Origin of the sequence: Halomonas saccharevitans (assembly GCF_032333995.1) — a bacterium.
Classification (GTDB): Bacteria; Pseudomonadota; Gammaproteobacteria; order Pseudomonadales; family Halomonadaceae; genus Halomonas; species Halomonas saccharevitans.
The window spans coordinates 581,074-694,524 of record NZ_JAVXUR010000001.1 but is presented as its reverse complement, the minus strand read 5'-3'; the positions used below and the strand labels follow the sequence as shown (position 1 = coordinate 694,524).

The window sequence follows — 113,451 nt, the reverse complement described above, 5'->3', positions numbered from 1 at the left end:
CAGTGCGACTCGGCGCACACAGTGCTGAGCCGGTGGGTGGCCACGTTCTTCTTGACCGCCTCGAAGCGTTCGCCGCCGGGGATCTGCGCGCGCAGCCAGCTCGGCTTGCGTCCGCTGACGCCGCCGTCTTCGACTTCACGACGCATTTTCATGCCGTCCTTGATGGCGGCCGTGCCATGGTCGTTGCGATACTTTTCGCCGCTGGAGACGCGTGGGGAGGGGGTGTCGCTCATAGTCGTGAGCCTCTCTGCTCGCCGGCTGTCTCACCGGAACGGCGCTTGGGTGCGCGTCGATCGGCGTTTCCAGTCAGCCTGGCACGTCGAATGATACGGGGATTAAAGGCCCATAACCTACCACAGCCGTCACCTTTCTGGACAGCGGGTGGGCCGTGCGGTGACGCCCGCGAGAGGCGGGTCAAGGGGTGGCGATCAAGCGCGGGCGCTCAATAGGTGGTCATCGGCAGGCAGTCGACGCCGTGGCTCGGCAGCGGGGTCGGAGGCGTGGCGAAGTGCTCGTGGAGCTCGGCGAGGTGTTCGCGCACGAAGCGCAGGAACAGTTCGGTGACCGGGGTCGGGAAGTGATCGCGGGGATGTACCGTGCACCAGGAGTGGCGCAGCGGGAAGCCGGGCAGGGCGAGAGGCGAGAGCAATCCCGCCTCGATCTCCAGGCGCACGGCCAGGCGGGGCAGTACGGCCACCCCCAGCTGCTCCATCACGCCCTGCTTGACCGCCTCGTTGGAGCCCAGCTCGATGGCGTGGGGCAGCCACACGTCCTGCTCGGCGGCCAGCTCCTCGAAGGCGCTCCGCACTCCGGAGCCGGGCTCGCGCATCAGCACGTAGTGGCGCGCGAAGTCCTCCAGGGTGGGGCACTCGGCATCGAGCAGGGGGTGTCCCGGCCAGACCACGGGGATCAGCTCGCTGTCGAGGATCGGCATGAAGGTCAGCTCGTCGCCCTCGGGGACCCGTGCCATGATCACCAGGTCGTCGCGGCGCTCGGCGAGTCGCTCCAGCGCCTGGCGCCGGCTGCAGACGCGCAGACGCACCACGATGTCGGGATAGTGGGCACGAAAGCGAGCCAGCAGGTGAGGCACCACGTACTGGGCGGTGGAGACCGCGGCGAGGTTTAGCTCGCCGTTCAGCGTCCCGGCCATGTCGGAGAGCGTCATCTGCAGGCGCGAGACCTGCCCGAAGATCGAACGGGTCGAGGCGGCCAGCGCGTCGGCGGCGGGCAGCAGGTGCAGAGTGCGACCGGCATACTTGAACAGCGGCTGGCCCAGCGCCTGCTCGAGCTGGCGGATCTGGGCGCTCACGGCAGGCTGGGTCAGCCCCAGCGCCTCGGCCGCACGAGAATAGGAGTGCTGGTCATAGACGGCACGAAACACCTGAAGCTGGCGAAAGGTCAGGCGGTTGAGCAGCTTGGGTGTGGTCATGTCGGTCTGTCCGCCGGCGCCATGCCGTGGGTCTCTGGGAGTCTGGCGCCATGCTAGCACCGCTCGATCGCCGCCGGCCATGCCGGAAGCTGGTCCGACGAATGCCCCGGGTGTGGCCCTGTTCAACCACGAGCCCCTCGCAGCGGCTGGCTTCATGCGCTATATTGCATTGCAGCAAAGCCCGTTTTCATGCATCGGTGCCACGAGCCTCCTGAGGATGTGGCTTGAGTACCGAGCAACCCTGGAGCTGATAATGAACCCCCTGATACCGACTCCGGCAGCCGACGCGCTGCCCTTCATGGATCCGTTCGGTTTCGGACGCGCGGCCTGCGACTATTGGCGCGACACGATGGAGCGCAGCGTGCTCTTCATGGACGTCATGCGCCAGCGGGGCAACCAGTACCTCGAGCACATCGAGAAGACCAAGCCCAACGTGCTGGGCTTCGACGCCGAGGTGCTGATGGACGGTCGCGAGCTGGCTCGTCCGGTCAACTACGAGCTGCTGCGCATCCAGCCGCCCGAGGGCGTGGAGACCGATCTGCAGATGCGACCCTTCGTCGTGGTAGACCCCCGCGCAGGCCACGGTCCGGGCATCGGCGGCTTCAAGCCTGACAGCGAGATCGGCGTCGCCCTGCGCGCCGGGCACCCCTGCTATTTCATCGGCTTTCTGCCCTACCCCGTGCCGGGGCAGACCGTCGAGGACGTGGTCGAGGCCGAGGTCGAGTTCCTGCGTCACATCATCTCGCGCCATCCCGATACCTCCGAGAAGCCCATGGTGGTCGGCAACTGCCAGGCCGGCTGGCAGATCATGATGGCCGCGGCCCTGGAGCCCGAGCTGTTCGGTCCGCTGCTGATCGCCGGCTCGCCGCTCTCCTACTGGGGCGGCGAGCGGGGCGGTGCTCCGATGCGCTACACCGGCGGCCTGAGCGGGGGCAGCTGGATGACGTCGCTGTTCAGCGACCTGGGAGCCGGGCTCTTCGACGGCGCCTGGCTGGTGCAGAACTTCGAGCGCCTCAATCCGGCCAATACCTGGTGGAGCAAGCAGTACCGGCTCTACGCCCACGTCGACACCGAGGCCGAACGCTACCTCGAGTTCGAGCGCTGGTGGGGCGGCCACGTGGTGCTCGGCGGCGACGAGATCCAGTACATCGTCGATAACCTCTTCGTCGGCAACCGCCTCTCCACCGCCCAGCTGGTAACCTCTGACGGGCGGCGCATCGACCTGCGCAACGTGCGCTCGCCGGTGGTGGTGTTCTGCTCGCGCGGCGACGACATCACGCCGCCGCCCCAGGCACTCGGCTGGGTGCGCGACCTCTACGAAGGGGTCGATGACGTGATCGCCAACGAGCAGACCATCGTCTACTGCGTGCATGACACCACCGGGCACCTGGGCATCTTCGTGTCCGGCAGCGTGTCCCGCAAGGAGCATACCGAGTTCACCGCCAACATGGACTATATCGATGTGCTGCCGCCCGGCCTCTACGAGACCACGGTCTCGTCCGCCGCCGAGCGTGAGGATGCCGAGCTGATCGAGCGCGACTACCTGCTCGAGTTCACGCCGCGCACCATCGATGAGCTCGATCGTGAGGTCCAGCACCGCCCCGAGGACGACACTCGCTTCGCCACCGTGGCGCGCGTCTCCGAGATCAATCTGGGCTTCTATCGGCTCTTCGTGCAGCCCTGGGTGCAGGCGGTGGCCACGCCGGAGTCGGCCAAGTGGATGCGGCGCATGCATCCCAACCGCCTGGGCTATCGCCTGCTCTCCGATCGCAACCCGCTGATGAATGCCGTGCCGGTGCTCGCCGATCAGGTGCGTGCCGATCGCCACCCGGTGCACGAGGACAATGTCTTCCGGGCCGTGGAGGGCATCGTCTCCGACCAGGTCACGCGCAGCCTGAATGCCTGGCGCGACCTGCGCGACAGCGCCAGCGAACGCTTCTTCCTGGATGTTTACGGCCAGCCGATCCTGCAGGCCATGGTGGGGCTGGGCGGTGACGCCCACGTGCACCGCCGTCGCCCGGGCGCCGAGCCGGAGCATCGCCGCTTCATCGAGCGCCGCCGCGAGGAAGTCCATCGCGCAATCACCGAAGGCGGCAGCCACGAGGCTGTCATGCGCTCGGTGATCCATGTGCTGGGGGGGGCTCCGGCCACCGACGAGCGCAACTTCAAGCGGCTGCGCGCCTCGCGGGCCGAGCTCGAGCCCGGCTCTGAGCTGGCCGACTTCAAGCACCTGGTGCGCGAGCAGTTTTTTACGCTCCAGCAGGATCATGAGGCGGCACTGGAGGCGATTCCGACCCTGCTCAAGGGGCAGACGGCCCAGCAGATCGACGCCCATCTCGCGCATATCGAGCACGTGCTGGCCGCCAGCGGCGAGCTCAGCGAGCATGCGGCAGAGCGGTTCGAGCGCATCAAGGCGCTGTTTCATCAGGCCATCGACCACGCCCCCGAGGAAGAGCAGGCGGCTCGGCGCGACGCCGAGGCCAGCATTGCCCGTGAGGCCGCGGCCGGTGAGCTCGCCCGCCGCGAGGTGGAGCGTCTGATGGAGACGATGCCCGTCGCCGCGGCTAGCGCAGCGGCCGAGGCGCACAGTGCCGAGAGAAAGCCAGCCGAGGCACAGGACGTCGAGGCGCAGGCCGTCGGAGCAAAGGAGGTCGAATCACGAGGCGTTGATGCACAGGACGTCGATGCAGCGGAGTCGGCCGCTCAGGTCGCTGACCCGGCCAACGCCAACGTCGGCGTCAAGCGCAAGCCGACGAGTCGCTCGGCGCCGCGTCGCCGCACGTCACGCAACTCTGGCAAGAAGTGATCGGCTAGAAGTGCTCGGCAGGAGCGACCGCCGAGACGCGAACGGCGTCGCTGGCTAAGCCCTGCGTGCCAGTGACGTGAAACGCACGCCCCCGCCCCTCGGCGGGGGCGTTGTCGTTGGCACCCGGACGTTCCGGGCTTGTCGTCTCGTGACTCGGCGGTCTAGGTTCAAGGAGCCGCCCGCCGGGGGCGACTGGCGTGAAGCCGATCGCTGGGGTAGGGTAAGCGCATTTTTCACCCGTCGCAGAGGACGGGTCGATACCGTCTGGCGCGAGCCGTCACGCTGGCGCCATCAGCACAGTGGAGCACTATGGGCAAGTCACTGGTCATCGTCGAGTCGCCGGCCAAGGCGAAGACGATCAACAAGTATCTCGGCAACGACTACATCGTAAAGTCGAGCGTGGGGCACATCCGTGACCTGCCGACCAGCGGCTCGGGCAAGACGGCGTCGGACCCCAAGGAGCGCGCTCGGCAGGCGGCGGCAACCCGCAAGATGTCGCCGGAGGAGAAGGCGGAGCATCGCAAGCGCAAGGCCCACGACCAGCTGATCCGGCGCATGGGCCTCGACCCCGAACACGGCTGGAAGGCGCACTACGAGATCCTGCCGGGCAAGGAGAAGGTGGTGGCCGAGCTTCAGAAGCTCGCCGAGAAGGCCGATGCGGTCTATCTCGCCACCGACCTGGACCGCGAGGGGGAGGCCATCGCCTGGCACCTGCGCGAGACCATCGGCGGCGACGAAACCCGCTATCGGCGCGTGGTGTTCAATGAGATCACCAAGAACGCCATCCAGGAGGCCTTCCAGGATCCCGGTGAGCTGAACATCCCGCGCGTCGAGGCCCAACAGGCGCGTCGCTTCCTCGATCGGGTGGTGGGCTTCATGCTCTCGCCGCTGCTGTGGGCCAAGATCGCCCGCGGCCTCTCCGCCGGGCGGGTGCAGTCGGTCGCGACGAGGCTGATCGCCGAGCGCGAACGCGAGATCCACGCCTTCATTCCCGAGGAGTTCTGGGACGTTCACGCCGACCTGGTCCCTCGCGTCGACGGCGACGACGCGACGCCGGTGCGCTTCGAGCTCGTGCGCCAGGACGGCAAGGCCTTCCGGCCCACCTCTGAGGCCGAGACCCTCGAGCGTATCGCGGCGCTGCGCAAGGCGAGCCTTGCGATCACCGCCCGCGAAGACAAGCCCACCCGGTCCAAGCCCAACGCGCCCTTCATCACCTCGACGCTGCAGCAGGCCGCTAGCGGCCGGCTGGGCTTCTCGGTCAAGAAGACCATGACCCTGGCTCAGCGCCTCTACGAGGCTGGCTACATCACCTACATGCGGACCGACTCCACCAACCTCTCTCGGGACGCGGTAGAGGGCGTGCGCGAGTTCATCAATGAGGAGTTCGGCGCGCGCTATCTGCCCGAGGCGCCCAACCGCTACTCCAGCAAGGAGGGCGCCCAGGAGGCTCACGAGGCGATCCGGCCTTCCGAGGTTACCCGTCGGGCCACCGATCTCGCCGGCATGGAGCGCGACGCCGAGCGGCTCTATGAGCTGATCTGGCGTCAGTTCGTGGCCTGTCAGATGACGCCCGCCGAGTACCTCTCCAGCACCCTGACCGTGGAGGTCGAGGGTTTCGAGCTGCGCGCCAAGGGCCGGGTGCTGAAGTTCGACGGCTACACCCGGGTGATGAAGCCGATGGGTCGCAAGGACGAGGACCAGTCCCTGCCGGACCTCGCCGAGGGAACGCCCATGACCCTCGAGCATCTCGACCCCCAGCAGCACTTCACCAAGCCGCCGGCCCGCTATACCGAGGCCAGCCTGGTCAAGGAGCTGGAGAAGAAGGGCATCGGCCGGCCCTCAACCTATGCCGCGATCATCTCCACCATCCAGGACCGCGGTTACGTCAAGCTGGAGAACCGGCGCTTCTATGCCGAGAAGCTCGGCGATATCGTCACCGAGCGGCTCAAGGAGTCGTTCCCCGACCTGATGGATTACTCCTTCACCGCCCGCATGGAGGACAGCCTCGACGAGGTGGCCGAGGGCGAGCGCAACTGGCAGGAGCTGCTCGATGCCTTCTATGCCGAGTTCCACAAGGAGCTCGCCGTGGCCGAGAGCGAGGAGGGCATGCGCCCCAACCAGCCGGTGCCCACCGACATCGACTGCCCGAGCTGCGGGCGCAAGATGCAGATCCGCACCGCCTCTACCGGGGTCTTCCTTGGCTGCTCGGGCTATAATCTGCCGCCCAAGGAGCGCTGCAAGACCACCATCGACCTGCTGCCGGGCGACGAGGCGGTGGCGGCCGATGCCGGCGAGGACGCCGAGACCGACGCGCTGCGCGCCAAGCACCGCTGCCCGAAGTGCGGCACCGCCATGGATAGCTACCTGATCGACGAGGCGCGCAAGTTGCACATTTGCGGCAACAGCCCGGACTGCGACGGCTACGACATCGAGCAGGGAAAGTTCCGCATCAAGGGCTATGACGGGCCGACCATCGAATGCGACAAGTGCGGCAGCGAGATGCAGCTCAAGACCGGACGCTTCGGCAAGTACTTCGGCTGTACCAATAGCGAGTGCAAGAACACCCGCAAGCTGCTCAGAAGCGGCGAGGTGGCGCCGCCCAAGATGGATCCCATTCCCATGCCGGAACTCGCCTGCCAGAAGGTCGAGGATCACTACGTGTTGCGCGACGGTGCCAGCGGGCTGTTCCTGGCGGCCAGCAAGTTCCCCAAGAACCGCGAGACCCGACCGCCGCTGGTCATCGAGCTCAAGGCTCACGCCGAGGAGCTGCCCGAGAAGTATCGCTACCTGCTCGAGGCGCCCGACGCGGATCCGGACGGCCGCCCGGCGCAGATTCGCTTCTCGCGCAAGGCGAAGGAGCAGTTCGTGATGACCGACGATGACGGCAAGGCCACCGGTTGGAAGGCCACCTTCCAGGGCGGCAAATGGCACGTGGAGGACAAGCGCAAGTGACCCCGCGAGCCCGCACCAATCAGTTGCTCTACCAGGCCGAGCTGCTGCTCGACATGCCCGCAGGCGATGACGAGCACGCCGAGGCGCGCCGCATGGCGGCGGAGGAGGGCGGCCTCGCTCTGCTCGAGCTGGCGCTGGAGTCGCTGCTGCGCGAGGTCACCGAGCATGCGCACCTCGAGCGCCACGACTGGCGCGAATTGCTCGGCCCCGAGGGGGCCGGCATCGCCGAGCTGCATCGCCTGCGGGAGCTGGCCGCTCGGCCCGATAGCTGGCTCTCCGGGCTGCTCGCTCGATTCGAGGCGCTGCACGGCAGCGACGGCGTGGCTCGGCGCAGGCCCAGCAACCCCGGGCTGATCGCCGTGGGTGGTGCCGCCTCCCTGAACGAGGAGCTCAGCGACTGCGTGCGCGAGGCCAAACGCGAGACCGCCGCGCTGCGCGAGACCAGCGAAGAGTGGTAGCCGCGCCGCCAGCCTCTAAGGAGCGCGTGGCGCTGCTGGTCGACGTGCAGAACGTCTACTACACCACCCGCCAGGCCTTCGGTCGGCACTTCAACTACCACGCCTTCTGGCGTCGCTTCGCCGCCGATCGAGAGGTGGTGGTGGCCAACGCCTACGCGATCGATCGCGGCGATCCCAAGCAGCGCCAGTTCCAGGACATCCTGCGCGGCATCGGCTTCGCGGTGCAGCTCAAGCCCTATATCCAGCGCAGCGACGGCTCCGCCAAGGGTGACTGGGACGTGGGCATCGCCCTGGACGCCATGGAGGCCGCGCCGCGCGTCGATCGGGTCGTGCTGGTCTCCGGCGACGGCGACTTCGACCTGCTGGTCGAGCGGATGCGCGAGCGCCATGGCGTGACGGTGGAGGTGGTTGGCGTGGAGAGGCTAAGTGCCGATTCGCTGATTCGCGCGGCGAGTCGCTTCGTGCCCATCGAGGGCGGGCTTCTGCTGTAAACGAGCGCGATCAGGATGTGAGCGGCGGCGATAACCGGTACAATCTCGCCCCCTTCACGCACAGACCTGGACCCTTCATTGATCTCCACCGCCAATATCACCATGCAGTTCGGCGCCCGGCCGCTGTTCGAGAATGTCTCCATCAAGTTCGGTAACGGCCACCGCTACGGCCTGATCGGCGCCAACGGCTGCGGCAAGTCCACCTTCATGAAGATCCTCGGCGGAGATCTGGAACCGTCTTCAGGTCAGGTGATGGTCGAATCCGGCGCCCGGCTCGGCAAGCTGCGCCAGGATCAGTTCGCCTTCGAGGACGAGCGGGTCATCGACACCGTGATCATGGGCAACGACGAGCTGTGGCAGGTCGCGGCCGAACGCGAGCGCATCTACTCGCTGCCGGAGATGAGCGAGGACGACGGCATGGCCGTGGCCGACCTGGAGGTGCGCTTCGCCGAGCTCGACGGCTACACCGCCGAGTCCCGCGCCGGCGAGCTGCTGCTGGGCCTGGGTATTCCCCTGCACCAGCACACGGGCCCCATGAGCGAGATCGCCCCGGGCTGGAAGCTGCGCGTGCTGCTGGCCCAGGCGCTGTTCGCCGATCCCGACGTGCTGCTGCTCGACGAGCCCACCAACCACCTGGACATCAATACGATCCGCTGGCTGGAGGGCATGCTGACCGCCCGGGACAGCACCATGATCATCATCTCCCACGACCGCCACTTCCTGAACAGCGTCTGCACGCACATGGCCGACCTGGACTATGGCGAGATCACGCTGTTCCCCGGCACCTACGACGACTACATGACGGCCGCCACGGCGGCCCGCGAGCGACAGCACGCCGACAACGCCAAGAAGAAGGCACAGATCGCCGAGCTGCAGGCCTTCGTCAGCCGCTTCTCGGCCAACGCCTCCAAGGCCAAGCAGGCCACCTCGCGTGCGCGCCAGATCGACAAGATCAAGCTCGAGGACATCAAGCCTTCCAGCCGGGTCAGCCCCTTCATTCGCTTCGAGCAGGGCAAGAAGATCCACCGCAATGCCGTCAACGTCGAGGCGATCACCAAGGGCTTCGACGCCGATGCGCCGCTCTTCGAGCGCCTCTCCATGACCGTGGAGGCCGGCGAGCGCATCGCTATCATCGGCCCCAACGGCATCGGCAAGACCACCCTGCTCAGGACCCTGGCGGGTGAGCTGCACCCCGATGCCGGCGCGGTGCGCTGGACCGACAGCGCCGAGGTCGGCGTCTTCGCCCAGGACCACGCCGACGACTTCGCCAATGATGCCAATCTGTTCGAGTGGATGGCGCAGTGGACCACCGGCGGGGAGCAGGAGGTTCGCGGCGCCCTGGGACGGATGCTGTTCTCCAGCGACGACATAGCCAAGTCGGTCAAGGTGATCTCCGGCGGCGAGCAGGGGCGCATGCTGTTCGGCAAGCTGGCCCTGACCAAGCCCAACGTGCTGCTGATGGACGAGCCGACCAACCACCTCGACATGGAGTCCATCGAGGCGCTCAACCTGGCGCTCGAGAACTATCCGGGCACGCTGATTTTCGTCAGCCACGACCGTGAGTTCGTCTCATCGCTGGCGACCCGTATCCTCGACATGAGCGGCACCGGGATCACCGACTTCAGCGGCAGCTACGACGACTACCTGCGCAGCCAGGGTCTCTACGGCTGATCCCGCGGCTCGACGACCCGGCGTTCCGGCGTTCCGGCGTTCCGAGATGGCAGCGCCTGTCCCCGATGGCGCTGCGCGCATATCGGATGATCTGCATCAAGCGTAATGCCGGCGGCTTGGCTAGGCTTGAAGCATGATCCATTCGCCCGCGTCGGGGCATTACCGGGAGGAGCCTCTCATGCGCTTTCATCGGGTCAAGGAGCTGGTCGCCTGGGCGGCCGACTATCATCGGGGGCTGGCCGAGCGTTATGACCGGCTTGCTGCCGGCGACGTCAGCGATCGGGTACGCATGGCCCTGGAGTATCTGGCCGAGCATGAGCGCAAGATGCAGACCGAGCTGACTCGCTATCTCGATGAGGGCGGTGACCATCGCAAGGTCCTTGAGACCTGGTTCGACGATCCCGCCGATTTTCCCCATGCGCCCACCCTCGATCGCCTTACCGAGTGCATGGCCTGCGACAGCGTTCAGGATGTACTGGCCACGGCCCTGACCATGCATCGCACCCTGCAGGACCTCTATGCGCACCGCATCGAGCAGGCCTCGATCGAGGCGGAGCGTGAGTTCTTCGCTGCGCTCGCCAGCGGCCATGAGGCCGAGGTGCGACGCCTGGCCCGCGACATGCAGCGGCTCGAGGACTACTGAAAAGCCGCTTGTGCCCTCGTGGAGCCGCTTGATGGCGGTTGCCACATCACGAGCTCTGTCGCTTTTCGGCTACGGCCAAGCGTGAGAGGGCTCCGGTTCTCTGGGCCCTGCCACTGGCGGTGTGGGCATGCGTGCCGGGCACCGCTGGCGCCATTCTGCGACAGCTTGCTCGGGGCCGCGCCTGACAGCACCGCTGCAATGCGGTATAACGCCGAATGTATCGATGCTCTTCATTTCCCTAATGACCCAGAGATGCTCCCGATGACTCACTTGTCTCGCCGCCGCTTCGGCCTGCTGGCGCTGGGGTCGCCGCTGCTGCTGCTCGGCACCCCCGCGTCCGCCAGCCTGATGGATGATCTACTCGCCCGGGCCATCGTGCCCCGCCACGATGGTGAGCGCTGGGTGCTGGTCGAAGACGCCGAGGCGAGCCTCAAGGTCTACGACGGGAATCGGCTCCTGGAGCGCTTCGAGCCGATCTCCCTGGGCCGAGGAGGGGCAAAGCCGCAGCGTCAGCGAGGCGATCGGGCCACGCCGCTGGGCGAGTTCCGCGTCAATCGCTTCAACCGGCAGAGCAAGTTTCACATCTTCATTGGCCTGGACTATCCCACCCCGACTCATGCCCGCATGGCATTGAATGCCGGCGTCTATAGCCAGCAGGATTACGACGACTACTTTTCCTACTACCGTCGTCACGGTTATCCGCCCCAGGATACGGTCCTGGGCGGGTTCATCGGGGTTCACGGCCTCGGCGAGGGAGATCCCGCGATCCACCAGCGCTTCCACTGGACCGATGGCTGCGTGGCGGTGACGGACCCACAGGTCGAGCGCCTGTCGTCATTGATCGACATTGGCACACGCGTCGTGATCCGCTAGGCTTTACATGCGCAAGGGGCGTTCTAAGCTAGGGATAAGCGCCGTGACGCATTTCCGTGACGTACTTTAGAACAGCGTTTGACTCCCCGTGCTTCGCAGCATATGTTGCTGTGCGAAGTCCTGCATCTGCAGGAAGCCTGATTCTCAGGCAACATCAACGCAGTACCAAGGAAGACTCAAGGAGAACACCATGACTCTGAAGACTACCCTGAAGATGACCGCCGCAGCTGCCTCTCTGGCCGTGCTGGCCGGCTGTGCGTCCTCCGGCGCCCTGGAAGAAGTTCGCATGACCGCCGAGTCTGCACAGGCCGACGCTGCAGAAGCTCGCAGCATCGCTACCCAGGCGCAGAACACTGCCAACCAGGCTCAGCGCGACGCTCAGGCGGCTCTGCAGATGTCTCAGCAGAACCGTGAAGAGATGAACCGCATGTTTGAGCGTTCCATGCGCAAGTGATCGTTCTTCACCGCCCGGTAGGGCGGTAGCGGAACCATCAGGCAAGGGCCTCGCCATCACGGCGAGGCCCTTGTCGTTGTGGGGCGGCCATCGGCCAGATACGCCTTCGTGAGACACGAGCGCATCGGCTCGCAGAGTGATCGGCAGGTCAGGGGGAAGAGCTGTCAGGGGGGCTGGTCGACCCTTGGGCGATGACGCAGAGAGGCGCTGGGGCGTGTGGGTCAAGGCCTCTTCTTCGGTGGGCGTCCGACAGGACCTCGCCTGCCGGACGTTCTTGCTGGTCGCTGAGGTCAGCTCTCTTGTGTCGCCTCGTCGTTCAGGCTGGGCTCGGTGGCAATCAGCTCCAGGCGGTCATAGAGCGTCTCGGGCACCGGTTCCGGCTCGTTGACTTCCAGGGGGGTAGGCATGCCACGGGGCACTTCCACGACCTCGCGCAGACGGGCGTAGTCCACCGGGTACTCCAGGCCACTGGTCGCCGTATCGACCTGGGAGAGCGCCTCGGTGATGCGCTGGATGGAGGTGCCGTCCTCCTCATCGAGGTAGGGGTAGGCCTGAACATGCAGGACGCCGTCGGACCAGCCGAGCTTGAGGGTCTCGTTGATCAGCTTGACCTGAGTGCCGACCGGCAGACGCGGGAAGAGGGTCTCGATGTCCTCAGGGAGCATGCGAATGCAGCCGTGGGTGACGCGCATGCCGACGCCTTCAGGCCGATTGGTGCCATGGATCAGATAGCCGGGAATGCCCAGGCGCATCTTGAACCGGCCCATCGGATTGTCCGGCCCTGGCGGTACCACGCTTGGCAGCGTGCGGCCCTCGGCGGCGTGCTCCTGGATGATCGACTTCGGCGGGTACCAGGCGGGATCCTTGACCTTCTCGGTGATCCGGGTCTCGCCCAGCGGCGTCTTCCAGTCCATCCGGCCCACGGCGATGGGGTAGGTCTCGACGCGGGGCGTTTCGCCCTCTTCGGTGGGCGGATAGTAGTAGAGGCGCATCTCGGCCACGTTGACCACCAGGCCGTCGCGGGGGCCTTCGGGGAGGATAAAGCGGCCCGGAATCACCACCTCGGTGCCCTCGAAGGGCGCCCAGATGCTGATGTCGGGGTTGGCGCGGATCATCTCCTCGTAGCCGATGCCGTGTTCGTGACCGATGTCGATCAGGGTGTCTTCTTCTTCGGTAACGATGGTGTACACCTCGCCGACGAGGTCACCCTCCTCGGGAAGGGGGTAGTGGCCGCGCGGCCAGTCGTCGGTGCTGGCCTGCAGGGGTGCGGTCAGGGCGGCGAAGAGGCCCAGTGCGGTGGCAAATCGGGCAGTGAGCCCGAGCGGGGGAAAGTGCGTCATCGAGTCATGTCTCGTGGTTACCGGTCGTCGGGGGCGGCGATGGGCCCGTCCTGGGCGCCTTGACCCTATAGTATCGCCCGCGACGACCGGTTTCTGCCAGATGGGGCGAGTGGATCGGCATTGGCCGATCCACCGCGGTGTGCTTGATCAGGCCGCCTCGGCCTTGCGGTTGAGGGTCTCGAGGAGCTCTTCCACCGCCGTGAAGCGGGCGTCTTCCTGCTCCATGCTCGCTTCGAAGCGCAGGGTGTCGGCGCCGTCGAGGCGGTAGCGGTCGGGCGCCTGCTGGATCAGCTGTACCAGCACCAGCGGATCGACGGCGGTCTGGCCGGAGAAGATCACCCGGCCTTTCTCGGGACCGGCCTCCAGGCGAGCGATGCCCAGGCGCTCGGCGCGCTGACGCAGCCGCGTCTGGCGCAGCAGGGTCTTGACCGGCGCCGGCAGCAGGCCGAAGCGGTCGATCATCTCTACCTGCAGCTCCTTGAGTTCCGCCTCGTCGGCGGCGCTGGCGATGCGCTTGTACATCACCAGGCGCTGCTGCACGTCGTGGAGGTAGTCGTCGGGGATCAGTGCCGGCAGGTTGAGGCTGACCTCGACGCCCTGATCCAGCGGCGCCTCGATATTGGGGGTGCGCCCCTCGCGGATCGCCGTCACCGCGCGGTCGAGCATCTGCATGTAGAGACCGTAGCCGACGGCCTCCATCTGTCCGCTCTGCTCCTCACCGAGCAGCTCGCCGGCCCCGCGGATCTCCATATCGTGGCTGGCCAGGGTGAAGCCGGCCCCCAGGTCCTCGGCACCGGCGATGGCCTCCAGCCGCTTGGCAGCGTCCTTGCTCATGACCCTTGGTGGCGGGGCGAGCAGGTAGGCATAGGCCTGGTGGTGGCTGCGTCCGACCCGGCCTCGCAGCTGGTGGAGCTGGGCCAGGCCGAACTTGTCCGCGCGCTCGATGACGATGGTGTTGGCGCTGGGCACGTCGATGCCGGTCTCGATGATGGTCGAGCAGACCAGCACGTTGAAGCGCTTGTGGTAGAAGTCGGACATGATCCGCTCGAGCGAGCGTTCCGGCAGCTTGCCATGGGCGACGCCGACTCGGGCCTCGGGCACCAGCTCGCGGACCTTCTCGGCGGCGGTCTCGATGGTCTTGACTTCGTTGTGCAGGAAGTAGACCTGGCCGCCGCGCAGGATCTCGCGCAGGATCGCTTCCTTGATCATCGCTTCGTCGCGCTGCTGGACGAAGGTCTTCACCGACAGGCGCCGGGCCGGCGGGGTGGCGATGATCGAGAGATCGCGGATGCCGCTCATGGCCATGTTCAGCGTCCGCGGGATCGGGGTGGCGGTCATGGTCAGGATGTCCACCTCGGCGCGCAGGCTCTTGAGACGCTCCTTCTGGGCCACCCCGAAGCGGTGCTCCTCGTCGATGATCAAAAGGCCCATCTTGGGCAGCTTGGTGCTCTTGGAGAGCAGCTTGTGGGTGCCGATGACGATATCCGCCTGGCCCTCCTCGATGCGCTTCAGGACGGCGGCCTGCCCCTTGCCGGCGGTGAAGCGCGAGATCAGCTCGATATTCACCGCGGTATCGGCGAAGCGGTCGCGGAAGTTCTCGAAGTGCTGACGGGCGAGCAGGGTGGTGGGCACCAGCACCACCACCTGGCGGCCGGCGTGGACCGACAGGAAGGCGGCGCGCATGGCGACCTCGGTCTTGCCGAAGCCGACATCGCCGCAGACCACCCGGTCCATGGGGCGCGGAGCGGTCAAGTCGCCGATCACGGCCTGGATGGCGGCGCGCTGGTCGGGGGTCTCCTCGAAGGGGAAGCTGGCGGCGAAGCGGGCGTACTCCTCGTCGGGCGGCGGGCAGGCGAAGCCCTCCCGCGCCTCGCGGCGGGCGTAGATGTCTAGCAGTTCGGCGGCGGTGTCGCGAATCTTCTCGGCGGCGCGGCGGCGCGCCTTCTCCCACTGGTCGGAGCCCAGCCGGTGCAGCGGGGCGAGTTCGTCGTCGGCGCCGGCATAGCGCGAGATCAGGTGCAGGCTGTCCACCGGCACGTAGAGGCGCGCGCCCTCTGCATACTCCAGGGTCACGAACTCGGCGGCCTGGCCGCCGGCCTCGATCGTCTCGAGCCCCTTGTAGCGGCCCACGCCATGGGCCTGATGAACGACCGGCACCCCGGGGCGCAGTTCCGAAAGATGGCGGATCGCCAGCTCGCCGTCGTCGGTGGCCTTCTCGCGGCGCCGACTCTGAAGCACCACCTCGCCGAAGAGTTCGGTCTCGCTGATCACCGCGAGGTCGGGGTCGGTCAGCCACAGGCCGGCATCGATCTCGCCCTCGGTGATGGCCAGGCGCGCGTCGCTCGCGAGGAAACCGGCGAAGTCGTCGACGTGGGGCAGGGTGAGCCCCAGCGGTGCCAGGGTCTCCTCCAGGGCCTCGCGGCGGCCCCGCGATTCGGCGACGAACAGCACGCGAGTGGCGGGGTGGTCGTCGAGGAAGGTCGAAAGATTGGCCAGCGGCTGCTTGGCGCGGGCGTTGACCGTGACCGTCGGCGGCGCCTGGCTGGCGGGCGCCACGGCGTGCCGGTGCTCAGGATCTTCGGTCAGGGCCACCCGGGGATGGCGCTTGATGCCACCGAAGACCTCAGCGACGGGCACGAATGCCCGATGGGGTGGCAGCAGCGGGCGGGTCGGGTCGACGCCGAGATTCTCGAAGCGACTCTCGATGGCCGCCCAGTGGTGCTCGGCCGCCTCGAAGATATCGGGCAGCATGGCCACGCGGGTGCCCTCGGCCAGGTGTTCGAACAGCGTCGCCGTCTCGTCGAAGAACAGCGGCAGGTACTGCTCGAGGCCGGGGGAGGGGATGCCTTTGAGGGCGTCCACGTAGAGCGGGCACTGGCGCGGGTCGACGTCGAACAGCGTCTCGAACCCCTCGCGGAAGCAGGCGATGGCCGAGCGCGACAGCGAGTACTCGTGGGCCGGCAGCAGCTCAACGCGCTCCACCCGGTCGGCGCTGCGCTGGGTGTCGGGATCGAAGTGGCGCAGGGTGTCGATCTCGTCATCGAACAGGTCGATGCGCAGCGGCGACTCGGCGCCCATGGGGAACAGGTCGATCAGCGCGCCGCGCAGGGCGTACTCGCCGGGTTCGAAGACCGTCTCCACGGCGCGGTAGCCGGCGCGCGAAAGGGCGCTGCGAAAGCCTTCGCGATCCAGCGTCTGGCCCGCCTCCAGCGTCATGACGCGCCCGGCGATGTAGTCCACCGGGGGCAGGCGCTGCATCAGGGTGTTGATGGCCACCAGCACGATCCCGTGTTCGCCGTCCTGCAGGCGGCGCAGGGTGCGCAGCCTTGAGGAGACGATATCCTGGTGCGGCGAGAAGCTGTCGTAGGGCAGGGTCTCCCAGTCGGGGAAGGGCATCACCGGCATTCGGCCATAGAAGCCCAGGTTGCCCTCCAGGCGCTGGGCCGAGGCGGTGTCGGGGGTGATCACCAGCAGCGGCGCGTCTTCGGCCAGGTGCGCCAGGGCCAGCGCCGTGGCGCTGCCCGCTGGGGTCTGCCAGTAGAGGATGTCGCGCAGCCCCTGGGGGCGCGGCGGGTCGAGCGGCGAGAAGTTCGGCATGCGATTCGGTTACCCAACCGTGTTCGTGAGCGGCGTATGTCAAGTGGCCTTATCATACCAGCCCCGGCCTGGCGCTGTAGTCGAGCCAACGTTTGTGTAATACCCCTACAGCGGCTGCGACCATCCTGCGATTGCCCCGGGGAGCGTCCCCCCGGATAATACCTCCGACCCTACCTCACTATTCTCACCCAGGAGAGGCCAGCCGTGAGCCAGCAGTCCCCCGATACCGTCTTCCAGGAATGGCACGACAACCAGGCGATCGCCGAACAGATGATCCCGATGATCGGCAGCCTCTATCGCCACAACAACGTGGTCGTGACCATGTTCGGGCGCTCGCTGTTCAACCGCAGCGTGATCCGCATCCTCAAGGATCATCGCTTCGTGCGTAAGGTCGAGGGCACCGAACTCTCTGTGCAGGATACCTTCCCGCTGGTCAAGGCGATGATGGACCTGAACCTGGGGCCGGCTCACGTCGACGTGGGCAAGCTGGGCGTGGCCTTCAAGCGCCAGGGCGGCGGCGACGCCGAGGCCTTCCTGCGCGATCAGCTGGGCGAGATCGTCGACGCCCACGACCCGGACGCCGGCAACGGCGAGCCCAAGGACGTGGTGCTCTACGGCTTCGGCCGCATCGGCCGCATCCTCGCGCGGGTGCTGGTCGAGAAGGCCGGCGGCGGTAACCTGCTGCGCCTGCGCGCCATCGTGGTGCGCGGCCGCGGCGACATCGCCAAGGATCTCGAGAAGCGGGCAAGCCTGCTGCGTCGCGACTCGGTTCACGGCCCGTTCGATGGCACCATCAGCGTCGACGTCGAGTCGCGGACCCTGATCGCCAACGGCAACGCCATCAAGGTGATCTACGCTGACTCGCCGGCCGAGGTCGACTACACCGCCCACGGTATCGACAATGCCGTGGTGGTCGACAACACCGGTATCTGGCGCGATGCCGAGGGCCTGGGCCAGCACCTCGCGTGCAAGGGCGTGGCCAAGGCGCTGTTGACCGCCCCGGGCAAGGGCGACGTCAAGAACATCGTCTACGGTATCAACCATCAGGACATCAGCGACGAGGATCGCATCATCTCCGCGGCTTCCTGCACCACCAACGCCATCGTGCCGGTGCTCAAGGTGCTCAACGATGAGTTTGGCGTCGAGCACGGCCACGTGGAGACCGTGCACTCCTACACCAACGACCAGAACCTGATCGACAACTACCACAAGGGCGATCGTCGCGGTCGCAGCGCCCCGCTCAACATGGTGCTCACCGAGACCGGTGCCGCCAAGGCCGTGGCCAAGGCGCTGCCCGAGTTCGACGGCAAGTTGACCGGCAACGCCATCCGCGTGCCGACCCCCAACGTCTCCATGGCGATCCTCAACCTGCGCCTGGACAAGGAGACTGACGCCGAGACGCTGAATAACTTCCTGCGCCGCATGTCGCTCGATTCGCCCTACCAGAAGCAGATCGACTTCGTCGACTCGCCGGAGGTGGTCTCCACCGACTTCGTGGGCAACCGTCACGCCGGCATCGTCGATGCCAAGGCGACCATCGCCAACGGCAAGAATGCCGTGCTCTATGTCTGGTACGACAACGAGTTCGGCTACAGCTGCCAGGTGATCCGCATCCTGCAGCAGGTCTCCAACGTGCACTTCCTCAAGCTGCCCCGCGCCCAGGCCTGATACCCTTCGGGCAGCGCAAGGCATCCAAGCACCGAGCCGCCAAGCTGACTCGGGACGGGCGGCAGGTGCTGAGCTGGAATGAGCCCCCGCTGGATCAAGCATCCAGCGGGGGCTTTGCGTTGACGGCAGCGGCGGCGGACATGAGGCGCCGCGCGGCCTGCAACACCGCCGCTCCGTGCGTTGCAGCGCGCCTTGCGACCTAAGGGCAGGTGGTCATCCCTGGCGCTTGTCTTTATAATACGGTGGATTTTTCGGGGTGGTTCGAGCGACCCTCGAGCCTGTCTGGTAACGTACTGAAAACAGAAGAATTCGAATCCATTCGAACCCCCTTTCTTCATCTATCCGATCCATCAACTGGGCGAGACTATGATCGAAGTCAAGAAAGGCCTGGATCTCCCCATCGCGGGGACACCGGAGGAGCGTATCGAGGATGCGCGGCCGGTGCGCCATGTGGCCGTCCTGGGCACCGACTACGTCGGCATGAAGCCGACCATGGAGGTCCGTGAGGGAGACAGGGTCAAGCTTGGCCAGCTGCTCTTCACCGACAAGAAGATCGATGGCGTCCGCTTCACGGCCCCCGCGGCCGGTGAAGTCGTCGCCATCAACCGCGGCGAGAAGCGCAAGCTGCTGTCGGTCGTGATCAAGGTCGACGAGACCGAGGAAGCGGTCGAGTTCACCGCCCACGGCCGCGACAAGCTGGAGAGCCTGGAGCGTCAAGCCGTGGTCGACCAGCTGGTCGAGTCTGGGCTGTGGACGGCGCTGCGCACGCGTCCCTTCTCGCGCACGCCGGCCATCGACGGCACGCCGACTGATATCTTCGTCACCGCCATCGATACTCATCCGCTGTCCACCGATCCTGCCGCCATCATCAATGAACAGGCCGAGGCCTTCGAGGATGGCCTGAAGGTGCTGGCCCACCTCACCGAGGGGCAGGTCTATCTGTGCACGGCGCCCGAAGCGCGTGTGCCGGGTGGCGATCTCAAGGGCGTGCAGCAGGAGACCTTCGCCGGCCCGCACCCGGCCGGTCTCGTCGGGACGCACATCCACCATCTCTCGCCCGTTGCTCTGCACAAGCGTGTCTGGCACATCGGCTATCAGGACGTCATCGCCTTCGGCAAGCTGTTCGCCGAGGGTAAGCTCGACGTCAAGCGCGTGATCGCCGTGGGTGGCCCGCGCGCCGAGAATCCTCGCCTGCTGCGCACCCGCCTCGGGGCAAGCACCGAGGAACTGCTGGACGGTGAAGTCGTCGAACCTAACGGAACCCGCGTGATTTCCGGTTCGGTGTTCTCAGGATTCACCGCCGAGGGAAGCCTCTGCTATCTGGGACGCTTCCACCATCAGATCAGCCTGCTCGAGGAAGGCAACAAGCGCATCTTCATGGGCTGGATGTCGCCTGGCGCTAACCGCCACTCGGTACTGGGCATCTACATCTCGAAGATCAAGGGTCTGAGCAGCTACGCGCCGACCACCTCGACCAACGGCTCCGAGCGCGCCATGGTGCCGGTGGGGGCGTATGAAAAGGTAATGCCGCTGGACATCCTGCCCACCCAGCTGCTGCGCACGCTGATCGTCGGCGATATCGAGACGGGAATGTCACTGGGCTGCCTGGAGCTGGATGAAGAGGACCTGGCGCTGTGCACCTATGTGTGCCCCGGCAAGTATGAGTACGGTCCCATCCTGCGTGACAATCTCACCATGATCGAGAAAGAGGCCTGATGATGGCTATCCGACAGACACTCGATAATCTCGAGCCGCACTTCCACAAGGGTGGCAAGTACGAGAAGTTCTATCCCCTCTACGAGGCGGTGGACACTATCTTCTACACGCCGCCGAGCGTGGCCAAGACCACCTCGCACGTGCGCGACGGGATCGATCTCAAGCGCATCATGATCACCGTCTGGCTGTGCACCTTCCCGGCGATGTTCTTCGGTATGTGGAACGCCGGCTGGCAGGCCAACCTGGCCATCGCCGACGGCTTCGGAGCCCCGACGGGCCTGCGCGAGGCGATCGTCACGACGCTGACTACGGGTCACGATCCCGGCAGCCTGTGGGCCAACCTGGTGCTCGGCGCCACCTACTTCCTGCCCATCTACCTGGTGACCTTCGTGGTCGGCGGTTTCTGGGAGGTGTTGTTCGCCATCAAGCGTGGCCACGAGGTCAACGAGGGCTTCTTCGTCACCTCCGTGCTCTTTGCTCTGATCCTGCCGGCCACCATCCCGCTATGGCAGGTGGCGCTCGGCATCACCTTCGGCGTGGTGATCGGCAAGGAGATCTTCGGCGGCACCGGCAAGAACTTCCTCAACCCGGCGCTGACCGGTCGTGCCTTCCTCTACTTCGCCTATCCGGCACAGATCTCCGGTGATTCGGTATGGGTGGCGGCCGATGGCTACACCGGCGCCACGGCGCTTTCCATTGCCTTCCAGGATGGCATGTCGGCGCTCTCCAGCCAGTTCAGCTGGGCGGACGCCTTCCTGGGCTTCGTTCCGGGCTCGGTGGGTGAGGTCTCGACCCTGGCCATCCTGATCGGCGCCGCGGTGCTGCTGTGGACCCGGATCGCCTCCTGGCGGATCATGCTCGGCGTGTTCCTGGGCATGGTGGCGACCAGTGCGCTGTTTAATCTGATCGGCTCCGACACCAACGCGATGTTCGCCATGCCCTGGTACTGGCACCTGGTGGTCGGCGGTTTCGCCTTCGGCATGGTCTTCATGGCCACCGATCCGGTCTCCGCCTCGATGACCAACCAGGGGCGCCTGATCTTCGGTGCCCTGATCGGTGTCATGACCGTGCTGATTCGCGTCGTCAACCCGGCGTTCCCCGAAGGCATCATGCTGGCGATCCTGTTCGCCAACCTGTTCGCCCCGCTGATCGACCACTTCTTTGTACAGGCCAACATCAAGCGCCGCCTGCAGCGCACCGGTGTGCCGGCCGAGGAGACTGCCTGATGGCACAGAGCAACAACTCCATCAAGAAGATCCTGACGGTGGCGTTCGCACTTTGTATCGTGTGTTCGATCATCGTCTCCACCGCCGCTGTGGCGCTGCGCTCCAAGCAGCAGCTCAACCAGGAGCTCGACCGCAAGTCGAACATCCTGGCCGTGGCCGACCTCTATGAGCCGGGCATGGACATCGAGGAAGCCTACAGCGAGCAGATCACGCCGCGGGTCGTCGACCTGAACAGCGGCGAGTATTCCGACGAGTATGATCCGCAGAGCTACGACAGCTTCCAGGCAGCCAAGGATCCGGCCCAGTCCCGCACGCTGTCCGGCGAGAAGGACATCGCCGGCCTGTCGCGGCTGGAGAACCAGAGCACCGTCTACCTGGTGGGCGATCCGGACGACCCCCAGCAGCTGATCCTGCCGATTCGCGGCCAGGGGCTGTGGGGCCTGATGCGCGGGTACCTCTCCGTGCAGGGTGATGGCAACACCATCAACGGGATCACCTACTACTCGCACTCCGAGACGCCCGGTCTGGGCGGCGAGGTGGATAACCCGCGCTGGAAGGCCCAGTGGGAAGGCAAGGAGATCTTTGCCGAAGACGATAGCGTGCAGCCGGACATTCTGCTCGTGAAGGGTAATGCCAGCGGCGAGACCGAAGTCGATGCGCTGTCCGGGGCGACCCTGACCAGCAAGGGCGTCACTAACATGCTGCATTTCTGGCTCAGCCCGCAGGGCTTCGGCGAGTACCTGGCCAAGTTCCGCAAGGACATCTCCCCGTCCGAGGTTCAGGGAATGGCCACCGCGTCCGACGACACTGAAGGAGCCTGATCATGTCTGCCCCGACTCCCAAGGGCGTCCTGACGACGCCCATCTTCAAGAACAACCCCATCGCCCTGCAGATCCTGGGGATCTGCTCGGCGCTGGCGGTAACCAGCAGCATGAGCGTGTCGCTGGTCATGGCCATGGCGGTGATCTTCGTCACGGCGCTGTCGAACCTGTTCGTCTCGCTGCTGCGCCATCAGATCCCGTCGGCCATCCGCATCATCGTGCAGATGACCATCATCGCCTCGCTGGTCATCGTGGTGGATCAGATTCTCAAGGCCTACGCCTATGAGATGTCCAAGCAGCTCTCGGTCTTCGTCGGCCTGATCATCACCAACTGCATCGTGATGGGGCGTGCCGAAGGCTTCGCCATGCAGAATCCGCCGATGCTGAGCTTCCTCGACGGCATCGGCAACGGCCTGGGTTACGGCTTCATCCTGATGGTGGTGAGCTTCTTCCGCGAGCTGCTCGGCTCAGGCAGCGTCTTCGGCTTCACCGTGCTGCAGCCCGTTCAGGATGGCGGCTGGTACGTGCCCAACGGCCTGCTGCTGCTGCCGCCCTCGGCGTTCTTCATCATCGGCCTGATCATCTGGGTGCTGCGCGCCCTCAATCCGGAGCAGGTCGAGGAGAACGAGTTCACCATGAAGGCCAACACTCAGCCGAAGGAGGCCGTGTAACATGGAACATTATCTTAGCCTGTTCGTCGCCTCGGTCTTCGTCGAGAACATGGCCCTGGCCTTCTTCCTGGGCATGTGTACCTTCCTGGCGGTGTCCAAGAAGGTCTCCTCGGCGATTGGCCTGGGCATCGCGGTCATCGTGGTGCTGACCGTCACCGTGCCGGTGAACAACCTGGTCTATACCTTCCTGCTCAAGGAAGGGGCCCTGACCTGGACCGGCATCAGCGGCGCCGAGAACATCGATCTCTCCTTCCTGGGTCTGCTCTCCTACATCGGCGTCATCGCCGCGCTGGTGCAGATCATGGAGATGTTCCTCGACAAGTACGTGCCGGCGCTCTATAACGCCCTGGGCGTCTTCCTGCCGCTGATCACCGTGAACTGCGCGATCCTCGGCGGCGTGCTGTTCATGGTCGAGCGCAGCTACAACTTCGGCGAATCCGTGGTCTACGGCCTGGGTGCGGGTACCGGCTGGGCACTGGCGATCACGGCCCTGGCCGGGATCCGCGAGAAGCTCAAGTACAGCGACGTGCCGGCCTCGCTTCAGGGGCTGGGCATCACCTTCATAACGGTGGGCCTGATGTCGCTGGGCTTCATGTCCTTCTCCGGCATCCAGCTCTGAGACGGCTCGTTCCTGCCGGCGGCGGCGTCGCCGCCGGTGACCAGGCAACGCAAGCAATAGGAAACCGACATGGTTGATACATCAGTCATCTTGTTGGGTGTGGTCATGTTCACCGTGATCATCATCGGTCTGACCGGGGTGATCCTGGCCGCACGCAGCAGGCTCGTCAGCACCGGGGACGTGACCATTGAGGTCAACGGCGACCCCCAGCACACCCTGACCACCCAGGCCGGCGGCAAGCTGCTCAACACCCTGGCGGCCAACGGCATCTTTCTCTCCTCCGCCTGCGGCGGCGGCGGCTCCTGCGCCCAGTGCAAGTGTCGCGTCGAAGAGGGCGGTGGTTCCATCCTGCCCACCGAGGAGTCGCACTTCACCCTGCGCGAGAAGAAGGAAGGCTGGCGCCTCTCCTGCCAGGTGCCCGTGAAGCAGGACATGAAGATCGAGGTACCGGAAGAGGTCTTCGGCGTCCAGAAGTGGGAATGCGAGGTCATCGAGAACCCCAACGTGGCGACCTTCATCAAGGAGCTCAACTTGAAGCTCCCCGAGGGTGAGGAAGTGGGCTTTCGTGCCGGCGGCTATGTGCAGCTGGTGGCGCCGCCCTACGATGTCAAGTTCTCCGACTTCGATATCGAGGAAGAGTACCGGGGCGATTGGGAGAAGTTTGGCCTGTTCAACATCTCCCACAAGAACAACGAGGAAATCATCCGCGCCTACTCCATGGCGAACTATCCGGAAGAGAAGGGCATCCTCAAGTTCAACATCCGTATCGCCACGCCGCCACCCAATACCGATCACCCGCCGGGCCTGATGTCCACCTACGTCTTCGCACTGAAGCCGGGTGACAAGGTCACCGTGATGGGGCCGTTCGGCGAGTTCTTCGCCAAGGACACCGATGCCGAGATGATCTTCATCGGCGGCGGTGCGGGCATGGCGCCGATGCGCAGTCACATCTTCGACCAGCTCAAGCGTCTCCAGAGCGATCGCAAGATCAGCTTCTGGTACGGCGCTCGCTCCTGGCGCGAGACCTTCTACAACGAAGAGTACGACCAGCTCGCCGAGGAGTTCCCGAACTTCGAGTGGCACCTGGCACTCTCCGATCCGCAGCCGGAGGACAACTGGGAAGGGCCGACCGGCTTCATCCACAACGTCCTCTACGAGAACTACCTCAAGGACCACCCGGCCCCAGAGGACTGCGAGTACTACATGTGCGGACCGCCCATGATGAACGCCTCAGTGATCAAACTGCTGGTGGACATGGGCGTCGAGCCAGAGAACATCCTGCTGGACGATTTCGGCGGCTGATCTCGCTCGCCATGCGGCACTTCGCTAAGCAGCACCCCGGGCCGGCCGAGAGGCCGGCCCTTTGCATCGGGGCCTTGCGGCGATCACTAGTCTCCGTTCCCCGCTTCTGCCGCCCGACATGACGATCGCCTGCGATCGTCATTTCAGGCACCAGAAGGCGACATCATGGACCTCATGCGGTCTCATGCTGTCACACTGCAATACGCCAAGCCCGTTTCGCTCTTAAGGAGACACGACATGACCCTTTTCCTGGTGGTATTCGCCTTCATGCTGTTGATCGTCGCCGCCATGGCCATCGGCGTGATCATGGGGCGCAAGCCCATCGCCGGCACCTGCGGCGGCCTCAACCAGCTCGGACTCAAGGAAGGGTGCGATGTCTGCGGTGGCAAGGACGAGGTCTGCGAGGAGGAGAATCGCAAGCGCAGCAGTGCCCGTCGCCGCAGCGACGAAAGCCGCGGGGCCGACCTGGGGTACGATGCGACCCGGCGCTAATCGCGTTACAAAAGCGCATCATGCAAAAAAGGATCGAGGGCAGAGCCCTCGATCCTTTTTTATGGGCGGCCGATGGGGCCAAGGCCTTGGCATGGCGGTGCCGCGGCCCGGCGATGCGTGCTAGGTTTCGGGTGTCGAGGGACTGTCTACGTGCGGGGCGAAGCAGGGCGACGATGTCGGTTCTCTATCCTCGACGTCTTCGTCATACAGCGCCTGCAGTATCGCCTCGCGCAAGACCGGCAGGTGAGAGCTCGCAAGATCCCTTGCCGCCGAGAGCAGGGTCAGGCGTCCCTGCCGGACATGGAGCATCAGCGGAACCAGGCACTCCGGGGCGTCACGCAGCTCTCCGCGATAGCGGGCGGCGAAGACCTCCGGGCTGATCTCCTGCTGGTGATACTGCCGGCGCAAGGCCGGTGAAGGAGAGGCATCCCGGTACCAGTCGGTGAGGGCGAGCCCCTCGCGGCGCTTGCCGCGAGGCCAGAGGCGGTCGACCAGTACCCGGGCGCCGTCCTCGGCGTCGACCGCCTGATAGATGCGCTTGAGCGCGATGTCGTAGGTCATGGCTAGCCTCTGTCATCAAGTCTGCGTCATCAGGTCCGCGTCGTCAGGTCCGTGAGGGCCTTCTGGGCCTGGTCCTGCCAGGGGCCGGGGAGGGCGGCGGCCCGCTCGAATGCCTCTCGCGCTTCGTCGATTTCCCCTCTCTCACGATGCAGTAGCCCCAAGTTGAGCCAGGCGGCGGCGAGGTCTGGGGCCGCCTGCACGGCGTCCGTGAAGGCGTCCAGGGCGCCTGCGTCGTCGCCGGCCGCATGGCGGGCGTTGCCCAGGGCGAAATGGCCCATGGCAAGGCCCGGATGGCGCTTCACAAGTGCCTCCCAGGCGGGCAGGGACGCCTGGGCGCCCTGTACACGCTCGAAGTCGGCGATGGCGTCCAGGGCGCCCTGACCATCGCCGGTGGCCGGCAGCTTGCCCGGCGGCAGGGCGACGAAGGCCCAGCGCTCGCTGCGCGCCCAAGTGGCATCGAAGCGCTTGAAGGACTCGAGACGCGCCGGCTCCATGCCGCTGTGCAGGGTCAGCGTTTTCTCGCCACGGTCGAAGCCGATGGCCACGGCGTAGTGCCAAACCGGCCATGCCGGCAGCGAGAGGTTCTGCATCACCACCACCGGATGGCCGGCATCGATCTCAGTCAGCAGGGCGTCGAGCGTGCCGGCGATCCGGAAGGGGATACGGCCCTGGCGGCGCACGGTGCCCAGCATCTCGGGCTGGACGCTGCCCTCCCGTCCGGGCAGGAAGACCTGCGGAATCAGGGTGTCGACCTCCACCGGCACGCCGGAGGCGTTAAGCACCATGGCCAGCGAGGCGGGGCCGCACTGGTAGTCGCGCTGCCCGTGGAAGGGAACGTCCTCGAGCAGGGTCTGCCGGGGCAGGTCGCGCTGGGTGGATTCGGCCAGGCGAGGCGTACTGGCGCAGCCGGTCATCATGAGCATCATCAGTACCAACGTGAGAACGCCCGCGAGGCGGGCGTTCTGGAGGGGGGCACTGACACGATGCCTTTCAAGGCATGCCATCATGCAGGGCTCTCACTCAGCGCGTGAAGGGGAAGACGTTGGTCAGGCCGAGGATATCGGTGACCAGCAGGATCACGAAGACGGCGAACAGGGCGCCTACCACGCTGGCCCCGGCGGGGAGTTGCTCGAGCTGATCGGCCATCTGGGCGGCTTCCGCATCGGAGAGGGCGGCCACGCGAGCCTCCACCTCGGCGGGATCGACGCCCTGGGCGACCAGCTGCTCCTGGACATCATCGCGGGCGAGGACGGCGCTGATGCGTTCGCGATCGCCCTGCGACCGCTCGGCGGTCAGCACATCCTGGGTGGTGATCAGGTCGCTGCCCGGGCTCGCCGGGGCCGCAGCCACTGGCAGGCTGCCCAGCACCAGGGCGGCGATCAGCAGCGGGCTCAGGTAACGGCAGATCTTCTTCATCATGTCGGTGTTCCTTCTTCTTGGGTTGGGCTTCCGGCTCCAGGCTCCGCCGCGGCTGCCTCCCTGCAGTCGGCGGAATGCGATGTTCTTCCAGTATAGGACGAAATGATGTGAAATTTCATGCCCTTGTAGAGGCCCCAGCAGGCGCGGCGGGCCTCAGCCGATCCGATAGCTGGAGGGAAGCTCGGCCAGCAGGCCTCGTCCGCCGGCCAGCGTCAGCGCCAGGTCGTGGAGGCCATCCCAGAGGGGCACGCTGCTGCCGCCCTTGATGGCCAGGTCCAGGCGCTGGGCGAAGAGAAGCAGCTTGTGCAGCCGTTTCAGCGGCAGCCGCGCGATGGCCTGCTGATAGGCCGGGCGCCGCTTCTCGAAGATCGGCGGCTTCTGGGCCTTGCAGGCATGCTCGAGGCTCTGGCCCTGATCCAGGTGCTGGTGCAGGGAGAGCAGGATGCGCAGCTCCCGGGCCAGGGCCCACAGCACGATGGGCGCCTCGACCCCTTCGCCGCGCAGGCCGGCCATGATGCGGGAGACGCGGACGCGCTCGCCCTTGAGGCAGGCATCCATCAGCGTGAAGACATCGTAGCGGGCGCTGTCTTCGACGCCGCCGGCGACCTCGCTGGGGCCGACCCGCGCCCCCGCGGGCAGCATCAGGGCCAGCTTCTGCAGTTCCTGGTCGGCGGCCAGCAGGTTGCCCTCGGTGCGCTCGCCCAGCAGTCGGGCGGCGTCGAGATCCAGTGTGAGGCCGTGGCGACCGGCACGGTCGCGCAGCCAGTAGCCCAGGCGGGAGGCGTCCACCGGCCAGACCGGCACGAACAGCCCGACCTTGTCCAGCGCCTTGAACCAGGCGCTCTTCTGCTCGCGATAGTCGAGCTTGCCGGTGGAGAGCAGCAGGATATCCTCGCCGCTCTGCAGGGTCTCGGCGTACTCGCGCAGCGCCTTGCCCCCCTCCTGGCCCGGCTTGCTGCTGCCCAGGCGTACCTCGATCAGGCGGCGCGTGGCGAACAGCGACAGGCTGGCGGCCGCCTCGGTCAGGCGGCCCCAGGCGAAATTGGCCTCGACGTGCAGGACCTCTCGCTCCTCGACGCCTCCCTGGCGGGCCGCGCGGCGCACGGCGTCGCAGGCCTCCATGTGCTGCAGCGGCTCTTCGCCGGCGACGATCACCACCGGGGGGAGCTTCTTGGCCAGCGCATCCTCGAGCTTGTCGGCAAATACTTTCAAGAGAGTACCTTCAAGACAGTACCTTCACGTTAGCCCCATCACGTTAGTCCCTTCACGACAGCCCCTTCACTCGTGGGCCCTCATTGATCGTTCAAGGCGCGCAGGCGGTCCAGCAGCTGCCGGGTCGCCTCGCTGCGCAGACGCTCGCGGGCGGTCTCGCGCTCGGCGTCCTGGGACAGCAGTTCGTCGTCGTTGACCGTCAGGCGCTCGCGGACTTCCAGGCGCTGCTGGTCGAGGAGGTAGGCGCCGTCGGAGCGCCGCTGGACCGAGAACGGTACCTCGAGCGTCAGCTCGAGCTCGCGAGGCCCGCTGTCGAGACCGCCCAGGCGTCGCTCGCGAAACGCCTCACTGCCCAGGTTGAGCACTCGTGTTGCTCCATCGTGCACCCGGGTGCCGGCGCCCTCGAGTCGTCGCGTGACCAGGCGGCGAAGGTCGGTCTCCGGCCCCGCCAGGGCCAGGGCGTCGAGGCTCACCAGCGGCTGGTCGTAGCCGCGCAGGCGAAAGCCGCAGCCGGCCAGTGCCAGGGTGGCGCCGGCGGCGAGGCCGAGGCGCAGAAGGTGTCGGCGCTGCATGGGTCAGTCTCCCGTCGGGCGCGATGAAGGGGGCGTGGCGATCAGCCCACCACGATATTGACGAGCTTGCCCGGCACGACGATCACCTTGCGCACGCTCTTGCCCTCGAGGTGGCGCTGGACGTTCTCGGCGGCGAGTGCCTGGGCCTCGACGGCGGCCTTGTCCGCGGCGGCGTCGACATCGATGCGCGCGCGCAGCTTGCCGTTCACCTGCACCACCAGCTCGATGCTGTCGCGCGCCAGGGCAGCTTCATCCACCCGCGGCCATTCGGCGTCGATCGCCGGCTCGCTGTGGCCGAGCTCCGCCCACAGGGCGTGGCAGGCGTGGGGTGTGATCGGGGCGAGCAGGAGCACGCAGGCCTCCACCGCCTCGCGCGATACGGCGAGTCCCTGGGGCGAGGCGTCGTCGAATTTCGAGAGCGCGTTGGTCAGCTCCATCACGGCGGCGATGGCGGTGTTGAAGGTCGTGCGGCGACCGATATCGTCGCCGGCCTTCTTGATGGTTTCATGGGTCTTGCGGCGCAGGTCGCGCTGGTCGTCGCTCAGGCCCTCGCGGAGGGTCTGGGCATCGAGGGTAGCCGGCGAGCCGGCCGCGAGGTGCTCGCTGACCAGGCGCCACAGGCGCTTGAGGAAGCGGCTAGCCCCCTCGACGCCGGAGTCTGACCACTCCAGGGACTGCTCGGGCGGGGCGGCGAACATCATGAACAGGCGCACGGTGTCGGCGCCAAAGCGGTCGATCATCGATTGCGGGTCGACACCGTTGTTCTTGGACTTGGACATCTTCTCGATGCCGCCCATCTCCACCGGCTCACCGTCCTTGACCAGCACGGCGCTGACCGGACGGCCCTTTTCGTCACGCTTGACCTCGACGTCGGCCGGGTTGAACCACTCCTTGCCGCCGTTGTCTGCGGGGCGGTAGAAGGTCTCGGCGATGACCATGCCCTGGGTGAGCAGGCGCTGGAAGGGCTCGTCGGTCTCCACCATGCCGAAGTCGCGCATCAGCTTGTTGAAGAAGCGCGCATAGAGCAGGTGCAGGATGGCGTGCTCGATGCCGCCGATGTAGAGATCCACCGGCAGCCAGTAGTTGGCCCGCTCGTCGAGCATCGCCTCCTGGTTATCGGCGCAGCAGAAGCGGGCGAAGTACCAGGACGACTCCATGAAGGTGTCGAAAGTGTCGGTCTCGCGGGTCCAGCCGTCGCCCAGATCGGAGAACGCCGGCATGCGCTTGAGCGGCGAGCCGGTGGCATCGACGGTAACCTCCATGGGCAGGGCGACCGGCAGCTCCTCGTCGGAGAGCGGCACGGTCTGGCCCTCGGGGCCGTACTTGACCGGGATCGGCGCGCCCCAGTACCGCTGGCGGGCCACGCCCCAGTCGCGCAGGCGGAAGTTGGTCTTCACCTCGCCGCGGCCGAGCTCGGCGAGGCGGGCGGCGATGGCGTCAAACGCCGCCTCGAAGTCCAGGCCGTCGAACTCGCCAGAGTGGATCAGGATGCCGGTGTCGTCGTGGGCGCCCTCGGAGAGATCCGGGGCCTCGCCGTTCGCGTCGGCGATCACTGCCTCGATGGGCAGGCCGTACTTGGTGGCGAATTCCCAGTCGCGCTGGTCGTGGCCGGGCACCGCCATCACCGCCCCGGTGCCGTACTCCATCAATACGAAGTTGGCCACATAGACCGGCACCTGGCGGCCGGTGAGGGGATGCACGGCGCGATGGCCGGTCGGCATGCCCTTCTTCTCCATGGTGGCAAGCTCGGCCTCGGAGGTGCCGCCGTGGGCGCACTCCTCGACGAAGGCGGCGAGCTCACTATTCCCCTCGGCGGCCTGCTTGGCCAGCGGGTGGCCGGCGGCCACGGCGACGTAGGTCACGCCCATCAGGGTGTCGGGGCGGGTGGTGTAGACCGAGAGCGGCTCGGCAGCGCCGCCGTCAGACGCCTGGATGTCGAACGTCAGTTCCACCCCGCGCGACTTGCCGATCCAGTTGCGCTGCATGGTCTTGACCTGCTCTGGCCAGTCGATCTTGTCCAGGTCGGCCAGCAGCTCCTCGGCGTAGTCGGTGATCTTGAGGAACCACAGCGGGATCTCCTTGCGCTCGACCAGGGCGCCGGAACGCCAGCCGCGGCCCTCGATCACCTGCTCGTTGGCGAGCACCGTCTTGTCGACCGGGTCCCAGTTGACCGTGGACATTTTCTTGTAGACCAGGCCCTTCTCGACGAGCTTGGTGAAGAACCACTGTTCCCAGCGGTAGTAGTCGACATCGCAGGTCGCGAACTCACGGCTCCAGTCGTAGGCGAAGCCCAACGCCTTGAGCTGGCGACGCATGTAGTCAATGTTGTCGTAGGTCCACTGGCCCGGCGGTACCCGGTTCTGGATGGCAGCGTTCTCCGCCGGCATGCCGAAGGCGTCCCAGCCCATGGGCTGCATGACGTTCTTGCCCTGCATTCGCTGGTAGCGGGAGACGACGTCGCCGATGGTGTAGTTGCGCACATGCCCCATGTGTAGCTTGCCGCTGGGGTAGGGGAACATCGACAGGCAGTAGAACTTCTCGAGGCTTTCGTCTTCCACCGCCTTGAAGCACTGGTTGTTGTCCCAGAACTGCTGGGCGTCGCGTTCGGTCTCGTGGGGCTTGTACTGTGCGTCCATCGCTCTCTTCGGGTACCTTGCAAGTCGAGCGCAGCGCCTCGGCGCCGCGGGTGTCAGCGGCCCTTGCCCGGGCTCAAGGTCGAGCGCCTGCGCGGCGCGAAACCATTGAATTACCGGCGGGATGTCGTCTAAATGGAATAACTGGCTAACCGTTAGGATACCCCAGCACGGCGCCCGGCGGCTACGGGCAGCGCCGCCGCCGCACGCCTCGTCGCGACACAAGGAGAGCACCATGAGCGAGCAACAGGATTCGCACCACGATCACCGCCTGCGCGAGGGCTACGAGCGCATGCTCGAGCGGCTGCGCGAAGGCGCCGATGAACTGACCTGGGAGAACCTGCAGCAGGACCTAGATGACGCGGTGGAGTTCGAGGCCGAACTGGAGGAGTTTACCAAGGACGAACTGTCGCTGCTGCGCGCCTGGGTCGAGCGCGACCTCAAGGAGATGCGCCGCTACCTGGGGGCCGGTGGCGAGGGTGTGGCCGCCTGGCTGGGCATCGATCTCGCCATGCTGTCACGCAAGGTGGTCGACTCGCTGCTCTCCATCGCCGATCGCAGCGTGATCGAGCGCGAGCGGCTCGAAGAGGACCTGGAGGCATCTCGCGCCGACTATGTGGTCGGCGAAATGGCGGCGCCGGGGCGCATGGCCTGCGTGCACTGCGACGCCATCGTCGAGCTCGAGGGCATCACCCGGATCGAGCCCTGCCACCAGTGCGGCCACCGCTACTTCGTACGCGCGCCGAAGTAATCATCCGAATCGACGCCGCGCCGCGGCGACGTCAGATCGCGATGGCGCCGCGGCGCCATCGCCCTATGACAGGCGCTCCATCAGCAGGATCGCGATCAGGACCAGCCCGGTCATGGCCGTGGCATAGCCGAGGTTCTGGCGCATCATCCCGGTGGCGCTGACCCCGTAGCGCCCCTGCAGCGAGAGATTGATGCCCGACAGCGGCCCGACGCTGGTACCCACGGCCCAGGAGGCGAGGGCCACGAAGGCGAACAGGGTCTGGCCCTGGTCGTCGAGGTCGAGCATCGAGGCGAGCACCGAGACGCCGATGATCGGGTGCAGGCCGGCTACGGCGCTGGCCACGATGGCCAGGAAGCTGGCCATGGCCTGCGCCGGGCCGAAGCGGGCGAAGAGCGTCCAGTCGCTGTCGGTGGCGGCGTTGATGAAGGTCGAGAGCCCCACGGTCAGGAGGCCCGCACACAGAAACAGCGAGATCTCGCCGCGCATCGCCGGCAGCCGGGTGATGGCGTGCTGGTGAACGCGTCGGCGCGTCCAGTGAAGCCCCTTGGGCAAGTTGGCGAGTAGCGCCATCCCGGGCATCAAGAAGGTGATGATGCTGACGATGGAAAGCTCCGGCGTCAGGCCAAAGTGGAACACCATTACCGTGGCCGCCATGCTCACCGGCATCAGCAGGCTGCGCGGCGACAGCGAGAAGCCGGCGGTGTCGGCCAGATCGAAGCGCTGCGAGAGCTCGCCGACCGTCAGCATTCCCGCGGCCAGGGCCAGCGGCAGCCCGAAGGCCAGGATGGTGGCGTAGTGCATCTCGGGGGCCAGGGTCATGACCACCCCCATGGAGGCGAAGAAGGGCGACCAGAGCGCTGCGCTTGAGAGGCCGCGATTGAGGCCGAGCAGCTGCGGCGTGGTCAGCGGGCCGCGCCGCTCCAGGCGATCGCCGACCATGAAGACCGTGGAGAGATTGAGGATCGAGCCGAGCAGGTGCACGCCGAGCCAGGTGCCGAGCACACCCTGGGCACCGGTCAGGGCCTTGCCGGGCGGGCGTGGTCGCCCGCGCAGGTTGCCGATCAGGCCGATGAAGCTGACGCCCACGAGCATCGCGACCACGAAGGTGTTGCCGTCGAGGATGCCCGGCCAGTCAACCTCGGCGCCCTGCCAGACCTCCGCCAGTACCAGTAGCACCAGGCCGATCGCGGCCAGCAGGCCCGCCTGGCGGCGAGTGCGACTGGGCAGGTCCTTCCACAGCAGCGCCGTCGCCAGCCACAGGCAGTAGCCCACCAGGTGATCCAGCGGCACGAATCCTGTGAATTTCAGGATCTGCGCCAGCAGGCCGGCAAGGATCAGGCCGCCGGCCAGGGCCTGGCGCGGCACCAAGGGTGGGGGAGTGTGGGCAGGCACAGCAAGAATCCGTCGTAAATGCTGAGCAGTCTAAACAATTCGCCGTGAGGTTGTCTTGGGCGCCTGGCGGCGCCATCGTCCGGGCGCTGAACCGTCGCTCCCACGGGGCGTGGCGATGGCTGATCCATCAGCCCCACTCCCGGGCGGCCGGCTCCCGAGCGTCGTCGAGCTGCGCGAGCATCGCCTGGGCGGCGTTGGAGCGAGTGCGGCTGCGGTGGACGAGATAACCCAGCGGACGATGGATCGGCGGGTGATCCACCTCGAGTACGTGCAGCTCGCCCGCCACCAGGCGCTCTGGCAGCAGGCTCCAGCCCAGGCCGATGGCGGTCATCATCTTAAGGGTCTCCAGGTAGTTGGTGGAGATCGCCACCGGCAGCTCGAGCCCGGCCGAAGCGAAGCGCGACTCAATCAGACCGCGGGTGAAGGTCAGCGGCCCCGGCAAGACCGCATCGAAGGCGCAGAGTTCGCGTAGCTCCAGTCGGCCGCGCCCGGCAAGGGGGTGATCCGGGCCGCAGACGAAGCACAGCCGATCGATCCAAACCGGTACCGCCTCGAGCTGCGGGTCCGGGCGGGGGGCGAGGGTCACCACCGCGAGCTCCAGCTCGCCGTCCAGCACCCCCTGGTAGGCCTGCTCGGAGTCCAGGAAGTGTAGATCGAGGCGCACGTCCGGGTGCTGGCCGGTGTAGGCCTTGAGCAGCGGCGGCAGCCGGTGCAGGCCGATGTGGTGGCTGGTGGCCAGCGTCAGGCTGCCGGCTACGCTGTCTTCGAGGTTGCCCAGCGCCCGACGGCTGTCGTCCACCATCACGAGGATCTGGCGAGCCCGGGGCAGCAGCACCCGTCCGGCCTCGGTGAGGCTGACCCGCCGACCGATGCGATCGAAGAGCCGGGCGTCGATCTGCCCCTCCAGCACCGCGATGCGCTTGCTCACCGCCGGCTGGGTGAGGTGCAGCTGCTCGGCGGCACGGGAGAAGCTGCCGCTGTCCGCCACGGCCAGGAAGGCCTGCAGGCTCTGGGTATCCATGGGAAGGGCTCCGTGGCAATCAAAAAGATTCCTTTCTGGAATCCAATCCATAAATAACATGAATTGCTTTTATGGGCGACGGGCGGGAAACTGCAGGCATAGCGCCAAGAGTCAAAGGCTAAGGGCCAAGCGCCAAAGAATCACAACGAGACGCCACGCGAGCGGCGCCGGGGACAGGTCTCAGCGGAGGTCATTTGCCATGAATGGCAAATGTAGCGCCCAGGGAAGGGTTTACAGCGCCTCCGCATGCATCTGTCGCCGGGTAAGCCGCGAAACGCGGTTAACGACCGGATTTCAGTAAGAGGGCCCACGCGCCCGGGAGAATGACATGGCAGGCCAGACACTTTACGACAAGCTGTGGTCGCAGCACCTCGTCAAGGAGCGCGGCGATGGCACCGCGCTGATCTACATTGATCGCCAGCTGCTCCACGAGGTGACTTCGCCCCAGGCCTTCGAGGGCCTGCGCCTGGCCGGTCGCGCGCCGTGGCGCCTCGATGCCAACCTGGCGACTCCGGACCATAACGTGCCCACTACCCTCAAGGAGCGGGCCGAAGGGAACGCCGGCATCAAGGATCCGGTGTCGCTGATCCAGGTGCAGACCCTCGACGACAACTGCGTCGAGTTCGGCATCGAGGAGTTCAAGATCAACGACCCGCGCCAGGGCATCGTCCACGTGGTGGGCCCGGAGCAGGGCGCGACCCTGCCGGGCATGACCGTGGTCTGCGGCGATTCCCATACCGCGACCCACGGCGCCTTCGCGGCGCTGGCCCACGGCATCGGCACCTCCGAGGTGGAGCACGTGCTCGCCACCCAGTGCCTGCTGGCGCAGAAGATGAAGAACATGCAGGTGCGCGTCGAGGGCAGCCTCGGCACCGGCGTGACCGCCAAGGACGTCGTGCTGGCGATCATCGGCCGCATCGGCACCGCGGGCGGCACCGGCTACGCCATCGAGTTTGCCGGTAGCGCCATCCGCGAGCTCTCCATGGAAGGGCGCATGACGGTGTGTAACATGGCCATCGAGGCGGGCGCGCGGGTCGGCCTGATCGCCGTGGACGACACCACCATCGATTACCTGCGTGATCGTCACTATGCTCCGACGGCCGAGCAGTGGGACGCCGCCGTGGCCGACTGGCGCAACCTGGTCTCCGACGCCGATGCCGCCTTCGACACCGTGGTGACCCTGGACGCCGCCGAGATCGAGCCGCAGGTCTCCTGGGGCACCAGCCCCGAGATGGTCACCGGCATCTCCGGCGAGGTTCCCGATCCCGCCGAGGCCGCCGATGAGACCATGCAGCGCGGCTACACCCGGGCGCTGGAGTACATGGGGCTCGCGCCGAAGCAGAAGATCACCGATATCCGCCTCGACAAGGTGTTCATCGGCTCCTGTACCAACTCCCGCATCGAGGACCTGCGCGAGGCGGCTAAGGTGGCCCGCGGCAAGAAGGTGGCCGACTCCATCAAGCTTGCCATGATCGTGCCGGGCTCGGGCCTGGTGAAGCGCCAGGCCGAGGCCGAGGGACTCGACCGCGTGTTCACCGAGGCGGGCTTCGAGTGGCGAGAGCCCGGCTGTTCCATGTGCCTGGCCATGAACGCCGACAAGCTCGGCGCCGGCGAGCACTGCGCCTCCACCTCGAACCGCAACTTCGAGGGGCGCCAGGGGTTCGGCGGGCGCACCCACCTCGTCAGTCCGGCCATGGCGGCGGCCGCGGCGATCGCCGGCCACTTCGTTGATGTAAGGAGTGTCGACGTCCGCCGGGTCGACGCCTCATCCGATGCCCAGGAGGCCTGAGCCATGAACAAGTTTGTACGCGCCGAGGGCCTCGTGGCCCCGCTCGATCGGGCCAACGTCGACACCGACCTGATCATCCCCAAGCAGTTCCTGAAGTCGATCAAACGCACCGGCTTCGGCGTCAACCTCTTTGACGAGCTGCGCTATCTCGACGAGGGCCAGCCGGGCCAGGACGTCACCCATCGCCCGATCAACCCGGATTTCTTTCTCAACCAGCCCCGCTACCAGGGCGCCAGCGTGCTGCTGGCGCGGCGTAACTTCGGCTGCGGCAGCTCCCGTGAACACGCGCCCTGGGCGCTGGAGGATTTCGGCTTTCGGGTGGTGATCGCCCCGAGCTTCGCCGACATCTTCTACAACAACGCCTTCAAGAACGGCCTGCTGCTGGTACCGCTCCCCGAGGAGACCGTTGAGCGCCTGTTCGCCGAAGTCGAGGCCAGCGAGGGCTACCGGCTCGACGTGGACCTCGAGCACCAGCGGGTGATCACGCCCTCTGGCGAGATCCTCGAGTTCGAGGTCGACGCGTTTCGCAAGCACTGCCTGCTGGAGGGGCTCGACGACATCGGTATCACCCTGAAGGACGAGGACGCCATTCGCGCCTTCGAGGAGAAGCATCGCGTCGCGCGGCCCTGGCTGTTCCGCGATTCCGCTCAGGCCTGATGGCGTAATCAGGCTGCTCTTGCCGGGGCCTGAGCGCCGGGGACAAGCCGCAGAGGAGGTCCGATGCCAGGGATGGCATCGGTAGCGCCCAGGGATGGGTTCACAGCGCCTCCTCGCAGGCTTGTCGCCGGTTAAGCCCCGCTCCGGCGCTGACCCCACAAGGAAGCAATGATGACGCAGAAGATTCTGGTACTGCCGGGTGACGGCATCGGCCCCGAGATCACCGCCCAGGCCAGCCGTATCCTGGCCGCTTGTCAGGCCCGCGGCCTCGACGTCGAGGTCGAGGAGGGGCTCCTGGGTGGCGCCGCCTATGACGCCCACGGCGAGCCGCTGCCCGCCGAGACCCTGGAGAAGGCCCAGGCGGCCCGGGCCATCCTGCTCGGCGCCGTGGGCGGCCCCAAGTGGGACAAGCTCGAGGACCTCAGCAAGCGTCCCGAGAAGGGCCTGCTCGGCGTGCGCAAGCAGCTCGGCCTGTTCGGCAACCTGCGCCCGGCCATCACCTATCCCCAGCTGGCCGCCGCCTCCAGTCTCAAGCCCGAGCTGGTCGCCGGGCTCGACATCATGATCGTGCGCGAGCTCACCGGCGGCATCTACTTCGGCCAGCCCCGCGGCATCGAGGAGCGCAGCGGCGAGCGGGTGGGCTTCAACACCTACGTCTACAGCGAGAGCGAGATCGAGCGCATCGGCCGGGTGGCCTTCGAGATGGCCCAGAAGCGTGGCAAGCGGCTGTGCAGCGTCGACAAGGCCAACGTGCTGGAGGCCACCATCCTGTGGCGTGAGGTGATGGAGCGCCTGGCGCCGGAGTATCCGGACGTCGAGCTTTCCCACATGTACGTCGATAACGCCGCCATGCAGCTGGTGCGCGCCCCCAAGCAGTTCGACGTCGTGGTCACCGGCAATATGTTTGGCGACATCCTCTCCGACGCCGCCGCCATGCTCACCGGCTCCATCGGCATGCTGCCCTCCGCCTCGCTCAACGAGAGCGGACAGGGCATGTACGAGCCCTGCCACGGCAGTGCGCCGGACATCGCCGGCCAGGGCATCGCCAATCCGCTGGCGACCATCCTCTCGGTCGCCATGATGCTGCGCTACTCGCTCGACGCGCCGGTGCTTGCCGAACGCATCGAGAGGGCGGTGGGCAAGGTGCTGGACGAGGGCTTGCGCACCGCCGACATCGCCGCCGAGGATACCCGCACCGTCTCGACCGCCGAGATGGGCGACGCCGTGCTGGCCGCCTTCGAGGCCCTCTAGCGCGCCCGGGGCTCCGCGGCATCGATCGTGTCGCGGTGGCCCCCATCCCTCATGACTCCTTGCCGGCCCGCCTGCCAGGCGTGGCCGGCTCGTGTATAGTATTTCGCACATTTAATTTCTGGAGGACTTCACATGTTGAAAGTCGGTTTTGTCGGTTGGCGTGGCATGGTCGGTTCCGTGCTGATGCAGCGGATGCTCGATGACGGCGACTTCAAGGGCATCGAGCCGATCTTCTTCACCACCTCCCAGGTCGGCCAGGCCGGCCCCGACGTCGGCGTCGACGTTCCACCGCTCAAGGACGCCTTCGACCTCGAGGCCCTCAAGGCGCTGGACGTGGTCGTGACCTGCCAGGGCGGCGAGTACACCGAGAAGGTCTATGCCGACCTGCGCCAGGGCGGCTGGAAGGGCTACTGGATCGATGCCGCCAGCACCCTGCGCATGGCTGACGAGGCGACCATCGTTCTCGATCCGGTCAACCGCGGCGTCATCGACGCTCAGCTGGCGCGTGGCGCCCGGACCTTCGTCGGCGGCAACTGCACCGTCAGCCTGATGCTGATGGGGCTCGGCGGGCTCTTCGAGGCCGACCTGATCGAGTGGATGACCTCCATGACCTATCAGGCCGCCTCCGGCTCCGGCGCCAAGCACATGCGCGAACTGCTCAATCAGATGGGCGGCCTGCGCGACAGCGTGGCCGGCGAGCTTGCCGACCCGGCCAGCGCCATCCTCGACATCGATCGCAAGGTCACCGCGGCCATGCGTGGCGGCGACTTCCCCACCGACAACTTCGGTGCGCCACTGGCCGGCAGCCTGTTGCCCTGGATCGACAAGCCCATGGAGAACGGCCAGAGCAAGGAAGAGTGGAAGGGCTCCGTGGAGACCAACAAGATCCTCGGCCTCCAGGATAATCCGATCCCCATCGACGGGCTCTGCGTGCGCATCGGCGCCATGCGCTCCCACAGCCAGGCCTTCACCATCAAGCTCAAGAAGGACGTGCCGATCGACGAGATCGAGGATCGCCTGGCCAAGCACAACGAGTGGGTCAAGGTCATCGCCAACGACAAGGACGCCACCATCGACGGCCTCACCCCGGCGGCCGCCACCGGCACCCTGACCGTGCCCGTCGGTCGCCTGCGCAAGCTGGCCATGGGCGGTGAATACCTCTCCGCGTTCAGCGTCGGCGACCAGCTGCTGTGGGGCGCCGCCGAACCCCTCAAGCGCATGCTGAAGATCCTGCGCGAACAGTAAGGCAAGGGCGGTAAGGCGCGGGTGTCCGATCGCCACGCCGTGATACGCGGGGCGTCTCTTCAGGGAGGCGCCCCGCGTTTCGTTGGTGGTGGGAGAGTCGCGTCGGGCATGATCCATGTCGTATGTTGCGACGTATGGGGTCCGCTAATGACCCGTAATGGCGATCGCCTGAGTGGAATGTGTTACATAGGCATCGAGACGATTAAGAAAATATGACCAGACCGTCGCCCGGTTCGAGGCGTCGGCAGCAACGACGCAAGGGACCCCGATGAAACGCAAGCTGACGCTCGCCATGCTGCTTTCGCTCTCCGCCGCCAGTCCCCTGGCGCTGGCCCTCGGCCTGGGGGAGGCCGAGGTCAATTCGACGCTCAGTGCGCCGCTGCGAGCCAGCATTCCCTTGACCGATAGTGCCGGCCTGCAGCCCGGGCTGCTCAACGTCTCCGTGGCCGACGAAGGGGCCTTCTCGGCAGCGGGGCTTTCGCGCACGCCGCTGGCGGCCAGTGTGAAGATGGAAGTGATCCGGCGTCGGGGGCGCCTGATGGTCGACCTGACCACCGAGCGCGCCGTTCGCGAACCCTGGCTCGACCTGCTGCTGCGTTTCGACTGGCCCGGCGGTCAGCAGCTGCGCGAGGTGACGCTGCTGCTCGACCCGCCGGACTATGATCGCCTGCCGGCCCTGGTCGCCGCGCCCTCCACGCCGTCGCAGGAGGATGTGTCGCGGTCGCGCCCGCAGACCAGCGCGCCGACCAGCGCGTCGGATGGCTCATCGAGCTCCGTGGCCCGCACCTCGGCCGCGGCCGGCGCCGGAAATCCCGCCTGGGTGGGTTCCGGCGACACCCTGTGGGCCGTGGCGAGCCGGCTGCGCCCGGACAGCGGTATCAGCATGGACCAGATGATGGTCGCCCTGGTCGACGCCAATCCTGAGGTCTTTCCCAGCGGCAACATCAACGCCATGCGTGCCGGCTTTACCCTGGTAGTGCCGCCCCGCGAGGCCATTGCGGGGCGCTCCGCCGCCCAGGCCGATGACCTCGTCCAGGCCATGAATCAGGCCTGGGCCAATCGCGGCAGCGGCGCCCCGGCGCGGGTGCCGCTCGACGCTGCCGAATCGACCGTGGCCAATGCCTCGAACCAGGCACCCGCGGCGGCGACAAGCCCGGAGGATGCTCCCGCCGGTTCGACAGCGGCCACGACGGGCGACGGCGAGTCCGCCGGCGAGGGCGGGCCGCGATTGACGCTGCTGAACGACGCCGAGATGGCCGCCGAGGGCGGTCTCTCGGCGGGTAATAGGGCCGAGGGTGAGGCGGATAGGACCGCGGAGGGCGCGGCGGACGACTCGGTCGGCGAGGTCGGGGCGGGTGCGATGAACTCTCTGGCGCTGTCGCCGTCGGCCCGGGGTGAGGGGGGGGGCATCGATCCCGAGGTGCTGGCGATGATTCAGGGCAGCGGCGAGCTCACCGAGGATCAGCGCCTTTTACTTCTCGAGGCGCGTTGGCAAGAGAGCCGCGAAACTCTGGAGGCGGTGCGCCGCGAGCGGGATGCGCTGCAGAGCGCGCTTGGCGATCTGCGTGCGGAAGTGGAGGCCATGCGCGAGCAGATGGCGAGTCTCGCTGCGGGTGGTCGCGGCGTCGACGACGCGGGCGGGGGGGGCGTGGTCGCCCCGGAGAATGCGTCGCCGTCGGCCGAGCCGTCGCCCTGGTGGGGGGCTATCTACCAGGGCGCCATCGATCGTCCCCTGATGCTGGGTGGCGCCGGCCTGGCGGCGCTGCTGGCGCTCTGGGCCCTGCTGCGCCGGCGTCGTCGTGAGGAGGATGCGCCGGCCCCGGTCTTCAACGAGCCATTGCCGATGGACCCCGCAGCCAGCGGCGTGATGATGCCGGCTGCCGGCCACAGGTCCGCCGGGGAGGCTCAGGCCTCCGAGCGAGACGCGGCGTCGAGGACGCCGGTGCGCGCCTCCATGCCCGAGGCCGAGGCCATCAACGAGGCCGATATCTTCATCGCCTATGGGCGCTATGATCAGGCTCGCGAGCTGCTGGAGGCAAACTTGACCCGGGAGCCCGGGCGCGACGACCTGAGGGTCAAGCTGCTGCGAGTGCAGCTAGAGCAGGGCGATCGCAGCGCTGCGGCGAACCAGGCCGAACAGCTGCGCGCAGGGGGCGATCCCGATGTTCAGGCCGAGGTGGACGAGCTCATGCGGCACCACGCGGTGCCTGCCGCCTCGTCAGAACCCGAGCGCGCCGTGTTCCCTCTTCCCGACGAGCACCGGTCGCGCGGCGTCGATGAGCCCGGCGCGCAGGACGAGGCTGAGGGTGACGGAGCGGCCGACGAAGGGTTCCTGGGCGAGGTGCCGGTCGCCGGCGACGAGGCATCGAGCGTTGCTCGGGCGTCCGGCCTTCTGGCCGCCTATCTTCCCCCCGAGCCGGAGCCCACCGACGAGCGCTCTGGCATCGAGTCTTCCGCCCCGGAGCGCGACGCCTACGAGGCGCCTGAGACTCACGAGCTTCCCGGCCATCACGCGGGCTTCGAGGGACACGCGGGCTTCGAGGATCACGCGGGCTTAGAGGATCACGCGGGCTTAGAGGATAACGAAAGCATCGAGGCGCAGTCGGCATCGTCGATCGACGAGGCGCCGCTTGCGACCGTTCGGGACGACGAAGGGCGCGACATCATCGATTATCGTCCCCCCTCTCTGGAGGAGAACCCTGCGCCGCGAGAAGAGACGCCCATGCAGCCCAGCGTGGACTTTACGCTATCGGGCGCCACGCCGTCGGATCATTCGCCGACGGCGACGACTGAGCATCGCGTCAGTCGCGACATTTCCGAGGAGTGGGACGTCGAGGAGGTAGCCTTCCCGCCGCTGCCGCGGGATAATGTCGACTTTCCCTCGGAGGCCTCGCCGGCGTCGACGCTTACCGAAGCGCGAAGCCTTCTGGACGTCGGCGAGCGCGGTCGAGCCAGGGTGCTGCTCGAGAGCCTGATCGACGAGACCGGCGATCCGGATGTCCGGCAGGAGGCTCGCGAACTGCTGGATCAACACCTGTCATGAGGCCGAATGACCCTTTTCAGATACCTCGATGAACGCCATCCCCTCAGCGGCCGCCTGGCCATGGGGGTCGAATACGATGGCAGCGGCTACTGCGGCTGGCAGCGCCTCAAGCACTCCCCCTCGGTGCAGGGCGCCGTCGAGGCCGCACTCTCGAAGGTGGCGGCCGGACAGTCGATCACCCTGCACTCCAGCGGGCGCACCGACTCAGGCGTCCATGCGACCCGCCAGATCGTCCACTTCGATCCTCCGGTGCCGCGTTCCGAGAAGTCCTGGGTGTTTGGCGCCAACGCCAATCTGCCTCGTGACGTCGCAGTGCGCTGGGTGAAGCCGGTCCCCGATGACTTTCACGCCCGCTTCAAGGCGCTGGCGCGACGCTATCGCTACGTGATTCTCAATCAGCCGAGCCGGCCGGTGTTGGAGCGCGCCAATGCCACCTGGTGTCGCGATCCTCTGGATGCCGAAGCCATGCATCGGGCCGCCCAGGCGCTGGTCGGCGAGCATGACTTCTCGAGCTTTCGCGCCGCCGGCTGCCAGTCGAAGACGCCCTGGCGCCACCTCCATTTCATCGAGGTGCATCGCCACGGCCCATTGGTGGTCGTCGACGTCCAGGGCAACGCCTTTCTGCACCACATGATCCGCAACATCGTCGGTGCCCTGGTGACGGTGGGGCGGGGCGAGCGGGGGGATGACTACCTGAGCGAGCTCATGGCGCTCAAGAATCGCGCCCTGGGAGACGTGACCGCCCCGGCCTGCGGCCTGCACTTCGTCGACTCTCTCTACGACGAGAGCTGGGACTTGCCCCGTGAGCCGCTGGGTCCCAACCTGCTGGCCTTCCTCGGCGAGTGGACCGGCGAGCGTGATCTGCCCGATTGTCCGATGGTGGCCTTTCGCCGTGGCCGCCCGATGGCGGAGGAGGCCTAAGCAGGCCGCGAGCAATGTCCCCCTGCAGGACTCAGCTTGCCGCGCGATCCGGCGCGCAGCGGCGGTGGGGTTGCCCCGGCCGCCCGACGGCGCCATCGCGATATAAATGCGGAACGCCGAACCGTCGCTCCCACCGCATGCCTACGGCACTGTGGCCTTGTAAGAGCGTCTCCCTTTGCTGATCAGGAGAAGACTTCCTTGACCGTCCTGGCTCCCCAATGTCGCACCCGTATCAAGTTCTGTGGCCTGACCCGCGAGGAAGACGTCGACGCCGCCGTGGCCGCCGGCGCCGATGCCCTGGGCTTCGTGCTCTGGCCGGGCAGCAAGCGCGCCATCGATGAGCGCCGGCTCGCCGAGCTGGGTGTCCGTGTGCCGGCCTTCGTCACCCGCGTGGGACTCTTCGTCGACCCGTCGCCGGCCCTGGTGGCTCGCTGCAGCCCCCACCTGGACCTGCTGCAGTTCCACGGTGACGAAACGCCGGAGGCCTGCGAGGCGGCTGGGCGACCCTGGATCAAGGCGCTGCGCATGCGCGAGGGGCTGGATCTGCCCGCCGCCGCCGAAGCCTATGGCGATGCCCGGGCGCTGCTGCTCGACGCCTATCGCCCCGGCGTGCCGGGGGGCACGGGGGATACCTTCGACTGGTCGCGAATCCCCGCAAGTCTCACGAAACCTGTTATCCTCGCCGGAGGCCTGACGCTGGACAATGTCGATGCGGCGATCGCGGCCGTTGGCCCCTTCGCGGTGGATGTCTCCGGTGGCATCGAGGCCGCGCCCGGCATCAAGGACGCCGCCCGCATGGCGGCATTCCTAGACGCCGTGCGACGGGCCGACGAGCGGCGCTCGCGCTGAGTCCTCGGCGTCTGCTCTTCCCCTACACCCCTTCTGGCGACCCTGTGAGGTGTCTTTCGTGAGCAAGTTCAGTGACCTGACCCGACTGCCGGATGCCCGCGGCCATTTTGGTGCCTACGGCGGCCGGTTCGTCTCGGAGACCCTGAGCTTCGCCCTGGATGAGCTGGAGAAGACCTACCTGAGTCTTCGCGATGATCCGGTCTTCCAGGCGGAATTCGACTACGACCTGGCCCATTACGTGGGTCGACCGTCACCGCTCTATCATGCCGAGCGATGGTCTAAGCAGCTCGGTGGGGCACAGATCTGGCTCAAGCGCGAAGATCTCAATCACACCGGCGCCCACAAGGTGAACAACACCATCGGCCAGGCGCTGCTGGCCAAGAAGAGCGGCAAGCCCCGGGTCATCGCCGAGACCGGTGCCGGCCAGCACGGCGTGGCCACGGCCACCGTGGCGGCGCGGCTGGGGCTCGAGTGCGAGGTCTACATGGGGGCCGAGGACGTCGAGCGCCAGAAGCTCAACGTCTATCGCATGCGTCTGCTGGGGGCCAACGTCATCCCGGTCACCTCCGGCACGCGCACCCTCAAGGACGCCATGAACGAGGCGCTGCGCGACTGGGTGACCAACGTCGACAATACCTTTTACATCATCGGCACCGTGGCGGGGCCACACCCCTATCCGATGCTGGTGCGCGACTTCAACGCCGTGGCCGGCCGCGAGGCGCGCCGCCAGTCCTTCGAGGAGTTCGGCAAGCTGCCCGATGCGCTGATCGCCTGCGTCGGCGGCGGCTCCAATGCCATGGGCCTCTTCTACCCGTTCGTCGAGGACGATGACGTCGTCATGTACGGCGTCGAGGCGGGCGGCGATGGCGTCGAGACCGGGCGCCACGCCGCGCCCCTGACGTCGGGCGCCCCGCGTGGCGTGCTGCACGGCAACCGCACCTACCTGATGTCCGACGAGGGCGGCCAGGTCTCCGATACCCACTCGGTCTCAGCGGGCCTGGACTACCCGGGCGTCGGCCCCGAGCATGCGCTGTGGAAGGACGTCGGGCGCGTCAACTACGTGGCCGCCAACGACCAGGACGTTCTCGAGGCGTTTCGTGAGCTGACCCACGTCGAGGGCATCATGCCCGCGCTGGAGTCCGCCCACGCCCTGGCCTATGCCAAGGTGCTGGCGCCGACCATGCACCCCGACCAGAACATCGTGATCAACCTCTCCGGACGTGGTGACAAGGACATCATGACGGTGGCGAAGATCGACGGAATCGAATTCTAGATGACGGCCCAACCCATGAATCGTATCGACCAACGCTTCGCTGCGCTCAAGGCCGAGGGCCGCCGCGCACTGATTCCCTACATTACCGCCGGCGATCCGGCGCCCCAGCACACCGTCGGTTTCATGCACGCCCTGGTGGCGGCAGGCGCCGACATCATCGAGCTGGGCGTGCCGTTCTCGGATCCCATGGCCGACGGGCCGGTGATCCAGAAGGCCTGCGAGCGGGCCCTCAAGAAGGGCGTCCGGCTCAGCCACCTCTTCGAGATGGTCAGCGAGTTTCGTCGCACCGACGCCGAGACCCCCGTGGTGCTGATGGGATATCTCAACCCCGTGGAGCGCATCGGCCTGGCGACCTTCGCCGACCAGGCCGCCGAGGCGGGCGTCGACGGCGTGCTGATCGTCGACATGCCGCCAGAGGAGGCCGACGAGGTCGGCCCACTGCTCAAGGCCCGCGGTCTGGCGTCGATCTTCCTGGTCGCCCCTACCACTTCGCGTGCCCGGGCCGCTACAATATGCGCCCACGGCGAGGGCTATCTCTACTATGTTTCGCTGAAGGGCGTGACCGGCTCGGCGACTCTCAATGCCGACGACGTGGCCGAGCATCTGGCGCCGCTGCGCGAGATGACCGATCTGCCGCTGTGCGTGGGCTTCGGGATCCGCGACGGGGCCTCGGCCGCCGAGGTGGGCAAGGTGGCCGACGGCGTCATCGTCGGCTCGGCGCTGGTCAATCGCATCGCCGAGAATGCCGAGCATCCCGAGGTGATTCCCGCCGCCCTCGAGGCGGTCCTGGGTGAGATGCGCCAGGCGCTGGACGCCTGATCCTCCTCGTTAATGAATCGACCCAGCTCCCGGCGCCGCCGGGAGCATTAGCCTTTACGGAAGTGTTTTGACATGAGCTGGCTAGACAAGATCGTGCCCTCGGTGGGCCGCATCCAGCGCAAGGATCGCCGCGCAAGTGTCCCCGATGGCCTGTGGCGCAAGTGCCCCAAGTGTGAAGCGGTGCTCTATCTCCCCGAGCTTGAAAAGCACCATAGCGTCTGCCCCAAGTGCGACCATCACCTGCGCCTGACCGCACGTAAGCGGCTCGACTGGTTCCTGGACAAGGAGGGTCGCGAGGAGATCGCGCCCAAGCTCGAGCCGGTGGATCGCCTCAAGTTCCGCGATTCCAAGAAGTACCGGGATCGCCTGGTCGCGGCTCAGAAGGCCACCGGCGAGAACGATGCGCTGATCGCCATGCGCGGCTCGCTCGAGGGGCTGCCTGTGGTCGTGGTGGCCTTCGAGTTCACCTTCATGGGTGGCTCCATGGGCGCCGTGGTGGGGGAGAAGTTCGTGCGCGCCGCCACCGTCGCCCTCGAGGAGGGCATCCCGCTGGTCTGCTTCGCCGCCTCCGGCGGCGCGCGGATGCAAGAAGCGCTGTTCTCGCTGATGCAGATGGCCAAGACCTCGGCGGCCCTGGAGAAGCTCAAGCAGGCCGGCGTGCCCTACATCTCGGTGCTCACCGATCCGGTGTTCGGCGGCGTCTCGGCGTCACTGGCGATGCTGGGCGATCTCAACGTGGCCGAGCCCAACGCGCTGATCGGCTTCGCCGGGCCGCGCGTCATCGAGCAGACCGTGCGCGAGAAGCTGCCCGAAGGCTTCCAGCGCAGCGAGTTCCTGCTCGAGCACGGCACCGTGGACATGATCGTCCATCGCGGCGAGATTCGCTCGCGTCTCGGCGGCGTGCTGCGCAAGCTGACCCATCAGCCGTTGATCGGCGAGGAGACCGTCAGCGAGGAGCCTGATCTGGTGCAGGCGGCCCAGCAGGCCGAGCAGGAGGACGTGCTCGCCACGATGCCCGATGAGGGCGCCGAGCACGACGCGAAAAGCGACGCCGAGCAGAGCGGCGAGCGTTCCGAACCGGCGCGCTGACCGATCCCCATGAGCGAGCGCGCCCTGCCCACGACGCTTCCGGCCTGGCTGGCCCGGCTGGAAGCGGCTCACCCGGTCGGTATCGACCTCGGCCTCGATCGCGTTGCCGAGGTCGCGCGCCGCATGGGACTCCTCGAGGGGCCACTCGCTCCCCGGGTCATCACGGTCGCCGGCACCAACGGCAAGGGTTCGACCGTGGCCATGCTCGAGGCGCTGGCCCAGGCCCACGGCCTTACCACGGCGACCTACACCTCTCCCCATCTGCTGCACTACAACGAGCGCCTGCGGCTGAACGGCCGGGAGGCCGACGACGCGACCCTGATCGCCGGCTTCGAGGCGGTCGAAGCGGCGCGGCTCAAAGGCGAACCGATCAGCCTGAGCTACTTCGAGATGGGCACGCTGGGGGCGCTGTGGGCGATCGCCCGGCAGCCCCCGGCGCTGGCGATCCTCGAGGTGGGGCTGGGTGGCCGCCTGGACGCCGTCAATATCATCGATCCGGACGTCGCGGTGATCACCACCGTGGCCCAGGACCATGCCGCCTTTCTGGGTAGCGACATCGAGGGCATCGGGCGTGAGAAGGCCGGCATCCTGCGCCCCGGCCGCCCCGCGGTGCTGGGCAGCACGACGCTGCCGGCAAGCGTCACGGACGTGGCCCGCGAGCGCCAGGCCCGGGTGGTGGCGCTGGGCGAGGCCTTTCGCCGTGAGGGCGAGGGTGCCGGCTGGCGCTGGCTCGGACAGGATGGCGGCGGCCACCCCGTCGCGGTTGGCGAACTGCCCGATCCCGGGCTGCCGCTGGACAACGCCGCCAGCGCCCTGCAGGCCCTGGCGCTGGTGGAGGTGTCGCTGGAGGAGCCCGCCTGTCGCCACGCCCTGGCAAGCGTCCGGCTGCCCGGGCGAATGCAGTGGCTGGGGCCCTGGTGCCTGGATGTCGGGCACAACCCCCATGCGGCCGCCTACCTGGCGCGGCGGCTCACGGCTCTCCCGTGTGAGGGGCGCACTATCGGCTTGATCGGCATGCTCGCCGACAAGGATGCCGACGGGGTGATTGCCGCCCTGGCGCCGGCCGTGGATGCCTGGGTGCCGGTGAGCCTCGAGGGTGAGCGGGCGCGGTTGGCGGACGACCTGGCCGACCGCCTGGCTCACCTGGACGCTCGGGTCTGGCATCGCGGGGACTCGCCGGCCGAAGCCGCCGACTGGCTGTCGGCCCGCCTCGCGCCCGAGGATCGTGTGCTGGTCTGTGGCTCCTTCTTCACCGTCGCCGCCGTGCTGGCCTGGCATCAGGCCGATGCCCCCTCCACGGCGCCGACGGCAGAGCACGCCACGCGCAGCGAGGAAGCGAAATGAAATACGGAATGCGAGAGCGTCTCAGCGGGGCCGTGATCCTGATCGCCCTGGCGGTGATCTTCCTGCCTATGCTGTTCGACGAGCCGGCCCCGCGCGGTGAACGGCCTCAGCCGGTGATGACTATCGAGCAGCCGGTCGAGGTGGAGCGCCGCGAGGTGCCGGACCCGCAGCCGCCGGAGAGTCTCGATCAGGCCCCCGAGGACGCCGCGCCCGACGCCGCCTCAGCTACCCCGGAAGCGTCATCGGACGTCGAGCCGGCAGCCGAATCGCCGCCCGGATCGGCATCGACGCCGCCCGAGCGCGAGCGCGTCGATGAGCCGGCCGTCGACCCCATCGCCGAGCTGGCCCGCGCCGCCGACGAGCGCCTGGCCGGTCAGCAGCAGGCCTCCGCCACGCCGGTCCAGGCCGCTCCCGACGGCGAATGGGCCGTGCAGGTGGGCAGCTTCGGCGAGTCCGCCAACGCCGAGCGCCTCGAGGCGAAGCTCGCCGACCAGGGCCTGCCCGTCTATCGCCGAGCCCGCGACAATGGCCTGACGACCGTCTACGTCGGCCCCTTCGCCTCTTCCCGCGAGGGCGAGCGGGTGATGGGTGAGCTCAAGGCCCAAAATAACCTTCAGGGCCTGCTGGTGCGCGCGGACCGCGGCTCATGACGCTGACCTGGATCGACTGGCTCTTCGTGGCGGTTCTGGCGGCAACCGGGCTGGCCGGCTTCCTGCGCGGGCTGGTCCGTGAGGCCCTGGGGCTCGCCGCCTGGATCATCGCGCTGCTGGCGGCTCGGCTCCTGGCCCCGCCGGTGGCGGAGCAGCTGTCCGGGGTGGTCGACAGCGCCGACGGCCGCCTGGTACTGGCCTTCGTGCTAGTGATCTTCGCGGTGATCCTGCTCTGCGGCCTCGTCATTCGCATGCTGCACGCCGCGGTGGAGTGGGTGGGCATGGGATTGTTGAACCGGGTGACCGGCACCGCCTTCGGCATGGCCAAGGGCATGGCGATCCTGATCCTGGCGACGATCCTGCTGAGCCTGACCCCGCTGGTGCAGTTGCAGGCCTGGCAGGAGGCGACGCTGCGCCCGACCTTCGAACGTCTCCAGGTCTGGGCGGTGAGTCATCTCGAGGCCTGGGAGGGGCGCCTGCCCGAGGCGTCTGCCCTGCGCGAGTTCTCCCTGCCGCCAGCGTCGCCGGCCTCGTCCGACGAGGCGGAACCGAGCGACGCCGATGGGGTGACGTCCCCCTGATACATGAATCCGGGACGGCGCCACGGCCCGTCCCGACTCTTCACAGCAATTCCGGCAAGCAAGCCCGGCAAGAGAGGTAAGGTAGAATGTGCGGTATCGTGGGCCTGATGGCCAAGCAGGCGGTGAATCAGGGCATCTATGACGCCCTGACCGTGCTCCAGCACCGCGGACAGGATGCCGCCGGCATGATGACCTGGGACGATGGGCGCTTCCTGTTGCGCAAGAGCAACGGCCTGGTGCGGGACGTCTTTCATACCCGCCACATGGCCCGCCTCAAGGGCAACCTGGGCATCGGTCACGTGCGCTATCCCACCGCCGGCTCTTCCAGCGAGGCGGAGTCGCAGCCGTTCTACGTCAACTCCCCCTACGGCATCACCCTGGCGCATAACGGCAACCTGACCAACTCCGATCAGCTCAAGCAGGAGCTGTTCTCTTCCGACCTGCGCCATATCAACACCAGCTCCGACTCCGAGGTGCTGCTCAACGTCTTCGCCCACGAGCTCGGCAAGCAGGGGCTTCACCTGGCGCCCGGCGATATCTTCGATGCGGTGCGCCGCGTGCATCGTCGCTGCCGGGGCGGCTACGCCGCGGTGGCGATCATCAATGGCGTCGGCCTGGTCGCCTTCCGCGATCCCAACGGCATCCGTCCGGTGGTGTTCGGCACCCGCGACGAGGGCGAGGGGCAGGAAGTGATGATCGCCTCGGAGTCGGTGGCCCTGGACGTCGGCGGCTTCGAGCTGCATCGCGACCTGGCCCCGGGCGAGGCGATCTTCGTCGACATGACCGGCGCCATCCATACCCAGCAGTGTGCCGACACCCCGAGGCTCGCCTCCTGCATTTTCGAGCACGTCTACCTGGCGCGCCCCGATTCGATCCTCGACGGCGCCTATGTCTACGGCACCCGGATGCAGATGGGACGCAAGCTCGGCGACCGCATCCAGAACGAGTGGCCCGAGCAGGACATCGATGTGGTGATCCCGATTCCCGACACCTCGCGGACCTCGGCGCTTGAGCTCGCCCAGCACCTCGGGGTGACCTATCGTGAAGGCTTCATGAAGAACCGCTACATCGGGCGAACCTTCATCATGCCGGGCCAGACCCAGCGCAAGAAGTCGGTGCGCCAGAAGCTCAACGCCATCGGCGTCGAGTTCAAGGACAAGAACGTACTGCTGGTGGACGACTCCATCGTGCGCGGCACCACCTGCAAGCAGATCATCCAGATGGCCCGCGAGGCCGGTGCCCGGAAGGTCTATTTCGCCTCCGCCGCGCCGCCGGTGCGCTACCCCAACGTCTACGGTATCGACATGCCGGCGGCCAACGAGCTGATCGCCCATGGGCGCAGCGAGGCCGAGGTGGGCGAGCTGATTGGGGCCGATCGGATCTTCTACCAGGACCTCGACGACCTGAAGGCCGCCTGTCGCGAGGTGAATCCCTCCCTCGAGGCCTTCGACTGCTCCGTGTTCGACGGCCAGTACGTGACCGGCGACATCGACGATCGCTACCTGGCGGATCTCGAGGCCTCGCGCAGCGACGATGCCAAGCAGCTCAGCGCCGGCGACCACGCGCTGGTGGGGATGCACAACCAGGAAGACGACCTCGACGACTGAAGGGACCCGTCATGCAGCAGGATCAGATACCAGCGCCCGAGTGGGAGCTCGAGACCCTGGCCATCCGGGCCGGTCATCAGCGCACCCACGAGCAGGAACACGGTGAGCCCATCTTCCCGACCTCGAGCTTCGTCTATGGCAGCGCCGCCGAGGCGGCGGCCAAGTTCAGCGGCGAGGAGCCGGGCAACATCTACTCGCGCTTCACCAATCCGACCGTGCGCACCTTCGAGCAGCGCCTGGCGGCCATGGAAGGCGGCGAGCGCTGCGTGGCCACGAGTTCCGGCATGGCCGCGATCATGGCCACGGCGCTGGCGCTGCTCTCCTCTGGCGACGAGATCGTCGCCTCGCGATCGCTATTCGGCTCCACGGTCAGCCTTTTCGACAAGTATCTCGGCAAGTTCGGCATCACCACCCGCTACGTGGAGCTGTCGAACCTCGAGGCCTGGGAGGCGGCCATCGGCCCGGCCACCAAGCTGCTGTTCGCCGAGACGCCCTCGAATCCGCTCTCCGAGGTGGTGGACATCTCGGCCCTGGCCGAGATCGCCCATCGTCATGAGGCGCTGCTGGCCATCGACAACTGCTTCCTGACGCCGGCCCTGCAGAAACCGCTGGCGCTGGGGGCTGACCTCGTCATCCACTCCGCCACCAAGTACCTGGACGGACAGGGCAGGGCGATCGGTGGGGCCGTGGTTGGCCGCGACAAGGAGCTCGAGGAGGTGTTCGGGGTGGTGCGCACCTGCGGGCCCTGCCTGAGCCCCTTCAATGCCTGGCTCTTCACCAAGGGTCTCGAGACCTTGAACCTGCGCATGCGCGCCCACTGCGCAAACGCCGGTATTCTCGCCGAGTGGCTGGAGGGCCACCCGGCGGTGGCCCGGGTCCACTACAGCGGCCTGGCGAGCCACCCGCAGCATGAGCTCGCCAGCCGCCAGCAGCAGGGTTTCGGGGCGGTGGTCGGCATCGAGGTGAAGGGCGGTCGCGAGGCGGCCTGGTCGGTGATCGACGCCACGCGCATGGTCTCGATCACCGGCAACCTGGGTGACGTCAAGACCACCATCACCCATCCGGCCACCACCACCCATGGCCGCCTCTCCGATGACCAGAAGACCGCCGCCGGCATCGGCGAGGGCTTGATCCGCCTGGCGGTGGGGCTGGAGGCGCTGGAGGATATCCGCGACGACCTGGCACGTGGACTCGACGCCCTGGTCTGACGGCCGCGCGACGCGACCTTCGTCCTCACGCCATAAACGCCTGCCCCAAAGTGGCAGGCGTTTTTTTATGGATTTCCCCGGTCTTCCTTGAACTCCCCCGTCCCGTCTCCATCTCATTCAGTGACGCATGCACCGACGCCCGAGGAGGGCCGTGATGAAGATCCTGATGGTACTGACCTCCCATGATCGCATGGGCGATACCGACCACAAGACCGGCTTCTGGCTCGAGGAGTTCGCCGCGCCCTACTACGTCTTCAAGGACGCCGGCGCCGAGGTCACCCTGGCCTCGCCCAAGGGCGGCCTGCCGCCGGTGGACCCGAACTCCCAGGCCGAGGAGGCCCTGACCGAGGAGACCCGGCGCTTCGAGTCGGACGATCAGGCCAGGGCGCAGCTCGCCAGCACGCACAGGCTCGGCGACGTCGAGGTAGGCGACTTCGATGCGATCTTCTATCCCGGGGGCCACGGGCCGCTGTGGGATCTGACCGGCAATGCCGATTCGCGCCGCCTGATCGAGGCCTTCCTGGCCGCCGAGCGCCCAGTGGCCGCGGTCTGTCACGCGCCTACGGTGCTGCTCGACGTCGAGACGCCCGCGGGCGAGCCGCTGGTCAAGGGCCGCCAGGTCACCGGCTTCGCCAACAGCGAGGAAGAGGCGGTGGGTCTATCCGGCGTGGTGCCGCACCTGCTCGAGGATGCCCTCAGGGAGAAGGGCGGCCACTACCAGCGGAGCAGCGACGATTTCGCGCCCTTCCAGGTGCGCGATGGGCTGCTGGTCACCGGGCAGAACCCGGCCTCCAGCGCGTCCACGGCTCGCCTGCTGCTCGAGGTGCTGGCCGAGCGAGGCTGATTCCTCTGACGCTCGGATGGCCACATGCCGCCGCCACGTCCCTCGTGGCGGCGGCATGTGGTTTTTCCGAATGGAATGTTCGGGTTTATTCGCGGATGCCGATCGTCTCCTGGGGTATGCTGGTGGTTGACGATCATAGGCGTGGAGGCAACAGAGACCATGTGGAACAACACCCGTCGTGGCTGGGGGCTGGTCAGCATCCTGCTGCACTGGATCGGCGCCCTGGCCATCATCGGTCTCTTCGCCCTGGGCTGGTGGATGACAGGGCTCGATTATTACGACCGCTGGTACAACCTTGGTCCATGGTGGCATCGTTCCCTGGGCATGCTGCTGCTGCTGGTTACCTTGATCCGCCTGGGCTGGCGCTCCCTGCAGCCCACGCCCAAGGCGCAGGGGCATCGCCTGGAGCGTGTGGCCGCCCATTTTGGACACATCGGGCTCTACGTGTTGATGCTCGTGGTGCTGGTGAGCGGCTACCTGATCTCTACTGCCGAGGGCCAGGGGATCAATGTGTTCGACGCCTTCGAGGTGCCGGCGCTGATCAGCGGCCTGCCGAATCAGGCCACGCTGGCCGGCCAGGTGCACTGGTACAGTGCACTGGCGCTGATCGCGCTGTCGGGCGGCCACGCCTTGGCCGCCCTGAAACATCACTGGGTCGATCGCAACGACGTGCTGACGCGCATGGTCGACCCGCGTCGTTCTCGTCGCCCCTGAGGCGATGTTCTCCCCCGATACGATTCGCAAGGAGCTTTCATGATCAAGAAGACCGCCATCGCCACCGCCCTGGCCGCCGCTGCCCTGGTGCCGCTGACTCAGGCCCAGGCCGCCGATTACGCCATCGACACCGAGGGCCAGCACGCCTTCATTCAGTTCAAGATCAGCCACCTGGGCTTCTCCTACATTCTCGGCAGCTTCGAGGAATTCTCGGGCAGCTTCCGCTACGACCCGGAAAATCTGGAGGATTCGGCCGCCGATCTCGAGGTCGATGTGGCGAGCCTTACCAGCAACCATGCCGAGCGTGATAAGCACATCAAGAGCGACGACTTCCTGGACGTCGGCGAGTATCCGACCGCCACCTTCACGACCACCGGCTTTGCGCCCAGCGGCGACAACGAGGGCGTGCTGAGCGGTGAACTGACGCTGCACGGTGAGACCAATGTGATCGAGATGCCCATCACCCTGCTGGGCGAGGGCGAGGACCCCTGGGGGAACTATCGCGCCGGCTTCGAGGGCTCCACGACCCTGGTCCTGGAAGACTACGGCATCGACATGAGCAAATTCCCCGAGGTGATGCACGAGCTCGAGCTCTACGTCACCTTCGAGGGCATCCGCCAGTAAGACTCGCTGGCCCTCGTTTCCCCACTGCAACGCGATGCCCCCGGAGTTTTCTCCGGGGGCATCGCGTTGCGGGTGTGATCCCGGTGAGTAGCGGCGCGGGAGCCGCGCCACCGAAGAACACCTGTGGGCAGGGGCGGGGCAAGGCAAGACGTGGCGCAGGCATCGCGGGTGTCGCTGCGCATAAACGTTCGCCGCTCGTAGGCCGGGATGTGGCGCCCGGCGGCACGGAAGCCTGGGTGGCTAAGACGGGATACCACAAATATGTACGAGACGTGCCGTCCTCTAGGGACTAGGATTCTCAGTGAGACACCGGATGACAGTGTCTTGCGGTAAGGCATCGCCATGTAAGATATTTCCTACATGAAACGGTAAGATGCTCACTCTTTTTGCCGCCTCTGATAGTGCGCTTACAGCGGGCAGGATGGCATCGCAAGGCGATGATGAGGAGATGCATGAGCGGTCGCGAAACTCGCTTCCGGCAATGGCTGTTGCGCCGGCGGCAACAGATCCGTGCCAGGTGGACGGCCGTTTGGGCCGGCCCCGCCGCGCTGGACGACGTCGAGCGCGTGCGGCGCCAGTACCTGGAAAGCGAGCATCGCTTTCGTACCTTGCTGGAAAGCCTGCCCAAGGTGGCCGTGCAGGGCTACGATCGCGAGCGTCGCGTGATCTACTGGAACGAGGCCAGCACCCGGCTCTACGGTTATGCTCACGATGAGGCCCAGGGTCGGCTGCTCGAGGAGCTGATCATCCCCGAGCCGATGCGCGAGCCCGTGATCCAGGCGCATCGTGACTGGATGAAGCGGGGAGTCGAGATTCCTGCCAGTGAATTGGAGCTTCAGCACAAGAGCGGCCAGCCGGTATCGGTCTTCTCGCACCACGTGATGCTTAACGAGCACACCGACGATCCCCTGATGTTCTGTATCGATGTGGACCTCTCGGATCAGAAACGCGCCCATCGCGAGCTCGAATTTGCCACACGCTTCGACGCCTTGACGCATCTGCCCAATCGCCAGACCTTCGAGGCCCAGCTCGATGAGGTCCTCGCCGGCTGTGGTCGACAGGGCTGTGGCCTGGTGCTGATCTACCTGGACGTCGACCATTTCGTCGAGGTCAATGACACCCTGGGCTATGAGCAGGGCGACCGTCTACTCAGCGAGCTGAGTCGTCGCCTGCATCGTGCCAAGCGCGGCTCGGACCCGATGTCGCGCCTCTCCGGCGACGAGTTCGTGATCGCCTTCCCGGGCCTCCAGCGCGAGGACGTGCTGCCGAAGCTGGTCAAGAAGCTTCAGCAGGCCCTGCGGGCCCCCTTCATGATCGGCGGGGTGCGTCGTCAGGTGACGGCCTGCCTGGGCGTCAGCTTCTATCCGGACAATGGCGATTCGGCACGGGAGCTGATTCGCCATGCCGATATGGCCAAGAATCGGGCCAAGCTCGACGGCCGTGGCAGCGTCTGGTTCTTCGATCAGCGGCTCCACGATGAGCTGCTGCACCAGCACCGCCTGGTCGAGCGTCTTGAGCAGGCGCTCGATCGTGGTGAGCTATCGCTTCACTACCAGCCCCAGGTGTCGGCCATGAGCGGGCGTATCGAGCATCTCGAGGCGCTGCTGCGCTGGTACCCCCATGACGGTCCGCCGATCTCTCCTGCCGAGTTCATCCCGCTGGCCGAGCACACCGATCTCATCCATCGTCTCGGTGACTGGGTCATGGAAACCGCCTGTCGACAGCGGGGGCGGTGGCGGGATGCCGGCCTGGCCCTGGAGCGTATCGACATCAACTTCTCCGGTCGACAGATGAGCCGGCCCGACGTCTTCGAGCGCTTCGAGGCCTGCCTGGCGCGCTACGCTCTGGGACCACGCCATATCGGCATCGAGCTCACCGAAAACGTGTTGATCGAGGCCGACGATCGGATCCTCGAGGGGTTGCACCGGCTCCATCGCCTGGGGTATCGCATCGCCATCGACGATTTCGGTACCGGCTACTCGTCGCTGAGCTATCTCAAGCACTTCCCGGTCACGGCGCTCAAGATCGATCGATCCTTCGTGCGCGATGCTCCGGATCAGCCCGAGGATCGCGCCATCATGGAGGCCGCGATCTTCATCGGCCATCGGCTGGGGCTCGAGGTGGTGGCGGAAGGGGTCGAGAATCGCGAACAGCTGGCGCTGACCCAGGACATGCACTGCGATCTGGTGCAGGGGTTCTACTTCTACCGCCCCATGCCCGCCGCAGACATCGAGCGCATCCTGGCCGGGCTGGCAGTCGGGTAGCCGGGGCTCGCGGGCTGAGCCAAGCGCCGCCATGGCGTAGAATGCCTGGCCCCGACAGACCCTGGAGTCCGTGTGAATTCTCTCGACGCATCTCGTTCCACCCTCGGCCTCACCCTGTGGCGCCAGACCTGGCCCATGGCGATCGGCGTGCTGGCGCTGCTCGGCTTTCAGCTGGTGGATAGCGCCTTCATCGCCCGCCTGGGCACGGCGCCGCTCGCCGCCCAGTCCTTCACCTTCCCGCTGTCCTTTTTGGTCATCGGCATTCAGGTGGGCATGGGCATCGCCATCGCGGCGCTGATCTCGCGTGCCCTGGGCGCGCGGGAAGCGGCGCGAGCCCGCCGTCTGGGCAGCCTGGTGCTGGTGGTCGGCACCGTGACCATCGCGCTGCTCGTACTGCTGCTGTGGGCCATCCAGACGCCGCTGTTCGGCCTGCTGGGCGCCGACGAGGCGACGCGCGCGCTGATTCGCGACTACTGGGCCCCGCAGCTGCTGGCGGCCTGGCTCGGGGCGGTGCTCTACTTCGGTTACAGCCTGTTCCGGGCCCACGGTGACACCTGGCTGCCGGGCAAGATGATGGTGATCACGAGCCTTTTGAACCTGGTGCTCGACCCGCTGCTGATCTTCGGCGTCGGGCCCTGGAAGGGGCTCGGCCTGCCCGGCGCCGCCTGGGCAACCACGATCGCCTTTGCCATCGGCCTGCTGCTGCTGGCCCAGCGCCTGCGTGACAAGCCGTGGCTCGCGCTCGAGGGGCTGGCCGGGGAGATGCAGCGTTCGCTGATGCCCTTCGTCGGTATCGCCGGCCCGGCGATGATCAGCCAGCTGATGCCGCCCCTGGCGGCGATGCTGGCGATCTCGGTGGTGGCCTCCCTCGGCGAGCCCCAGGTGGCGGCCTGGGGCTTGGCCAGTCGCCTGGAGACCCTCTCGCTGATGGTGGTGCTGGCCATGACGATGTCGCTGCCGCCCTGGCTCGGACGCTGTTACGGGGCGGGGGACTGGGAGCAGGTGCATCGGCTGATGCGCCTAGCGCTCAGAGTGGTGGTGCTCTGGCAGCTGTCGCTGGGCGTGATCATGGCGATGGCATCGCCATGGCTCGCCCTCGCGCTGTCCGGTAATCCCGAGGTGCAGGGCGACCTGGCGATCCTGATTCGCTTCCTGCTGCCGAGCTACGCGGCGCTGGGAGTCTGCATGATCGTGGTTTCCGCCGGTAATGCCCTGGGCTGGCCGCTGCGTGCCATGCTGATGTCGGGGGCTCGGCTGTTCGTCTTCTACCTGCCGTGTCTCTGGCTCGGTGCGTGGCTCGGTGAGCTGATGGGCCTGGCGATGGGGGCGGCGATCGGCAACCTGCTGGCGGGCCTGGCGGCCTGGCAGGTGCTCAGACGGATCCTCGCCAGCCCGCGCCGACAGCCGTCTAGCGCATCGTAGAGAAATATTCTAAAAATTATGGAATATAGAGAATATTGCTTCGTTATCGAGTCAAAAAATATTTTTCCATTTTATTTTTAGGGGTTATTTTGGGCGAATTCTCTGGAAAGTTATCCCTATACTGCTGGGCTCGTTGATCTCATCACCCGGCAGAAGGGCAAGCGCATGAAGGTACTGATTCTCGGCAGCGGCGTCGTCGGCGTCACCAGCGCCTATTACCTGGCTCGGCAGGGCCACGAGGTCACGGTGGTCGATCGCCAGCCCTCGCCGGCGCTGGAAACCAGCTACGGCAACGCCGGCCAGGTCTCCTTCGGCTTCTCCTCGCCCTGGGCGGCCCCAGGAATTCCCCAGAAGGCCGTCAAGTGGATGTTCCAGGAGCATGCGCCGCTCAAGATCCAGCCCAAGATGGACCCGAGCATGGCGCGCTTCATGATGCAGATGCTGGGCAACTGCGATCCCGAGCGCTACATGGTCAACAAGGAGCGCATGGTGCGCGTGGCCGAGCATAGCCGGGCCTGTATCAATGCCCTGCGTGACGAGACCGGGATCCGCTACGAGGATCGCCAGCGCGGCCTGATGCAGCTGTTTCGCCATGAGAGCCAGGTGGAGGCCGTGGCCAAGGACATGCGGGTCCTGGAGCAGTGCGGCGTGCGCCACCAGCTGCTCAATGCCGATGAGATCGAAGGCGTCGAGCCGGCGCTTGGCCGGGTGCCGGGCAAGTTCGTCGGCGGGCTGCACCTGCCCGATGATCAGACCGGCGACTGTTACCTCTTCACCAACCGGCTGGCGGATTACTGCCGCGAGCGGCTGGGCGTCGAGTTTCGCTTCAACGTCGAGATCCAGCGCCTCAAGCGCAGCGCCGGAGCGATCGAGAGCGTGGTGACCAGCGAGGGTGAGCTGACCGCCGATGCCTACGTGGTCTGTCTGGGCAGCTACTCGCCGTTCCTGGTCAAGGACATGGGGATTCGGCTGCCGATCTATCCGGTGAAGGGCTACAGCCTGACCGTGCCGGTCACCGACGACGGGGGCGCTCCCCAGTCCACGGTGATGGACGAGACCTTCAAGGTGGCGATCTCGCGCTTCGATGATCGTATTCGGGTGGGCGGTACCGCGGAGCTGGCCTCCTTCGACCTGAGCCTGCTGGAGAAACGCCGGGCGACCATCGCCATGGTGGTGCGCGACGTTTTCCCCGAGGGGGGCGACGTGGGCCGAGCCGAGTTCTGGACCGGCCTGCGGCCCATGACCCCGGACTCCACGCCGATCATCGGCGCTACCTCTGTTGATAACCTGTGGCTCAACACCGGGCATGGCACCCTGGGCTGGACCATGAGCTGCGGCAGCGCCCAGCTGCTGGCCGACCTGGTCGATGGCCGTGCACCGGCCATCGATCCCAGTGGCCTGGGGGTCTCCCGCTACGCGGCGTGATCGTCATCGCCGTAATGTATAACGCCCGAGCCATCGGCCCGGGCGTTATCGGTTGGGGGGCTGACGAGATCAGTTGACCGCGGCGATCGCCTTGGCCAGGTAGGGCAGGTTCTCGTGCGAGAAGCCGGCCACGTTGGCGCGGCCGGAACGCACCATGTAGATCCCGAATTCGTCACGCAGGCGATCGACCTGATCGGGCGTCAAGCCGGTGTAGGAGAACATGCCGCGCTGTTCGGCGACGCAGGCATACTTCTGGTCCAGGCCATATGGCTTGAGGGCCTCGACGAAGTCGCGACGCAGCGTATTGATGCGATCGCGCATCTCGGTGAGTTCTTCGCGCCAGACGGTGGCAAGCTCGGCCGAGTGCAGGATCTCGCTGACGATGGCGCCGCCATGGGCCGGCGGGTTGGAGTAGTTTTCGCGGGCAACGATGGCCACCTGGGAGCGGACGTTCTCCATCTGCTCGGCGTTCTTGGCCACCAGGATCAGGCAGCCGGTGCGCTCGCAGTAGATGCCGAAGTTCTTGGAGCAGGAGCTGGTGATGATCACCTCATCGAGGTTCTCGGCCAGCAGGCGCACCCCGTAGGCGTCCTCGTCCAGCCCCGCGCCGAAGCCCTGGTAGGCGAAGTCGATCAGCGGCAGCAGGTTGCGCTCACGGACCACCTCCAGCACTTGCTGCCACTGGGCCTGGGACAGGTCGAAGCCGGTGGGGTTGTGGCAGCAGGCGTGCAGCAGCACCACGTCGCCTTCCGGAATCTGCTTGAGGGCGCCGAGCATGCCGTCGAAATCCAGCCGGTTCTCGGCATCGACGTAGGGATACTTGTGCAGCGTCAGGCCGGCGGCCGGGAAGATGCCCAGGTGGTTTGGCCAGGTCGGATCGCTGACCCAGACGTCCTTGCCGGGCAGCTGCTTGGCGATGAAGTCCGCCGCCAGGCGCAGGGCGCCGGTACCGCCGGGGGACTGGGTGGCGCTGGCGCGACCGGCCTCGAGCACCGGTGAGCCCTCGCCCAGCACCATGGGCAGCACGGCCTGGCCGTACGCCGGTGCGCCGTGCGAGCCGATGTAGGTCTTGGTGGTCTCGTTCTTGAGCAGCAGGGCCTCGGCTTCCTTCACGGCGCGCATGACCGGGGTGTTGCCCTGGTCGTCCTTGTAGACGCCCACGCCGAGATCGACCTTCTGGGGATTGGTGTCCTTCTTGAAGGCCTCGATCAGACCGAGGATGGCATCCCCGGGAACCCGCTCAATTTTCTCGAACATTTATGTCGCTACCTCGTCAGTTCTGGCGGCAAGAATGAAATCGTTCTTGTGCAGACCCTTTATCTCGTGCGACCACCAGGTCACGGTGACCTTGCCCCATTCGGTCAAGAGAGCCGGATGGTGTCCGACCTCTTCGGCGATCACGCCGACGCGGTTGGTGAAGTCGAGGGCCTGCTGGAAGTCGCGGAACGTGAAGCTCCGCTCTAGCCTCATGATGCCATCGCGCTCGACGATCTGCCACTCGGGGATCTCGGCCCCGAACTGCTCGATCTCGGCCTGGGTCACGCGGGGAGCGTCCTTTTGGCACGCCTCGCAGGGCTGTTCGGAAAGCTGGCTCATGGTCTTCTCCTGATCGTCGAAAGGAACAGTCTCGGCGTGATGCATCACGTCGATCTCCTGGCGAAAAAGGTCGTGCAGTAGCGTCGGGTCGTCAAGCCGACGCTCCCTAGACAATGCCTAGGCAACGCCTCTCGCGCCCCGCGACGCCTCGCTCAGCGAGCAGGAGAGGGCGTCGCCATCTAGGGCAGGCGTTCGGCGACCCGCTCACGCACCTCGCCATAGGGAAGCCCTTCGAGGGCGGCGAAGCCCCGCAGCTGGCGCGCCTTCAGCGGTGTGAAGAGCGGGGCGGTGATGCCGCAGAGAAAGCGCGTCAGAAGATCCGGCGTGGCCGGGTGACCCTCACCGGCCTCGCCGAGTCGCTCGAGGAAGGGGGCGCACAGCGCATCGAGGTCCTGGGATGCCGGAGGCGCCGCCTTCGCGGCGGTGGGCAGGTGCGCCACCAGGCCTCGGCAGGCCGAGCAGTGGCCGCAGCGCTCGGGCGCCCGGGCGTCGCCGAACCAGTCGGCCAGGCGCCGGCTGAGGCAGCCGTCGCTCTCGAAGAGCGCCAGCATGGCCTCTAGCCGCTCGATCTCCGCGCCCTCCTTGTCGCGGAAATAGCGGGAGAGGTCATCGGTGAGCGCGGCCGGGTCGGCCTCCCAGGCGAGTACCTCGTAGACCTCGGTCATCTGCTTGCTCTCCAGCGTCATCCAGCCCTTCTCGACGAAGTACTCCAGGGCGGTGATGACGCGCCCGCGCCGAGTATCGAGCCCGCGCTCGGCACCTAGCGCCTCGAGGGCGGCAAAGTCCAGGGTGTACCAGGTGCGAGCCCGGGACGAGGCGTCGAGAATCGCCTGGACGAAGGCGCGCCGTTCGTCCTGGAAGCGAGCCACCAGCGCTTCCGGCTCATCCGTCAGGCGGAAGCGGTAATCGGCGAAGTAGCTGTAGCGCGGGGCAATGATGCCGCGCAGCTCGAGCTGCACGAGCAGGGTCTTGAGCGGCAGAGGACGGATATTGCTGTGCCGCGAGAGGGCGTTGAGCATCAGTTCCCACTCTTTGCCGGTGGCCTGCAGGGTATCGATCACGCGACGAATGCCGTGATGCTCCGGTGTATCGCCGTAGACGAAGTTCTCCAGCACCTCGAGGTGATCGCGACCGGCCAGCATCAGACAGCTCGAGGGCAGGCCATCCCGGCCGGCACGGCCGATCTCCTGGCTGTAGTTCTCGATGGACTTCGGCAGGTCGAAGTGCACCACGTTGCGGATGTCGGCCTTGTCGATGCCCATGCCGAAGGCGATGGTGGCGACGATGCAGGGCGTATGCCCCGCCATGAAGTCCCGCTGGATGGCGTCGCGTCGCTCGGCGTCGAGCCCGGCGTGGTAGGCGGCCGCCGGAAGGCCGGCCTTCTGGAGATAGGCGGCCAGGCGCTCGGCGGTCTGCTGCAGGGTGACGTAGACGATGGTGGGCTCGGGTGGGCCCGGCGTGAATTTTGGCCGCAGCCACTCCACCAGCCGGCGCGGGCGCTGTTCGGCGGGCACCGGGGAGACCGCGAGGTCGAGGTTGGCGCGATAGAAGCCGGTGCCGGTGACGTCCTGTGGCGCGATGTCGAAGCGGCTGCGCATGTCGTCGATGACCCGAGGCGTGGCCGTGGCGGTGAGCAGCAGCACCTGGGCAATGCCGAACTCCCGGCGATAGGCGGGCAGCTTGAGGTAGTCCGGCCGGAAGTTATGGCCCCATTCGGAGATGCAGTGGGCCTCGTCCACCACCATCAGCGAGATCGGTACGCGGCGGATGAAGGCCCGGAAGCGCTCGTTCTTGAGGCGCTCGACCGAGACCATCAGGATGCGAATGTCGCCGCGCTTGACGCCCTCCATCACCGCCGCCGCCTCCTCGCGGCTCTGACTGGAATCGAGGCTGGCGGCGGCAATGTCGTGGCGCGCCAGGAACGCCAGCTGATCCTGCATCAGGGCCAGCAGGGGCGAGATCACCAGCGTCAGGTGTGGGAGGTGCAGGGCGGGCAGCTGATAGCAGAGTGACTTGCCGGAGCCGGTAGGGAAGATGGCCGCCGCCGAGCGGCCGGCCACGACCGCCTCGATGACCGGCTGCTGGCCGGGGCGGAAGTCGTCGTAGCCGAAGACCTGTGCGAGCGTCTGCTGGATCATGGGGCTCTCCCTGCCGAGGCGTTGGAGGTTCACTGGGAATCCGTCCAGTATAACGGCCCCGGGCGACTCGCGTCCGCCGAACCGTCGCTCCCCCAGAAAGGCGACTCATGTTCTTTCCTGGTTAATAGCACCCCAAGGTGGGATGAGCCTCTTTCCAGAATCCGGCTAGGCGCCGGCCATCACCCGGTTGCGCCCGCCGTGCTTGGCGGCATAGAGGCGCTCGTCGACGCGCTGCATGAGGATCTCGCGGGAATCGCCGACGCGGTGTGCGGTGATACCGATACTGACGGTGATGTGGCCTTGGCCGACGCCGAAATTGTGGGCGGAGATCCGCTCGCGCAGGCGCTCCGCTAGCTGGTAGGAGTGTGATTCTGGCGTCAGGGGAAGCAGTACCGCGAACTCCTCGCCGCCGAGCCGGGCCATCAGGTCCTCCTCGCGCAGGATGCCCTGGCAGAGGTTGGCGAGCTCGCGCAGCACCTGGTCGCCTTGCAGGTGGCCCCAGGTGTCGTTGATCGACTTGAAGTGGTCGAGATCCAGCATCATCAGCGACAGCGGGAGGCCATGGCGGTTGCTCAGCGAGATCTCTTCTTCGAGACGCGTCATCAGCTTGCGTCGGTTGGCCAGGCCGGTGAGGTCGTCGGTGTCCGATAGCCGGCGCAGGCGGTCCTCCTCGATCATCTGCTCGGTGATGTCGATCATCAGGCCGACCCAGAGGGTGCCGCTTTCGACGCGGCGAGGCTGGGCGCGCACGGCGATCCAGCGCATGCGCTTATCGGTCAAACGCAGTCGGAAGGTGGTGGCGATGGGAGTGTCCGAACGGGCCGAGCGTTCGATGATGGCCATCAGACGCGGGTGGTCTGGCTCGGCCAGTCTATCCAGAGCGGGTTGGGCATTGTGTGCCAGGTCGCGCCTGTCGAGGCCATCGAGCCCCGCTCCGCTGCCGGCCAGATAGGGAAAGTGCAGATGACCATCCGGTGTGCGATGCAGCTGGAAGATCACGCCGGGCAGCTGCTCGTTCAAGTCGAGTCGCCACTGGGGTATTGAGAGGGTTTTACCCGGCAGGACATCGTTGGAGGGCATGCGGGTGTCCTTGTATCCCTGCTGCGCACAGCGAGTGTCGTTATCGTCCTGCCCAGCGAGTGGCTGGGGGGCTGTCGTGCGCTCTCTCGGGGCGCGTCGCTATATGACGACCGGCATTATGCCGCCTCGCAATGATACTGCCTATCCTTCTTCAGGTGTAGGCGATCGCCGACAATAAGGCTTAGTTAATGTACTACGCGACCGGTCCAGGCCATGACGGCGCGCCCCTTCATCAGCGCGGTGCGTCGTACCGCTGGGCCCGGCCGCGAGAGAAGACCACCTGCCAGAGCTGAAGGTGGCGGGCGCGGAAGGCGCCGGCACAGACCGACAGGTAGTAGCGGAACATCCGGCGCGTGCGCTCGTTGTAGCGCGGGGCGATCTCGTGCCAGTGAGCGTCGACGTTGGCCAGCCAGGCCATCAGCGTTCGGTCATAGTCCGGGCCGAAGTTCTGCCAGTCCTCCATCATCAAATGATCCTCGCTGGCGCGAGCGATGTGCATGGCCGAGGGCAGGGTCCCGTTGGGGAAGATGTAGCGATGAATCCAGGGATCCGCCGATATCTGGGAGTGGTTGGAGCCGATGGTATGCAGGAGGAAGAGGCCGTCCGCCGGCATCAGGCGTGGGATGGTCTCGAAATAGGTGTCGTAATTGCGGTGCCCCACATGCTCGAACATGCCGATGGAGACGATCCGGTCGAAGAGGCCGTCGAGGTCGCGGTAATCCTGCAGCAGTATCTCCACCGGCAGATCGGCGCAGCGCTCTCGAGCCAGGGCCGCCTGCTCTTTAGAGATGGTGATGCCGGTGACCTCCACGCCGTGGTGTCGGGCCGCATGCTCGGCGAAACTGCCCCAGCCGCAGCCGATATCGAGGACTGTCATGCCCGGCTTCAGATCGAGCTTCTGACACGCCAGTTCGAGTTTGGCCCGCTGGGCGGTGGCGAGGTCGTCCGCTTCCTTCCAGTAGCCGCAGGAGTAGCACATGGTCTCGTCGAGCATGCGCTCGAAGAGATCATTGCCCAGGTCGTAGTGCACCTCGCCGACCATATAGGCGCGCGTCTTGCTCTGCAGGTTGCGAAATCCCGACTGCAGACGGTAGATGAGCTTTTCCGATGGCGTGCTGGCATGCTGCCCGAGGCCATGCAGCAGCATTCGGGTGGCCATCTGATCGATGCGATCGCACTCCCACCAGCCCTCCATGTAGGTCTCGCCGAGTCCCAGCGTGCCTTGATGAAGGATTCTAGAGAAGACGTCTGGGTGCAGCACGCGGATATCCTGAGGAGCATCACCGTTGAGCGTTACGCCGGACCCTTCCAGCAGGCGTTCGACGACGCGTCTGGCCCGGGTGTCGGGCAGGGTGATCGGTCCGATGCGGGTGTCACTGGTCATGGTGTCCTCCCGGGCACGTACCGGTTGACAGGCTGACGAGCGCGGCATTGTGTGCCAAACCCCCCTGCTGCCCACCAGCATAGACCAGCCTGCCTGAACCGTGGGGCTTCAGGCGTGGTACACACAGTTCTTGCCGGAATGCCGTCGCGGTCGAGGCTGGCGGCCCGGCGCTGATGTGAAGTGCCATCGGCAGCGCATCTTCGCAAGGCCCTGGGGGAGTTGGGCAGCGCAATCGGCGGTGCGTCTGCCCAATCACGATAAAATCCGTCACAATAGCCGCTTGCTGGCGATGCCTCGCGGTGTCGGAAAAATCTCCGTGACCCCTGGTGTGATATGACAACCAACGCGCAACCCCGAACCCAGTGGCTCGGCCGCTGGGGCTTCATCCTGGCGGCGACCGGATCCGCCGTAGGCCTGGGCAACATCTGGAAGTTTCCCTACATCACCGGCGAGTTCGGCGGCGGCGCCTTCGTGCTGGTCTATCTGGCCTGCATCCTGGCCGTCGGGGTGCCGGTGATGATGACCGAGATCGCCCTGGGGCGTCGTGGCCGAGGCAGTCCGGTCGACGCCCTGCGCCGCGTCATCGCCGAGTCGGGCCGCGGCTCGGCCTGGTCGCTGCTCGGCTGGATGGCCATGCTGTGTGGCTTTCTGATCCTGTCGTTCTATGTGGTGGTGGCGGGCTGGTCCTTCGCCTACCTCTGGAAGATGCTGAGCGGCGGCCTCGCCGGCTCCAGCGTCGACGAGATGGCGGCGATCTTCGGGGCCAACAACGCAAGCCCCCTGAACCTCGGGTTCTGGAGCACCCTGGTCACCGTGGCGACCATGGTGATCGTCGGCAAGGGCGTGCAGGCCGGCATCGAGAAGAGCGTCAGCTGGATGATGCCCGGCATGGTGCTGATGCTGCTGCTGCTGATCGGCTATGGCGTGTTCTCCGGCGGCTTCCCGGCGGCGGTCGACTTCCTGTTCTCCTTCGACGCCGGCCGCCTCTCCAGCGAGGGGATGCTGGCCGCGCTGGGCCATGCCTTCTTTACCCTGTCGCTGGCCTCCGGGGCCATCCTCACCTATGGCAGTTACCTGCCCGCGACCACCTCGATCGCGCGTACCACGCTCTCCGTGGCGCTGGCCGATACCGTGGTAGCGCTGATGGCGGGGCTGGCGATCTTCCCGGTGATCTTCGCCAATGGCATGAGCCCGAGCAGCGGCCCGGGGCTCATCTTCATGAGCCTGCCGCTGGCCTTCCAGGCCATCCCCATGGGCACCCTGTTCGGCATCCTTTTCTTCGTGATGCTCTCCATGGCCGCGCTGACCTCATCGATCTCCATGGTCGAGGCCACCGTCTCGTGGCTGTGTGATAACAAGGGACTCTCGCGGCGCAGCGCCTCCTGGGGCACCGGCCTGGTGCTGTGGCTGGTCAGCACCCTGGCGATGCTCTCCTTCAACGTCGGCGCCGACTGGACCCTTTACGGCAAGCACTTCTTCGACTGGCTCGATTACCTGACCTCGCGCTGGATGATGCCGCTCGGCGGTCTGGGCATGGTGATGCTGGCCGGGTTCGTGTTGAAGAGTGAGTCTTTCCGGGAAGAGCTCGGCCTGTCGCCTGGCTGGCATGCGCTCTGGTTGTTCATGGTGCGCTACGTCAGCCCGCTTGGGATCCTGATGATCTTCGTCGATGCCCTGGGCATCACCCGCGTCGAATTCGGCCTGCACTGGCCCTGGCTGCTGGCGATCCTGGTGGCGGTTACCCTGCTCGGCGAACTCGTAAGCCCCCGCCTGCGGCGAACGCTCTGCTCCTGAGCCGGCCTTATCAAACGCGTCGACATCGCCCCCGCCCCGCGGGGGCGATGTCGTTTCGGTCGAGGGAAGTGAATCCCACCGGTCTTGCACCCCGGCCCTTGAGCATGCGCGCTGGGCTCTCGATGCTGAAACCATCGGTTATAGGCTTGTGCCAAGGGAGTCGTGGTATCCGAGTGGCACGTTAATTACCATAATGCATAAATCATTAATGATTACTAAGGTTATTGGAATATGCAGACCGGTTCCGAGCGTGCGATGGGGCGAGACGAGGCGGCGACGGGGATGCCGGCGGGCTCGGCCTTCCCGCCGGGCTGTGTGAGCCTGGTCGGGGCCGGCCCGGGAGATCCGGAACTGTTGACCCTCAAGGCGTGGCGGCGTCTCCAGGCCGCCGAGGTGATCCTCCATGACCGACTGGTCAGCGATGAGATCCTGGCCCTGGCGGGGCCCGAGGCCCATCGCCTCTACGTCGGCAAGGAGCGTTCGCGGCACAGCGTGCCCCAGGACGGCATCAATCAGGCCCTGGTCGACTGGGCACGGGCGGGCAAGCGGGTGGTCCGCCTCAAGGGCGGCGATCCCTTCATCTTCGGTCGCGGCGGAGAGGAGCTCGAGACCCTGGTCGAGGCGGGCATCATGGTGGAGGTGGTGCCCGGCATCACCGCGGCATCAGGCTGTGCGGCCTATGCCGGCATCCCGCTGACGCACCGCGATCACGCCCAGTCGGTGCGCTTCGTCACCGGTCACCTCCGCAACGGCAGCAGCGACCTGGACTGGCCGACGCTGGCCGGCCCCGGCCAGACCCTGGTGTTCTACATGGGGCTGGGGAGCCTTGAGCTGATCGGCGAGCAGCTCTGCCGTCACGGCCTGGCGCCGGACACCCCCGTGGCGCTGATCGAGCAGGGCACCACGGCACGCCAGCGGGTGCACGTCGGCACCCTGGAGCAGTTGCCGCCGGCAGGCGAAGTGGTTACTATCCGACCGCCGACGCTGATCGTCGTCGGCGGTGTCGTGACTCTGCACGATCGGCTGGCCTGGTTCGACCAGGCACGGGCCAACAGCTCGGGGTGGCTGGAGGGCAAGCACCCTTCGCCGCCGACCCTCGACCATGGTGCCTGATCGCTGGATGCGGGTGTCGGCGCAACACGGTATGTCATGAGGTGACCGCATGGGGATTCGCTCCCGACTGATTCTGACTTGCTGCGTGGCGGGGTGGCTGATGGCCGGCTGCGCCGGCACGGGGCAGGCCCACGAGACCGAGGCCAAGACCCAGCAGGGGGTGGCGTCCTACTACAGCGACCGCTTCCAGGGCCGCACCACGGCGAGTGGCGAGCCCTTCGACCAGCAGGCGCTTACGGCCGCCCATCCGACCCTGCCGTTCGGCACCCGGGTCACGGTGACTCGCGAGGACAACGGCCGCGAGGTCGAGGTGCTGATCAATGATCGCGGGCCCTATGCCAAGGGTCGCATCATCGATCTCTCCAAGCGGGCCGCCAAGGCGCTCGGCATGCTCAAGCGGGGCACCGTGCCGGTGGAGATCTCCTACATCCGCTGAATCAGCCGCCTGGGATGGTTCAGTGGCGCCGCCGTCGCATGAACTCGCGTCGCCAGCGCGTCAATAGCGCCTCTCGCTTGAGATCGTCCAGGGTCGCCAGCAGGCCGGGGCCCAGGGTGATGGGGCGCAGCGCATCGCCACGTTGCCGTCGCAGCGACGCCGCCGTGCCCGGCCCCTCGAGCGAGGGATGAATGGCGCCCAGCGGCGTCTCTCGCGCCAGCACTTCCTGCCCCCGCTCGCCAATCAGGTAGTCGAGGAACCGCCGAGCCGTCTCTGGGTGGGGCGCCAGGCGCGGCACCAGGGCCAGGCGCTGGGTGACCAGTGCGTAGTCCTCGGGCACCACGATCTTGAGCCGTGGATGGTTGGCCAGGCGCTCCCGGGCGTAGCTGCCCAGCAGGTTGTAGCCCACCAGATAGCGACCCTCGATCAATCCCTCCAGCATCTCCCCGGTGGTCCCCACCAGGGCGGCCTCGGCCTCGCCGAGCGCCGCCACCAGCTCCCAGTAGCGCGGCGAGAGCCGAGACTCCTCGATGGCATAGGTATAGCCCGCGCCGCTGATGGCCGGGTCGTAGGTCACCACGCGGCCGCGCAGCGACTCGCTCTGGCGCTCCAGCAGCGCCAGCAGGTCGGCGTGGCTGCGAACCTCGCCGAAGCGCTCGATGATCGCCTCGTTCACCACCATCACGATGGGCTCGAAGGTGACGGCGAAGAGCTCGCTGCGCCAGCGGGCCCAGGCCGGCCAGCGCCTGGCCGCAGGCGTGTCGAGCGGCTGTGCCTGGCCATCGTTGGCCAGGCGGTACTGCCAGGGCATGGCCGAGGAGATCAGCACGTCGGCTTCCGCGGGCGCCTTCAGAAACCGCTCGTGCAGGGCCAGGGTTGTCAGGTTGCGGTAGTGCAGGGCGACATCGGGGTGGTCGCGGTGGAAGGCGTCCAGCAGCGGTCGCACCTGGGGGAGGTCCAGTGCGCCATGGATCACCAGCGCCGCTGCGGCGTCGCCATCGAATGTGGTGGGGTAGCGCAGACTCTCCGCGGCGTGGACGGCGGGAATGGCCAACGAGAGCGTCAACGAGAACGTAAACGACAGTGCAAGCGGAAAGGCCAGCAGCCATGCGAGCAGGCGGCGTCCGGCGCGACGCAGAGAAAGCGTCAGCGAGTGACGACAGGGGCTCATGGGCTGTCTCCGGGGAATCGCAGCGTCACGCGAAGCCCGACGCAGCCAGGGCCGGCGGACATGGCCAGCCGCGCTCCGTGAGTGCGAGCGATGCCGTCGACGATGGCGAGCCCCAGTCCGGAGCCCTCAAGATCGTCACGATCGCGATGGAAGGGGCGCAGCATCAGCGTTCGCCGCGCCGCGGGAATTCCCGGGCCGTCGTCCTCGATGGACAGGCTCGGCGGCTGCTCGCCGACCCGGATCGTGACGTGCCTCGCCCCGTAGCGACGTGCATTGTCGATCAGGTTGCCGAGCGCCTCGGCGAGCTGCCAATCGATGCCGAGTATCTCGACGTCGGCCGCGGCGGTCGCCACGCCCAGATCGACCCCCGCCCGGTGACAGGCCGTCCAGTGCTCGCGTACCGCCTCCCGTGCGATGGCGTTGAGCGATAGCGGCGCGCGCTCGGGGCGGTATTCGGGATTTGCCAGCCGCGTCAGCGACAGCAGCTGCATCGCCAGTCGCGCGGTGCGGGAACTGGTGGCCTGCATGGCGACCAGGGCCTCCCGCCAGCGGGCCGGGTCGTCCTGGCGCAGGGCCAGCTCGGCGCGTGCCGAGAGCCCCGCCAGCGGCGTACGCAGTTGGTGCGAGGCATCTCCGATGAAGCGTTCCTGGTTGGCGCGCACCCGTCGCATCCGGGCGAGCAGCTCGTTGACGGTGTCGCGCAGCTCGGCGAGTTCGCGCGGCAGGCGAAGTTCCAGCGGGGCGAGGGTGCGTGGATCGCGGCTTCTGATCGCGCGGCGCAGGCGGGTCAGCGGTGCCAGGGCGGTGCGGATCGCCAGCAGCAGCGCGACGATCGCCAGCGCCGCCATGGCCAGGATCATCGCCAGGTTGGCGCGCCACAGCTCGGCGGCCAGGGCATCACGCCCCTCGCGGCTGTGGGCGACGCGTACCTCGAATGGCTCACGCAGCTGCCAGTCCTCGAGGCGCGTGCGACGCACCCCCTGGCGCAGCGACAGGCCCTGCCAGGTGACGTCGCGGTAGAGCAGGGTGTCGTCATCCGACACCGCCTCGCGTTGATCCCCCGGCAGTTCGGCGTTGCCGGTGATCATGCGGCCGCGGCGGTCGATCAGGCTATAGAACACCCGTTCCTCGGCATCGGTGGCCAGCATCTCCAGCGCCGCCGGCGGCAGGTCGAGCCACAGGCGGTCGTCCTGCCACTGCACCTGCTCGGCGATGGCCAGGGAGGCGGCTTCGAGCAGGCGGTCGAAGGCGCGATCGGCGGTGCGTCGTGCCTCGAACCAGGCCTGCAGCAGCATCAGGCTACCCAGTACCAGCAGCGGCAGCAGCAGCCAGACCAGCAGGCGGCGCGAGAGGCTGTCGCCGCGCGTCACTCGGCCTCCAGCAGGTAACCCAGGCCGCGCACCGTGCGCAGGGCCACGGCGCTTCCGGCCAGGCGTTTGCGCAGCCGATGCACATAGACCTCGATGGCGTTGTCGCCCAGGGCGTCGCCCTGGAACGCCTCCTCGGCGAGCCGGGCCTTGTCCACCGGCGTGCCGGCATGCTGCATCAGGCAGGCGAGCAGGCGCTGCTCCCGGGGCGGCAGGGTGAGCGGCTCGCCCTCAAGCGTAAAGCGCTGCTGCCGGATGTCGAGGGTGAGGGGCCCCGCCGTCAGCGCCGCCGCGGGGCTGCGGCGCCTGAGCAGGGCACGCACGCGAGCCTCGAGCTCGTCGAGGGCGAAGGGCTTGGCCAGGTAGTCGTCGGCGCCCAGGTCGAGGCCGCGGACCCGGTCCTCCACGGCGCCACGGGCGGTGAGGATCAACACGGGAGTGGCGCGGTCATGCGCCCTGAGGGCCTCGAGCACCTCGAGTCCGCCACAGCCCGGCAGGTTGAGGTCGAGCAGCACCAGCGCGAGGCCATGCCCGGGCACCGCCAGGCGCTCATGCGCCGCGCTGCCGTCGTCGAGGCAGCAGACCTCGTGGCCCTGCAGGCGCAGGGTCTCGGTCAGCGTCTCGGCCAGCAGGGCATCATCTTCCACCAGCAGCAGCGTCATGACCCCGTCTCCCCTGAGTCGCGTCCCGGGCCGGCCGACAGCACCGCCACGGCATGCTCCAGCGCGGCCCTGGCGCGGTGCGTATCCAGGCGTCCGGCCGGGCCCGAGAGGGCCAGCCAGCGCGGCGGCTCGAGGGCGTCGCCGGGCAACGCCTGGCACACCATGGCACCGCCGGGCAGGGCCGGGCGCGGGTCGTGTTCCTCGGTCACCGCCCAGCGGTCGCCCGGGTGCAGGTCATGACGCAGTGCGGTCTCGGGCAGCGTGACCAGCCGACACTCCGCCATGCCGTCCTCCACCTCGAGCAGGGTCGCGGTCTCGCCGGACTCGCTCGCCAGGCGGGCCAGCAGGGGCTGGATGCGCCTCGCCAGATGCCGGCCTGGAAGGTGGCGACGCGCCAGGCGCACCGGGGCATGGCCGAGGTGCCAGCGGCCGTGGTCGTCACGCTGCACGTAGTCGAAGCGGGAAAGCGACCCGAGCAGGCGCAGCAGGGTGCTCTTGTAGTAGCCGGTGGCCTGGGCCAGCTCGGCCAGGGTGAAGTATTCCTGCGCGGAGTCGAAGACCTCGAGCACGGTCAGTGCGCGCTCCACGGCCTCGACGCGGTCCTGTGCCATCTGCGGATCGAGCCTCCGTTATGTCTTTCGCCCTGGTGGTATGGAACCTCGGTGGCCTTGAACTTTGGTCGCAATCGGGCGCCGGAGCGTTGACGCTCCATGATCCGGGGCCTAACTTTCTGTCCTGAGGAACGATGTTCTGCCTTACAGAATTGTAAGGAAGGCCGACAGGTTCCGCAAGCCGAACATCACATAACGACTTCACAAGCCCGATGTCAGGAGGAACGCCCGCCATGAACCTCAAGCGACCCGTCCAGCTGGTAGCGATCACTGCCCTCGCCACCACCGCCGCAACCGCCTTCGCCTTCGAGCCCGAGGGCAAGGTCGAGTGCCTGGCCCCCGCCGATCCGGGTGGCGGCTGGGACTTCACCTGCCGCAGCGTGGGGAAGGTGATGGAAGATATGGATATCGTGCCGCGCAGCGTGCAGACCATCAACATGGCTGGCGCCGGCGGCGGGGTGGCCTATGCGCACACCGTCAGCAAGCGTGCCGGCGACGAGCAGCTGCTGGTCGCCGCGTCCACCGCGACCACCACGCGCCTGGCCCAGGGCCAGTTTCCGGGCATGAACGCCGACATGGTCAACTGGATCGGTGCGCTGGGCGCGGACTATGGCGTGATCGGCGTATCCGTGGACTCCGAATACGATGACCTGCCCGAGCTGATGGAGGCCCTCAAGGAAGACCCGCGCAGCGTCAAGTTTGCCGGTGGCAGCGCCAAGGGCGGCTGGGATCACCTCAAGGTGCTGATCGCCGCTCAGGCGGCCGAGGTCGACGAGCTGCCGCGCATTCCCTACCTCTCCTACAACAATGGCGGTGAGGCTCTGACCCAGGTGATCGGTGGCCACGTCGATGCCTTCACCGGCGACATCACCGAGGCCCAGGGCTTCATGGAGTCCGGTGACCTCCGGGTACTGGCCATACTGTCCGATGAGCGCCTGCCCGGCGATTACAGCGATATCCCCACCGCCAAGGAGCAGGGCATCGATGCCGTCGGCCCCAACTGGCGTGGCTTCTACATGCCGGCCGATATCTCCGACGAGGCGAAGCAGTACTGGGTGGATGCCATGGATACCATCTACGAAAGCCAGGAGTGGAAGGACGTCATGACCAACAATGGCCTGATGCCTTTCCACATGAGCGCCGGTGAGTTCGAGTCCTTCGTCAAGGACCAGATCGATGATATCGAGCAGCTCTCCAAGGATATCGGGTTGATTCAGTAATGACCTTCAATGATCGCATCTTCGGAATACTGATGATCGTCCTGGCCGTCGCGTACGGCTGGGGCACCACTCAGTTCAACGAACCCTTCGGCGGGACCGAGGCCGTCGGCCCCGAAACCTTTCCACGACTGCTGGCCGCCGTTCTGGCCCTGTCCAGCCTGTACATGATCGTGCGGCCGGACCCGGATAACGCCTGGCCCTGGAGCCGCACCGGCATCGAGCTGATCGTCGCCGTGGTCGTGCTGATCTTCTACGCCGCGCTGCTGCAACCGCTCGGCTTCATCATCAGCACCACCCTGGCCGTGGGCACCCTGTGCTGGCGCATGGGGTCTCGCCCGGTCAAGGCCTATGTCATCGGGGCAGTATCCGGTGTGGTGGTGTATCTGGTGTTCAACTTCGCCCTCGACCTGGCGCTGCCGCTGGGCCTGCTGTCGTTCCTGGAGGTGGGTTGATGGAAACGCTTGGCTTCTTGATGGACGGGTTCGGCGTCGCCCTGGCACCGCACAACCTGATGTTCGCCTTGCTCGGCGCCTTCCTGGGGACTCTGATCGGGGCGCTACCGGGACTGGGTCCGGCCAACGGGGTGGCGATCCTGATCCCGCTGGCCTTCACCCTGGGGCTCGCCCCGGAAACCGCGATGATCATGCTGACCTCGGTCTATGCCGGCGCCATGTACGGCGGGCGCATTTCCTCGATCCTGCTCAACATTCCCGGCGATGAGCCGGCCATGATGACCTGCCTGGACGGCTACCCCATGGCCCAGCAGGGCAAGGCCTCCGAGGCCCTGGCCATCTCCGCCGTGGCCTCCTTTATCGGCAGCCTGATCGCCACCATCGGCCTGATCCTGCTGGCGCCGCTGCTGGCCGACTTCGCCTTGACCTTCGGGCCGGCCGAGTACTTCGCGCTCTTCCTGCTGGCGTTCGCCACCCTGGGCGGCATCACCGGCAAGAACCCCATGAAGACGGTCGTCGCGGCGGCCATCGGCCTGATGATCGCCACCGTGGGCATCGACAACACCGGCGTGCAGCGCTACACCTTCGGCGTGCTGGAACTCTACGAGGGGGTGGATTTCATCATCGCCATCGTCGGCCTGTTCGCCATCTCGGAGCTGTTGTTCTTCATCGAGGAGAAGGCCGGTGGCGGCAAGGAAAAGATGGCCGTCAACAAGCTCACGCTGAAATGGAAGGACATCCGTAACATTCTGCCGTCGAGCCTGCGGGGCGGGGTGCTGGGTTTCATCGCCGGCGTGCTGCCGGGCGCAGGGGCCTCGCTTGGCAGCTTCATCGGCTACACCCTCGAGAAAAAGGTGATCGGCAAGAAGGGCTACTTCGGCAAGGGCGACCCGCGCGGCGTGGCCGGGCCAGAGGCGGGCAACAACGGCGCCTCCAGTGGCGCGCTGGTGCCCATGCTGACGCTGGGCGTGCCGGGCAGCGGCACCACGGCGGTGCTGCTGGCGCTGTTGATCTCGCTGAACATCACGCCCGGACCGCTGATGTTCACCCAGAACGCCGACATCGTCTGGGGGGTGATCGCGGCGCTGCTGATCGGCAACTTCCTGCTGCTGATCCTGAACATTCCGCTGGTCGGGATCTTCGTCAAGCTGCTCTCGGTGCCGCCGATGTACCTGCTGCCGGTCGTGACCATGATCGCCTTCGTGGGGATCTACTCGATCAGCAACACCACCTTTGATCTCTACTTCATGGTGGCCTTCGGGGTGGGCGGCTACGTGCTGCGCAAGCTGGAGATCCCGCTGGTGCCGGTGATCCTTGGCCTGCTGCTGGGGCCGGAGATGGAGAAGAACCTGCGCCACGCCATGGACATCGCCGACGGCGACTGGACCATCCTGTGGGACAGCGGGCTTGCCATCGGCCTGTGGGTGTTCGCCGGCCTGGGGCTGATCCTGCCCTACATCGTCGGCCCGCTGCTGCGCCGCCGCATGAAGGTGACCACCGGCACGGGAGGGCCGGAAGGCGACTGAGCTCGGCAGCGTCTCCTGCTCACCCTTTGCGTTCTGTGTGTTTCACGGGGGCGCCGGCCAGGCCGGCGCCCCCGTGTCGTGTCCGGCCGCCGTGCCCCGTGATGGTGCGTTGCACCATGGTCCCGGGCGATGAGGGAGCGGTGGGGCGGGCGCACGCTCCACGAAAGCGCCCGACGGCGCATGCCGTCCCTTGTTGAGCTTCTGCCAATAGACTGATTCGCCGAGCAAAACGCGGCAGCCCGTCGAAGTGGCACACCCCTTGCGGTGACATATCAGAGGCATCCTCGCGATGTCCTCCAGCCCAGGACTCATCGACAACAACATCGCTCGCAAGGAGCTCTCATGATTCCGTCATCCGCTTTCCGTTCTTCCCGCTGGCTGGCCGCGTCCCTCCTGAGCCTGGGAATGGCGGCACCCGCCATGGCCCAGGAGGGTCCGATCAAGGTCGGTATCCTGCACTCGCTCTCCGGCACCATGGCCATCAGCGAGACGGTGCTCAAGGACACCGTCGAGATGCTCATCGAACAGCAGAACGCCGAGGGCGGCCTGCTGGGTCGCCAGCTGGAAGCCGTCGTCGTGGACCCGGCCTCCGACTGGCCGCTGTTCGCCGAGAAGGCCCGTGAGCTGCTGGCTCAGGAGGAGGTCGACGTGATCTTCGGCAACTGGACCTCGGTGTCACGCAAGTCCGTGCTGCCGGTGGTCGAGGAGCTCAACGGCCTGCTCTTCTATCCGGTGCAGTACGAGGGGGAGGAGTCCTCCGAGAACGTCTTCTACACCGGGGCGGCACCCAACCAGCAGGCGATTCCCGCCGTGAACTATCTGATGAATAACATCGGTGTGGAGCGCTGGGTGCTGGCCGGCACGGACTATGTGTACCCGCGCACCACCAACAAGATCCTCGATGCCTACCTCAAGTCGCATGGCGTGGCCGACGAGGACATCATGATCAACTACACCCCCTTCGGTCACTCGGACTGGCAAAACATCGTCTCCGAGATCAAGGCGTTCGGCAGCCAGGGCAAGAAGACCGCGGTGGTCTCGACCATCAATGGCGACGCCAATGTGCCCTTCTATCGTGAACTGGGCAACCAGGGCATCGACGCCGCCGACATCCCGGTGGTGGCCTTCTCGGTGGGCGAGCAGGAGCTCACCGGCATCGACACCGCGCCGCTGGTCGGCCACCTCGCCGCCTGGAACTACTTCATGAGCGTCGATACGGACACTAACTATGACTTCATCGACGCCTGGATCGAGTACACCGGCGATGACATGGCGGTGACCAACGATCCCATGGAAGCCCATTACATCGGCTTCAACATGTGGGCCGAGGCGGTACGCAAGGCCGGCACCACCGAGGTCGATGAGGTCAAGGACGCCATCATCGGCGTCAGCGTCCCCAACCTCACCGGGGGCTACGCGGCGATGATGCCCAACCACCACATTACCAAGCCGGTGCTGATCGGCGAGATCCAGGACAACGGCCAGTTCTCCATCGTCTGGGAGACCCCTTCCACCGTGGCCGGCGATGCCTGGTCCGACTACCTGGAAGGCTCGAAGGACCTGATCAGCGATTGGCGCGCCCCCCTGTCCTGCGGCAACTACAACGTCGTGAAGGGTAGCTGCGGTGGCAGCGAGACCCAGTAAGAGGTCGCCGTCGCATAACACGCGTTTCTTCGCGGAACCGCGCTGACAGACTCATCGGGCCGACACTCGGCCCGGTGATGTCGGCACGCCACTCGACGATCATTCACAGGACACGTCCATGAAGATCCCCCCCTGTCTCAGGTGGCTGCTGGCCCTGTGCCTGCTCGCCTGCCTGCCGCTGGCCGCCCTTGCCCATGCCCAGGACCAGGCACAGGCCCAGGCCCAGGCCCAGGACGACACCGGCCAGTCCCTGCTGGCGTCCCTCGATGCGGCGTCCTACGCCCGGATGGATGGAGCCATCGAGGCCATCGTCGGCAGCGGCGACGAGCGTAGCCGCGGCTGGCTGGAAGCCCTGCTTGGCGGCAAGTTGCAGCGCCACAAGGAGACCGGCCGCTTCGTCGTGGTGCTCGAGAACCGGGGCCGGAACTGGCCGGTGGTCGATGCCCTGACCGGCGAGGCCCTCGGCGAGATGTCGCGCCGTGAGCTCGACCGCATCGGCATCAACAATGCGCTGCGCGGCCAGCTGCAGAGTGTCCTGGCGGTGCTCGACCTGCGGGTGGATGACGTCGGCGCCCGTCGTGAGGCGGCCCGCGACCTGCTGGGGCGGGTCGACGAGGCCATGGTGGCGCCCCTGCAGGGCCTGCTCGAGGACGAGGGGGATGATGAGGTCAGGCGCCTGCTGGCGCAGGGTCTGGCGATTCATCGGCTCGAGCAGGGCGATGCCGCGGCGATCGGTTCGTTGGCGGGAAGCCTCAATCCCGAGGCCCGTGCGGCCCTCAGTTCGGCGGCACGCAGCGACGACCCTGCGCTCGCCGAAGCAGCCAGCTCGGCGCTTGCCGACATCGAGCAGAAGCTCAGGATCAATAGTGGTCTGGAGACCCTCTACTTCGGCCTGTCGCTGGGGTCGGTGCTGGTGCTGGCGGCCATCGGGCTTGCCATCACCTTCGGCGTGATGGGGGTCATCAACATGGCCCACGGCGAGCTGATGATGCTCGGCGCCTACACCACCTGGGCGATGCAGCAGCTGCTGCCCGGCCAGCCCGGCCTGGCCCTGGTGCTGTCGATTCCCGCCGGCTTCCTGGTGGCGGCGCTGGCCGGCATCGCCATCGAACGTGGCGTCATTCAGTTCCTCAAGGGCCGCCCCCTGGAGACCCTGCTGGCCACCTTCGGCGTCAGCCTGATCCTCCAGCAGCTGGTTCGCACCGTGATCTCGCCGCTCAATCGCACCGTGGTCAGCCCGGAGTGGATGAGCGGCTCGCTGATGATCAACGAGGGACTGTCGCTGACCCTCAATCGCCTCTATGTGCTGGGCTTCGCGCTGCTGGTGTTCGCCGGCCTGATGCTGGTGATGCGGCGTACCCGCCTGGGCCTGGAGGTGCGGGCGGTGACCCAGAACCGTGCCATGGCGCGCTCCATGGGCATCCGGGCGACCCGGGTGGACATCATGACCTTCGCCCTGGGGTCCGGCGTGGCGGGGCTTGCCGGCGTGGCGCTCTCCCAGCTGACCAACGTCGGGCCCAACCTCGGACAGAACTACATCATCGACTCCTTCATGGTGGTGGTGTTCGGCGGGGTGGGGAACCTCTGGGGCACCCTGGTGGCCGGGTTGTCGCTGGGGGTGATCAACCAGGTCCTCGAGCCCTGGGCCGGTGCCGTGCTGGCCAAGATCCTGGTGCTCGTCTTCATCATCCTGTTCATCCAGAAGCGCCCCCGCGGACTCTTTCCGCAGAAGGGCCGGGCAGCGGAGGGCTGATTCATGCATTCCTCAAGTTCTTGGCTCACACGACCGTTTCGTGAGCGTGCGACGCAGCTCTTCCTGGGCATCCTGCTCGCGGCCCTGGCCGTGGTGACGCTGTTCAACCTGGCCCTGTCGGCAGAGCATCCGCTGCATGTCCCCACCTACACCGTGACGCTGCTCGGAAAGTACCTGAGCTACGCACTGCTGGCCGTGGCCGTGGACCTGGTGTGGGGGTATCTCGGGATCCTGAGCCTGGGGCACGGGGCCTTCTTCGCCCTGGGTGGCTATGCCATGGGCATGTACCTGATGCGCCAGATCGGCGATCGCGGTACCTACGGGGATCCGCTGTTGCCGGACTTCATGGTGTTTCTCGACTGGGACGCGCTGCCCTGGTACTGGCTGGGCTTCGACATGGCCTGGTTCGCCTTCCTGATGGTGCTGCTCGCCCCGGGGCTGCTGGCACTGGTGTTCGGTTTCCTGGCCTTCCGGTCGCGTGTGACCGGGGTCTATCTCTCGATCATCACCCAGGCCCTGACCTTCGCCCTGATGCTGGCCTTCTTCCGCAACGAGATGGGCTTCGGCGGCAACAACGGGCTGACGGACTTCAAGGAGCTGCTGGGCTTCGATCTGCGCAGCGACGCCACCCGACTCGGCCTGTTCCTGGCCACCGGCGTGGCCCTGGCCCTGGGCTATGTGCTGTGCCGGGCCATCGTCTCAAGCAAGCTCGGCCGGGTCAGCGTGGCCACTCGGGATGCCGAGGCGCGCACCCGCTTCCTCGGCTATCGGGTCGAGCGCTTCCAGCTCTTCGTCTTCGTGGTCTCGGCCATGCTGGCCGGGGTCGCCGGGGCGCTCTATGTCCCCCAGGTGGGCATCATCAACCCCAGCGAATTCTCGCCGATCTTCTCCATCGAGATCGTGCTCTGGGTGGCCCTGGGCGGGCGCGCGACCCTCTACGGCGCGGTTATCGGCGCGATACTGGTCAACTATGCCAAGACGGTGTTCACCGGGGTGATGCCGGATGCCTGGCTGTTTGCCCTGGGCGGCATGTTCGTGCTGGTCACGGTGCTGCTGCCCAAGGGCATCGCCGGCCTGCTTGCCTATCGGCTTCGCCGTCGTCGTCCGCCACCCTCGTCATCTCCTGAACCCACTGCGCCCCGGGAGGCCTCCGCATGAGTTTCCTGCATTCCCTGGCCGACCGTGACCGGGTCTTCGACTTCCTGGTGCCGGCGGCCTCACCGGTGGATGTTCGCCATGGGCCGATCCTCTACCTGGACGGCGTCACCGTCAGCTTCGACGGCTTCAAGGCGATCAACGATCTCAACCTGACCATCGACGATGGCGAGCTGCGCTGCATCATCGGCCCCAACGGGGCCGGCAAGACCACCATGATGGACATCATCACCGGCAAGACCCGACCCGACAGCGGCTCGGTCTGGTTCGGCAGTCGCCACGACCTGCTGGCCAAGAGCGAACCGGAGATCGCGAGCCTCGGCATCGGGCGCAAGTTCCAGAAGCCCACGGTATTCGAGGCCCTGACGGTGTTCGAGAACCTCGAACTCGCCATGGCGACCGACAAGCGCATCCTGCCCACGCTCACCGCGCGCCTGACCGGCGAGATCCGCGACCGCATCGAGGAGGTGCTCGCGACCATCGGGCTCACCGAGCTGCGCCATCGCCCGGCCGGCATTCTCTCCCACGGCCAGAAACAGTGGCTGGAGATCGGCATGCTGCTGATGCAGCGTCCCCGCTTGCTGCTGGTCGACGAGCCGGTGGCCGGCATGACCGAGCAGGAGATGGAGCGCACCGCCGAGCTGCTCACGGGCCTTGCCGGCAAGGGCAAGCAGTCCGTGGTGGTGGTCGAGCACGATATGGGCTTCGTGCGCTCCATCGCCCGCACCGTGACGGTGCTGCACCAGGGCAGCGTGCTGGCCGAGGGCAGCATGGACCAGGTCTCCCATGACCCGAAGGTCGTCGAGGTCTACCTGGGCGCCGACCCCGACGAGGAGGCCGCCTGATGCTGACCATCGAGACGCTTAACCAGTACTACGGGGAGAGCCACACCCTCTGGGACCTGGGCCTCGAGGTACCCACCGGTCGGTGCACCTGCGTGATGGGACGCAACGGGGTGGGCAAGACCACCCTGATGAAGGCGATCATGGGCGAGGTGGCGGTGGCCTCCGGCAGCATCCGCTATGCCGACGATGTGGAGCTGACCCGGCGGAAGGTCGAGGATCGCTCGCGGCTGGGCATCGGCTATGTGCCCCAGGGACGCCAGATCTTCCCGCTGCTCACCGTGGAGGAGAACCTGCGCACCGGCCTGGCCGCGCGAAAGGACGGCCTGAAGCGGATTCCGCCGCGGGTCTATGAGCTCTTCCCCGTGCTCGAGGAGATGAAGCATCGCCGCGGGGGCGATCTCTCCGGTGGCCAGCAGCAGCAGCTGGCTATCGGGCGGGCCCTGGTGCTCGAGCCGCGGTTACTGATCCTCGATGAGCCGGGGGAGGGCATCCAGCCCAATATCGTGGCCCAGATCGGCGAGGTGATCCGCCGGCTGATCCGCGAGGATGGCCTCAGCGTGCTGCTGGTGGAGCAGAAGCTGCCCTTCGCGCGCCAGTATGCCGACCGCTTCGTGATCATGGATCGGGGCCGCCCCGTGGCGCGCGGCGAGATCGGTGAGCTCTCCGAGGCCTTGATCCGAGAGCATCTGACGGTCTAGCCCTTGCCGCGCCGGATCGTCCCGGGCTGTTGCCAAGATCATGCCCCGGGCCGTACTTCAGAGCATGCACCAGGAAAAGACGGCTGCTCTTGAAGCTTTGCTACTTCTGGTGCACCTCGCCTTCCGGCTGCCCCTTTCTGGTGCTTCGGTGATCCGGCGATACTCCCTTGATGGCCATTCAACCCATTGAAAATATTTGGGTAATTCTATTTATCACCGTTCTGGTACAGCCCTTGCTGAAGTCAGTGCAATTGCCACTTTCCTGACAGGGCGGACCGCCATGACGGCCTTCTCGACACTCACGCCAGGACCGCCATCGCCGGCCTCGGGGCCGGTCTCTGGGCCTGTCTCGGGGCATCGTTTCGATGCCGGACGCCACTGGGCGGCCTCGCTGGACCTGGCCTTCGAGACCCGAGACGGCGTGACCCGCATGACGCGAGCCCGCCACCACGGGCCGCTGCGGGTGCAGCGCTCGTTTCACCCCGAGGGCCGTCATGCGGAAGGCCGCCCCGGCGCCTGCCATGTCTACCTGTTGCATCCGCCTGGCGGCCTGGTCAGCGGTGACGCCCTGACCATCAGCGTCCGGGTCGGCGCGGGGGCCCATGCGCTGCTGACCACCCCGGCCGCCAACAAACTCTACCGGGCCGACAGCCATGGCGTCGCCTGGCAGCAGCATACGCACCTCGATGTCGCCGAGGATGGGATGCTCGAGTGGCTGCCCCAGGAAACCCTGGCCTTCGACGGCTCGAAGGGCGAGCAGCGCACCACCATTGCCCTGTCGGAGACGTCACGTTGCCTCGGCTGGGAGGTGATGGCCCTGGGCCGACCGGCGAGTGCGCTGCCCTTCACCAGTGGCCGCATCGAGCAGCGCTTTCATCTGACCCGCAACGGCCGGCCCCTGTGGCTCGAGCGTCAGCCGCTGGATCCCCGTCATCCGCGCTTTGCCGGCCGCTGGGGGCAGGGCGGTGCCAGCGTGCAGGCCACGCTCTGGGCGGTGGGGCTCGAGGACGAATCGGACGCCGTGGAGGCGCTGCGCGATAGTCTGCCGACGAATCCGCGATGGGCGGTGACGGTGCGCCACGGGGTGTTGCTGATGCGCTACCTGGGCGGCGAGCGCAACGAGGCCTGGCGGCTGTGTCGCCAGGCCTGGGAGATCCTGCGGCCGAGGCTGCTCGGCCAGCCGGCCCATATCCCCAGGATCTGGTTGACCTGATTGCTTTTCTTGATGGAGACGCCCCATGGAACTGACCCCTAGAGACAAGGACAAGCTGCTGCTCTTCTCGGCCGCCCAGCTGGCCGAGCGGCGCCGCGATCGTGGTCTCAAGCTCAACTACCCCGAGGCGGTGGCGCTGATCAGCTTCGAGATCCTGGAGGGCGCCCGCGACGGTCGTAGCGTCGCGGATCTCATGAGCCATGGGCGCGAGATCCTGACCCGCGATGACGTCATGGAAGGAGTGGCCGAGATGGTCGACGAGGTCCAGGTCGAGGCCACCTTCCCGGACGGGACCAAGCTCGTCACCGTGCATACGCCCATCGTCTGAAAACTGGCTGCACTCGCGCAGTTTTCAACATTACAGGAGGGAGTGCCGATGATTCCCGGTGAGTACCAGTTACAGGACGGTGAGATCGAGCTCTGTGCGGGCCGCGATCGGATCACCGTCGAGGTGGCCAATACCGGCGACCGGCCGATCCAGGTCGGTTCCCATTATCACTTTGCCGAGACCAATCCGGCCCTGACCTTCGATCGCGAGCGCACGCGGGGCTACCGGCTGGATGTGGCCGCCGGCACGGCGATCCGCTTCGAGCCGGGCCAGGTGCGTGAGGTGACGCTGATTCCCTATGTCGGGGCGCGCCGCATCTTCGGCTTCCGTGGCGACGTCATGGACAGCCTCGATGCACCGGATCAGGGAGCATCGTCATGACCTCTCCCAACAAGATCGGCCGTCAGGCCTATGCCGACATGTACGGTCCCACGACAGGTGATCGGGTACGCCTGGGTGACACCGAGCTGTGGATCGAGGTCGAGCGCGATGCCACCCACTACGGTGAGGAGGTGAAGTTCGGCGGCGGCAAGGTGATCCGCGACGGCATGGGGCAGAGCCAGCGTCACGACGATTCGGTCATGGACACCGTGATTACCAACGCGCTGATCCTCGACTGGTGGGGCATCGTCAAGGCCGACGTCGGCCTCCAGGCGGGGCGCATCAAGGCCATCGGCAAGGCCGGCAACCCGGATACCCAGCCGGACGTGGAGATCGTCATCGGCCCCGGCACCGAGGTGATCGCCGGGGAGGGCAAGATCCTCACCGCCGGCGGCATCGATGCCCATATCCACTTCATCTGCCCCCAACAGGTGGAGGAGGCGCTGGTGAGCGGCATCACCACCATGCTCGGCGGCGGCACGGGTCCGGCCACCGGCTCCAACGCCACCACCTGCACGCCAGGGGCCTGGCACCTCGGCAAGATGCTCCAGGCGGTGGATGACCTGCCCATGAACATCGGCCTGCTCGGCAAGGGCAACGCTAGCCTTCCCGAGGCGCTGGAGGCCCAGCTCGAGGCCGGCGCCATGGGCCTCAAGCTGCACGAGGATTGGGGGACTACCCCGGCGTCCATCGACAACTGCCTGAGTGTTGCCGAGCGCTATGACGTCCAGGTGGCGATCCATACCGACACGCTCAACGAGTCGGGCTTCGTGGAAGACACCCTGGCCGCCTTCAAGGAACGCGGCATCCACACCTATCACACCGAGGGGGCCGGGGGCGGCCATGCGCCGGACATCCTCACCGCCTGCTCGAAGCCTTATGTGCTGCCGTCCTCGACCAACCCGACGCGGCCTTATACCGTTAACACCATCGACGAGCACCTCGACATGTTGATGGTGTGCCACCACCTGGACCCCAATATTCCCGAGGACGTGGCGTTCGCCGACTCGCGCATCCGTCGTGAGACTATCGCCGCCGAGGACATCCTCCAGGACCTGGGGGTGATCTCGATGATCGCCTCGGACTCCCAGGCCATGGGGCGAGTCGGCGAGGTGATCTGCCGGACCTGGCAGACCGCCCACAAGATGAAGCAGCAGCGTGGGCTGCTGCCGGAAGATGAAGGGCGCGGTGCCGATAACGTGCGCGCCCGGCGCTACATCGCCAAGTACACCATCAATCCCGCCATTACCCACGGCCTGAGCCATGAGGTGGGCTCCATCGAGGTGGGCAAGCTTGCGGACCTGGTGCTCTGGAAACCGGCCTTCTTCGGCACCAAGCCGGCGCTGATCCTCAAGGGCGGCATGATCGCCATGGCTCCCATGGGCGACCCCAATGCCTCGATCCCCACCCCCCAGCCGGTGCACTACCGCCCGATGTTCGGCTCATTCGGGGGGGCGGTGAGCCAGACCCGCCTGACCTTCGTCAGTCAGGCGGCGCTCGCGGCCGGCATCAAGGACAGTCTCGGCCTGAAGAGCCCGCTCAGCGCCTGCCGGGACGTGCGGGGCGTGTGCAAGGCCGACATGAAGCTCAACGACGCCTGCCCCGAGCTCAGCGTCGACCCGCAGACCTACGAGGTGCGCTGCGATGGGGAGCTTCTGACCTGCGAGCCCGCCACCGAGCTGCCGCTCGCCCAGCGCTACCACCTGTTCTGATGACCATGGTGATGAGGATGCCCATGTATGAGAGCCAGCCTGTCGACGCGAAACCTCGCGTGGCCGCTGGTGACCCGGACGAAGCGACGCGGGCGATCTTCAGGGATGAAGATCGAGGAAAGCCGGCACAGGGAGGTGCCGTCTTTCCGACCGCGGGAGTCCGTACGGGGCGCCAGGGTTTCGGACACGTGGGGTTAAGCGAAGGCAGGACTGGCTCATCTCGAGACACCATAGGAGCGGTTGTTCAATGCTGAAACTGATCGAACGCCTCGGGCCCATCGCGGCCGACCAGGCCACCGATACCCTGACACTTCCCTTCGAGCAGCGCGTGTTGGGCCGGCTAAAGGCCGTAAGCGATGCCGGGCGCACCATAGGCCTGTTCCTCGATCGTGGCCCGGTGCTGCGCGACGGCGAGGGGCTGCGCGCCGAGGGGGGCGAGGTGGTGCGCATCCGCGCCGCCGTGGAGCCGGTGGTCACCGCCCGCATCGCGGCGGGCCTGCCGATGGCGCGTCTCGCCTATCATCTGGGCAACCGTCACGTTCAGCTGGCGCTGGGCGAGGATGAAGACGCTTCACCGGGTCAGGGCGGCTTCGTGCGCTTCCCGCCGGATCATGTGCTGGAGGCGCTGGCCGAGCGGCTGGGGGCGCGCCTCGAGCACCACCGGGCACCCTTCGACCCCGAGCCGGGTGCCTATTCTCACGCCCAGTTCCATACACCCTCTCCGGCCACGGCCGGGGAGGGTGATGGGCATCACCCGCATCACCACGGCCACGATCATGACCATGCCCACTGAGGGGCCGGCGACGGCGGCGCGGGGCGATGACCTGGCGCTGCTGGGATTGCTGCAGCTGGTCAGTCCGGCGCTGCCCATCGGCGCCTTCGCCTTCTCCCAGGGGCTAGAGAGCGCCTTCGAACTGGGTTGGGTGTCTGATGAAGCGAGTCTCGGCGAGTGGCTCGAGGGCGTGCTGGAGGACGGCCTGACTCGCTGCGAGCTGCCGGCCCTGGCCCGCCTGACCCAGGCCTGGGACGAGGCGGATGGCGAGGCCATCGCCGGGTGGGACGACTGGCTCGCCGCCAACCGCGAGACCGCGGAGCTTGCCGCCGAAGATAGCCGCCTGGGCGCCGCCCTGGTGCGTCTGCTGGGGAGTCTCGCGCTGTTGCCGGGTGGCCCCTCGAGCGAGGCACCGGCGCTGCCGGCCAACGCCGGCTATGTGACGGTCTTCGCCTGGACGGCGCACGTGCGCGGCGTGCCACCGCGCCAGGCGATGCTGGGCTTCGCCTGGGCCTGGCTGGAGAACCAGTTGGCCGTGGCCTGCAAGGCCCTGCCCCTCGGGCATACGGCGGCCCAGCGCCTGGTTGAGCGAATGCGCCCGGCGCTGGTATCCGCGGCAGACGCGGCCCTGTCGCTAGAGGAAGACGCCCTGGGGCCGGCGCTGCCGGGCCTGGCCCTGGCCAGTGCCCTGCACGAGACCCAGTACTCACGACTGTTCAGAAGCTAAGGCTGGAAAAGCCAGGAGAAGCACCATGACTCATTGTCTGCGAATCGGCGTCGGCGGCCCGGTGGGCTCCGGCAAGACGGCCCTGCTCAAGCAGCTCTGCCGCGCCCTTCGGGACCACTACGACATCGCCGTGGTCACCAACGACATCTACACCCGCGAGGATGCCGACTTCCTGCTCAAGCACGAGGCTCTGCAGGCGGATCGGATCCTCGGCGTGGAGACCGGGGGCTGCCCGCACACGGCGATCCGCGAGGATGCCTCGATGAACCTCGCTGCCATCGATGACCTGCAGGCGCGCCATCCGGGGCTCGAGCTGGTGCTGGTGGAGTCCGGTGGCGATAACCTCTCGGCGACCTTCAGCCCGGAGCTTTCCGACCTGACCCTCTACGTGATCGATGTCTCGGCCGGCGACAAGATCCCGCGCAAGGGGGGGCCGGGCATCACCAAGTCGGACCTGCTGATCATCAACAAGATCGATATCGCCGAGCAGGTCCACGCCTCGCTCGAGGTCATGGAGCGCGACTCGCGGAAGATGCGCGGGGAGCGCCCCTTCGTCTTCGCCAACCTCTACGACGGCGTTGGCCTGGAAGAGATCATCGCCTTCATCCTCGAGCGCGGCATGTTGGCCGAGCGTCGTCCGATGTCGTCGACCACTCCCGGCCGCGATGCCGCCCCTGCCTGAGCCGCAGGCGCCGAGCACGGCTGCGTGGCCGATCCAGCGTTTTCCCGACCCTTTTCATTACTCCCAGGAGATCACCCCATGACCCTGCGTCCTTCCAAGATGCTCCGCTCCGTTACCCTCGGCGCCACTCTGCTGCCGGCCAGCCTGCTATTGAGCCCCTTGGTGCTGGCGCACTCGGGCCATGCGGCCCCCACCGTCCACGCCCATACCGGCAGCCCGGCGATGCTCGCGGTGCTGGCGATCGGCGCGCTGGGGCTGGCGGCGCTGGTGCCCCTGGCGCGCCTGGTGTGGCGTCGCCGCCGGCGGTACCGCCAGGGCTGAATCGGATACGGTCACGATCTGCTGCGCCCGGCCTCGGCCGGGCGTACTGCTTTTGCGGCGGCCGGTCGCTATGCTGGCGGGAACGTCGCCCGCCTCGGCGACAGGGAACGCGAGGGAGCCATGGTGGTCGGGCAGCGCCTGGGAAGAGGTCGGAGGAAAGACGGCATGAAGGGCCGAGGGACGGATGGCGTGGAAGGCCGAAGCAAAGGGAGGCGCCGAATGTGGCCCTGGATCGTGACGGCACTGCTCGTGGCCTGGCTCGCCATGGGCGCCTGGCAGCGCTACAAGCCGCTGCCGGAAGGGCTCGGCCAGGCCTTTCCCGAACGCACCGCCGAGGGTGTGCGCTTTCTCGCCGACGAGACCTGGTACGCCCCCTCTGGTGAGCGACACGCCCGGCGCCGGATCTTCGACGAGGCCATGGCGCTGATCGGCCAGGCCGAGCGCCTGGTGGTGCTGGACATGTTCCTGTTCAACGATTTCGCCGGCGCCGCCGATGGCCAGGACTTTCGGCCGCTGTCGGCGCAGCTTACCGATGCCCTGGTCAAGCGCAGGTCGCAGCGTCCGGCGCTCGAGGCCGTGGTGATCACCGACCCGCTCAATACCCTCTATGGCGGTCTCGCGCCTGCCCACCTCAAGCGGTTACGCGAGGCGGGCGTCACGGTGGTGATCACGGATCTGACGCGGCTGCGGGCTTCAAATCCGCTCTGGTCGGGGGCCTGGCATCTGGGGCCGCGCTGGCTCGGCAACCACCATGACGGTGGCTGGCTGCCCAATCCCCTGGGGCCGGGGAAGGTGCCGTTGCGAAGCTACCTGAGCCTGCTCAACTTCAACGCCAACCATCGCAAGACCCTGGTCGTCGACCGGGGGGATGGCTGGTCGGCACTGGTCACCTCGGCCAATCCCCATGATGCCAGCAGCCGGCACGGCAACGTGGCGCTGCGCTTCGAGGGGGCGGCGGCGCTGGACCTTCTGGCCTCGGAGCGCCCGGTGGCCGGCTGGTCGGGCGTGCGCCTGCCGGGTCCCGGGGCCTTGGACGCCCCGCAGGCCCCGGTGGCGGGCGCGAGGCTGCAGGTGCTCACCGAGGGGGCCATCCGCCGGGCGCTGCTCGCGGCCATCGAGGCAAGCGATTCAGGCGACCGGCTGGATGTCGCCGTCTTCTACCTCTCGCATCGCGAGCTGATCGAGGCGCTGGTGGCGGCCCGGCGACGCGGCGTGGTTCTGCGAGTGCTGCTCGACCCCAATCGTGACGCCTTCGGGATCGAGAAGGGCGGCATTCCCAACCGGCCGGTGGCACGCGAACTCCATGCCGCCGGGGTGCCGATACGCTGGTGCGTCACCCAGGGCGAACAGTGCCACAGCAAGCTGCTGCTGCGTCGACCCGCCGATGCCGGTGGCGAGGTCGAGATGATCCTCGGCTCCGCCAACTTCACCCGGCGCAACCTGGACGACCTGAACCTGGAGACCAGCGTGCGCCTGGTGGGGCCCGCCGGCACCGAGGCCCTCATCGACGCGGCGGCCTTCTTCGAGCGTCGCTGGCACTCGACCCCGCCTCGCATCACCAGCGAGCCCTTCGCGGCCCATGACGACGCCTCGACCGGGCAGTGGCTGCGCTATCGGCTCATGGAGGCCACCGGGCTCTCTACCTTCTGATCTGCCTTTCGATCCATCTCCTGAGCCACTTTCCGAGCCGGTCCGTCACTGAGCCATGCCGCCTGCTGCGCCACGCGCCGTGCTGAGCGGCCATCGCCACCGAGGGCGTCAATCCACGTGGGTTACCGCCTGGCGACGAGGGTCGATGTACCAGGCCAGGCCGAGGCGGGCGTTGCGCTCCAGCTCGGCGATGACCTGGGCACCGAGCAGCAGGATGATGGCGCCTACCTCCAGGCTCAGCAGCACCACGACCAGGGTCGCCAGCGAGCCATAGACCGCGTTGACCAGGGAGATGTTGGCGAAATAGAACACCAGCAAAAGGCGCACGCCCTCCCAGAGCAGGGCGGCGACGAAGCCCCCCACCACGGCGCGACGCAGGGCGATGGTGACCACCGGCAGCACCTTGTAGATGGCGCTGAACAGCAGGAAGACGCCGAGGAAGCTGGTCAGGTTGAGCATCGGCTCGGAGAGGCCGGCAAGGGGAAGGTTGCGTTCGAATAGCGACAGCCACAGCGCATTCATCGAGCTGGCCAGGCTGACCAGCAGGGTCAGGGCGAGAAGGCCCGCTCCGAGCACCAGCATGAAGGCGTAGGGCAGCGCCACCGAGACCCAGAGGCGGCGATGGGGATGGTGGGTGTCGGGCGCATGGAAGATGATCGCTAGCGCATCCTCGAGCATGCGAAAGGCGAAGGAGCTGAACAGCAGCAGGACGGGAAAGCCCAGGATGCCGATGACGTCGCGGGAGCCGAGCAGGGTGCGCACGGCGTCGAGCAGCACTTCCGCGTGGGCGGGGGCCAGATGGCGCGCCTGGATGGAGAGTACCTCGAGCAGATGCTGCTGGTCGACCACGCCGGCCAGCAGCACGACCATCAGCGCGAACAGCGGCACGATGGAGAGCAGGATGTTGTAGCCGACCCCGCCGGCCAGCAGGATACCGCGATTGCGCAGGAAGGCGCATATCACCCGCCACAGGAACTGCAATGTCAGCGGCAGCAGGGTGAGGAGCGACTGTCGGGGTGTTTTGGGGAGTGGCGTCATCGGGGCTGCCGTGCCAGTGTACCTGCGTCATCATAGGGGTATCCTGCGCGCCTGGGTCAAATGTTCGGCGGCGTTCGTGCCGGCCGACGCCCCGTCATCGAGGAGACGCACTTCATGGAACCAGAAAAACGCCCCGACACCCGGCCCCCGCGGCATCGCGGTCAACTCGAGCGACGCTTCGAGGCCTTTTTGTGGCACTCGCGCTTGATGGTGTTGATGGCCGTGATTCCGGCGCTGCTGGGGGCACTGGTGCTGTTCATCATCGCCAGCCTGGACGTGCTCTCGATCCTCGCCGATACCTGGCGCCACTACCTCAACGGCGGCGTCGACATCCACAAGACCGTGGTCACCGACATCATCGTGGCCGTGGACATCTACCTGATCGCCCTGGTGCTGATGATCTTCGCCCTGGGCGTCTACAAGCTCTTCGTCTCGCGCATCGAGCCCGCCGAGGGGCGCGATCCCCACCACCCCTTCAACGTCAGCTCTCTTGATCAGCTCAAGGACAAGATCGCGCGGGTGGTAATCCTGGCGGTGATCATCGAGTTCTTCCGTGCGGTGGTGGGGATCAGCTTCGACACCCCGCTGGATGCCATCTATCTGGCGCTCTCGGTGCTGGCGCTGTCGCTGGCGCTCTATCTGATGGCGCTGGCGCATAAGCAGGAGTGACGCCGGCCCAGGTGCGGCTACCCGAGCGCGTTCCCCCTCGTAGCGCGTTTCCCGGGCGGATGCATGGCAAGACGCTGCCGGCCCGCGCATAATGCGCGCTTTCGGCGCCATTCCGGTGGCCGTTCCACTCCCGTGACAGCGAGACAGCATGGCCAAATTCGAAGAGATCGGCACCGCGAGCATTCCCGGCCAGGGCACCCAGCTGCGCTTGCTGCAGCGGAATGACGAGTTCTCCATTCGTATCGCCGGCGCGCCGGGCGATCTGATGAATACCCGCCTGCATGGCTCCGAGGATGCCCTGGCGGATCTGGCCTGCGAACGGATCGCCGATCGCCCCGGCGCCCGCGTGCTGGTCGGCGGCCTGGGCATGGGCTTCACCCTGGCGGCGGCCCTGGCGGCGCTTGGCGAGGATGCCGAGGTGGTGGTCGCCGAGCTGGTGCCGGGCGTGGTGGAGTGGAATCGCGGTCCCCTCGGGGCGGCCGCCGGCTACCCGCTGGATGATCCGCGAACTCGCGTCGCCCTGGGCGACGTGGGCGAGCTGCTGCGCGGCGAACCCGGCGGTTTCGACGCCATCATGCTCGACGTGGATAACGGGCCCGAGGGACTGACGCGTCGCGAGAACGACTGGCTCTATTCGCCCCAGGGGCTCTCCGCGGCCCAGGAAGCGCTGCGCCCCGACGGGGTGCTGGCGGTCTGGTCGGCGGGTCAGGATCCGGCCTTCACCGAGCGGCTGCGTCGCGTCGGCCTGCTGGTCGAGGAGGTTACCGTGCGCGCTCATCGCCCCGGCAAGGGTGCGAAGCACCGAATCTGGCTGGCCAGCTGATCGGCTTCATGCCCGGGCGGTGTCCGCGCCGGGCCCACTCTCCACGATAAGGCAGGTAGCATGCTGGAACTCTCTCGCCAGGTGACCATACCCGACCACGAGATCGAGATGCAGGCGGTACGCGCCCAGGGCGCCGGCGGCCAGAACGTCAACAAGGTCGCCACCGCCATTCATCTGCGCTTCGATATCCGCGCGTCCAGCCTTCCCGAAGGCTTCAAGGAAAAGCTGCTGGCGCTGGGCGATCAACGCATTACCCGCGACGGCGTGGTGATCATCAAGGCCCAGAGTCACCGCACCCAGGAGCGCAATCGCACCGAGGCCCTGGCGCGGCTCAAGGCGCTGATCAAGAGCGTGATGTACGCGCCCAAGAAGCGCATCGCCACCCGCCCCAGTAAGGGGGCCAAGCAGCGTCGGCTCGACAGCAAGAAGAAGCGCGGCCGGCACAAGGCCCTGCGGGGCAAGGTCGAGTCCTGACGTTGACGGCGTCATCGTCGCTCGGGTGGCGGTCGCCGGTTGGGCGTGTATGCTGGAAGACGACACCATGATGGCCGGCCGAGTTTGGCCGGCGACCGACACCCAATTATTCAGGGGGACTCGCCGATGGCGGATACGTCGATGAGTGAGCTGTTCAAGGACAACCGCGTCAAGGGCCTGACGGCCGTTGCGGCGGTCGCACTGATCTGGGCGCTGATGGCGCAGTCGAGCTCCAGTTCCAGCAACGAGGCACTGGAGTCGCTCCGCGAGCGCCTCGATACCGTGCAGGCCGAGAATGCGTCGCTGTCCGATCGCGTCGAGGAGTTGCAGAGCGCGGCCGGCAACATCGATGACCTTGAGTCGCGTCGCACCGTGCTTGGCGAAGAGCTGCAGGCCGCCGAGGCCGAGCTGGAGGGGACTCGGGCCGAGATAGCCGCCGCGCAGACCGAGCTTGAGGCGGTACAGGCCTCCGTGAACTCCGCACAGTCCGACCTGGAGGAGCGCCAGGCAGCGCTTGCCAACGCCGAGGAGGAGCTCGCGACCACGAAGGAGGAGCGTCAGCAGGCCGCCCAGGCCCGCGATGAGGCCCAGGCCTCTCGCCAGCAGGCCGAAGAGGCACGCCAGGCCGCCGAACAGGCTCGCCAGGAAGCCGAAGCAGCCCGTCAGCAGGCCGAGCAGGAACGCAGTGAGGCAGTCGCCGCCCGTGACGAGGCCATGGCTCGGCTCGATGAGCTCCAGCAGGAGAGCGCCTCCGCCGAGGAGACGCTGGCCGGTCTTAACGAGGAGATCGCCGACCAGAAGGAGACGCGTGAGGCGCTCCAGCAGGAGATCAGTGAGCTCGAGGCGAGCCGCAACGAGGCCGCCGAGACCCTCGAGGCGACCCAAGGCGAGCTGGAGCAGGCCCGCTCAAACGTCGCCCAGTCTCGCGAGATGTTTGAGGACCTCGAGCTCGCCATCAAGCTGGGCCGTGAAGAGGTGGCCAAGATCGAGTCTCAGATCGAGTCGCGCCAGTCCCAGCTCGAGCGCCTGGACACCCAGCTCGAGACCTGGCGCAGCGAGCTGGCTGAACTGGATCAGAGCGTTCAGTCCAGCGACAGTGAAACCGCCGAGGCCAAGCCGCAAGCCGAAGCCAAGCCGGAAGCCGAGGCCAACTCTGAGGGTGAATCCGAGCCGCAAGCCGAGGCCAACTCTGAGGGTGAATCCGAGCCGCAAGCCGAGGCCTCCCAGGAGACCAATCCCGACTGAGCCATCCCGAGGGATCGTCCCAACCCGCCGAACGGCGAGCCACCGGCTCGCCGTTCTCGTTTCGGGCTTCGAAAGCCAGGCATTGCATGGCGGGGCGACCCGGCGGGTATACTGGCCGCTCGCGTGGCAACCCCCAACTGCAGAAGGAGCGATCCGTGATCGAAGGGGTCAAGCATATTGTCGCCGTGGCATCCGGCAAGGGCGGGGTGGGCAAGTCCACCGTGACCGTCAACTTGGCGCTGGCCATGGCCGCCGAGGGCTACCGGGTCGGGATCCTGGATGCCGATATCTACGGTCCCAGCCAGGCACAGATGCTCGGGGTGGGCGAGGGCGTGCGTCCCCAGTCCGCCGGCGAGAATCGCTTTCGGCCGCTCGAGGCCCACGGCATCCAGGCCATGTCCATGGCCTTCCTGGCCGACGTCCGCGAGCCGATGGTGTGGCGTGGGCCGATGGTGGCCGGGGCCTTCCAGCAGATGCTCACTCAGACGGTGTGGGATGACCTGGACTACCTGTTCATCGACATGCCGCCGGGCACCGGCGATATCCAGCTGACCCTGGCCCAGAAGGTGCCGGTGGACGGCGCGGTGATCGTGACTACGCCCCAGGACATCGCGCTGCTCGACGCCCGCAAGGGCATCGAGATGTTCCGTAAGGTCAACGTACCGGTGCTCGGCGTGGTGGAGAACATGAGCCTGCACACCTGTTCCCAGTGTGGTCACAGCGAGCCGATCTTCGGCGAGGGCGGCGGTGAGCGCATCGCCGACGAGTACGAGACCCGCGTGCTCGGACGGCTGCCGCTGACCCTGGCGATCCGTGAGCAAGCCGATGGCGGCCGGCCCACCGTGGTGGCCGAGCCCGAGAGCGAGGTGACCGCGAGTTTCCGCGAGATGGCCCGCCAGGTGGCCGAGCAGATTCGCGGCCAGGCGCCCGACGGGCCGGAGATCTCCTTCAGCGAGTGACGATACGCTCGCCCGGCACCGCCCGCCAAGGGCGAGTTGCCGTGACCTTCCCGCCCGGGGCCGCTATGATGTGGCCCCGGTTTTTCTTGCGCCGTTGTTACCTACCGCGTTTTTTCCACCGGCGCGCTTTTTCCATCAGATAGCTTCAGGACGTGTCGATGAGCATCAAATCCGACAAGTGGATCCGCCGCATGGCCGAGCAGGAAGGGATGATCGAGCCCTTCGAGCCCGATCAGGTGCGCTACGTGAACGAGCGGCGAGTGATCTCCTACGGGACGTCCAGCTACGGCTACGATGTGCGCTGCGCCGACGAGTTCAAGGTCTTCACCAACATCCACTCCGCGGTGGTGGACCCCAAGAGCTTCGACGAGAAGAGCTTCGTCGACGTCAAGGGCGACGCCTGCGTGATTCCGCCCAACTCCTTCGCCCTGGCGCGCACCGTGGAGTACTTCCGCATCCCGCGCAGCGTGCTGACCATCTGCCTGGGCAAGTCCACCTATGCTCGCTGCGGCATCATCGTCAACGTGACGCCGCTGGAGCCCGAGTGGGAAGGGCACGTGACCCTGGAATTCTCCAACACCACCAACCTGCCGGCGCGCATCTACGCCAACGAGGGCGTGGCACAGATGCTGTTCCTGGAGTCCGACGAGGTCTGCGAGACCTCCTACAAGGACCGCGGCGGCAAGTACATGGGGCAGAGGGGTGTGACCCTGCCGCGCACCTGAGAAAGCGCCGATTTGCTGCTGCGCTTGCCATCCTGGACGCCGGCGGTGCCGGTGCGCCGGCCCGGTCGTATCATCATGTAGCAGGCTACACTCCGGTTGACTCGGAACCTTCGGTTCCTCGCCCCTTCGGGGCCATCCTCCGGATGTTTGTCGCTTCGCTCGGCTCTGCGCTCCGGCGTCGCCCAGCCTGCCATCGCTCGCTGCGCAAATCGCCGGCTTTCTTGAGTTTGCGATAGAGCCTCGTAAACGAGACAGCCCCGCCGGATGCCGGCGGGGCTGTCTCGTTGCTAGCAGACTCGAAGACGGAGCTACTCCTCGACGTCCTCGTCAAGCTCTTCCGCGGCGTCGGCGTGGGAGAGGCGCATGCCGGTGGGCGGCAGCGCGACGCCGTCCATGGCGGCCGCGTCGCCCTTGAGCTGCAGGCGCCCCTCCAGGAACCAGCGCACGGCGATCGGATAGATCAGGTGCTCGCGGGCCTGCACCTTGGCCTGGAGGCTCTCCTCGGTCTCGTCCGGCACCACGGCCACCTCGGCCTGCAGGGCCACCGGGCCACCATCGAGTTCCTCGGTGACGAAGTGGATGCTGCAGCCGTGCTCGGTCACGCCGTCGGCGAGTGCCCGGGCATGGGTGTGCAGCCCGGTATAGGCGGGCAGCAGCGAGGGGTGGATGTTGAGCATCCGGCCCAGGAAGCGGTTGACGAAGCGTGGCGTGAGGATGCGCATGAAGCCCGCCAGCACGATCAGGTCGGGCTCGTGGCGCTCGATCACCTTGATCAGCGCGCCGTCGTAGGCCTCGCGGCTGTCGTACTCGCGGTGGGGCAGGGCCACGGCGTCGATGCCGGCGTCCCGGGCGCGCTTAAGGCCGTAGGCGTCCGCCTGATTGGAGATCACCGCGACGATCTCGCCGCCCAGCTCGTCATGCGCCTGGGCGTCGATCAGCGCCTGGAGGTTGCTGCCGCTGCCGGAGATCAGCACCACCACTCGCCGAGCCTCGCTCGGCTCGGGGGTGAAGGCGTTCAGGGTGTCGCTCTGATAGTCGGTCCCGCTCATGCCTCGAGGTTCTCCAGCTGGACCGGCTCGTCGCCCTCGTCCCGGGCGGTGACCACCCCGATGCGGTGGACCGTCTCGCCCTGGGCCTGCAGATGAGCGCGTGCCTGGTCTGCCTTCTCGGCCGGCACCACGATCACCATGCCAATGCCGCAGTTGAGCACCCGATGCATCTCGTGCTCGTCGACGTTGCCCTGCTCCTGCAGCCAGTCAAAGATCGCCGGGCGAGTCCAGCTGGCGACGTCGATGCGCGCGCCCAGGGTCTCGGGCAGCACGCGGGGAATGTTCTCGGTCAGGCCGCCACCGGTGATGTGTGAGAGCGCGTGCACCGGAACGTCGGTCTCCTTGAGCAGCGACAGCAGCGGCTTGACGTATATCTTGGTGGGCGCGAGCAGGGCCTCGCCCAGGGGCTTGCCATCGACGGCGGTGTCCAGGGCGGCGCCGGAGACTTCGAGGATCTTGCGGATCAGCGAGTAGCCGTTGGAGTGAGGGCCGGAGGACGCCAGGCCCAGCAGCACGTCGCCTTCGCCGACCTTCTTGCCGTCGAGGATCTCGGATTTCTCCACCACGCCCACGCAGAAGCCGGCGAGGTCGTAGTCGTTGCCCTCGTACATGCCGGGCATCTCGGCGGTCTCGCCGCCGACCAGAGCGCACCCCGCCTGCTCGCAGCCCTCGCCGATGCCGGTCACCACGTCGGCGGCGATATCCACGTCGAGCTTGCCCGTGGCATAGTAGTCGAGGAAGAGCAGCGGCTCGGCGCCGGCCACGACCAGGTCATTGACGCACATGGCCACCAGGTCGATACCGATAGTGTCATGGCGGCCGATGTCCATGGCCAGGCGCAGCTTGGTGCCCACGCCGTCGGTGCCGGTCACCAGCACCGGCTCCTGGTAGCCCTTGGGCAGCTCGCACAGGGCGCCGAAACCGCCCAGTCCGCCCATCACCTCGGGGCGGGTGGTGCGTTTGGCGACGCCCTTGATGCGATCGACCAGGGCGTTACCGGCATCGATATCGACGCCGGCGTCCTTGTAGCTGAGCGAGGTCCCGGTCGGGCGGTTGGTGGAATCGGTCATGACGCTTCCTGTATGAGAATGGCGGTCGCGAGGCCTTTCGCCGGGCGAGGCGCGACGGTCGGGTTCGGGGAAGGAATTGTAGCATCACGACGCGCGGCTGGCAGCCTGACGGCCGTGTCGATACAGGGAGGAGACGATGCGCAGACAGTGGTGGGTGGTGGCGGCGTGTACGGCGCTGGCGCTGTGGTTCTTGATCAGCATCGAGCCGGTGCTGATGCCGTTCTTCGTCAGCATGATCCTGGCCTACCTGGGCGACCCTCTGACCGACCGGTTGGAAACCTGGGGGCTTTCCCGGCGGCTGGCGGTCTCGCTGGTGTTCCTGCTGTTGAGCCTTGTCATCGTGCTCGTCCTGCTGGTGGTGGTGCCGATCTTCGGGCGGCAGCTCGGTCAGGTCATCGACTCCCTGCCGGCGGTGCTCAACTGGGTGCAGCAGAGCGTGGTGCCGCGCGTGCAGGCGTTGACCGGCCTGGATCTCTCCACCGACATCGACCAGATGCGCCAGGCCTTCGTCGACAACTGGAAAGAGACCGGCACCTTCGCCGCCAGCCTGCTGGCCCAGGTGTCGCGCTCGGGCCTCGCGGTGGCGGCCTGGATCGCCAACCTGGCGCTGATCCCGGTGGTGACCTTCTACCTGCTGCTCGACTGGGACGTCCTGGTCGGCAAGGTGCGGGCCTCGCTGCCGCGGCGCTGGGAGCCTGCCGCGGTGCGCCTGGCCGGCGAGTGTGACGAGGTGCTCTCCGCCTTCCTGCGCGGTCAGCTGATCGTCATGCTCTGCCTGGGGGTGATCTATGCGGTGGGGCTGACGCTACTCGGCGTGCGCTTCGGCCTGCTGATCGGCCTGCTGGCCGGGCTGGCCAGCATCGTGCCCTATCTCGGCGTGATCGTCGGCATCTCGGTGGCCGGGGTGGTGGCCTTCTTCCAGTTTGGCGACCTCCTGATCCTGCTCGGCGTGGGCGCGGTATTCGGCTTCGGCCAGCTGGTCGAGAGCGTGGTACTACAGCCCAAGCTCTTGGGCGACAAGATCGGCCTGCACCCGGTGGCGGTGATCTTCGCCGTGCTGGCGGGCGGCCAGCTGTTCGGCTTCACCGGCGTGCTGTTGGCGCTGCCGGTGGCCGCCATGCTGATGGTGGTGTTGCGTTATCTCCACGATCACTATAAAAACAGCACCTTGTATGATGCCGGTCGTTCACGAATCCACGACGAGGAGTCGCCATGAGTCGAGCACCCGCGCAGTTGCCACTGGGCGTGGGGCTTCGCGACGACGCCACCTTCGCCAACTTCCACCCCGGGCCCAACGCGACCCTGGTCGACCGGCTCGTGCACCAGCTCGACGATGACGGTGAGCCCTTCCTCTACGTGTGGGGTGCGGCGGGCACGGGGCGCAGCCACCTGCTGCAGGCCGCCTGCCATGCCGCCTCCGATCGCGACGGTCGGGCGCTCTATCTGCCGCTGGCGGAGCTCGGCCACTTCCCGCCACTGATGCTCGAGGAGATCGAGCGGCTGGACCTGGTGGCGATCGATGACCTCGAGCGAGTCGTCGGGCGCAAGCGTTGGGAAGAGGCGCTGTTCCACGCCTTCAACCGCCTGCGTGACGCCGGCAAGCGACTGGTGATCGCCGCCGAGGCGCCGCCCCGGCAGCTGCCGGTGAAGCTACCGGACCTGGCCTCGCGCCTTACCTGGGGCATGACCTTCCACCTGCAGGGGCTCGACGACCACGGCCGCCTGGCCGCATTGCAGCTGAGGGCCAAGGGGCGCGGCATGCAGCTGCCCGATGAGGTGGCCCGCTATATCCTGCACCGCGGTCCACGGCGCCTGGATGCCCTGTTCGAGACCCTGGCGGTGCTGGATCGCGCCTCGCTCTCCGCCCAGCGCAAGCTGACCATTCCCTTCGTCAAGCAGTCGCTTGGCTGGTAGCCGGCCCACCTCGACTAGCGGCTGAGCTCGATGCGTCGACTCTGCCCGTTGCCCAGGCTGACCTGCTGGATGATCACCCGCGTCTCGCCGCTGACGGGATCCCGGGCGCTGCTCGAGACGTAGAACTCGCCGGCCGGCAGGCCGTTCAGTCGGAAGCGGCCGTCGGCGTCGGTTCGCGTGGTGTGGGTGTAGGCTCTCGCCCGAGGGTCGGCGGGCTCTACGGCGCGGCCGGCCAGCGCCTGTTCTGCGGCCTCGGCGGAGTAGGTGGTGATGGGTGCCACCGACACCGAGCGGTCGGCCATCGGGCGGCTGCCGATCGTCAGGCGGCCGCTGATCGCGGCACTGCCGCGCTTCGAGAGGGTGGCGTACTCGTCGGCCGGGAAGGCCACCTGGCGGGCGACGCGCCCGTCGGCTGAGGGACGAGCGGCGCGCTCGTCCGGGGTCCTCGTGCCACGCTCGATCACCTCGACGCGCTCGCTCTGCCCGCTGGGCCCGCCGGGATAGCGTGGCTCGATGATCTGACACCCGGAAAGCGCAAGCCCCACCAGGATGAGAAGGATCCAGCGTGTCATGTTCACTCTCCGCAAGCGGTGGATGGGATGCCGTGAGGAGAGAACATAACGCAAACGGGCCGCCGATCATCGATCGGCGGCCCGTTCTCGTTGACCCGCAGGGCGAGTCAAGCAGGCGTCGGCTGGGCCGACGCCGTCAGGCTTACTTGGCGGCCTTGGTCGCCGTGTCGGTTGCCTGCTTGACGTTCTCTTCGGTCAGCTTCTGGCTCTGCTGGACGAAGTCCTGCTGCAGGGACACCACCTTCTCGGCGTCGCCTTTCAGGCGCTCGGTCAGGTCCTTGGCGACCTTCTGCTGGCCTTCCATGTAGGACTTCAGGCCCTCGGCATCCTTGACGTTCATCAGGCTGCGCAGCTGGGCCACGCCGGTATCGGTGTAGGCCTTGCCGGCGTCGAGCTGGGCGTTGACCAGCTTCTCGGTGTAGTCCACGGACAGGGCGGCGTAGGCGCGGGCCGGGCCGAAGAACATGGATTCGAACTGTTCGGTGAACTGCTTGGTGTCGAAGTTTTGCATCGTGATTCCCTCCCAGGGATTTCGGATATTTTCGAAGGCCGTGGCGGGGTGCCGATGCCTTCTCGCTTTGGCAATTACCATCTCTGTTGCAACGCACAATAGCAGAGAGGTTTGTGCGCTGCAACATGCGAGACATCAACTTACTTACATGTGCCGAATCGTCGACGCCCCATGCCGGGTGCCGTGATCCGCGCGTCTATCAGGTGCGGCCAGGGGAGGCAGGGACCTTGCACCCTGCCGATAGCGCCACCATGGTGAGAGGACAGATGAAAAAGGCCGTTCAGCGCAGGGCCGCGAGCCCGACAGAGGAGGAACCGGACATGAACGATCATCGTATCGAGCGCGATAGCATGGGCGAGCTGGAGGTGCCCAGGGAGGCTCTCTACGGGGCCCAGACCCAGCGGGCGATCAACAACTTCCCCGTCTCCGGCCAGCCCATGCCGACGGCCTTCATCCATGCCATCGCCCGCATCAAGCTGGCGGCGGCGCGGGTCAACCGCGAGCTAGGGCAGCTGGACGACGCTCGGTCACGCCAGATCGTCGCCGCCGCCGAGGCGGTGCTCGCCGGGCACCTCGACGACCATTTCCCGGTGGACGTCTTCCAGACCGGTTCTGGCACCTCGAGCAACATGAACGTCAATGAGGTGATCGCTCGGTACGCCAGTCGCGACGGGACGGAGGTCGGTGCCAACGACCACGTCAACATGGGGCAGTCGAGCAACGACGTGATTCCGACGGCGATTCACCTCTCGGCGGCGCTGGCGGTGACCGGCGAGCTGCGCCCGGCCCTCGAGCACCTGCGCGCGACCATCGATACGCGGGCCGCCGAGCTCGACGACGTGGTCAAGACCGGCCGTACGCACCTGATGGACGCCATGCCGCTGCGCATGAGTCAGGAGCTGGGGGGCTGGTCGAGCCAGGTAGGCCAGGCCATCGAGCGCCTCGACAGCGCCCTGATCCGGCTCTGTCGCCTCGCCCAGGGAGGCACGGCGGTGGGTACCGGCATCAACGCCCATGCGGAGTTCGCCCCGCGCATGGCACGTGAGCTGAGCGAGCAGACGGGGCTTGCCTTCTCGCCCAACGACAGCTTCTTCGCGAGCCTTGGCTCCCAGGACGCCGCCGTGGAGCTCTCGGGGCAGCTCAAGGGGCTGGCCTGCGTGATCATGAAGATTGCCAACGACCTGCGCTGGATGAACTCCGGCCCGCTGGCCGGGCTCGGCGAGATCGAGCTCGAGGCCCTGCAGCCTGGCAGCTCGATCATGCCGGGCAAGGTCAACCCGGTGATTCCCGAGTCCGCCGCCCAGGCGGCCGCCCAGGTGATCGGGCTCGACACGGCAATCACGGTGGCCGGCCAGAGCGGCAACTTCCAGCTCAACGTCATGCTGCCGCTGGTGGCCAGCAACCTGCTGACCTCGATCACCCTGATGACCCACACCAGCCGACTGCTCGCCGACCGGGCCATCGCCACCTTCACGGTGCGTCACGATCACCTCGAGGGGCCCCTGGCGCGCAACCCCATCCTGGTGACGGCGCTCAATGCGGTGATCGGCTACGACGCGGCGGCGGCCATCGCCAAGCAGGCCTATCAGGCGGGGCGTCCGATCATCGAGGTGGCCGAAGAGCAGACCGAGCTGTCGCGAGGGGAGCTCGAGCGCCTGCTCGACCCCGCCGCGCTGACGCGGGGCGGAATACCCGAATAGGCCCGGACCGCGCACGAAGCCGTAAGCTACAAGAAAGACCGCTGCCATTGGCGTGGCCGGTGGTCGTGTATTGGCTTACGGCTTCTGCTCTCTTTCTCTGCCTTCGTGAATGGTTTCCCGGGCGTCCTGATGCTCTTTACCATCGGCCTCGGGAGTCTCGTGTTCGTCGGCGCGAGCGGGGCGATAGCAGAGGGTCGCCAGCATCGGGAAGTGGTCGGAACCGATGTGGGGAAGGCGGCGCATGGCCTTCAGGGTGAAATGTTCGCTCACGAAGACATGGTCAAGCGGCCAGCGCAGCAGCGGATAGCGGGCATGGAAGGTGCTGAACATGCCGCGCCCGCGCCGCGGGTCGAGCATGTCGCTGACCCGGCAGAAGAGTCGCGTGGTGCGTGACCAGGCCACGTCGTTGAGGTCGCCGGCCACCAGGGTAGGTTCGGGATGTTCGTGAATCGCCTTGCCCACCAGCAGCAGCTCCGCATCGCGCCATAGCGACTCCTCGCTCTCACCGGGCGCCGGCGGGCGAGGGTGCAGGGCATGCAGGCGGATGACATCCCCGCTCTCAAGCGTGACGCCGGTATGGATCGAGGGGATATCGGGCTGGATCAACCACTGGACGTCGGGGTCGACCAGCCGTCGCCTCGAATAGAGGTGCATGCCGTAGAGATTGTCCAGCGGCACCCGCACCGCATGGGGCCAGTCCTCATTCAAGGCCTCGTCTAGCTGCGCCTGCCACCAGGCGTCGGACTCCAGGGTGAGCACCAGGTCGGGCCGATGTTCATGGATCAGGCCGATGAGCGTCTCGGCGTGGCGGTTGCTGGTGAGCACGTTGGCGATCAGCAGCGTCAGGCAGCGTGGCTCCTGACCGGGCTCGGTACGCTTCACCTGGCGGGGCCAGAGCGGCGTCCAGGGCAGGATGCGACTCGCCTGAAGGCCGAGGGTGGCGAGGCTTGCACCGAGACTCCACCATGACCAGGGCGCGGCGGTTAGCGGGGCGAGGCCCGCGACCAGGGCCGCCAGGGCGGCGAACTGCAGTCGCGGGAACTCGCAGATGCGCACGACCCACCAGGTAAGCGGCAGGCGGGGCAGGAGGGTAGTCGCCAACAACGCGATGGCGACCACGGCAAGCAGAATCGAGAGCACGGCATGACCTCCTTGTGGTCTCGGTAACGTCCTGAGACGAGCCTACGCCGGAGGTCAGCGGCCGTGAATGGCTGGTGATGAATTTCTAGAGCGCCTTGCGGCGCAAGAGGCCGGTCACCGCCTCGCCGACCAGTACCAGCGCGATGATGGCGATCAGGATCGTCGCCACGGTGGGCCAGGCGAAGGTGTCGATGGAGCCCTGCAGGATCACCCCGATGCCGCCGGCGCCCACCAGCCCCAGCACCGTGGACTCGCGGATGTTGATGTCCCAGCGCAGGATGACGATGGCGAAGAACGCCGGCATCACCTGGGGCACCACCGCGTAGGCGATCACCTTGGCCTTGGACGCACCGGTGGCCTCCATGGCCTCCACCGGGCGACGGTCGATCTCCTCAATCGCCTCGCCCATCAGCTTGCCGATGAAGCCCACCGAGCGAAACATGATGGCGAGTATGCCCGCCAGCACGCCGGGGCCGAAGATCGCCACGAACAGCAGCGCCCAGATGATGGTGTTCACCGAGCGGCTGGAGACCAGGATGAAGCGCCCCAGCCACAGGCAGGCGCGGTTAGGGGTGGTGTTCTGGGCGGCGATGTAGGAGACCGGCAGGGCGATGAAGATGGTCAGCATCGTCGCCAGGGTGGCGATATGCACCGTCTCGATCATGGCATCGACGATCTCGCCGAGCCGGCTCGGGTCGGGCGGCCACATGCGTGCCCCCAGGCTCGAGATCTGGTTGGGCGCGTCCCACACCCAGGGCCAGAAGATGTCGATGTCGCGCACCGCCCAGACGACCACCATCAGGGTCAGCAGCATCACGCCATAGCGGATCAGCTGCTCTTTCGGGTTGTGCCGTCGCCAGATGCGATCGGCCAACAGGTCGGCATCATCTACCATATCTTCTTCCTCACCCAGCCGCTCACGCCCTCGCTGGCCAGGATCACCGCGATGATCACCAGCAGGATGGCGAAGGCAAAGTCATAGTCGTAGCGCCCGAAGGCATTCATCAGGGTGCTGCCGATGCCGCCGGCCCCCACGATGCCCACTACCGCGGAGGCCCGCAGGTTGCTGTCGAGCTGATACATGGAGAGCCCCACCTGGCGGGGCAGGATCTGCGGAAAGACGGCGTAGTACAGCGTCGCCAGATAGCCGGCCCCGGTGGAGCGCATGGCCTCCACCTGCCCCCAGTCGATCTCCTCGATCTCCTCGGCGAGCAGCTTGCCGACGAAGCCGATGGAGTAGAGGGTCAGCGTCAGGATCCCCGCCAGTGGGCCGAAGCCGACCGCCGCCACGAACAGGATGGCGACGATCACCGGGTGGAAGCTGCGCGAGATGATGATCACCGCGCGCCCCAGCAGGTAGATCGGCAGCGGCGCGATGTTGCGCGCCGCCATCACCGCGAAGGGCACCGACAGCAGTACGCCGAGCAGGGTGGCCAGGATGGCGATCTGCAGGCTCTCGGTGAAGCCGGTGAGCAGCAGGTCGAAGCGCGACAGAGTGGGGGGGAAGCCGCCGCCGAAGATGCGCGCCGCCCGCGGCAACCCCTCGCTGATCCGCTCCCAGTTGAACGGCAGGCTGCCGAAGGCCCAGACCAGGTAGGCCGCCAGTACCACCAGTAGCCCATAGCGCACCAGCGGGTTGGCGATGAATGGCGGCTTGCGCCAGGTGCGCGGCGTGCCGGGGATCTCCTCGTTATCAGGCCTGGCCATCGCGCACCTCCTCGGGCGGTGGAGCCGCCTCGTCCTCGGGCGCCTCGATGCCGCCGTAGATGGCTTCCAGGGCGTCCTTGTCGAAGTCAGAAGGGGCCCCGTCGAAGATCATCGTGCCGTGGCGCAGCCCGACGATGCGGTCGGTGTAGGTCCTGGCCTGCGCCACGTTGTGGATGTTGATCAGCACCGGCAGCGACAGCTCGCTCGCCAGGCTCTGCAGCAGCACCATGATCTGCTCGGAGGTGCGCGGATCCAGCGAGGCGGTCGGCTCGTCGGCGAGCAGCACCTCGGGCTCCTGCATCAGCGCCCGCACCACGCCGACACGCTGGCGCTCGCCGCCGGAGAGCTCGTCGGCGCGCTTGTTGGCATAGTGGGCGATGCCCACGCGCTCCATCAGCACGAAGGCGCGCTCGATGTCAGACGCCGGGTAGCGGCGTGTGATGGCCTGGAACAGGTTGACGTAGCCGAGCCGTCCGGCCAGCACGTTCTCCATCACGGTGAGGCGGTCGATCAGGTTGAAGCCCTGGAAGACCATGCCGATCTTGCGTCGAGCGCGCCGCAGCTCGCCATGGCGCAGCGTGACCAGTTCGGTACCGTTGAGCTTGATCGAGCCCGAGGTGGGTTCCACCAGGCGGTTTATGCAGCGCAGCATGGTGCTCTTGCCGGCGCCTGAGGCGCCCACGATGGAGACGACGCTATTGCCGTCGACGGTCAGGTCGAGCCCCTTGAGTACCGGTTCGTCACGACCGTAGCGCTTGATCAGGTTGGATATCTCTAGCATGGGGGGTCCGTCGAGAAAGGGTCACCAAGACGACGGCGCCGGCCTTCCGAGAAGGCCGGCGTCGCTGACTCGCGAAGGTTACTGGAGGTTGTCGGGCGTGTACTCGACGCCGTTGGCACTCTGGATGGTGCGGATGACCTTCCAGTTGTCCTGGTAGTTGATGGGGATGAATTTCTCGACGCCCTCGAACTCCTCACCGAGCTCGGTGCCCGCGAAGTCGAAGCTGAAGAAGGCCTCCTCGATCTTCTCGACCAGGTCCGGATGCAGGTTGTAGGCGTAGTTGTAGGAGGTGGTCGGGAAGCTGTCGGACTCGTAGATTATCTTGACGTCTTCCGGGTCATATAGACCGCGGGCGGCCATGCGATCGACCACCTCCGAGGCCACCGGAGCGGCGTCGTAGTCCTGGGCCACCACGCCGAGCATGGACTGGTCGTGGCTGCCGGAGTAGACCACCTCGTAGTCCTCGCCGGGCACGATGCCCATCTCCGGGAAGAGCGCCCTGGGGGCCTGGTTGCCGGAGTTGGAGGTTGGCGAGGTGTGGGCGACGCGTTTGCCCTCGAGGTCCTCCATCTCGTCGATGCCGGAATCGACGTGGGTATAGAGCTGCAGGGTGTAGCCGAAGCGTCCGTCGTCCGAACCCATCAGCGCGAAGGGCACGGCGCCCGCCAGGTTGACGGCGAAGGGCGTAGGGCCGGTGGAGAAGCCGGCGATGTGCAGGCGGCCGCTGCGCATGGCCTCGACCTGAGCCGAGTTGGACTGCACGGCGAAGAAGCGCACGTCGCGATCGGTGACCTCTTCGAGGTGCTCGATGAACGGCTGCCAGATATCGGAGTAAATGGCCGGATCCTCGACCGGGGTGTAGGCGAAGATCAGCGTGTCGGGGTTGGCCCATTCGGACTCGTCTGCGGGCCGATCGGCGACCATATCACCGTTCTCGTCGCAGTAGATGTCGGCCAGGGCACCGCGCTCGCACGCCTCCTGGGCCTGCGCCTGGCTCGCCAGCATGGCCAGCGGCAGCAGCGTGGAGAGGGCGAGGGGGACGAGCGGGAGTTTTCCGGGTCGAGCGGAGGGGTAGATCATGGCGTGCCTCACGATTATTGTTCTAAAGCATGTGTTGTACTGCATGTTCGGATATCGACATCTATGAGCTCACGATGATTGATTCCGAATAACCTCCTTCAATCTAGGGTTTGTCACAAAACCATGTCAAACACTTTCCCCCCCGTCGACGGCACCTGGCGCAATCACTACCTGCTGATGCGCCACGGCCACAGTCAAGCCAACCAGGAGGGGCGGATCATCAGCTCGCCGGCGCTCGGTCTGACGGGCTTCGGCCTCTCCCCCCGAGGGTGCACCCAGCTCGACACCCTGCTGGCCGACTGGCGCTGGGCAAGGCCCCAGCGCATCCTGCATTCGGACTTCCTGCGTACCGCCGAGACCGCCGAGCGCGTCGCCGCGCATTTCGACCTGACGCTCACTCTCGAACCGCGCCTGAGGGAGCGCCATTTCGGCGAGTTCGAGGGGCAGAGTGATGATCGCTATGCCGAGGTCTGGGCACGCGATGCAAAGGACCCGACTCATCGCCAGGGCGGTGTCGAGGCCGTCTCCGAGGTCGCGGCACGCATGCGCGCGGTGATCGACGAGCTGGAGCGTCATTATCACGACGAGACGATTCTGCTGGTCAGCCATGGCGACCCGCTGCAGATCCTGCTGACTGCCCTGGAGGGGCGCGAACTGAGCCTTCACCGGGAGCGTGAACCCCTGGCGCCGGCCAGTATCACCTCGCTATAAATCCCGCTATAAGTCCCGCTATGAGCCTCGCGATGAGCCTCGCGATGAGCCGCTCGCCGCCCGTTCAGGCGGTGTGCGGCGAGGGCTCGCTTCCGTCGGCGAAGGGCGAGTCGTTCCGTGTGCCGTCGCGGTTTCGAGATAGTCGGCCAGCCGCTGTTGTTCACTGGCGGTGAGGCGCAGAGCCAGCTTGGTGCGCCGCCACAGGATGTCCTCGGCGCTGCGCGCCCACTCCCGCTCGACCAGGTAGTCGACCTCGGCGGCGGTCAGGCCGGCTCCGAAGGCCTCGCCCAGCGCCGCCTGGGAGTCCCGGCCGTCGAGGAACTCCCGGCACAGGGTGCCGTAGGTCCGGGCGAATCGCCGTGCCTGGCCGGTGTCCAGGTAGGGATAGTCGGCGAGCAGTCTGGTCTCGAAGGCGGCCTGGTCGCCGATCTCTCCCCCCGGCAGCAGCGCCTCGGCGGTCCAGTCAGGCCGCATCTCGGGCAGATGCGGCGAGAGCGCCTCGAGTGCCGCCTCGGCCAGCTTGCGATAGGTAGTGATCTTGCCGCCGAAGACCGACAGCAGCGGTGCACCGTGCGTGTCCAGGTCGAGTGTGTAGTCGCGGGTCATAACGGAAGGATCGGCCGACTCGTCATCGCACAGCGGCCTGACGCCGGAGAAGGTGCGGATCACGGATTCGCGGGACAGCTGAGTGCGAAAGTGCGCATTGACCACCGTGAGCAGATAGTCGATCTCCTCCTGGGAGGCCTCGATCCCTGAGGGATCTCCCTCATAGCGCCGATCGGTGGTGCCGATCAGGCTGAAGTCCTCCTCATAGGGCAATACGAAGACGATGCGTTTGTCGGTGTTCTGGAGAATATAGGCCCGCTCGTCGTGATTCAGGCGCGGCACGATCAGGTGGCTGCCCTGGATCAGGCGCACGCCGTAGCGGGAGTGGCGATGGGCCTGGCCGCGCACGACGCTCTCCACCCAGGGACCGGCGGCATTGACCAGCGTTTTGCAGCGGCGCGTCAGGCGCGCTCCGCCCTCGGTCTCCTCCAGGGTGAGCTCCCAGAGCCCGTCGCGTTCTTGAGCATCGATGCAGCGGGTGCGCACCAGGATCTCAGCGCCGTTGTCTCGGGCCTGGATGGCGTTGAGGGTCACCAGGCGGGCGTCGTCTACCCAGCAGTCCGAGTACTCGAAGCCGTGAGTGATGCTGGGGGCGAGGCCCTGCCGGTGATCCAGCCGGATGCCTCGGGAGCCCGGCAGCCGCTTGCGCTTGCCCAGGTGGTCGTAGAGGAAGAGCCCGGCGCGCAGCATCCAGGCCGGGCGCAGGTGGGGGCGGTGGGGCAGGATGAAGCGCAGCGGCCAGATGATGTGGGGCGCCTTGGCCATCAATACCTCGCGTTCTCGCAGGGCCTCGCGCACCAGCCGGTATTCGTGATGCTCCAGATAGCGCAGGCCGCCGTGGATCAGCTTGCTGCTGGCGGAGGAGGTGGCGCCGGCCAGATCCCCCTGCTCGCAGAGTCCCACGGAGAGCCCCCGGCCGGCGGCATCGTTGGCGATGCCGGCGCCGTTGATGCCGCCGCCGATCACGAAGAGGTCGAGTACCTCGTCTGGCCTGTCGCTCATGGGGTCTCCCGTCCGGACTCGGACATCTGGCGATGAAATGCAGTGATGTTCGAAATCGAAAATAGATGAATTCAAAGCGAACATCAAGGCGCGAGCCGTTCTCGCCCCTGACGTGAGGGGAAGGAAAGGAGATAAACGCAAGGAGGGTGGGCTTGAATGGGGCCTGGCAGCAGGAGTGAGGGGCGAAAGAGCCGGGCGGAACTTGTTCGGGAGAGCCGGGCGGTCCTCAGGCCAGATGCAGGGCGACGTCGTGCTGCTTCAGCAGGCGCATGATCGCCTCGGGGGGCTCGCGATCGGTGAACAGGGCATCGAGCTGGGCCAGGTTGCCCTGGCGGACCACCGGGTTGCGCCGGAACTTGGAGTGGTCGGTGGCCAGGAACACCTGCCGGGAGTTGCGCAGGATGGCCTGGGCCACCCGCACCTCCTGATAGTCGAACTCCAGCAGCGAGCCGTCCTCGTCGATGCCGCTGATGCCGATGATGCCGTAGTCGACCTTGAACTGGTTGATGAAGTCGATGGTGGCCTCGCCGATGATGCCGCCGTCCCGCGAACGCACCTGGCCGCCAGCGATGATCACGTTGAAGTCCTCCTTATGCTGGAGGATCGCCGCCACGTTGAGGTTGTTGGTGATGACCTCGAGCCCCTGGTGGTCGAGCAGCGCCTCGGCGATCACCTCGTTGCTGGTGCCGATGTTGATGAACAGTGACGAGTGATCGGGCACGTGACGAGCGAGCAGGGTCGCGATGCGCTGCTTGGCTTCCAGGTTGAGGGTCTTGCGGGTCGAATAGGCCGTGTTGACGGTGCTCGATTCCAGGCCGGCGCCGCCGTGCACGCGTCGGATGCGACCCTCGGTGGAGAGCGTGTTGAGATCGCGGCGAATGGTCTGCGGGGTAACCGTGAAGTGCTCGGTGAGCTGCTCGATACTGGCATAGCCCTGGCGGCGGACCAGCTCGATGATGGCGTCCTGGCGTTGCTGCTGGTTCATGGTGTCTCCTTGGCTGCCCCGATTCTATGCCATCGTGAACGCGGATGCAGGCGCCCGGTCGGCCATTCAGCAGGCCAGGCGGCTCGTGTCGTCCCTGTGCCGGCCTGAGGCGTCGTTTGGCCCCATTTGAGCGCGGCGTCGGGCTGGAGTAGGCTTTATGATCATAAGCGAACATTAGCGTTAAAAAGCGAAATTGGCACGCCACGACAACCACAACAGGATGCTTGCTATGGCTTCTTATCTTCTGGCCATCGACCAGGGCACCACCAGCTCCCGCGCGATTCTGTTCGACCGCGAGGGGCGCAGCGTCGCCACGGCTCAACGAGAGTTTCCCCAGCACTTTCCCAAGGATGGCTGGATCGAGCATGACCCCGAGGATATCTGGGACACCGTGCTCGCCACCTGTCGCGAGGTGATCGAGAGCACCAAGGTCGGGCTTGCCGAGATCGCCGGCGTCGGCATCACCAATCAGCGCGAGACCACCGTGCTGTGGGATCGCGAGTCCGGTGAGGCGCTGCACCATGCCATCGTCTGGCAGGACCGCCGCACCGACGAGACCTGTCGGCGGCTGCGCGAGGCAGGCCACCTGGAGGATGTCCAGGCGCGCACCGGCCTGTTGATCGATCCCTACTTCTCGGCGACCAAGCTCGCCTGGCTGCTCGACGAGGTGCCCGGCGCCCGGGCGCGGGCCGAGCGCGGCGAACTGGCCTTCGGTACCGTGGACAGCTTCCTGATCTGGCGGCTCACCGGGGGGCGGGTTCATGCTACCGACGCGACCAACGCCTCGCGCACCGCGCTCTTCAACATCCATGAGCAGCGCTGGGACGAGGCGCTGCTCGAGCTTTTCGATATTCCGGCGAGCCTGCTGCCCGAGGTCAAGGACTCCAGCGACGATTTCGGTCGCGTCGATGCCCAGTGGCTGGGCGGCGAGCTGCCCATCGCCGGGGTGGCCGGCGACCAGCAGGCTGCCCTGGTGGGGCAGGCCTGCTTCGCCCCAGGCATGGGCAAGAGCACCTACGGCACCGGCTGCTTCATGATCGTGAACACCGGGGAGGTGGCCGAGGTATCGCGCAACCGGCTGCTGACCACGGTGGCCTATCGCCTCAACGGTAAACCGACCTATGCGATGGAGGGCAGCATTTTCGTCGCCGGGGCCACGGTGCAGTGGCTGCGCGACGGCCTGCAGCTGTTCGCCGATGCCGCTGAAACGGAAGCGCTGGCCTGCCAGACCCGCAGCGGGCACAGCGTCTACCTGGTGCCGGCTTTCACCGGCCTGGGCGCGCCCCACTGGGACCCCAAGGCTCGCGGGGCCATCCTCGGGCTGACCCGGGATACGGGGATCGCCGAGATCGTCGCCGCCGGCCTGCAGGCGGTCTGCTACCAGACCCGCGACCTGCAGGTCTGCATGGACGACGATATGGCGGCGTCGCCGGGCATCCTGCGGGTCGATGGCGGCATGGTGGCCAACAACTGGGTGATGCAGTTTTTGGCCGACATGCTCGGCGTGCAGGTGGATCGCCCCACGGTGCTGGAGACCACGGCTCTGGGGGCCGCCTACCTGGCGGGGCTGCGTCTCGGCTGGTATCGCGATCTCGACGAGATCGCGACGATGTGGCGCTGCGAGCGAAGCTTTACTCCCTTGATGGACCAGGCCGAGCGCGAGCGCCTCTACAGTGGCTGGAAGGAAGCCGTCGAGCGCGTCCGCACCCAGTAGCCGACAGCGCCGTGGAGAGGCCAACCCGCTGATTCGCCGGGCGAGAAGGTGCGATTCGGGCTTGCATTCCCCGCGCGGATGCGTAGAATACTCATCCGTTGCCACGGCGAAGTTCATGCCGAACATAGCAAGCAGG

102 protein-coding genes (1 of these 102 only partly in view) are annotated in these 113,451 nt (G+C 66.8%); 69 read left to right on the top strand and 33 right to left on the bottom strand.

The window, feature by feature from the left end; all coding sequences use genetic code 11:
* Together lipA and RSO68_RS03215 are read right to left on the bottom strand one after the other, a co-directional pair.
* Window positions 1-233, bottom strand: partial view of a lipoyl synthase gene (gene lipA, locus RSO68_RS03220; protein WP_315585413.1) — the beginning only. The gene continues 820 nt to the left of window position 1, outside the view; 233 of the gene's 1,053 nt are visible here — the first part of the coding sequence; it begins with the start codon at window positions 231-233; its stop codon lies off the left edge, out of view.
* A gap of 209 nt (window positions 234-442) precedes the next feature.
* Window positions 443-1,429: a LysR family transcriptional regulator gene (locus RSO68_RS03215; RefSeq protein ID WP_089849777.1), complete on the bottom strand. Its 987-nt coding sequence runs from the start codon at window positions 1,427-1,429 to the stop codon at window positions 443-445.
* 253 nt (window positions 1,430-1,682) lie between these two features.
* On the opposite strand from RSO68_RS03215, the gene RSO68_RS03210 reads away from it, so the two are divergent.
* The 8 genes from RSO68_RS03210 to RSO68_RS03175 all read left to right on the top strand — a co-directional run bounded on the left by RSO68_RS03210 (window position 1,683) and on the right by RSO68_RS03175 (window position 11,777).
* Window positions 1,683-4,235 carry a DUF3141 domain-containing protein gene (locus tag RSO68_RS03210; protein ID WP_315585412.1) on the top strand — a complete coding sequence of 851 codons (2,553 nt, stop codon included), beginning with the start codon at window positions 1,683-1,685 and terminating at the stop codon, window positions 4,233-4,235.
* Window positions 4,236-4,544: 309 nt separating this feature from the next.
* On the top strand, window positions 4,545-7,187 hold the full coding sequence (topA, locus tag RSO68_RS03205) for a type I DNA topoisomerase (protein ID WP_315585411.1): 2,643 nt from the start codon (window positions 4,545-4,547) through the stop codon (window positions 7,185-7,187).
* Window positions 7,184-7,645 carry a DUF6586 family protein gene (locus tag RSO68_RS03200; RefSeq protein ID WP_089849785.1) on the top strand — a complete coding sequence of 154 codons (462 nt, stop codon included), beginning with the start codon at window positions 7,184-7,186 and terminating at the stop codon, window positions 7,643-7,645. The genes topA and RSO68_RS03200 overlap by 4 nt, the downstream gene beginning before the upstream one ends.
* Before the next feature lie 26 nt (window positions 7,646-7,671).
* Window positions 7,672-8,136 (top strand): LabA-like NYN domain-containing protein, encoded by a 465-nt coding sequence (locus tag RSO68_RS03195; protein ID WP_315585410.1) that lies wholly within the window; start codon window positions 7,672-7,674, stop codon window positions 8,134-8,136.
* A gap of 78 nt (window positions 8,137-8,214) precedes the next feature.
* Entirely contained in the window at window positions 8,215-9,807 is a 1,593-nt protein-coding gene (locus RSO68_RS03190) for an ABC-F family ATPase (protein WP_315585409.1), read from the top strand.
* Window positions 9,808-9,985: 178 nt separating this feature from the next.
* Window positions 9,986-10,450 (top strand): hypothetical protein, encoded by a 465-nt coding sequence (locus RSO68_RS03185; protein WP_089849793.1) that lies wholly within the window; start codon window positions 9,986-9,988, stop codon window positions 10,448-10,450.
* 261 nt (window positions 10,451-10,711) lie between these two features.
* Window positions 10,712-11,323: a L,D-transpeptidase family protein gene (locus tag RSO68_RS03180; protein ID WP_089849842.1), complete on the top strand. Its 612-nt coding sequence runs from the start codon at window positions 10,712-10,714 to the stop codon at window positions 11,321-11,323.
* A 190-nt stretch (window positions 11,324-11,513) separates the two neighbouring features.
* The gene (locus RSO68_RS03175) at window positions 11,514-11,777 is read left to right on the top strand and encodes an Lpp/OprI family alanine-zipper lipoprotein (protein WP_089849795.1); all 264 of its coding nucleotides are present in this window, start codon (window positions 11,514-11,516) and stop codon (window positions 11,775-11,777) included.
* A gap of 290 nt (window positions 11,778-12,067) precedes the next feature.
* Here RSO68_RS03175 and RSO68_RS03170 read toward each other — a convergent pair whose 3' ends face one another.
* On the bottom strand, window positions 12,068-13,117 hold the full coding sequence (locus RSO68_RS03170) for a L,D-transpeptidase family protein (protein WP_089849799.1): 1,050 nt from the start codon (window positions 13,115-13,117) through the stop codon (window positions 12,068-12,070).
* 147 nt (window positions 13,118-13,264) lie between these two features.
* The gene (gene mfd / locus RSO68_RS03165) at window positions 13,265-16,714 is read right to left on the bottom strand and encodes a transcription-repair coupling factor (protein ID WP_315585408.1); all 3,450 of its coding nucleotides are present in this window, start codon (window positions 16,712-16,714) and stop codon (window positions 13,265-13,267) included.
* A 204-nt stretch (window positions 16,715-16,918) separates the two neighbouring features.
* Between mfd and RSO68_RS03160 the strand changes: the two genes are divergently transcribed.
* The 8 genes from RSO68_RS03160 to nqrM all read left to right on the top strand — a co-directional run bounded on the left by RSO68_RS03160 (window position 16,919) and on the right by nqrM (window position 25,229).
* Complete coding sequence (locus tag RSO68_RS03160) at window positions 16,919-18,382, top strand: glyceraldehyde-3-phosphate dehydrogenase (RefSeq protein WP_089849804.1); 1,464 nt, start codon at window positions 16,919-16,921, stop codon at window positions 18,380-18,382.
* 366 nt (window positions 18,383-18,748) lie between these two features.
* The gene (locus RSO68_RS03155; RefSeq protein ID WP_089849807.1) at window positions 18,749-20,098 is read left to right on the top strand and encodes a Na(+)-translocating NADH-quinone reductase subunit A; all 1,350 of its coding nucleotides are present in this window, start codon (window positions 18,749-18,751) and stop codon (window positions 20,096-20,098) included.
* Entirely contained in the window at window positions 20,098-21,324 is a 1,227-nt protein-coding gene (locus RSO68_RS03150; protein WP_315585407.1) for an NADH:ubiquinone reductase (Na(+)-transporting) subunit B, read from the top strand. Before RSO68_RS03155 ends, RSO68_RS03150 begins: the two co-directional genes overlap by 1 nt.
* A complete protein-coding gene (locus RSO68_RS03145) occupies window positions 21,324-22,145 on the top strand; it encodes a Na(+)-translocating NADH-quinone reductase subunit C (RefSeq protein WP_089849813.1) in 822 nt (273 codons plus the stop codon). The genes RSO68_RS03150 and RSO68_RS03145 overlap by 1 nt, the downstream gene beginning before the upstream one ends.
* A gap of 2 nt (window positions 22,146-22,147) precedes the next feature.
* Entirely contained in the window at window positions 22,148-22,816 is a 669-nt protein-coding gene (locus RSO68_RS03140) for an NADH:ubiquinone reductase (Na(+)-transporting) subunit D (protein WP_089849815.1), read from the top strand.
* Window position 22,817: 1 nt separating this feature from the next.
* Window positions 22,818-23,435 carry an NADH:ubiquinone reductase (Na(+)-transporting) subunit E gene (nqrE, locus tag RSO68_RS03135; RefSeq protein ID WP_071945613.1) on the top strand — a complete coding sequence of 206 codons (618 nt, stop codon included), beginning with the start codon at window positions 22,818-22,820 and terminating at the stop codon, window positions 23,433-23,435.
* A 69-nt stretch (window positions 23,436-23,504) separates the two neighbouring features.
* A complete protein-coding gene (gene nqrF, locus RSO68_RS03130; RefSeq protein ID WP_315585406.1) occupies window positions 23,505-24,737 on the top strand; it encodes an NADH:ubiquinone reductase (Na(+)-transporting) subunit F in 1,233 nt (410 codons plus the stop codon).
* Between the two features lie 237 nt (window positions 24,738-24,974).
* Window positions 24,975-25,229, top strand: coding sequence for a (Na+)-NQR maturation NqrM (gene nqrM / locus RSO68_RS03125; protein ID WP_315585405.1), 255 nt, complete (start codon window positions 24,975-24,977; stop codon window positions 25,227-25,229).
* A 120-nt stretch (window positions 25,230-25,349) separates the two neighbouring features.
* Here nqrM and RSO68_RS03120 read toward each other — a convergent pair whose 3' ends face one another.
* The 6 genes from RSO68_RS03120 to leuS all read right to left on the bottom strand — a co-directional run bounded on the left by RSO68_RS03120 (window position 25,350) and on the right by leuS (window position 31,629).
* The gene (locus tag RSO68_RS03120; protein WP_315585404.1) at window positions 25,350-25,790 is read right to left on the bottom strand and encodes a DUF488 domain-containing protein; all 441 of its coding nucleotides are present in this window, start codon (window positions 25,788-25,790) and stop codon (window positions 25,350-25,352) included.
* Between the two features lie 29 nt (window positions 25,791-25,819).
* The gene (locus tag RSO68_RS03115) at window positions 25,820-26,716 is read right to left on the bottom strand and encodes a PA2778 family cysteine peptidase (protein ID WP_315585403.1); all 897 of its coding nucleotides are present in this window, start codon (window positions 26,714-26,716) and stop codon (window positions 25,820-25,822) included.
* A gap of 94 nt (window positions 26,717-26,810) precedes the next feature.
* Window positions 26,811-27,206: a PA2779 family protein gene (locus tag RSO68_RS03110; RefSeq protein ID WP_089850530.1), complete on the bottom strand. Its 396-nt coding sequence runs from the start codon at window positions 27,204-27,206 to the stop codon at window positions 26,811-26,813.
* A gap of 156 nt (window positions 27,207-27,362) precedes the next feature.
* Complete coding sequence (gene holA / locus RSO68_RS03105) at window positions 27,363-28,421, bottom strand: DNA polymerase III subunit delta (RefSeq protein ID WP_315585402.1); 1,059 nt, start codon at window positions 28,419-28,421, stop codon at window positions 27,363-27,365.
* Between the two features lie 80 nt (window positions 28,422-28,501).
* Entirely contained in the window at window positions 28,502-28,993 is a 492-nt protein-coding gene (locus tag RSO68_RS03100) for an LPS-assembly lipoprotein LptE (RefSeq protein WP_315585401.1), read from the bottom strand.
* A gap of 41 nt (window positions 28,994-29,034) precedes the next feature.
* Entirely contained in the window at window positions 29,035-31,629 is a 2,595-nt protein-coding gene (gene leuS / locus RSO68_RS03095; RefSeq protein WP_315585400.1) for a leucine--tRNA ligase, read from the bottom strand.
* Window positions 31,630-31,861: 232 nt separating this feature from the next.
* Between leuS and RSO68_RS03090 the strand changes: the two genes are divergently transcribed.
* Window positions 31,862-32,377, top strand: a complete 516-nt coding sequence (locus RSO68_RS03090; protein WP_315585399.1) for a zinc ribbon-containing protein — start codon at window positions 31,862-31,864, stop codon at window positions 32,375-32,377.
* Window positions 32,378-32,440: 63 nt separating this feature from the next.
* Here RSO68_RS03090 and RSO68_RS03085 read toward each other — a convergent pair whose 3' ends face one another.
* Window positions 32,441-33,769 carry a hypothetical protein gene (locus RSO68_RS03085; protein WP_315585398.1) on the bottom strand — a complete coding sequence of 443 codons (1,329 nt, stop codon included), beginning with the start codon at window positions 33,767-33,769 and terminating at the stop codon, window positions 32,441-32,443.
* A gap of 127 nt (window positions 33,770-33,896) precedes the next feature.
* Window positions 33,897-34,790: a LysR family transcriptional regulator gene (locus tag RSO68_RS03080; RefSeq protein WP_315585397.1), complete on the bottom strand. Its 894-nt coding sequence runs from the start codon at window positions 34,788-34,790 to the stop codon at window positions 33,897-33,899.
* Window positions 34,791-35,118: 328 nt separating this feature from the next.
* Here RSO68_RS03080 and leuC point away from each other — a divergent pair, with 328 nt between their 5' ends.
* The 21 genes from leuC to RSO68_RS02975 all read left to right on the top strand — a co-directional run bounded on the left by leuC (window position 35,119) and on the right by RSO68_RS02975 (window position 60,409).
* Window positions 35,119-36,579: a 3-isopropylmalate dehydratase large subunit gene (gene leuC, locus RSO68_RS03075; protein ID WP_315585396.1), complete on the top strand. Its 1,461-nt coding sequence runs from the start codon at window positions 35,119-35,121 to the stop codon at window positions 36,577-36,579.
* A 3-nt stretch (window positions 36,580-36,582) separates the two neighbouring features.
* Window positions 36,583-37,236 (top strand): 3-isopropylmalate dehydratase small subunit, encoded by a 654-nt coding sequence (gene leuD / locus RSO68_RS03070; protein ID WP_315585395.1) that lies wholly within the window; start codon window positions 36,583-36,585, stop codon window positions 37,234-37,236.
* Window positions 37,237-37,407: 171 nt separating this feature from the next.
* On the top strand, window positions 37,408-38,487 hold the full coding sequence (leuB, locus tag RSO68_RS03065; protein WP_315585394.1) for a 3-isopropylmalate dehydrogenase: 1,080 nt from the start codon (window positions 37,408-37,410) through the stop codon (window positions 38,485-38,487).
* Window positions 38,488-38,619: 132 nt separating this feature from the next.
* Window positions 38,620-39,732: an aspartate-semialdehyde dehydrogenase gene (gene asd, locus RSO68_RS03060; RefSeq protein WP_089850459.1), complete on the top strand. Its 1,113-nt coding sequence runs from the start codon at window positions 38,620-38,622 to the stop codon at window positions 39,730-39,732.
* Between the two features lie 268 nt (window positions 39,733-40,000).
* Window positions 40,001-42,775, top strand: a complete 2,775-nt coding sequence (locus tag RSO68_RS03055) for a type IV pilus assembly protein FimV (RefSeq protein WP_315585393.1) — start codon at window positions 40,001-40,003, stop codon at window positions 42,773-42,775.
* A gap of 6 nt (window positions 42,776-42,781) precedes the next feature.
* Window positions 42,782-43,696: a tRNA pseudouridine(38-40) synthase TruA gene (truA, locus tag RSO68_RS03050; RefSeq protein WP_315585392.1), complete on the top strand. Its 915-nt coding sequence runs from the start codon at window positions 42,782-42,784 to the stop codon at window positions 43,694-43,696.
* Window positions 43,697-43,894: 198 nt separating this feature from the next.
* A complete protein-coding gene (locus tag RSO68_RS03045; protein WP_315585391.1) occupies window positions 43,895-44,545 on the top strand; it encodes a phosphoribosylanthranilate isomerase in 651 nt (216 codons plus the stop codon).
* 58 nt (window positions 44,546-44,603) lie between these two features.
* Complete coding sequence (gene trpB / locus RSO68_RS03040; protein ID WP_089850452.1) at window positions 44,604-45,818, top strand: tryptophan synthase subunit beta; 1,215 nt, start codon at window positions 44,604-44,606, stop codon at window positions 45,816-45,818.
* A gap of 15 nt (window positions 45,819-45,833) precedes the next feature.
* Window positions 45,834-46,637 (top strand): tryptophan synthase subunit alpha, encoded by an 804-nt coding sequence (trpA, locus tag RSO68_RS03035; protein WP_315585740.1) that lies wholly within the window; start codon window positions 45,834-45,836, stop codon window positions 46,635-46,637.
* A 72-nt stretch (window positions 46,638-46,709) separates the two neighbouring features.
* Window positions 46,710-47,726, top strand: coding sequence for an acetyl-CoA carboxylase, carboxyltransferase subunit beta (accD, locus tag RSO68_RS03030; protein WP_315585390.1), 1,017 nt, complete (start codon window positions 46,710-46,712; stop codon window positions 47,724-47,726).
* 9 nt (window positions 47,727-47,735) lie between these two features.
* Window positions 47,736-49,070, top strand: a complete 1,335-nt coding sequence (folC, locus tag RSO68_RS03025) for a bifunctional tetrahydrofolate synthase/dihydrofolate synthase (protein ID WP_315585389.1) — start codon at window positions 47,736-47,738, stop codon at window positions 49,068-49,070.
* Between the two features lie 8 nt (window positions 49,071-49,078).
* Window positions 49,079-49,720, top strand: coding sequence for an SPOR domain-containing protein (locus tag RSO68_RS03020; protein ID WP_315585388.1), 642 nt, complete (start codon window positions 49,079-49,081; stop codon window positions 49,718-49,720).
* Window positions 49,717-50,301: a CvpA family protein gene (locus RSO68_RS03015; RefSeq protein ID WP_315585387.1), complete on the top strand. Its 585-nt coding sequence runs from the start codon at window positions 49,717-49,719 to the stop codon at window positions 50,299-50,301. The genes RSO68_RS03020 and RSO68_RS03015 overlap by 4 nt, the downstream gene beginning before the upstream one ends.
* Before the next feature lie 86 nt (window positions 50,302-50,387).
* Entirely contained in the window at window positions 50,388-51,908 is a 1,521-nt protein-coding gene (gene purF, locus RSO68_RS03010; protein ID WP_315585386.1) for an amidophosphoribosyltransferase, read from the top strand.
* An 11-nt stretch (window positions 51,909-51,919) separates the two neighbouring features.
* The gene (locus RSO68_RS03005; RefSeq protein WP_315585385.1) at window positions 51,920-53,116 is read left to right on the top strand and encodes an O-succinylhomoserine sulfhydrylase; all 1,197 of its coding nucleotides are present in this window, start codon (window positions 51,920-51,922) and stop codon (window positions 53,114-53,116) included.
* Between the two features lie 154 nt (window positions 53,117-53,270).
* Window positions 53,271-53,960: a type 1 glutamine amidotransferase domain-containing protein gene (locus RSO68_RS03000; protein ID WP_089851613.1), complete on the top strand. Its 690-nt coding sequence runs from the start codon at window positions 53,271-53,273 to the stop codon at window positions 53,958-53,960.
* A gap of 159 nt (window positions 53,961-54,119) precedes the next feature.
* Complete coding sequence (locus RSO68_RS02995) at window positions 54,120-54,674, top strand: cytochrome b (RefSeq protein WP_089851611.1); 555 nt, start codon at window positions 54,120-54,122, stop codon at window positions 54,672-54,674.
* Between the two features lie 39 nt (window positions 54,675-54,713).
* Window positions 54,714-55,298 (top strand): YceI family protein, encoded by a 585-nt coding sequence (locus RSO68_RS02990; protein WP_089851609.1) that lies wholly within the window; start codon window positions 54,714-54,716, stop codon window positions 55,296-55,298.
* A gap of 452 nt (window positions 55,299-55,750) precedes the next feature.
* On the top strand, window positions 55,751-57,562 hold the full coding sequence (locus RSO68_RS02985) for a putative bifunctional diguanylate cyclase/phosphodiesterase (protein ID WP_315585384.1): 1,812 nt from the start codon (window positions 55,751-55,753) through the stop codon (window positions 57,560-57,562).
* 135 nt (window positions 57,563-57,697) lie between these two features.
* A complete protein-coding gene (locus RSO68_RS02980) occupies window positions 57,698-58,984 on the top strand; it encodes an MATE family efflux transporter (protein WP_315585739.1) in 1,287 nt (428 codons plus the stop codon).
* 165 nt (window positions 58,985-59,149) lie between these two features.
* A complete protein-coding gene (locus tag RSO68_RS02975; protein ID WP_315585383.1) occupies window positions 59,150-60,409 on the top strand; it encodes a D-amino acid dehydrogenase in 1,260 nt (419 codons plus the stop codon).
* 69 nt (window positions 60,410-60,478) lie between these two features.
* Here the strand turns inward: RSO68_RS02975 and RSO68_RS02970 are convergent, their stop codons facing one another.
* The 5 genes from RSO68_RS02970 to cfa all read right to left on the bottom strand — a co-directional run bounded on the left by RSO68_RS02970 (window position 60,479) and on the right by cfa (window position 66,607).
* The gene (locus RSO68_RS02970) at window positions 60,479-61,666 is read right to left on the bottom strand and encodes an amino acid aminotransferase (protein ID WP_089851604.1); all 1,188 of its coding nucleotides are present in this window, start codon (window positions 61,664-61,666) and stop codon (window positions 60,479-60,481) included.
* Window positions 61,667-62,005 (bottom strand): 4a-hydroxytetrahydrobiopterin dehydratase, encoded by a 339-nt coding sequence (locus RSO68_RS02965; protein ID WP_315585738.1) that lies wholly within the window; start codon window positions 62,003-62,005, stop codon window positions 61,667-61,669.
* A 179-nt stretch (window positions 62,006-62,184) separates the two neighbouring features.
* Entirely contained in the window at window positions 62,185-64,143 is a 1,959-nt protein-coding gene (locus RSO68_RS02960) for a RecQ family ATP-dependent DNA helicase (RefSeq protein WP_315585382.1), read from the bottom strand.
* 165 nt (window positions 64,144-64,308) lie between these two features.
* Window positions 64,309-65,223, bottom strand: a complete 915-nt coding sequence (locus tag RSO68_RS02955; RefSeq protein ID WP_089851600.1) for a GGDEF domain-containing protein — start codon at window positions 65,221-65,223, stop codon at window positions 64,309-64,311.
* Between the two features lie 232 nt (window positions 65,224-65,455).
* Window positions 65,456-66,607, bottom strand: coding sequence for a cyclopropane fatty acyl phospholipid synthase (gene cfa / locus RSO68_RS02950; protein WP_315585381.1), 1,152 nt, complete (start codon window positions 66,605-66,607; stop codon window positions 65,456-65,458).
* Window positions 66,608-66,940: 333 nt separating this feature from the next.
* On the opposite strand from cfa, the gene RSO68_RS02945 reads away from it, so the two are divergent.
* The 3 genes from RSO68_RS02945 (at window position 66,941) to RSO68_RS02935 (ending at window position 69,950) form a co-directional block, all read left to right on the top strand.
* Window positions 66,941-68,401, top strand: a complete 1,461-nt coding sequence (locus tag RSO68_RS02945; RefSeq protein ID WP_089851596.1) for a sodium-dependent transporter — start codon at window positions 66,941-66,943, stop codon at window positions 68,399-68,401.
* Window positions 68,402-68,656: 255 nt separating this feature from the next.
* Window positions 68,657-69,514 (top strand): uroporphyrinogen-III C-methyltransferase, encoded by an 858-nt coding sequence (gene cobA, locus RSO68_RS02940; RefSeq protein ID WP_390882384.1) that lies wholly within the window; start codon window positions 68,657-68,659, stop codon window positions 69,512-69,514.
* Between the two features lie 49 nt (window positions 69,515-69,563).
* A complete protein-coding gene (locus RSO68_RS02935) occupies window positions 69,564-69,950 on the top strand; it encodes a septal ring lytic transglycosylase RlpA family protein (protein WP_315585380.1) in 387 nt (128 codons plus the stop codon).
* A 19-nt stretch (window positions 69,951-69,969) separates the two neighbouring features.
* Here RSO68_RS02935 and RSO68_RS02930 read toward each other — a convergent pair whose 3' ends face one another.
* The 4 genes from RSO68_RS02930 to RSO68_RS02915 are packed head-to-tail and all read right to left on the bottom strand — an operon-like array spanning window position 69,970 to window position 73,761.
* Entirely contained in the window at window positions 69,970-71,121 is a 1,152-nt protein-coding gene (locus RSO68_RS02930; RefSeq protein ID WP_315585379.1) for an ABC transporter substrate-binding protein, read from the bottom strand.
* Entirely contained in the window at window positions 71,118-72,491 is a 1,374-nt protein-coding gene (locus RSO68_RS02925) for a sensor histidine kinase (RefSeq protein ID WP_315585378.1), read from the bottom strand. Before RSO68_RS02925 ends, RSO68_RS02930 begins: the two co-directional genes overlap by 4 nt.
* Complete coding sequence (locus tag RSO68_RS02920) at window positions 72,488-73,150, bottom strand: response regulator transcription factor (protein ID WP_315585377.1); 663 nt, start codon at window positions 73,148-73,150, stop codon at window positions 72,488-72,490. Before RSO68_RS02920 ends, RSO68_RS02925 begins: the two co-directional genes overlap by 4 nt.
* Complete coding sequence (locus tag RSO68_RS02915) at window positions 73,147-73,761, bottom strand: helix-turn-helix domain-containing protein (RefSeq protein ID WP_315585376.1); 615 nt, start codon at window positions 73,759-73,761, stop codon at window positions 73,147-73,149. The genes RSO68_RS02920 and RSO68_RS02915 overlap by 4 nt, the downstream gene beginning before the upstream one ends.
* Before the next feature lie 233 nt (window positions 73,762-73,994).
* Here RSO68_RS02915 and RSO68_RS02910 point away from each other — a divergent pair, with 233 nt between their 5' ends.
* From RSO68_RS02910 to RSO68_RS02830, 17 genes are all read left to right on the top strand, one after another.
* Window positions 73,995-74,981 (top strand): Bug family tripartite tricarboxylate transporter substrate binding protein, encoded by a 987-nt coding sequence (locus tag RSO68_RS02910; protein WP_089851585.1) that lies wholly within the window; start codon window positions 73,995-73,997, stop codon window positions 74,979-74,981.
* The gene (locus RSO68_RS02905; RefSeq protein ID WP_089851583.1) at window positions 74,981-75,433 is read left to right on the top strand and encodes a tripartite tricarboxylate transporter TctB family protein; all 453 of its coding nucleotides are present in this window, start codon (window positions 74,981-74,983) and stop codon (window positions 75,431-75,433) included. The genes RSO68_RS02910 and RSO68_RS02905 overlap by 1 nt, the downstream gene beginning before the upstream one ends.
* Window positions 75,433-76,959 carry a tripartite tricarboxylate transporter permease gene (locus RSO68_RS02900; protein WP_089851581.1) on the top strand — a complete coding sequence of 509 codons (1,527 nt, stop codon included), beginning with the start codon at window positions 75,433-75,435 and terminating at the stop codon, window positions 76,957-76,959. Before RSO68_RS02905 ends, RSO68_RS02900 begins: the two co-directional genes overlap by 1 nt.
* A gap of 342 nt (window positions 76,960-77,301) precedes the next feature.
* Entirely contained in the window at window positions 77,302-78,603 is a 1,302-nt protein-coding gene (gene urtA, locus RSO68_RS02895) for an urea ABC transporter substrate-binding protein (RefSeq protein WP_315585375.1), read from the top strand.
* Between the two features lie 118 nt (window positions 78,604-78,721).
* Window positions 78,722-80,356, top strand: coding sequence for an urea ABC transporter permease subunit UrtB (gene urtB / locus RSO68_RS02890; RefSeq protein ID WP_315585374.1), 1,635 nt, complete (start codon window positions 78,722-78,724; stop codon window positions 80,354-80,356).
* A 3-nt stretch (window positions 80,357-80,359) separates the two neighbouring features.
* Window positions 80,360-81,514 carry an urea ABC transporter permease subunit UrtC gene (gene urtC, locus RSO68_RS02885; protein ID WP_315585373.1) on the top strand — a complete coding sequence of 385 codons (1,155 nt, stop codon included), beginning with the start codon at window positions 80,360-80,362 and terminating at the stop codon, window positions 81,512-81,514.
* Window positions 81,511-82,356 (top strand): urea ABC transporter ATP-binding protein UrtD, encoded by an 846-nt coding sequence (gene urtD, locus RSO68_RS02880; protein WP_315585371.1) that lies wholly within the window; start codon window positions 81,511-81,513, stop codon window positions 82,354-82,356. Before urtC ends, urtD begins: the two co-directional genes overlap by 4 nt.
* Window positions 82,356-83,054, top strand: coding sequence for an urea ABC transporter ATP-binding subunit UrtE (urtE, locus tag RSO68_RS02875; protein WP_315585370.1), 699 nt, complete (start codon window positions 82,356-82,358; stop codon window positions 83,052-83,054). The genes urtD and urtE overlap by 1 nt, the downstream gene beginning before the upstream one ends.
* 280 nt (window positions 83,055-83,334) lie before the next feature.
* Entirely contained in the window at window positions 83,335-84,267 is a 933-nt protein-coding gene (locus RSO68_RS02870; protein WP_315585369.1) for an urease accessory protein UreD, read from the top strand.
* Window positions 84,268-84,292: 25 nt separating this feature from the next.
* Window positions 84,293-84,595, top strand: coding sequence for an urease subunit gamma (locus tag RSO68_RS02865; RefSeq protein ID WP_089850642.1), 303 nt, complete (start codon window positions 84,293-84,295; stop codon window positions 84,593-84,595).
* Window positions 84,596-84,643: 48 nt separating this feature from the next.
* Window positions 84,644-84,976 (top strand): urease subunit beta, encoded by a 333-nt coding sequence (locus tag RSO68_RS02860; protein ID WP_315585368.1) that lies wholly within the window; start codon window positions 84,644-84,646, stop codon window positions 84,974-84,976.
* Window positions 84,973-86,688 (top strand): urease subunit alpha, encoded by a 1,716-nt coding sequence (gene ureC, locus RSO68_RS02855; protein WP_315585367.1) that lies wholly within the window; start codon window positions 84,973-84,975, stop codon window positions 86,686-86,688. Before RSO68_RS02860 ends, ureC begins: the two co-directional genes overlap by 4 nt.
* A gap of 247 nt (window positions 86,689-86,935) precedes the next feature.
* The gene (locus RSO68_RS02850) at window positions 86,936-87,481 is read left to right on the top strand and encodes an urease accessory protein UreE (protein ID WP_089850635.1); all 546 of its coding nucleotides are present in this window, start codon (window positions 86,936-86,938) and stop codon (window positions 87,479-87,481) included.
* Window positions 87,471-88,187, top strand: a complete 717-nt coding sequence (locus RSO68_RS02845; RefSeq protein ID WP_315585737.1) for an urease accessory protein UreF — start codon at window positions 87,471-87,473, stop codon at window positions 88,185-88,187. Before RSO68_RS02850 ends, RSO68_RS02845 begins: the two co-directional genes overlap by 11 nt.
* 25 nt (window positions 88,188-88,212) lie before the next feature.
* Complete coding sequence (gene ureG, locus RSO68_RS02840) at window positions 88,213-88,869, top strand: urease accessory protein UreG (protein ID WP_089850632.1); 657 nt, start codon at window positions 88,213-88,215, stop codon at window positions 88,867-88,869.
* A 78-nt stretch (window positions 88,870-88,947) separates the two neighbouring features.
* Window positions 88,948-89,190 carry a hypothetical protein gene (locus RSO68_RS02835; RefSeq protein WP_089850630.1) on the top strand — a complete coding sequence of 81 codons (243 nt, stop codon included), beginning with the start codon at window positions 88,948-88,950 and terminating at the stop codon, window positions 89,188-89,190.
* Between the two features lie 219 nt (window positions 89,191-89,409).
* Window positions 89,410-90,840 (top strand): phospholipase D family protein, encoded by a 1,431-nt coding sequence (locus RSO68_RS02830; protein ID WP_315585366.1) that lies wholly within the window; start codon window positions 89,410-89,412, stop codon window positions 90,838-90,840.
* A 108-nt stretch (window positions 90,841-90,948) separates the two neighbouring features.
* Here RSO68_RS02830 and RSO68_RS02825 read toward each other — a convergent pair whose 3' ends face one another.
* The gene (locus RSO68_RS02825) at window positions 90,949-91,878 is read right to left on the bottom strand and encodes a YihY/virulence factor BrkB family protein (RefSeq protein WP_315585365.1); all 930 of its coding nucleotides are present in this window, start codon (window positions 91,876-91,878) and stop codon (window positions 90,949-90,951) included.
* Window positions 91,879-91,992: 114 nt separating this feature from the next.
* Between RSO68_RS02825 and RSO68_RS02820 the strand changes: the two genes are divergently transcribed.
* The 6 genes from RSO68_RS02820 to dcd all read left to right on the top strand — a co-directional run bounded on the left by RSO68_RS02820 (window position 91,993) and on the right by dcd (window position 96,773).
* Window positions 91,993-92,547, top strand: coding sequence for a YqhA family protein (locus RSO68_RS02820; protein WP_315585364.1), 555 nt, complete (start codon window positions 91,993-91,995; stop codon window positions 92,545-92,547).
* A gap of 148 nt (window positions 92,548-92,695) precedes the next feature.
* Window positions 92,696-93,370 (top strand): hypothetical protein, encoded by a 675-nt coding sequence (locus tag RSO68_RS02815; protein ID WP_315585363.1) that lies wholly within the window; start codon window positions 92,696-92,698, stop codon window positions 93,368-93,370.
* 60 nt (window positions 93,371-93,430) lie between these two features.
* Window positions 93,431-93,844: an alternative ribosome rescue aminoacyl-tRNA hydrolase ArfB gene (arfB, locus tag RSO68_RS02810; RefSeq protein ID WP_089850620.1), complete on the top strand. Its 414-nt coding sequence runs from the start codon at window positions 93,431-93,433 to the stop codon at window positions 93,842-93,844.
* 141 nt (window positions 93,845-93,985) lie between these two features.
* Window positions 93,986-95,089: a hypothetical protein gene (locus tag RSO68_RS02805; RefSeq protein WP_315585362.1), complete on the top strand. Its 1,104-nt coding sequence runs from the start codon at window positions 93,986-93,988 to the stop codon at window positions 95,087-95,089.
* 155 nt (window positions 95,090-95,244) lie between these two features.
* Window positions 95,245-96,048, top strand: coding sequence for an iron-sulfur cluster carrier protein ApbC (apbC, locus tag RSO68_RS02800; protein ID WP_089850616.1), 804 nt, complete (start codon window positions 95,245-95,247; stop codon window positions 96,046-96,048).
* 158 nt (window positions 96,049-96,206) lie between these two features.
* Window positions 96,207-96,773, top strand: coding sequence for a dCTP deaminase (gene dcd, locus RSO68_RS02795; RefSeq protein ID WP_089850614.1), 567 nt, complete (start codon window positions 96,207-96,209; stop codon window positions 96,771-96,773).
* 308 nt (window positions 96,774-97,081) lie between these two features.
* Here the strand turns inward: dcd and purN are convergent, their stop codons facing one another.
* Both purN and purM read right to left on the bottom strand, forming a co-directional pair.
* Entirely contained in the window at window positions 97,082-97,822 is a 741-nt protein-coding gene (gene purN, locus RSO68_RS02790; protein ID WP_315585361.1) for a phosphoribosylglycinamide formyltransferase, read from the bottom strand.
* Complete coding sequence (gene purM, locus RSO68_RS02785) at window positions 97,819-98,892, bottom strand: phosphoribosylformylglycinamidine cyclo-ligase (RefSeq protein WP_315585360.1); 1,074 nt, start codon at window positions 98,890-98,892, stop codon at window positions 97,819-97,821. Before purM ends, purN begins: the two co-directional genes overlap by 4 nt.
* A 136-nt stretch (window positions 98,893-99,028) precedes the next feature.
* Between purM and RSO68_RS02780 the strand changes: the two genes are divergently transcribed.
* On the top strand, window positions 99,029-100,108 hold the full coding sequence (locus tag RSO68_RS02780) for an AI-2E family transporter (protein WP_089850608.1): 1,080 nt from the start codon (window positions 99,029-99,031) through the stop codon (window positions 100,106-100,108).
* Entirely contained in the window at window positions 100,105-100,806 is a 702-nt protein-coding gene (gene hda / locus RSO68_RS02775) for a DnaA regulatory inactivator Hda (RefSeq protein ID WP_315585359.1), read from the top strand. Before RSO68_RS02780 ends, hda begins: the two co-directional genes overlap by 4 nt.
* A 14-nt stretch (window positions 100,807-100,820) precedes the next feature.
* Here the strand turns inward: hda and RSO68_RS02770 are convergent, their stop codons facing one another.
* Together RSO68_RS02770 and RSO68_RS02765 are read right to left on the bottom strand one after the other, a co-directional pair.
* Entirely contained in the window at window positions 100,821-101,378 is a 558-nt protein-coding gene (locus RSO68_RS02770; protein ID WP_315585358.1) for a carboxypeptidase-like regulatory domain-containing protein, read from the bottom strand.
* A gap of 142 nt (window positions 101,379-101,520) precedes the next feature.
* A complete protein-coding gene (locus RSO68_RS02765; RefSeq protein WP_089850602.1) occupies window positions 101,521-101,889 on the bottom strand; it encodes a phasin family protein in 369 nt (122 codons plus the stop codon).
* 320 nt (window positions 101,890-102,209) lie between these two features.
* Here RSO68_RS02765 and RSO68_RS02760 point away from each other — a divergent pair, with 320 nt between their 5' ends.
* Window positions 102,210-103,589 carry a class II fumarate hydratase gene (locus RSO68_RS02760; RefSeq protein WP_315585356.1) on the top strand — a complete coding sequence of 460 codons (1,380 nt, stop codon included), beginning with the start codon at window positions 102,210-102,212 and terminating at the stop codon, window positions 103,587-103,589.
* A gap of 75 nt (window positions 103,590-103,664) precedes the next feature.
* Here the strand turns inward: RSO68_RS02760 and RSO68_RS02755 are convergent, their stop codons facing one another.
* The 5 genes from RSO68_RS02755 to phnD all read right to left on the bottom strand — a co-directional run bounded on the left by RSO68_RS02755 (window position 103,665) and on the right by phnD (window position 108,297).
* Window positions 103,665-104,729, bottom strand: a complete 1,065-nt coding sequence (locus RSO68_RS02755; RefSeq protein WP_315585355.1) for an endonuclease/exonuclease/phosphatase family protein — start codon at window positions 104,727-104,729, stop codon at window positions 103,665-103,667.
* An 85-nt stretch (window positions 104,730-104,814) separates the two neighbouring features.
* Window positions 104,815-105,624, bottom strand: a complete 810-nt coding sequence (gene phnE, locus RSO68_RS02750; protein WP_089850595.1) for a phosphonate ABC transporter, permease protein PhnE — start codon at window positions 105,622-105,624, stop codon at window positions 104,815-104,817.
* Window positions 105,618-106,436: a phosphonate ABC transporter, permease protein PhnE gene (gene phnE, locus RSO68_RS02745; RefSeq protein WP_089850593.1), complete on the bottom strand. Its 819-nt coding sequence runs from the start codon at window positions 106,434-106,436 to the stop codon at window positions 105,618-105,620. The genes phnE (RSO68_RS02750) and phnE (RSO68_RS02745) overlap by 7 nt, the downstream gene beginning before the upstream one ends.
* Entirely contained in the window at window positions 106,423-107,217 is a 795-nt protein-coding gene (gene phnC / locus RSO68_RS02740; protein ID WP_089850590.1) for a phosphonate ABC transporter ATP-binding protein, read from the bottom strand. The genes phnE (RSO68_RS02745) and phnC overlap by 14 nt, the downstream gene beginning before the upstream one ends.
* Before the next feature lie 78 nt (window positions 107,218-107,295).
* A complete protein-coding gene (phnD, locus tag RSO68_RS02735; protein ID WP_089850588.1) occupies window positions 107,296-108,297 on the bottom strand; it encodes a phosphate/phosphite/phosphonate ABC transporter substrate-binding protein in 1,002 nt (333 codons plus the stop codon).
* A 123-nt stretch (window positions 108,298-108,420) separates the two neighbouring features.
* Between phnD and RSO68_RS02730 the strand changes: the two genes are divergently transcribed.
* Complete coding sequence (locus tag RSO68_RS02730; protein WP_315585354.1) at window positions 108,421-109,008, top strand: histidine phosphatase family protein; 588 nt, start codon at window positions 108,421-108,423, stop codon at window positions 109,006-109,008.
* An 18-nt stretch (window positions 109,009-109,026) separates the two neighbouring features.
* On the opposite strand, the gene glpD is transcribed toward RSO68_RS02730, so the two are convergent.
* Both glpD and RSO68_RS02720 read right to left on the bottom strand, forming a co-directional pair.
* Complete coding sequence (gene glpD, locus RSO68_RS02725) at window positions 109,027-110,616, bottom strand: glycerol-3-phosphate dehydrogenase (protein WP_315585353.1); 1,590 nt, start codon at window positions 110,614-110,616, stop codon at window positions 109,027-109,029.
* A 226-nt stretch (window positions 110,617-110,842) separates the two neighbouring features.
* Entirely contained in the window at window positions 110,843-111,601 is a 759-nt protein-coding gene (locus RSO68_RS02720; protein ID WP_089850582.1) for a DeoR/GlpR family transcriptional regulator, read from the bottom strand.
* 229 nt (window positions 111,602-111,830) lie between these two features.
* Here RSO68_RS02720 and glpK point away from each other — a divergent pair, with 229 nt between their 5' ends.
* The gene (gene glpK / locus RSO68_RS02715; RefSeq protein WP_315585352.1) at window positions 111,831-113,315 is read left to right on the top strand and encodes a glycerol kinase GlpK; all 1,485 of its coding nucleotides are present in this window, start codon (window positions 111,831-111,833) and stop codon (window positions 113,313-113,315) included.
* Window positions 113,316-113,451: the final 136 nt, after the last annotated feature.

Excerpts from the sequence above, each read along its gene's own strand:
- RSO68_RS02995 (WP_089851611.1), top strand. The coding sequence starts at position 54,120 with ATGTGGAACAACACCCGTCGTGGCTGGGGGCTGGTCAGCATCCTGCTG.
- RSO68_RS02905 (WP_089851583.1), top strand. The coding sequence starts at position 74,981 with ATGACCTTCAATGATCGCATCTTCGGAATACTGATGATCGTCCTGGCC.
- RSO68_RS02765 (WP_089850602.1), bottom strand. The coding sequence starts at position 101,889 with ATGCAAAACTTCGACACCAAGCAGTTCACCGAACAGTTCGAATCCATG.
- leuD (WP_315585395.1), top strand. The coding sequence starts at position 36,583 with ATGAACAAGTTTGTACGCGCCGAGGGCCTCGTGGCCCCGCTCGATCGG.
- RSO68_RS02935 (WP_315585380.1), top strand. The coding sequence starts at position 69,564 with ATGGGGATTCGCTCCCGACTGATTCTGACTTGCTGCGTGGCGGGGTGG.
- RSO68_RS02820 (WP_315585364.1), top strand. The coding sequence starts at position 91,993 with ATGGAACCAGAAAAACGCCCCGACACCCGGCCCCCGCGGCATCGCGGT.
- phnC (WP_089850590.1), bottom strand. The coding sequence starts at position 107,217 with ATGCTAGAGATATCCAACCTGATCAAGCGCTACGGTCGTGACGAACCG.
- RSO68_RS03000 (WP_089851613.1), top strand. The coding sequence starts at position 53,271 with ATGAAGATCCTGATGGTACTGACCTCCCATGATCGCATGGGCGATACC.
- RSO68_RS02730 (WP_315585354.1), top strand. The coding sequence starts at position 108,421 with ATGTCAAACACTTTCCCCCCCGTCGACGGCACCTGGCGCAATCACTAC.
- RSO68_RS02815 (WP_315585363.1), top strand. The coding sequence starts at position 92,696 with ATGGCCAAATTCGAAGAGATCGGCACCGCGAGCATTCCCGGCCAGGGC.
- RSO68_RS02955 (WP_089851600.1), bottom strand. The coding sequence starts at position 65,223 with ATGCCCTCCAACGATGTCCTGCCGGGTAAAACCCTCTCAATACCCCAG.
- urtC (WP_315585373.1), top strand. The coding sequence starts at position 80,360 with ATGCATTCCTCAAGTTCTTGGCTCACACGACCGTTTCGTGAGCGTGCG.
- purF (WP_315585386.1), top strand. The coding sequence starts at position 50,388 with ATGTGCGGTATCGTGGGCCTGATGGCCAAGCAGGCGGTGAATCAGGGC.
- glpD (WP_315585353.1), bottom strand. The coding sequence starts at position 110,616 with ATGAGCGACAGGCCAGACGAGGTACTCGACCTCTTCGTGATCGGCGGC.
- urtD (WP_315585371.1), top strand. The coding sequence starts at position 81,511 with ATGAGTTTCCTGCATTCCCTGGCCGACCGTGACCGGGTCTTCGACTTC.
- leuC (WP_315585396.1), top strand. The coding sequence starts at position 35,119 with ATGGCAGGCCAGACACTTTACGACAAGCTGTGGTCGCAGCACCTCGTC.
- RSO68_RS02970 (WP_089851604.1), bottom strand. The coding sequence starts at position 61,666 with ATGTTCGAGAAAATTGAGCGGGTTCCCGGGGATGCCATCCTCGGTCTG.
- RSO68_RS03015 (WP_315585387.1), top strand. The coding sequence starts at position 49,717 with ATGACGCTGACCTGGATCGACTGGCTCTTCGTGGCGGTTCTGGCGGCA.
- cobA (WP_390882384.1), top strand. The coding sequence starts at position 68,657 with ATGGGGCGAGACGAGGCGGCGACGGGGATGCCGGCGGGCTCGGCCTTC.
- RSO68_RS02870 (WP_315585369.1), top strand. The coding sequence starts at position 83,335 with ATGACGGCCTTCTCGACACTCACGCCAGGACCGCCATCGCCGGCCTCG.
- cfa (WP_315585381.1), bottom strand. The coding sequence starts at position 66,607 with ATGACCAGTGACACCCGCATCGGACCGATCACCCTGCCCGACACCCGG.
- RSO68_RS02910 (WP_089851585.1), top strand. The coding sequence starts at position 73,995 with ATGAACCTCAAGCGACCCGTCCAGCTGGTAGCGATCACTGCCCTCGCC.
- RSO68_RS02915 (WP_315585376.1), bottom strand. The coding sequence starts at position 73,761 with ATGGCACAGGACCGCGTCGAGGCCGTGGAGCGCGCACTGACCGTGCTC.
- RSO68_RS02945 (WP_089851596.1), top strand. The coding sequence starts at position 66,941 with ATGACAACCAACGCGCAACCCCGAACCCAGTGGCTCGGCCGCTGGGGC.
- RSO68_RS02930 (WP_315585379.1), bottom strand. The coding sequence starts at position 71,121 with ATGAGCCCCTGTCGTCACTCGCTGACGCTTTCTCTGCGTCGCGCCGGA.
- RSO68_RS03155 (WP_089849807.1), top strand. The coding sequence starts at position 18,749 with ATGATCGAAGTCAAGAAAGGCCTGGATCTCCCCATCGCGGGGACACCG.
- glpK (WP_315585352.1), top strand. The coding sequence starts at position 111,831 with ATGGCTTCTTATCTTCTGGCCATCGACCAGGGCACCACCAGCTCCCGC.
- RSO68_RS02965 (WP_315585738.1), bottom strand. The coding sequence starts at position 62,005 with ATGAGCCAGCTTTCCGAACAGCCCTGCGAGGCGTGCCAAAAGGACGCT.
- hda (WP_315585359.1), top strand. The coding sequence starts at position 100,105 with ATGAGTCGAGCACCCGCGCAGTTGCCACTGGGCGTGGGGCTTCGCGAC.
- RSO68_RS02960 (WP_315585382.1), bottom strand. The coding sequence starts at position 64,143 with ATGATCCAGCAGACGCTCGCACAGGTCTTCGGCTACGACGACTTCCGC.
- phnE (WP_089850595.1), bottom strand. The coding sequence starts at position 105,624 with ATGGTAGATGATGCCGACCTGTTGGCCGATCGCATCTGGCGACGGCAC.
- urtB (WP_315585374.1), top strand. The coding sequence starts at position 78,722 with ATGAAGATCCCCCCCTGTCTCAGGTGGCTGCTGGCCCTGTGCCTGCTC.
- leuS (WP_315585400.1), bottom strand. The coding sequence starts at position 31,629 with ATGGACGCACAGTACAAGCCCCACGAGACCGAACGCGACGCCCAGCAG.
- RSO68_RS02825 (WP_315585365.1), bottom strand. The coding sequence starts at position 91,878 with ATGACGCCACTCCCCAAAACACCCCGACAGTCGCTCCTCACCCTGCTG.
- RSO68_RS03100 (WP_315585401.1), bottom strand. The coding sequence starts at position 28,993 with ATGCAGCGCCGACACCTTCTGCGCCTCGGCCTCGCCGCCGGCGCCACC.
- RSO68_RS03090 (WP_315585399.1), top strand. The coding sequence starts at position 31,862 with ATGAGCGAGCAACAGGATTCGCACCACGATCACCGCCTGCGCGAGGGC.
- RSO68_RS03115 (WP_315585403.1), bottom strand. The coding sequence starts at position 26,716 with ATGATGCTCATGATGACCGGCTGCGCCAGTACGCCTCGCCTGGCCGAA.
- RSO68_RS02985 (WP_315585384.1), top strand. The coding sequence starts at position 55,751 with ATGAGCGGTCGCGAAACTCGCTTCCGGCAATGGCTGTTGCGCCGGCGG.
- leuB (WP_315585394.1), top strand. The coding sequence starts at position 37,408 with ATGACGCAGAAGATTCTGGTACTGCCGGGTGACGGCATCGGCCCCGAG.
- ureC (WP_315585367.1), top strand. The coding sequence starts at position 84,973 with ATGACCTCTCCCAACAAGATCGGCCGTCAGGCCTATGCCGACATGTAC.
- urtE (WP_315585370.1), top strand. The coding sequence starts at position 82,356 with ATGCTGACCATCGAGACGCTTAACCAGTACTACGGGGAGAGCCACACC.
- topA (WP_315585411.1), top strand. The coding sequence starts at position 4,545 with ATGGGCAAGTCACTGGTCATCGTCGAGTCGCCGGCCAAGGCGAAGACG.
- RSO68_RS03005 (WP_315585385.1), top strand. The coding sequence starts at position 51,920 with ATGCAGCAGGATCAGATACCAGCGCCCGAGTGGGAGCTCGAGACCCTG.
- RSO68_RS02805 (WP_315585362.1), top strand. The coding sequence starts at position 93,986 with ATGAGTGAGCTGTTCAAGGACAACCGCGTCAAGGGCCTGACGGCCGTT.
- ureG (WP_089850632.1), top strand. The coding sequence starts at position 88,213 with ATGACTCATTGTCTGCGAATCGGCGTCGGCGGCCCGGTGGGCTCCGGC.
- RSO68_RS03020 (WP_315585388.1), top strand. The coding sequence starts at position 49,079 with ATGCGAGAGCGTCTCAGCGGGGCCGTGATCCTGATCGCCCTGGCGGTG.
- trpA (WP_315585740.1), top strand. The coding sequence starts at position 45,834 with ATGAATCGTATCGACCAACGCTTCGCTGCGCTCAAGGCCGAGGGCCGC.
- nqrE (WP_071945613.1), top strand. The coding sequence starts at position 22,818 with ATGGAACATTATCTTAGCCTGTTCGTCGCCTCGGTCTTCGTCGAGAAC.
- phnE (WP_089850593.1), bottom strand. The coding sequence starts at position 106,436 with ATGGCCAGGCCTGATAACGAGGAGATCCCCGGCACGCCGCGCACCTGG.
- nqrM (WP_315585405.1), top strand. The coding sequence starts at position 24,975 with ATGACCCTTTTCCTGGTGGTATTCGCCTTCATGCTGTTGATCGTCGCC.
- RSO68_RS03170 (WP_089849799.1), bottom strand. The coding sequence starts at position 13,117 with ATGACGCACTTTCCCCCGCTCGGGCTCACTGCCCGATTTGCCACCGCA.
- urtA (WP_315585375.1), top strand. The coding sequence starts at position 77,302 with ATGATTCCGTCATCCGCTTTCCGTTCTTCCCGCTGGCTGGCCGCGTCC.
- nqrF (WP_315585406.1), top strand. The coding sequence starts at position 23,505 with ATGGTTGATACATCAGTCATCTTGTTGGGTGTGGTCATGTTCACCGTG.
- truA (WP_315585392.1), top strand. The coding sequence starts at position 42,782 with ATGACCCTTTTCAGATACCTCGATGAACGCCATCCCCTCAGCGGCCGC.
- RSO68_RS03150 (WP_315585407.1), top strand. The coding sequence starts at position 20,098 with ATGATGGCTATCCGACAGACACTCGATAATCTCGAGCCGCACTTCCAC.
- RSO68_RS02720 (WP_089850582.1), bottom strand. The coding sequence starts at position 111,601 with ATGAACCAGCAGCAACGCCAGGACGCCATCATCGAGCTGGTCCGCCGC.
- RSO68_RS02980 (WP_315585739.1), top strand. The coding sequence starts at position 57,698 with ATGGCGATCGGCGTGCTGGCGCTGCTCGGCTTTCAGCTGGTGGATAGC.
- RSO68_RS03140 (WP_089849815.1), top strand. The coding sequence starts at position 22,148 with ATGTCTGCCCCGACTCCCAAGGGCGTCCTGACGACGCCCATCTTCAAG.
- RSO68_RS02920 (WP_315585377.1), bottom strand. The coding sequence starts at position 73,150 with ATGACGCTGCTGCTGGTGGAAGATGATGCCCTGCTGGCCGAGACGCTG.
- RSO68_RS03080 (WP_315585397.1), bottom strand. The coding sequence starts at position 34,790 with ATGGATACCCAGAGCCTGCAGGCCTTCCTGGCCGTGGCGGACAGCGGC.
- asd (WP_089850459.1), top strand. The coding sequence starts at position 38,620 with ATGTTGAAAGTCGGTTTTGTCGGTTGGCGTGGCATGGTCGGTTCCGTG.
- RSO68_RS02830 (WP_315585366.1), top strand. The coding sequence starts at position 89,410 with ATGTGGCCCTGGATCGTGACGGCACTGCTCGTGGCCTGGCTCGCCATG.
- arfB (WP_089850620.1), top strand. The coding sequence starts at position 93,431 with ATGCTGGAACTCTCTCGCCAGGTGACCATACCCGACCACGAGATCGAG.
- RSO68_RS02780 (WP_089850608.1), top strand. The coding sequence starts at position 99,029 with ATGCGCAGACAGTGGTGGGTGGTGGCGGCGTGTACGGCGCTGGCGCTG.
- RSO68_RS02850 (WP_089850635.1), top strand. The coding sequence starts at position 86,936 with ATGCTGAAACTGATCGAACGCCTCGGGCCCATCGCGGCCGACCAGGCC.
- RSO68_RS02860 (WP_315585368.1), top strand. The coding sequence starts at position 84,644 with ATGATTCCCGGTGAGTACCAGTTACAGGACGGTGAGATCGAGCTCTGT.
- RSO68_RS03175 (WP_089849795.1), top strand. The coding sequence starts at position 11,514 with ATGACTCTGAAGACTACCCTGAAGATGACCGCCGCAGCTGCCTCTCTG.
- RSO68_RS02835 (WP_089850630.1), top strand. The coding sequence starts at position 88,948 with ATGACCCTGCGTCCTTCCAAGATGCTCCGCTCCGTTACCCTCGGCGCC.
- RSO68_RS02900 (WP_089851581.1), top strand. The coding sequence starts at position 75,433 with ATGGAAACGCTTGGCTTCTTGATGGACGGGTTCGGCGTCGCCCTGGCA.
- RSO68_RS02975 (WP_315585383.1), top strand. The coding sequence starts at position 59,150 with ATGAAGGTACTGATTCTCGGCAGCGGCGTCGTCGGCGTCACCAGCGCC.
- RSO68_RS03120 (WP_315585404.1), bottom strand. The coding sequence starts at position 25,790 with ATGACCTACGACATCGCGCTCAAGCGCATCTATCAGGCGGTCGACGCC.
- folC (WP_315585389.1), top strand. The coding sequence starts at position 47,736 with ATGAGCGAGCGCGCCCTGCCCACGACGCTTCCGGCCTGGCTGGCCCGG.
- accD (WP_315585390.1), top strand. The coding sequence starts at position 46,710 with ATGAGCTGGCTAGACAAGATCGTGCCCTCGGTGGGCCGCATCCAGCGC.
- RSO68_RS03180 (WP_089849842.1), top strand. The coding sequence starts at position 10,712 with ATGACTCACTTGTCTCGCCGCCGCTTCGGCCTGCTGGCGCTGGGGTCG.
- RSO68_RS03145 (WP_089849813.1), top strand. The coding sequence starts at position 21,324 with ATGGCACAGAGCAACAACTCCATCAAGAAGATCCTGACGGTGGCGTTC.
- purN (WP_315585361.1), bottom strand. The coding sequence starts at position 97,822 with ATGAGCGGGACCGACTATCAGAGCGACACCCTGAACGCCTTCACCCCC.
- RSO68_RS03210 (WP_315585412.1), top strand. The coding sequence starts at position 1,683 with ATGAACCCCCTGATACCGACTCCGGCAGCCGACGCGCTGCCCTTCATG.
- phnD (WP_089850588.1), bottom strand. The coding sequence starts at position 108,297 with ATGATCTACCCCTCCGCTCGACCCGGAAAACTCCCGCTCGTCCCCCTC.
- RSO68_RS03055 (WP_315585393.1), top strand. The coding sequence starts at position 40,001 with ATGAAACGCAAGCTGACGCTCGCCATGCTGCTTTCGCTCTCCGCCGCC.
- RSO68_RS02760 (WP_315585356.1), top strand. The coding sequence starts at position 102,210 with ATGAACGATCATCGTATCGAGCGCGATAGCATGGGCGAGCTGGAGGTG.
- mfd (WP_315585408.1), bottom strand. The coding sequence starts at position 16,714 with ATGCCGAACTTCTCGCCGCTCGACCCGCCGCGCCCCCAGGGGCTGCGC.
- RSO68_RS03215 (WP_089849777.1), bottom strand. The coding sequence starts at position 1,429 with ATGACCACACCCAAGCTGCTCAACCGCCTGACCTTTCGCCAGCTTCAG.
- RSO68_RS02845 (WP_315585737.1), top strand. The coding sequence starts at position 87,471 with ATGCCCACTGAGGGGCCGGCGACGGCGGCGCGGGGCGATGACCTGGCG.
- dcd (WP_089850614.1), top strand. The coding sequence starts at position 96,207 with ATGAGCATCAAATCCGACAAGTGGATCCGCCGCATGGCCGAGCAGGAA.
- RSO68_RS02865 (WP_089850642.1), top strand. The coding sequence starts at position 84,293 with ATGGAACTGACCCCTAGAGACAAGGACAAGCTGCTGCTCTTCTCGGCC.
- RSO68_RS03185 (WP_089849793.1), top strand. The coding sequence starts at position 9,986 with ATGCGCTTTCATCGGGTCAAGGAGCTGGTCGCCTGGGCGGCCGACTAT.
- RSO68_RS03110 (WP_089850530.1), bottom strand. The coding sequence starts at position 27,206 with ATGAAGAAGATCTGCCGTTACCTGAGCCCGCTGCTGATCGCCGCCCTG.
- RSO68_RS02990 (WP_089851609.1), top strand. The coding sequence starts at position 54,714 with ATGATCAAGAAGACCGCCATCGCCACCGCCCTGGCCGCCGCTGCCCTG.
- RSO68_RS02770 (WP_315585358.1), bottom strand. The coding sequence starts at position 101,378 with ATGACACGCTGGATCCTTCTCATCCTGGTGGGGCTTGCGCTTTCCGGG.
- purM (WP_315585360.1), bottom strand. The coding sequence starts at position 98,892 with ATGACCGATTCCACCAACCGCCCGACCGGGACCTCGCTCAGCTACAAG.